At 53.2% G+C, this 113,301-nt stretch carries 114 protein-coding genes, 3 tRNA genes and 1 pseudogene (2 of these 118 cut by a window edge); 58 read left to right on the top strand and 60 right to left on the bottom strand.

All coding sequences use genetic code 11. The annotated features are described in order from the left end of the window. Positions 1–1,034, top strand: the 3' portion of a protein-coding gene (locus AC6CHM_RS01170) for an O-antigen ligase family protein (RefSeq protein ID WP_307284221.1). 208 nt of this gene lie to the left of the window's left edge; 1,034 of the gene's 1,242 nt are visible here — the last part of the coding sequence; its start codon lies off the left edge, out of view; its stop codon occupies positions 1,032–1,034. A 213-nt stretch (positions 1,035–1,247) separates the two neighbouring features. Further along, on the top strand, positions 1,248–1,430 hold the full coding sequence (locus AC6CHM_RS01165) for a hypothetical protein (RefSeq protein ID WP_307284217.1): 183 nt from the start codon (positions 1,248–1,250) through the stop codon (positions 1,428–1,430). 11 nt (positions 1,431–1,441) lie between these two features. On the opposite strand, the gene AC6CHM_RS01160 is transcribed toward AC6CHM_RS01165, so the two are convergent. The 3 genes from AC6CHM_RS01160 to AC6CHM_RS01150 form a co-directional block, all read right to left on the bottom strand. Next, a complete protein-coding gene (locus AC6CHM_RS01160) occupies positions 1,442–2,164 on the bottom strand; it encodes a pentapeptide repeat-containing protein (RefSeq protein ID WP_307284213.1) in 723 nt (240 codons plus the stop codon). Positions 2,165–2,320: 156 nt separating this feature from the next. Beyond that, a tRNA-Pro gene (locus AC6CHM_RS01155) sits at positions 2,321–2,397 on the bottom strand. Between the two features lie 180 nt (positions 2,398–2,577). Beyond that, positions 2,578–2,937 (bottom strand): DUF982 domain-containing protein, encoded by a 360-nt coding sequence (locus AC6CHM_RS01150; protein ID WP_354344838.1) that lies wholly within the window; start codon positions 2,935–2,937, stop codon positions 2,578–2,580. Positions 2,938–3,225: 288 nt separating this feature from the next. Here AC6CHM_RS01150 and AC6CHM_RS01145 point away from each other — a divergent pair, with 288 nt between their 5' ends. The 3 genes from AC6CHM_RS01145 to AC6CHM_RS01135 all read left to right on the top strand — a co-directional run bounded on the left by AC6CHM_RS01145 (position 3,226) and on the right by AC6CHM_RS01135 (position 4,681). Then, entirely contained in the window at positions 3,226–3,930 is a 705-nt protein-coding gene (locus AC6CHM_RS01145) for a DUF899 family protein (protein WP_307284208.1), read from the top strand. A 152-nt stretch (positions 3,931–4,082) separates the two neighbouring features. Continuing rightward, positions 4,083–4,334, top strand: coding sequence for a hypothetical protein (locus AC6CHM_RS01140; RefSeq protein ID WP_336441887.1), 252 nt, complete (start codon positions 4,083–4,085; stop codon positions 4,332–4,334). 17 nt (positions 4,335–4,351) lie between these two features. Further along, positions 4,352–4,681 carry a hypothetical protein gene (locus AC6CHM_RS01135; protein ID WP_498171657.1) on the top strand — a complete coding sequence of 110 codons (330 nt, stop codon included), beginning with the start codon at positions 4,352–4,354 and terminating at the stop codon, positions 4,679–4,681. 26 nt (positions 4,682–4,707) lie between these two features. On the opposite strand, the gene AC6CHM_RS01130 is transcribed toward AC6CHM_RS01135, so the two are convergent. The 6 genes from AC6CHM_RS01130 to AC6CHM_RS01105 form a co-directional block, all read right to left on the bottom strand. Beyond that, positions 4,708–5,265: a MerR family transcriptional regulator gene (locus AC6CHM_RS01130; protein WP_115052180.1), complete on the bottom strand. Its 558-nt coding sequence runs from the start codon at positions 5,263–5,265 to the stop codon at positions 4,708–4,710. A 261-nt stretch (positions 5,266–5,526) separates the two neighbouring features. After that, complete coding sequence (locus tag AC6CHM_RS01125) at positions 5,527–5,847, bottom strand: integration host factor subunit alpha (RefSeq protein WP_008128366.1); 321 nt, start codon at positions 5,845–5,847, stop codon at positions 5,527–5,529. Positions 5,848–5,970: 123 nt separating this feature from the next. Then, positions 5,971–6,942, bottom strand: a complete 972-nt coding sequence (locus tag AC6CHM_RS01120; protein WP_115051716.1) for a beta-ketoacyl-ACP synthase III — start codon at positions 6,940–6,942, stop codon at positions 5,971–5,973. Further along, the gene (plsX, locus tag AC6CHM_RS01115) at positions 6,939–8,027 is read right to left on the bottom strand and encodes a phosphate acyltransferase PlsX (protein ID WP_115051717.1); all 1,089 of its coding nucleotides are present in this window, start codon (positions 8,025–8,027) and stop codon (positions 6,939–6,941) included. Before plsX ends, AC6CHM_RS01120 begins: the two co-directional genes overlap by 4 nt. Before the next feature lie 189 nt (positions 8,028–8,216). After that, positions 8,217–8,783, bottom strand: coding sequence for a YceD family protein (locus AC6CHM_RS01110; protein ID WP_337353836.1), 567 nt, complete (start codon positions 8,781–8,783; stop codon positions 8,217–8,219). Positions 8,784–8,793: 10 nt separating this feature from the next. Continuing rightward, positions 8,794–9,357: a ubiquinol-cytochrome C chaperone family protein gene (locus AC6CHM_RS01105; protein WP_498171655.1), complete on the bottom strand. Its 564-nt coding sequence runs from the start codon at positions 9,355–9,357 to the stop codon at positions 8,794–8,796. 124 nt (positions 9,358–9,481) lie between these two features. Here AC6CHM_RS01105 and AC6CHM_RS01100 point away from each other — a divergent pair, with 124 nt between their 5' ends. Continuing rightward, on the top strand, positions 9,482–9,988 hold the full coding sequence (locus AC6CHM_RS01100) for an outer membrane protein assembly factor BamE (protein WP_370878817.1): 507 nt from the start codon (positions 9,482–9,484) through the stop codon (positions 9,986–9,988). An 82-nt stretch (positions 9,989–10,070) separates the two neighbouring features. On the opposite strand, the gene AC6CHM_RS01095 is transcribed toward AC6CHM_RS01100, so the two are convergent. Continuing rightward, a complete protein-coding gene (locus AC6CHM_RS01095; RefSeq protein WP_115051721.1) occupies positions 10,071–12,227 on the bottom strand; it encodes a sodium-translocating pyrophosphatase in 2,157 nt (718 codons plus the stop codon). A gap of 234 nt (positions 12,228–12,461) precedes the next feature. On the opposite strand from AC6CHM_RS01095, the gene AC6CHM_RS01090 reads away from it, so the two are divergent. Beyond that, positions 12,462–12,794 (top strand): hypothetical protein, encoded by a 333-nt coding sequence (locus tag AC6CHM_RS01090; RefSeq protein ID WP_354344847.1) that lies wholly within the window; start codon positions 12,462–12,464, stop codon positions 12,792–12,794. On the opposite strand, the gene nusB is transcribed toward AC6CHM_RS01090, so the two are convergent. From nusB to AC6CHM_RS01040, 10 genes are all read right to left on the bottom strand, one after another. Next, positions 12,795–13,301, bottom strand: coding sequence for a transcription antitermination factor NusB (gene nusB / locus AC6CHM_RS01085; RefSeq protein ID WP_307284173.1), 507 nt, complete (start codon positions 13,299–13,301; stop codon positions 12,795–12,797). 3 nt (positions 13,302–13,304) lie between these two features. After that, the gene (gene ribH / locus AC6CHM_RS01080; RefSeq protein WP_115051724.1) at positions 13,305–13,766 is read right to left on the bottom strand and encodes a 6,7-dimethyl-8-ribityllumazine synthase; all 462 of its coding nucleotides are present in this window, start codon (positions 13,764–13,766) and stop codon (positions 13,305–13,307) included. A gap of 145 nt (positions 13,767–13,911) precedes the next feature. Then, positions 13,912–14,526, bottom strand: a complete 615-nt coding sequence (locus AC6CHM_RS01075; RefSeq protein WP_115051725.1) for a riboflavin synthase — start codon at positions 14,524–14,526, stop codon at positions 13,912–13,914. A gap of 10 nt (positions 14,527–14,536) precedes the next feature. Further along, positions 14,537–15,631, bottom strand: coding sequence for a bifunctional diaminohydroxyphosphoribosylaminopyrimidine deaminase/5-amino-6-(5-phosphoribosylamino)uracil reductase RibD (gene ribD, locus AC6CHM_RS01070; protein ID WP_498171650.1), 1,095 nt, complete (start codon positions 15,629–15,631; stop codon positions 14,537–14,539). A 5-nt stretch (positions 15,632–15,636) separates the two neighbouring features. Next, on the bottom strand, positions 15,637–16,119 hold the full coding sequence (gene nrdR / locus AC6CHM_RS01065; protein ID WP_115051727.1) for a transcriptional regulator NrdR: 483 nt from the start codon (positions 16,117–16,119) through the stop codon (positions 15,637–15,639). 121 nt (positions 16,120–16,240) lie between these two features. Next, positions 16,241–17,560 carry a serine hydroxymethyltransferase gene (glyA, locus tag AC6CHM_RS01060; RefSeq protein ID WP_307284166.1) on the bottom strand — a complete coding sequence of 440 codons (1,320 nt, stop codon included), beginning with the start codon at positions 17,558–17,560 and terminating at the stop codon, positions 16,241–16,243. A 144-nt stretch (positions 17,561–17,704) separates the two neighbouring features. After that, positions 17,705–18,997 (bottom strand): L,D-transpeptidase family protein, encoded by a 1,293-nt coding sequence (locus AC6CHM_RS01055; protein ID WP_370878863.1) that lies wholly within the window; start codon positions 18,995–18,997, stop codon positions 17,705–17,707. 371 nt (positions 18,998–19,368) lie between these two features. After that, positions 19,369–19,884 (bottom strand): transcriptional regulator LdtR, encoded by a 516-nt coding sequence (gene ldtR / locus AC6CHM_RS01050; protein WP_115051729.1) that lies wholly within the window; start codon positions 19,882–19,884, stop codon positions 19,369–19,371. Between the two features lie 161 nt (positions 19,885–20,045). Next, positions 20,046–20,474, bottom strand: coding sequence for a DUF6163 family protein (locus AC6CHM_RS01045; protein ID WP_115051730.1), 429 nt, complete (start codon positions 20,472–20,474; stop codon positions 20,046–20,048). Continuing rightward, positions 20,471–21,526 (bottom strand): enoyl-CoA hydratase/isomerase family protein, encoded by a 1,056-nt coding sequence (locus AC6CHM_RS01040; RefSeq protein ID WP_115051731.1) that lies wholly within the window; start codon positions 21,524–21,526, stop codon positions 20,471–20,473. The genes AC6CHM_RS01045 and AC6CHM_RS01040 overlap by 4 nt, the downstream gene beginning before the upstream one ends. A gap of 183 nt (positions 21,527–21,709) precedes the next feature. Here AC6CHM_RS01040 and hemB point away from each other — a divergent pair, with 183 nt between their 5' ends. The 5 genes from hemB (at position 21,710) to AC6CHM_RS01015 (ending at position 25,580) form a co-directional block, all read left to right on the top strand. Continuing rightward, positions 21,710–22,747: a porphobilinogen synthase gene (gene hemB, locus AC6CHM_RS01035; protein WP_498171648.1), complete on the top strand. Its 1,038-nt coding sequence runs from the start codon at positions 21,710–21,712 to the stop codon at positions 22,745–22,747. 69 nt (positions 22,748–22,816) lie between these two features. After that, positions 22,817–23,287 carry an RDD family protein gene (locus tag AC6CHM_RS01030; RefSeq protein ID WP_115051733.1) on the top strand — a complete coding sequence of 157 codons (471 nt, stop codon included), beginning with the start codon at positions 22,817–22,819 and terminating at the stop codon, positions 23,285–23,287. Positions 23,288–23,332: 45 nt separating this feature from the next. Further along, on the top strand, positions 23,333–23,749 hold the full coding sequence (locus AC6CHM_RS01025) for a hypothetical protein (protein ID WP_498171646.1): 417 nt from the start codon (positions 23,333–23,335) through the stop codon (positions 23,747–23,749). 102 nt (positions 23,750–23,851) lie between these two features. Next, positions 23,852–24,601 (top strand): arginyltransferase, encoded by a 750-nt coding sequence (locus AC6CHM_RS01020; RefSeq protein WP_498171645.1) that lies wholly within the window; start codon positions 23,852–23,854, stop codon positions 24,599–24,601. A 79-nt stretch (positions 24,602–24,680) separates the two neighbouring features. Then, entirely contained in the window at positions 24,681–25,580 is a 900-nt protein-coding gene (locus AC6CHM_RS01015; protein WP_337353833.1) for a DMT family transporter, read from the top strand. An 8-nt stretch (positions 25,581–25,588) separates the two neighbouring features. Here the strand turns inward: AC6CHM_RS01015 and parC are convergent, their stop codons facing one another. Then, on the bottom strand, positions 25,589–27,904 hold the full coding sequence (gene parC / locus AC6CHM_RS01010; protein WP_307284148.1) for a DNA topoisomerase IV subunit A: 2,316 nt from the start codon (positions 27,902–27,904) through the stop codon (positions 25,589–25,591). A 226-nt stretch (positions 27,905–28,130) separates the two neighbouring features. On the opposite strand from parC, the gene AC6CHM_RS01005 reads away from it, so the two are divergent. Then, positions 28,131–29,327 (top strand): aq_1923 C-terminal domain, encoded by a 1,197-nt coding sequence (locus tag AC6CHM_RS01005; protein WP_498171643.1) that lies wholly within the window; start codon positions 28,131–28,133, stop codon positions 29,325–29,327. Between the two features lie 76 nt (positions 29,328–29,403). On the opposite strand, the gene aspS is transcribed toward AC6CHM_RS01005, so the two are convergent. Next, positions 29,404–31,194: an aspartate--tRNA ligase gene (aspS, locus tag AC6CHM_RS01000; protein WP_115051739.1), complete on the bottom strand. Its 1,791-nt coding sequence runs from the start codon at positions 31,192–31,194 to the stop codon at positions 29,404–29,406. 141 nt (positions 31,195–31,335) lie between these two features. Between aspS and rnd the strand changes: the two genes are divergently transcribed. Together rnd and AC6CHM_RS00990 are read left to right on the top strand one after the other, a co-directional pair. Next, a complete protein-coding gene (rnd, locus tag AC6CHM_RS00995; protein ID WP_115051740.1) occupies positions 31,336–32,496 on the top strand; it encodes a ribonuclease D in 1,161 nt (386 codons plus the stop codon). A gap of 217 nt (positions 32,497–32,713) precedes the next feature. After that, positions 32,714–33,628, top strand: a complete 915-nt coding sequence (locus tag AC6CHM_RS00990; protein WP_498171642.1) for a DMT family transporter — start codon at positions 32,714–32,716, stop codon at positions 33,626–33,628. On the opposite strand, the gene AC6CHM_RS00985 is transcribed toward AC6CHM_RS00990, so the two are convergent. After that, positions 33,629–34,690: a serine hydrolase domain-containing protein gene (locus AC6CHM_RS00985; protein WP_498171641.1), complete on the bottom strand. Its 1,062-nt coding sequence runs from the start codon at positions 34,688–34,690 to the stop codon at positions 33,629–33,631. It abuts the gene before it with no gap. A gap of 229 nt (positions 34,691–34,919) precedes the next feature. On the opposite strand from AC6CHM_RS00985, the gene AC6CHM_RS00980 reads away from it, so the two are divergent. Further along, a complete protein-coding gene (locus tag AC6CHM_RS00980; RefSeq protein WP_440806468.1) occupies positions 34,920–36,134 on the top strand; it encodes an MFS transporter in 1,215 nt (404 codons plus the stop codon). A gap of 6 nt (positions 36,135–36,140) precedes the next feature. On the opposite strand, the gene ppx is transcribed toward AC6CHM_RS00980, so the two are convergent. After that, entirely contained in the window at positions 36,141–37,652 is a 1,512-nt protein-coding gene (gene ppx / locus AC6CHM_RS00975; protein WP_115051744.1) for an exopolyphosphatase, read from the bottom strand. Between the two features lie 58 nt (positions 37,653–37,710). After that, entirely contained in the window at positions 37,711–39,903 is a 2,193-nt protein-coding gene (locus AC6CHM_RS00970) for an RNA degradosome polyphosphate kinase (RefSeq protein ID WP_115051745.1), read from the bottom strand. 181 nt (positions 39,904–40,084) lie between these two features. Between AC6CHM_RS00970 and AC6CHM_RS00965 the strand changes: the two genes are divergently transcribed. Then, positions 40,085–40,330, top strand: a complete 246-nt coding sequence (locus AC6CHM_RS00965) for a zinc-finger domain-containing protein (RefSeq protein WP_115051746.1) — start codon at positions 40,085–40,087, stop codon at positions 40,328–40,330. Further along, on the top strand, positions 40,327–41,589 hold the full coding sequence (locus tag AC6CHM_RS00960; protein ID WP_162802408.1) for an FAD-dependent monooxygenase: 1,263 nt from the start codon (positions 40,327–40,329) through the stop codon (positions 41,587–41,589). The genes AC6CHM_RS00965 and AC6CHM_RS00960 overlap by 4 nt, the downstream gene beginning before the upstream one ends. Positions 41,590–41,722: 133 nt before the next feature. On the opposite strand, the gene AC6CHM_RS00955 is transcribed toward AC6CHM_RS00960, so the two are convergent. The 5 genes from AC6CHM_RS00955 to AC6CHM_RS00935 form a co-directional block, all read right to left on the bottom strand. Then, entirely contained in the window at positions 41,723–42,526 is an 804-nt protein-coding gene (locus AC6CHM_RS00955) for an amino acid ABC transporter ATP-binding protein (RefSeq protein ID WP_115051748.1), read from the bottom strand. Positions 42,527–42,538: 12 nt separating this feature from the next. Continuing rightward, positions 42,539–43,696 carry an amino acid ABC transporter permease gene (locus AC6CHM_RS00950; RefSeq protein WP_115051749.1) on the bottom strand — a complete coding sequence of 386 codons (1,158 nt, stop codon included), beginning with the start codon at positions 43,694–43,696 and terminating at the stop codon, positions 42,539–42,541. A gap of 2 nt (positions 43,697–43,698) precedes the next feature. After that, positions 43,699–44,892, bottom strand: coding sequence for an amino acid ABC transporter permease (locus AC6CHM_RS00945; protein WP_307284121.1), 1,194 nt, complete (start codon positions 44,890–44,892; stop codon positions 43,699–43,701). A gap of 106 nt (positions 44,893–44,998) precedes the next feature. Then, entirely contained in the window at positions 44,999–46,027 is a 1,029-nt protein-coding gene (locus AC6CHM_RS00940) for an amino acid ABC transporter substrate-binding protein (RefSeq protein WP_115051751.1), read from the bottom strand. Positions 46,028–46,420: 393 nt separating this feature from the next. Continuing rightward, positions 46,421–47,185, bottom strand: a complete 765-nt coding sequence (locus AC6CHM_RS00935; RefSeq protein WP_307284116.1) for a phosphatase PAP2 family protein — start codon at positions 47,183–47,185, stop codon at positions 46,421–46,423. 95 nt (positions 47,186–47,280) lie between these two features. Here AC6CHM_RS00935 and AC6CHM_RS00930 point away from each other — a divergent pair, with 95 nt between their 5' ends. Both AC6CHM_RS00930 and copM read left to right on the top strand, forming a co-directional pair. After that, positions 47,281–48,450, top strand: a complete 1,170-nt coding sequence (locus AC6CHM_RS00930; RefSeq protein ID WP_115051754.1) for a cystathionine beta-lyase — start codon at positions 47,281–47,283, stop codon at positions 48,448–48,450. 77 nt (positions 48,451–48,527) lie between these two features. Next, entirely contained in the window at positions 48,528–48,914 is a 387-nt protein-coding gene (copM, locus tag AC6CHM_RS00925; protein ID WP_354344873.1) for a CopM family metallochaperone, read from the top strand. Between the two features lie 83 nt (positions 48,915–48,997). Here the strand turns inward: copM and AC6CHM_RS00920 are convergent, their stop codons facing one another. After that, positions 48,998–49,336, bottom strand: coding sequence for a BRA0787 family protein (locus tag AC6CHM_RS00920; RefSeq protein ID WP_498171637.1), 339 nt, complete (start codon positions 49,334–49,336; stop codon positions 48,998–49,000). A gap of 499 nt (positions 49,337–49,835) precedes the next feature. Here AC6CHM_RS00920 and AC6CHM_RS00915 point away from each other — a divergent pair, with 499 nt between their 5' ends. Together AC6CHM_RS00915 and AC6CHM_RS00910 are read left to right on the top strand one after the other, a co-directional pair. Next, positions 49,836–50,168: a hypothetical protein gene (locus AC6CHM_RS00915; RefSeq protein ID WP_162802409.1), complete on the top strand. Its 333-nt coding sequence runs from the start codon at positions 49,836–49,838 to the stop codon at positions 50,166–50,168. Positions 50,169–50,672: 504 nt separating this feature from the next. Beyond that, complete coding sequence (locus AC6CHM_RS00910; RefSeq protein ID WP_162802410.1) at positions 50,673–50,825, top strand: hypothetical protein; 153 nt, start codon at positions 50,673–50,675, stop codon at positions 50,823–50,825. Between the two features lie 8 nt (positions 50,826–50,833). Here the strand turns inward: AC6CHM_RS00910 and AC6CHM_RS00905 are convergent, their stop codons facing one another. Together AC6CHM_RS00905 and AC6CHM_RS00900 are read right to left on the bottom strand one after the other, a co-directional pair. Next, positions 50,834–51,820 carry an MlaD family protein gene (locus AC6CHM_RS00905; protein WP_115051758.1) on the bottom strand — a complete coding sequence of 329 codons (987 nt, stop codon included), beginning with the start codon at positions 51,818–51,820 and terminating at the stop codon, positions 50,834–50,836. Positions 51,821–51,839: 19 nt separating this feature from the next. Then, positions 51,840–52,139 carry a hypothetical protein gene (locus AC6CHM_RS00900; protein ID WP_498171636.1) on the bottom strand — a complete coding sequence of 100 codons (300 nt, stop codon included), beginning with the start codon at positions 52,137–52,139 and terminating at the stop codon, positions 51,840–51,842. Between AC6CHM_RS00900 and AC6CHM_RS00895 the strand changes: the two genes are divergently transcribed. Continuing rightward, positions 52,096–52,728, top strand: a complete 633-nt coding sequence (locus AC6CHM_RS00895) for a LysE family translocator (RefSeq protein ID WP_498172626.1) — start codon at positions 52,096–52,098, stop codon at positions 52,726–52,728. The genes AC6CHM_RS00900 and AC6CHM_RS00895 overlap by 44 nt on opposite strands. A gap of 313 nt (positions 52,729–53,041) precedes the next feature. Continuing rightward, positions 53,042–53,284, top strand: coding sequence for a hypothetical protein (locus AC6CHM_RS00890; protein WP_115051760.1), 243 nt, complete (start codon positions 53,042–53,044; stop codon positions 53,282–53,284). 29 nt (positions 53,285–53,313) lie between these two features. Here AC6CHM_RS00890 and AC6CHM_RS00885 read toward each other — a convergent pair. From AC6CHM_RS00885 to AC6CHM_RS00865, 5 genes are all read right to left on the bottom strand, one after another. After that, positions 53,314–53,390: transfer RNA gene (locus AC6CHM_RS00885), tRNA-Arg, on the bottom strand. A 13-nt stretch (positions 53,391–53,403) separates the two neighbouring features. Beyond that, a complete protein-coding gene (locus tag AC6CHM_RS00880) occupies positions 53,404–53,709 on the bottom strand; it encodes an NADH dehydrogenase ubiquinone Fe-S protein 4 (RefSeq protein ID WP_115051761.1) in 306 nt (101 codons plus the stop codon). A 75-nt stretch (positions 53,710–53,784) separates the two neighbouring features. Then, positions 53,785–53,861, bottom strand: a tRNA-Pro gene (locus AC6CHM_RS00875). Between the two features lie 124 nt (positions 53,862–53,985). Next, entirely contained in the window at positions 53,986–54,678 is a 693-nt protein-coding gene (gene hdaA, locus AC6CHM_RS00870; protein WP_115051762.1) for a DnaA regulatory inactivator HdaA, read from the bottom strand. A 34-nt stretch (positions 54,679–54,712) separates the two neighbouring features. Next, entirely contained in the window at positions 54,713–55,918 is a 1,206-nt protein-coding gene (locus AC6CHM_RS00865) for an AI-2E family transporter (protein WP_435530176.1), read from the bottom strand. A gap of 152 nt (positions 55,919–56,070) precedes the next feature. Between AC6CHM_RS00865 and purM the strand changes: the two genes are divergently transcribed. Continuing rightward, positions 56,071–57,147 carry a phosphoribosylformylglycinamidine cyclo-ligase gene (gene purM, locus AC6CHM_RS00860; protein ID WP_115051763.1) on the top strand — a complete coding sequence of 359 codons (1,077 nt, stop codon included), beginning with the start codon at positions 56,071–56,073 and terminating at the stop codon, positions 57,145–57,147. An 11-nt stretch (positions 57,148–57,158) separates the two neighbouring features. Beyond that, entirely contained in the window at positions 57,159–57,770 is a 612-nt protein-coding gene (purN, locus tag AC6CHM_RS00855) for a phosphoribosylglycinamide formyltransferase (protein WP_498171634.1), read from the top strand. Positions 57,771–57,795: 25 nt separating this feature from the next. Here purN and AC6CHM_RS00850 read toward each other — a convergent pair whose 3' ends face one another. Then, complete coding sequence (locus AC6CHM_RS00850) at positions 57,796–59,904, bottom strand: molybdopterin oxidoreductase family protein (RefSeq protein ID WP_498171633.1); 2,109 nt, start codon at positions 59,902–59,904, stop codon at positions 57,796–57,798. A 93-nt stretch (positions 59,905–59,997) separates the two neighbouring features. After that, complete coding sequence (locus tag AC6CHM_RS00845; protein WP_498171632.1) at positions 59,998–60,840, bottom strand: EamA family transporter; 843 nt, start codon at positions 60,838–60,840, stop codon at positions 59,998–60,000. A 144-nt stretch (positions 60,841–60,984) separates the two neighbouring features. On the opposite strand from AC6CHM_RS00845, the gene AC6CHM_RS00840 reads away from it, so the two are divergent. From AC6CHM_RS00840 to AC6CHM_RS00825, 4 genes are all read left to right on the top strand, one after another. Further along, a complete protein-coding gene (locus tag AC6CHM_RS00840) occupies positions 60,985–61,845 on the top strand; it encodes a 23S rRNA (adenine(2030)-N(6))-methyltransferase RlmJ (protein WP_498171631.1) in 861 nt (286 codons plus the stop codon). 57 nt (positions 61,846–61,902) lie between these two features. Further along, positions 61,903–62,349 carry a hypothetical protein gene (locus tag AC6CHM_RS00835; RefSeq protein ID WP_307286481.1) on the top strand — a complete coding sequence of 149 codons (447 nt, stop codon included), beginning with the start codon at positions 61,903–61,905 and terminating at the stop codon, positions 62,347–62,349. A 13-nt stretch (positions 62,350–62,362) separates the two neighbouring features. Further along, positions 62,363–63,109: a ribonuclease T2 family protein gene (locus AC6CHM_RS00830; protein WP_498171630.1), complete on the top strand. Its 747-nt coding sequence runs from the start codon at positions 62,363–62,365 to the stop codon at positions 63,107–63,109. A 157-nt stretch (positions 63,110–63,266) separates the two neighbouring features. Next, positions 63,267–63,863, top strand: a complete 597-nt coding sequence (locus AC6CHM_RS00825) for a glutathione S-transferase (protein WP_307284076.1) — start codon at positions 63,267–63,269, stop codon at positions 63,861–63,863. 73 nt (positions 63,864–63,936) lie between these two features. On the opposite strand, the gene AC6CHM_RS00820 is transcribed toward AC6CHM_RS00825, so the two are convergent. Further along, positions 63,937–64,581: an outer membrane beta-barrel protein gene (locus AC6CHM_RS00820; RefSeq protein WP_115051769.1), complete on the bottom strand. Its 645-nt coding sequence runs from the start codon at positions 64,579–64,581 to the stop codon at positions 63,937–63,939. 473 nt (positions 64,582–65,054) lie between these two features. Here AC6CHM_RS00820 and AC6CHM_RS00815 point away from each other — a divergent pair, with 473 nt between their 5' ends. From AC6CHM_RS00815 to AC6CHM_RS00795, 5 genes are all read left to right on the top strand, one after another. Beyond that, positions 65,055–65,837: an SDR family oxidoreductase gene (locus AC6CHM_RS00815; RefSeq protein ID WP_498171627.1), complete on the top strand. Its 783-nt coding sequence runs from the start codon at positions 65,055–65,057 to the stop codon at positions 65,835–65,837. After that, complete coding sequence (gene uvrC, locus AC6CHM_RS00810; RefSeq protein WP_498171625.1) at positions 65,834–67,912, top strand: excinuclease ABC subunit UvrC; 2,079 nt, start codon at positions 65,834–65,836, stop codon at positions 67,910–67,912. The genes AC6CHM_RS00815 and uvrC overlap by 4 nt, the downstream gene beginning before the upstream one ends. A 126-nt stretch (positions 67,913–68,038) precedes the next feature. Continuing rightward, positions 68,039–68,623 (top strand): CDP-diacylglycerol--glycerol-3-phosphate 3-phosphatidyltransferase, encoded by a 585-nt coding sequence (gene pgsA, locus AC6CHM_RS00805; protein WP_115051772.1) that lies wholly within the window; start codon positions 68,039–68,041, stop codon positions 68,621–68,623. Positions 68,624–68,626: 3 nt separating this feature from the next. Then, positions 68,627–68,881 (top strand): molybdopterin converting factor subunit 1, encoded by a 255-nt coding sequence (moaD, locus tag AC6CHM_RS00800; protein WP_115051773.1) that lies wholly within the window; start codon positions 68,627–68,629, stop codon positions 68,879–68,881. 1 nt (position 68,882) lies between these two features. After that, positions 68,883–69,353, top strand: a complete 471-nt coding sequence (locus tag AC6CHM_RS00795; protein ID WP_354344895.1) for a molybdenum cofactor biosynthesis protein MoaE — start codon at positions 68,883–68,885, stop codon at positions 69,351–69,353. 131 nt (positions 69,354–69,484) lie between these two features. Here the strand turns inward: AC6CHM_RS00795 and ndk are convergent, their stop codons facing one another. After that, positions 69,485–69,907: a nucleoside-diphosphate kinase gene (ndk, locus tag AC6CHM_RS00790; protein ID WP_115051775.1), complete on the bottom strand. Its 423-nt coding sequence runs from the start codon at positions 69,905–69,907 to the stop codon at positions 69,485–69,487. Between the two features lie 116 nt (positions 69,908–70,023). Beyond that, positions 70,024–70,716 (bottom strand): annotated as a pseudogene (locus AC6CHM_RS00785) (glutathione S-transferase family protein). A gap of 65 nt (positions 70,717–70,781) precedes the next feature. Between AC6CHM_RS00785 and AC6CHM_RS00780 the strand changes: the two are divergent. Then, on the top strand, positions 70,782–71,294 hold the full coding sequence (locus AC6CHM_RS00780; RefSeq protein WP_337353815.1) for a DinB family protein: 513 nt from the start codon (positions 70,782–70,784) through the stop codon (positions 71,292–71,294). Between the two features lie 253 nt (positions 71,295–71,547). Beyond that, entirely contained in the window at positions 71,548–73,443 is a 1,896-nt protein-coding gene (locus AC6CHM_RS00775; RefSeq protein WP_115051778.1) for an ABC-F family ATP-binding cassette domain-containing protein, read from the top strand. 100 nt (positions 73,444–73,543) lie between these two features. On the opposite strand, the gene AC6CHM_RS00770 is transcribed toward AC6CHM_RS00775, so the two are convergent. Then, the gene (locus tag AC6CHM_RS00770; protein WP_498171621.1) at positions 73,544–74,974 is read right to left on the bottom strand and encodes an MFS transporter; all 1,431 of its coding nucleotides are present in this window, start codon (positions 74,972–74,974) and stop codon (positions 73,544–73,546) included. A 117-nt stretch (positions 74,975–75,091) separates the two neighbouring features. On the opposite strand from AC6CHM_RS00770, the gene AC6CHM_RS00765 reads away from it, so the two are divergent. Beyond that, positions 75,092–75,727: a helix-turn-helix transcriptional regulator gene (locus AC6CHM_RS00765; protein ID WP_498171620.1), complete on the top strand. Its 636-nt coding sequence runs from the start codon at positions 75,092–75,094 to the stop codon at positions 75,725–75,727. Here the strand turns inward: AC6CHM_RS00765 and AC6CHM_RS00760 are convergent. The 5 genes from AC6CHM_RS00760 to AC6CHM_RS00740 all read right to left on the bottom strand — a co-directional run bounded on the left by AC6CHM_RS00760 (position 75,706) and on the right by AC6CHM_RS00740 (position 79,626). Then, complete coding sequence (locus AC6CHM_RS00760; RefSeq protein WP_354344901.1) at positions 75,706–76,257, bottom strand: GNAT family N-acetyltransferase; 552 nt, start codon at positions 76,255–76,257, stop codon at positions 75,706–75,708. The genes AC6CHM_RS00765 and AC6CHM_RS00760 overlap by 22 nt on opposite strands. Continuing rightward, entirely contained in the window at positions 76,254–76,847 is a 594-nt protein-coding gene (locus AC6CHM_RS00755) for a hypothetical protein (RefSeq protein ID WP_498171618.1), read from the bottom strand. Before AC6CHM_RS00755 ends, AC6CHM_RS00760 begins: the two co-directional genes overlap by 4 nt. Before the next feature lie 196 nt (positions 76,848–77,043). After that, on the bottom strand, positions 77,044–77,493 hold the full coding sequence (locus AC6CHM_RS00750; protein WP_115051783.1) for a DNA polymerase III subunit chi: 450 nt from the start codon (positions 77,491–77,493) through the stop codon (positions 77,044–77,046). A gap of 13 nt (positions 77,494–77,506) precedes the next feature. Then, positions 77,507–78,133, bottom strand: coding sequence for a glutathione S-transferase family protein (locus AC6CHM_RS00745; protein WP_336441927.1), 627 nt, complete (start codon positions 78,131–78,133; stop codon positions 77,507–77,509). Positions 78,134–78,135: 2 nt separating this feature from the next. Then, on the bottom strand, positions 78,136–79,626 hold the full coding sequence (locus AC6CHM_RS00740; protein ID WP_498171616.1) for a leucyl aminopeptidase: 1,491 nt from the start codon (positions 79,624–79,626) through the stop codon (positions 78,136–78,138). Between the two features lie 270 nt (positions 79,627–79,896). Here AC6CHM_RS00740 and lptF point away from each other — a divergent pair, with 270 nt between their 5' ends. From lptF to rsmA, 6 genes are all read left to right on the top strand, one after another. Beyond that, positions 79,897–81,102, top strand: a complete 1,206-nt coding sequence (gene lptF, locus AC6CHM_RS00735; protein WP_498171614.1) for an LPS export ABC transporter permease LptF — start codon at positions 79,897–79,899, stop codon at positions 81,100–81,102. Then, positions 81,099–82,187, top strand: a complete 1,089-nt coding sequence (gene lptG, locus AC6CHM_RS00730; protein ID WP_115051787.1) for an LPS export ABC transporter permease LptG — start codon at positions 81,099–81,101, stop codon at positions 82,185–82,187. Before lptF ends, lptG begins: the two co-directional genes overlap by 4 nt. Position 82,188: 1 nt before the next feature. After that, positions 82,189–84,555 (top strand): LPS-assembly protein LptD, encoded by a 2,367-nt coding sequence (locus tag AC6CHM_RS00725; protein ID WP_498171612.1) that lies wholly within the window; start codon positions 82,189–82,191, stop codon positions 84,553–84,555. A 135-nt stretch (positions 84,556–84,690) separates the two neighbouring features. Next, positions 84,691–85,620, top strand: a complete 930-nt coding sequence (locus AC6CHM_RS00720; protein WP_307284024.1) for a SurA N-terminal domain-containing protein — start codon at positions 84,691–84,693, stop codon at positions 85,618–85,620. A 75-nt stretch (positions 85,621–85,695) separates the two neighbouring features. Further along, positions 85,696–86,712 (top strand): 4-hydroxythreonine-4-phosphate dehydrogenase PdxA, encoded by a 1,017-nt coding sequence (pdxA, locus tag AC6CHM_RS00715; protein ID WP_498171609.1) that lies wholly within the window; start codon positions 85,696–85,698, stop codon positions 86,710–86,712. Continuing rightward, positions 86,709–87,530 carry a 16S rRNA (adenine(1518)-N(6)/adenine(1519)-N(6))-dimethyltransferase RsmA gene (rsmA, locus tag AC6CHM_RS00710; RefSeq protein ID WP_115051791.1) on the top strand — a complete coding sequence of 274 codons (822 nt, stop codon included), beginning with the start codon at positions 86,709–86,711 and terminating at the stop codon, positions 87,528–87,530. The genes pdxA and rsmA overlap by 4 nt, the downstream gene beginning before the upstream one ends. Here the strand turns inward: rsmA and gmk are convergent. From gmk to fabD, 7 genes are all read right to left on the bottom strand, one after another. Next, a complete protein-coding gene (gene gmk / locus AC6CHM_RS00705; protein WP_307286473.1) occupies positions 87,527–88,144 on the bottom strand; it encodes a guanylate kinase in 618 nt (205 codons plus the stop codon). The genes rsmA and gmk overlap by 4 nt on opposite strands. A 32-nt stretch (positions 88,145–88,176) precedes the next feature. Beyond that, entirely contained in the window at positions 88,177–89,067 is an 891-nt protein-coding gene (locus AC6CHM_RS00700) for a YicC/YloC family endoribonuclease (protein ID WP_498171607.1), read from the bottom strand. Between the two features lie 32 nt (positions 89,068–89,099). Continuing rightward, positions 89,100–90,335, bottom strand: coding sequence for an endolytic transglycosylase MltG (gene mltG / locus AC6CHM_RS00695; protein ID WP_442958593.1), 1,236 nt, complete (start codon positions 90,333–90,335; stop codon positions 89,100–89,102). A gap of 143 nt (positions 90,336–90,478) precedes the next feature. Continuing rightward, a complete protein-coding gene (fabF, locus tag AC6CHM_RS00690; RefSeq protein WP_307284011.1) occupies positions 90,479–91,741 on the bottom strand; it encodes a beta-ketoacyl-ACP synthase II in 1,263 nt (420 codons plus the stop codon). A 108-nt stretch (positions 91,742–91,849) separates the two neighbouring features. Beyond that, positions 91,850–92,086 (bottom strand): acyl carrier protein, encoded by a 237-nt coding sequence (locus AC6CHM_RS00685; RefSeq protein ID WP_008128530.1) that lies wholly within the window; start codon positions 92,084–92,086, stop codon positions 91,850–91,852. 278 nt (positions 92,087–92,364) lie between these two features. Beyond that, entirely contained in the window at positions 92,365–93,102 is a 738-nt protein-coding gene (gene fabG, locus AC6CHM_RS00680) for a 3-oxoacyl-[acyl-carrier-protein] reductase (RefSeq protein ID WP_115051795.1), read from the bottom strand. 26 nt (positions 93,103–93,128) lie between these two features. Then, on the bottom strand, positions 93,129–94,073 hold the full coding sequence (fabD, locus tag AC6CHM_RS00675) for an ACP S-malonyltransferase (RefSeq protein WP_498171604.1): 945 nt from the start codon (positions 94,071–94,073) through the stop codon (positions 93,129–93,131). A gap of 285 nt (positions 94,074–94,358) precedes the next feature. On the opposite strand from fabD, the gene AC6CHM_RS00670 reads away from it, so the two are divergent. The 12 genes from AC6CHM_RS00670 to AC6CHM_RS00615 all read left to right on the top strand — a co-directional run bounded on the left by AC6CHM_RS00670 (position 94,359) and on the right by AC6CHM_RS00615 (position 106,849). Next, positions 94,359–95,330, top strand: a complete 972-nt coding sequence (locus tag AC6CHM_RS00670) for a glycosyl transferase family 90 (protein ID WP_498171603.1) — start codon at positions 94,359–94,361, stop codon at positions 95,328–95,330. Positions 95,331–95,609: 279 nt separating this feature from the next. Further along, complete coding sequence (gene rpsF, locus AC6CHM_RS00665; RefSeq protein ID WP_106664746.1) at positions 95,610–96,035, top strand: 30S ribosomal protein S6; 426 nt, start codon at positions 95,610–95,612, stop codon at positions 96,033–96,035. Further along, positions 96,035–96,283, top strand: a complete 249-nt coding sequence (gene rpsR / locus AC6CHM_RS00660; protein WP_008128538.1) for a 30S ribosomal protein S18 — start codon at positions 96,035–96,037, stop codon at positions 96,281–96,283. Before rpsF ends, rpsR begins: the two co-directional genes overlap by 1 nt. A 153-nt stretch (positions 96,284–96,436) precedes the next feature. After that, the gene (locus tag AC6CHM_RS00655; protein WP_498171598.1) at positions 96,437–97,408 is read left to right on the top strand and encodes a DUF2232 domain-containing protein; all 972 of its coding nucleotides are present in this window, start codon (positions 96,437–96,439) and stop codon (positions 97,406–97,408) included. Between the two features lie 28 nt (positions 97,409–97,436). Further along, a complete protein-coding gene (rplI, locus tag AC6CHM_RS00650; protein ID WP_115051798.1) occupies positions 97,437–98,006 on the top strand; it encodes a 50S ribosomal protein L9 in 570 nt (189 codons plus the stop codon). Between the two features lie 191 nt (positions 98,007–98,197). Beyond that, positions 98,198–99,478 (top strand): cyclopropane fatty acid synthase, encoded by a 1,281-nt coding sequence (locus AC6CHM_RS00645; protein WP_337353804.1) that lies wholly within the window; start codon positions 98,198–98,200, stop codon positions 99,476–99,478. Positions 99,479–99,760: 282 nt separating this feature from the next. Continuing rightward, complete coding sequence (locus AC6CHM_RS00640) at positions 99,761–101,254, top strand: replicative DNA helicase (RefSeq protein ID WP_115051800.1); 1,494 nt, start codon at positions 99,761–99,763, stop codon at positions 101,252–101,254. Between the two features lie 14 nt (positions 101,255–101,268). Continuing rightward, on the top strand, positions 101,269–102,426 hold the full coding sequence (gene alr, locus AC6CHM_RS00635) for an alanine racemase (protein WP_498171592.1): 1,158 nt from the start codon (positions 101,269–101,271) through the stop codon (positions 102,424–102,426). Continuing rightward, a complete protein-coding gene (gene radA / locus AC6CHM_RS00630) occupies positions 102,426–103,826 on the top strand; it encodes a DNA repair protein RadA (RefSeq protein WP_307283959.1) in 1,401 nt (466 codons plus the stop codon). Before alr ends, radA begins: the two co-directional genes overlap by 1 nt. A gap of 35 nt (positions 103,827–103,861) precedes the next feature. Then, complete coding sequence (locus AC6CHM_RS00625) at positions 103,862–104,461, top strand: CvpA family protein (RefSeq protein ID WP_115051803.1); 600 nt, start codon at positions 103,862–103,864, stop codon at positions 104,459–104,461. A gap of 132 nt (positions 104,462–104,593) precedes the next feature. Then, positions 104,594–106,087, top strand: a complete 1,494-nt coding sequence (purF, locus tag AC6CHM_RS00620; RefSeq protein WP_115051804.1) for an amidophosphoribosyltransferase — start codon at positions 104,594–104,596, stop codon at positions 106,085–106,087. Positions 106,088–106,096: 9 nt separating this feature from the next. Continuing rightward, on the top strand, positions 106,097–106,849 hold the full coding sequence (locus AC6CHM_RS00615) for an SDR family NAD(P)-dependent oxidoreductase (protein ID WP_354344926.1): 753 nt from the start codon (positions 106,097–106,099) through the stop codon (positions 106,847–106,849). Here the strand turns inward: AC6CHM_RS00615 and AC6CHM_RS00610 are convergent. Further along, on the bottom strand, positions 106,846–107,898 hold the full coding sequence (locus AC6CHM_RS00610) for a helix-turn-helix domain-containing protein (protein WP_498171586.1): 1,053 nt from the start codon (positions 107,896–107,898) through the stop codon (positions 106,846–106,848). The two genes, AC6CHM_RS00615 and AC6CHM_RS00610, sit on opposite strands and share 4 nt — an antisense overlap. 150 nt (positions 107,899–108,048) lie before the next feature. Here AC6CHM_RS00610 and AC6CHM_RS00605 point away from each other — a divergent pair, with 150 nt between their 5' ends. Together AC6CHM_RS00605 and AC6CHM_RS00600 are read left to right on the top strand one after the other, a co-directional pair. Further along, positions 108,049–108,756: a hypothetical protein gene (locus AC6CHM_RS00605; protein ID WP_336441001.1), complete on the top strand. Its 708-nt coding sequence runs from the start codon at positions 108,049–108,051 to the stop codon at positions 108,754–108,756. A 43-nt stretch (positions 108,757–108,799) separates the two neighbouring features. Then, a complete protein-coding gene (locus AC6CHM_RS00600; RefSeq protein WP_498171582.1) occupies positions 108,800–109,846 on the top strand; it encodes an alpha/beta hydrolase family protein in 1,047 nt (348 codons plus the stop codon). An 18-nt stretch (positions 109,847–109,864) separates the two neighbouring features. Here AC6CHM_RS00600 and pssA read toward each other — a convergent pair whose 3' ends face one another. From pssA to AC6CHM_RS00585, 3 genes are all read right to left on the bottom strand, one after another. Beyond that, positions 109,865–110,713 carry a CDP-diacylglycerol--serine O-phosphatidyltransferase gene (gene pssA / locus AC6CHM_RS00595; protein ID WP_115051808.1) on the bottom strand — a complete coding sequence of 283 codons (849 nt, stop codon included), beginning with the start codon at positions 110,711–110,713 and terminating at the stop codon, positions 109,865–109,867. 3 nt (positions 110,714–110,716) lie between these two features. Beyond that, positions 110,717–111,415 (bottom strand): phosphatidylserine decarboxylase, encoded by a 699-nt coding sequence (locus AC6CHM_RS00590; protein ID WP_336440999.1) that lies wholly within the window; start codon positions 111,413–111,415, stop codon positions 110,717–110,719. Positions 111,416–111,540: 125 nt separating this feature from the next. Further along, positions 111,541–113,301: the 3' portion of an ABCB family ABC transporter ATP-binding protein/permease gene (locus tag AC6CHM_RS00585; RefSeq protein WP_370878861.1), read on the bottom strand. 57 nt of this gene lie beyond the right edge of the window; only the last 1,761 of its 1,818 coding nucleotides appear in the window; the start codon falls outside the window, past its right edge; its stop codon occupies positions 111,541–111,543.

The raw sequence follows: 113,301 nt of genomic DNA, 5'->3' as shown, positions 1-113,301 counted from the left end.
GCGGCGCGCTTCTTGCCATATTGGTGATCTTCAATATTGGCGGCGTTATCTCGATGGGACAGATGTCCGATCTGAAAACCGCACCCATGTATCTCGCCGTATCGCTGTTCTTGTCGCTGACGTCCGTCTTCTTCGCTGCCATAGTTAAAAACGACTACCGCGTGCTCAACATCATCTTTGGCGGTTATGTGCTGGCAGCGATATGTACCTCACTGCTCGGCATTCTCGGCTATTTCAATGCCTTTCCCGGCTCAGAGCTCTTTACGCGCTACGGACGGGCGATGGGTGCTTTTCAGGATCCGAATGTTTTCGGGCCATTTCTCATGCTGCCCTTTGCCTGGTTATTGCACGGCATATTGGCGGGAAGTTTGCGCGCCCTGCCCTTGCGCCTCGTACCAATTCTGATTTTGACACTGGCAATCTTTCTCTCATTTTCACGGGCGGCGTGGGGCATGGCGCTGCTCATCATTGCCGGGATGGCGCTGCTGCTGTTCATTCACAACCCCAGCCCGTTGTTTCGCCTGCGGATCATCATCATGGCGATCGTGGCCGTTGCGCTGGCATTGATTGCAATTGTCATCGCATTGCAGATCCCCAGCGTGGCCGAGCTTTTCAATGCGCGTGCACAACTGGTTCAGGATTATGATGATGCGCAGTTCGGTCGCTTCGCCCGCCACTGGTATGGTTTATTAATGTCTATCGACCACCCTCTCGGCATTGGGCCGTTGGAGTTTGGCCCCATCTATGGCGAAGACACACATAATATCTGGCTTAAAGCACTGCTGGATTATGGTTGGATCGGTTTTGCCAGTTATTTGCTGCTCACCATGCTCACTCTCGGACTTGGGTTACGCATCCTTTTCCGTGACCGGCCCTGGCAGCCATATCTCCTATGCGCTTATCTTGCCTACCTCACACATGTGGTGGTGGGAAACGTTATCGATACAGACCATTGGCGCCATTTTTATCTGCTGGTCGGGGTTATATGGGGATGCGTTGCGCTTGAGGTGGCAAATAAACGCCAAGAAAAATGACAGTAATACTGCCATGTCCTGCAACTGAAAATAGCACAATGCGCGCGTTTTTAACGAATTGCTGTCGTTTTCTGCAATTGAATGAATCGACTTCAGCTGGTTTTTTAGTTCAATAAGGCATTTCTACCAGCAAAATCCAGAAACAGGATGAAGGCCATAGTCGATTTTTTAAAAAAGAATAACCCAAACTATTCCACTTCTGATGGTGAACTTATGCAGCAGGCGCTCGATATTGCCGCTGCAAAATTGGGAATTTGCGAAGAGAACAAACATGAGCGCAGTTCACTCATTCGGTTTGTTCGCGCTGCCTTTATCATCGGCAACCGCGATGTGGATGCCATCGCAAGTTTCACTGTGAACGCAATTCTTATCAGGCGCAAAAACTCACATCGCTGACGCCTGCTTGCCTAATCGGGTTGCTCGGGCGGACAAGGCCAATTGGCTGGTGCGGTCAGCCCTTGTGGTAGCTTCGTCGCGCTATCGCCACATGCCAGATCAAGCTGTGCCTGCTGCAGACCCTTGGATGATGAAAGATCAAGTCCTTCTATTCGCGTGCGAAACATGAACGCCTTGTCAAAGTTCAGCGTTCCTTCGGTCGTCGCACCCGTCAGATCAGCGCGCGAGAGATTGGCCAGACTGAAATTGACGCCTGAAAGATTGGCCTTCTGGAAAATGGCACGCCCAAGCTCGGCTTTGGCCAAATTGGCCGATGACAAATCCGCCTGCGTGAAATTTGCGCGCTGCAACTCCGAACTGGCGAATGTGGCACTGGCGGCAGACAGTTTGGTGAAATTTGAGCGATAGGCTTCAATACGATTGAAGTTGGCTTTCGTGGCGGACGCCTCGGCGAGCGAAGCTCTTATCAGCGTGGCCTTTTCAAAATTGGCGCTGTTCACATTGGCGGTGCTCAAATCCGTGCCGGTGAAATCGGTTCCCGAAAGATTTGCACCTTCAAGGTTACTTCCAGGGATAATGATGCTGCGCTTGTTGCATTCGCTCCAGTCAAGCCCCGGCTCCGCCATGCTTCCGCATTGTGCAGCTGATGCGCTGCCCGCCACTGCCAAGCCAGCAATAACTGCAAGCAATGCCAATAAACGGCGCGCAATTTGAGGATTGGTGACAATACGCATTCATTCGCTCCCATGACCCATTTGACCAGTCATATTATTTAAGTAGCGCTGAGTGTCACACAATAACAGTGCAAATGGCAAAAAAGGCAGGGCAAGCAATGCCGAACCTTATTCCGCTTTGAAACTATACTAGGCTTTTGTGATTCCTACAGAAAATGGTCGGAGTGGCCGGATTCGAACCGACGACCCCTTGACCCCCAGTCAAGTGCGCTACCGGGCTGCGCTACACTCCGACATTTTCTATAAGTGCGTGGTGCAACCAAGCTTTGCTCAGATGCAAGATACGCAATCACGGCGAAATCCCTAGATTACTGAGCTTTTTATAGCAATACCTAAAGCCAAAGAAATAAGACAAACTCCACACAATGCATGCCATCCAAGGAGCTTGGCGCCGGATGCCAGGCAATTTCGCGTCAGTTCCGGCGCTGGTCGAGGATGGCAGGAGGTTCTTGACCGACATAGATATTGGCTTCAATTGCGGCTTCAACGAATATCGTCCGCGCGGCACTCACCGAGACAATGCCGGATTGCGCTTCATAGCACGCCACGCGCGCTTCCAGATGCAAAGAAGATCTCTTTTTCGGCCAACCATTGAGCAAAAACGCAGCTGCCTCACTTATTGACGAAATAGTTTCGTTCCGACCGGTCTGATTATTTTCCAGGATGACAGGAAGAAATTCAAGGTTAACCATTGGGACCCCATTTAATCCCCTTCTTTTCAGTAAAGGGCTTCCATCCTTGGCAGATGGCCAAGACTGAACTGATTTTCTCATTGGTGAGTCGATATATCCGCCAATACGCGGGCCAGCGTGACGCGAGAGTGACGCGTAATTGTAATCAAATTACCGGCCCATTTTCGTCCAATGCCACAACCCGAAACGCTTATTTTGCAAGGATTTTTTCGCAGTAACCGGGTGGCTGCCTGACATTGTTCCTATCGAAACTTGCCAATAAGTTGATATCAACCTATTGTGGGCTGATGAATCGCATGAGGGCCCAACCGGGTTTGAACTCACCTTTCCAGCAGACAGCAGTTTTTGACGCATGTGAGGAGATGCCTAATGAACAGCAATGAAACGCTCGTACCCGCACAGGAATTGGCCCTGAAAAATGGTGCACGCTATCCCAATGAAAGCGAAGAATATCGAAAAGCCCGCAATGCCCTGCTTGCGGAGGAGATCGAACTTCGCAGGCATATTGAACGCGTAGCCCAACAACGCCGGGCCTTGCCACTGGGAGGAACAGTGACGGGGCCCTACAAATTTGAGGGAGAAAACGGACCTGCGGACTTTGCCGACCTGTTTGGCGACAAACAAACATTGATCATTTACAGCTATATGTTCGGTCCACAACGCCAAAGACCCTGCCCCATGTGCACATCACTTCTGTCATCCTGGGATGGCGAGGCAAAGGATGTCGGCCAACGCGCCGCACTTGCTGTCGTCGCGCGATCACCCATCGACCGGCTGATCGCTTTCAAGAAAGAGCGCGGCTGGCAGGGCCTCAATCTTTATACTGATCTGACAGGAGACTACAGCCGGGACTATGTCAGCGCGGATGACGAGGACGATACAGCCATCAACGTTTTTACCCGGCGGGACGGCACCATCCGGCATTTTTGGAGTGCCGAAATGGGCGGAGCAACAGCTGATCCGGGGCAAGATCCGCGAGGTGCACCCGATCCCATGCCGCTTTGGACCATTCTGGATATGACACCCGAAGGAAGGGGTAGCGACTGGTATCCCAAACTTGACTACAGAACCTAACGCTCACAGGCCTTATCAACCGGTACAAACGGACCAGTAGCGCCATGGCGAAACATGACCGCTAAAGCTATGCATTGATCCAGGTGATTAAAATCGGAACATTCGCCGAACCACACCGTTATAGCTCGTGTGTTAAACAGGAGCATTCAACTATGGCGATATTTTCCAAGAACGCAGACGATGTGCAGGGTGACGTAGAGGCGCAGATTGCTGCATTACGCAAGGAAATCTCCAAGATTTCTTCAAGTCTGTCGGATTTGGGCTCCGAGCGGTTTGACGAGGTTCGCCGCGTTGCGGCTAAACAAGCACGTTACGCGGCCGATACCGCAAAGCAAAACCCGGTTGCCACCCTCGCCATCGTAGCAGGGGCAGCATTGTTGATCGGTCTCTTCTCACGCCGTTAATTTGAAGGATCAGCATCATGGACGATATAGCCGATGCAATTCAAAGTGAGGCCGACAAGGCTCGCCTGAAAAGCGAGATCGCCCAGTTGAAACGCGATCTTGCTGCAATAACGAAAACGCTGGCGGATAAGGGAGCCAGGGTTTTCGATGACCTTACCGAAGATGATGACGATGAAGACTATTCCTCGACCGCGCACACAATCCGGCGGCGAGGTATTCAAGCTGCCGGAGCAATCGGTCATCAGGCCAAACGGATCGGTGACATTCCGACCCAAAATTCAATTTCGACATTGGTAATGATCGCCGGTCTCGGCGTTATCATCGGAATGCTGGCAAGCCGGCCCTAGTGCCGGGTTCATATGACAGGCAAACTTTAACGAACCTGATCGAGCAGGCGCTTGCATTCAAGAAGATCAAACAATGTTTCCTGCAACAGAGCGCGATTATCTTTCGACAAGCGCTTGCCATCGGCAGCTACAGGCCCTTCATCATCGCCCTTGATCAATCCGAACAGGCGGCGCCCATGTGGCGCCGCTTTTGGCGCGCCCATAACAGCGGCTTCTTCATCAGCATCAGCCCTGCTCTGTTCTGCCGCCAAGGCTTCTTCCTGGCGTGCATGAGCCTGTTTCTGCTGACTGATCGTCTCTGCCGCAGCAATATCACCACTGCCAAGAGCTATGATGAATTGCGTGCCGTTCTCGCGCAGAAGACGCTGAACGCCCTTGATCGTATAACCCTGATCATAAAGAAGATGACGGATGCCCTTGAGCAGATCGACGTCGAGCGGACGGTAATAACGTCGTCCACCGCCCCGCTTCATTGGCTTGATATGCGTGAATCTGGTTTCCCAAAAGCGCAGGACGTGCTGTGGCAAATCCAGATCTTCGGCAACTTCGCTGATGGTTCTAAATGCGTCGGGACTCTTGTCCATGATTCCACCTTTGAGCCAAAGCGTTACTGCACCCTTTGCGCCAGATAGTCCAAGCCTTGCTTTCGCAAGGTCCCAATCCATCCTTATTTTCGCATCGGCTTACTCGAAAACCGGATTCCACTTTTGGCCGATGCTACAGCGCATGGTGCGTTAAGGAGAATTCTGATTCGACGTGTATTTCAGCGGTTTATCAGCAATTTTTCAAGCTCAGTCCGAGATCGGCCCACAGCAATCTCGTCCAAGCATGCATGATAGTACCGATCAGGCCGACTTTTTCTTCCGGGTTTGATGCGAACGCAAAATGCGCTGCTTCAACACATTGGACGCCTTGAATGTCATGACGCGACGCGGCAGGATCGGAACCTCCTCACCTGTTTTCGGGTTGCGCCCGATCCGTTCATTCTTGTCCCGGACCTGAAATGTCGCAAAAGACGACAGTTTTACGGTCTCGCCGCGGACGATTGCATCACAAACCTCGTCAAGAATGGTTTCGACAAGTGACGCTGACTCGGTGCGTGAAAGCCCTACCTTGCGATAGACTGCTTCAGCCAGATCAGCGCGCGTAATGGTTTTACCCCCCATACGATCTCAAAGCTCTCGTTTTATTGCAAAACTATCGGTGACAGCGGAAGTTATAGGATGAAAACTGATCGGGCAAGCAGGATGGGGAACTTCGTTACCTAATCTGCCAACCCAACCGGATTACTACCAACGTAGCAGAACTGCACCCCACGTAAAGCCCCCACCCATGGCTTCAAGCAGCACAACATCACCCTCTTTGATTCGACCGTCCGAAACAGCCGTCTCAAGCGCTAAGGGTACTGAAGCAGCAGAAGTATTTCCGTGTTGGTCAACGGTTATGACGACCTTTTCGGAAGGCAAATCCAGCTTCTTTGCGGTGGCATCGATAATGCGCTTATTGGCCTGGTGTGGAACAAACCAATCGATATCCGCTGCTGTAATTCCTGCATCGGAAAGCGATGCTTCAATAACATCCGTGACCATGCCCACGGCATGTTTGAAAACCTCGCGGCCCTCCATGCGAAGGTGACCAACAGTCTGCGTCGAGGACGGTCCGCCATCGACATACAACTTTTGCTTGTGGGAACCGTCCGACCGGAGATTGGCTGTCAGTATGCCACGGTCAGAGGTCAAACCGCGTCCTTCATTGGCCTCAAGAATCAGAGCACCAGCGCCATCCCCAAAGAGCACGCAGGTGGTGCGGTCATTCCAATCCAGGATGCGCGAAAATGTTTCAGCGCCTATCACCAGAACACGCTTGGCCATGCCACCGCGAATATAGAGATCGGCTGTTGTAACAGCATAGACAAAGCCGGAGCATACAGCCTGCATATCGAAGGCAAACCCATGGGTCATGCCAAGACGGGCCTGAATGTCGACAGCGGAGGCTGGAAACGTATTGTCCGGCGTGGATGTTGCCAGAATGATGAGATCAATATCGTCGGGTGTCATTCCCGCATTGTCGAGCGCAGCACGAGCCGCTGCTTCGCCCAGCGTTACAGTTGTCTCGCCCTCGCCTGCAATATATCGCTGACGGATGCCTGTACGCTGTACGATCCATTCATCAGTGGTTTCGACAACGCCTTCAAGATCGGCATTTTTTACCAGACGAGCCGGCTTGGCCGACCCTATCCCTTTGACAACGGAGCGGATCATTTAATTTCCTGTTGGTCTATTTCAACGTCCGCCTCGGCATCACCCTCACCTTTGAAGGCAACACCGACCGGGCTCTTGTGAAAGTGGCTCAGATCGGCAGCAATCTTATCCAGCAACCCATTCTTGGCCATGTCGTAACCTACGTCTATGGCAGCAGCAAAGCCGAGAGCATCCGTGCCGCCATGGCTCTTGATAACAATTCCGTTCAACCCGAGAAACACGCCGCCATTGGTCTTGCGCGGGTCGAGCTTCTCCCGCAGGCGGTCAAACGCGCCCTTGGCGAAAATATAACCGATCTTTGCCATCAGCGTGCGGCTCATGGCTTCGCGAAGATATTGGGCAAACTGTTTTGCCGTGCCTTCCGCTGCTTTCAACGCGATATTACCGGTGAAACCTTCAGTCACAACGACATCAACGGTGCCCTTGCCAATATCATCGCCTTCAACGAAGCCGTAATATTCCAGGCTTGGCAAGGGTATCTCACGCAGGATGCGCGCTGCATCCTTCACATCGTCCTGGCCTTTGATCTCCTCAACGCCAACATTCAAAAGACCAATCGTCGGGCGCTTGATCTCGAACAGCGCGCGCGCCATGGCAGATCCCATGACGGCATAATCAACAAGCTGCTGGGCATCAGCACCAATGGTTGCACCAATGTCCAGAACAATGCTTTCGCCGCGAAGTGTTGGCCAAATGCCTGCAATCGCCGGCCTTTCAACACTTGCCATCGTACGCAGGCAAAATTTTGACATGGCCATCAGAGCACCGGTGTTGCCTGCTGAAACGCAAACATCCGACTCGCCCGTCTTGACCGCTTCAATCGAACGCCACATGGATGACTTCCAGCGGCCATTGCGTAAGGCCTGACTTGGTTTTTCATCCATCCGTACCGAGACATCGCAATGATGAAACGTGGACGCTTTGGACAAGGCTTGATGCTTTGCCAAGAGCGGCTGAACTTCTTCTTCGCGCCCGAAAATCACAAAGTGGATATCGGGGTGGCGCTCCAGCGCCGTCGCCATGCCGGGAACTACGATCTCAGGACCGAAATCGCCGCCCATGGCGTCAATAGAAATTCTAATCACTCTTGATTGTCCTGTCCTGTTCAGTTCTTAATGTTTTTTGAAAAGACTCGGCGAAAATAGCCATTTTGCTCGCAGACACAACCGGATTCTAATCGCAACCGGCTTGCTGGCGACAATAATCGTCAAGTTTCCCCTCACACCTTCATTGAATTTGCACGCGGGCGAACAAAATCGTCACGGATATGCCAATCAAGTTTTTTGTTTCCAGTCTTTCAAGCCAGCAAATGGATTGATGGGCTTTTCCTCGGTTCCTTCCGTGCCAAACGTTACCTCCACTGGCGGGGCGGCTTCCGCCTCGGGCTTACGCGGGTAAGGGTCGATTGCCAACTCGAAAAACTCCTCGGCGATAGCTCCAGCATCCAGACTATCGCCAGAAAATGTCTCCGGTATGTCCGGACCATCGGCGCTGATTATCAACTCACCATTCTCATCGAGCGGCAGGCGGGCCAGGCGCGAGTCCTGCGGAACGAAAAGGCTATCAATCTCCGCATCGATTTTCGCGTCGATAGGCTCAAGGGTAACCACGCAGGATTGAACAATATCGGCCTTAACCCTGCCGCGAATACGGATACCGTCCTTCTTCCAAGGAACGATCTGCAAATCTGCCTTGAAGGATTTTACATCCTCGAGTTCGTGAAAATCGCGCAACGCATCGCGCTCTTTGCTGTCCGCTTCGATTTTAATTGTCAGGCCCTTTTGCGGCAATCGCTTGACCTGAACCGGAAAACTCAAAGCCCCATCCATTTTTCTAGCCATTGAGGTCTCCTTAATCTCTCTGTCCGGGCAGCGTGGTCGCGGCATCGGGAAATATAACTTTTCCACTCGCCAAAACGTCGTCTGGCTGCGTTTCCAGCAGTAATACCACCTGTTCCACGTAAATTGCCAGCGCCACGCCGCCGCCAATCCAATCAGCACTATCTGGACGTATATTGCGCGCCAGGGCAGTTGCCAGCTCGGTCTGATCGTTGTTTTCGAGCGCCTTATCATAAGACTCGACACGGCCATAAAACATTCGCGCAAGTTTCTTCATGCGTTTTGGCACACCGGAATCGCCAATTCCGAGTTCTCTCAACGAATGATCAACATCGCGGAAGAACTCATCGGTGACTTCCTGCCCGATTGATTTCAACGCGTCATTCCTGCCCTTGATGCGCCGGATAAACAGGAAAATGTGCAAAGACAGCATTTCATAGCGGCCTAAGGGTGAATCGGGCACGCCAATGTCCGAATAAAAATAGGGCTGCCGCGCCGCCGCCACGATTGTTTCGTAGATGGCAATCGTTATCGCCTCATTTGCCTTGGCCTTGCGGCTGAATAAACTGAGAATCATTAATTGGGCTTTCGCTTGAACCGGGGACACAACACGAGTCGCGTGTTGCATCGGACTTCAAGGTGGTTTACCGAAGTTCTGCGGGCAGCGAAAGACTTGCGCCCACTTTGAAATGGAGATGTCGTTGCTGCAGCGGATTTTCAAGACCCATAGTTCACGCGGATATTTTCTCGCGGGAACTTTCGTTTTGGCTACAGGACTTGCCGGTTGCAATACCGCAAGCCTCAATCCTTCGGAAACATTGAGCCAAGGCTATGTCCTCGACGAGAAGACGCTTGAGTTCGTTCCTGTCGGATCAAGCCGCGAACAAGTCATTCTCTCGCTCGGCAGCCCGTCGACAACCGCGACCTTCGACAATGAAGTATTCTACTATATTTCACAGAAGCGGCACCGCAGCGTGGCTTTCATGCAGCCCAAGGTTACGGACCGGCGCATCCTTGCTGTCTACTTTGACAAGGATAGCAAGGTTTCCAGCATCGCCAATTACGGCCTGCAGGATGGCAAGGTTTTTGACTTCATCAGCAGAACCACACCGACAGGCGGTAAAGACCTGACCTTCCTCGGCCAGCTACTGCAAGGTGTAGGCAAGGCTCCGCCATCTCTTGGCGGTGGCGGACCAACCGGTCAATAGAATTTCAAGCAAACAAAAACCCGCGAAACAGCATGTTTCGCGGGTTTTTTATTATCAAGATTTGAAGCGGTTCAAATCAAAGCTAGCCGTGTGCGAGCACCGCAAGCAAAAGCAAAGCCACGATATTGGTGATCTTGATTGCCGGGTTGACGGCTGGACCGGCAGTATCCTTGTAAGGATCACCGACGGTATCACCCGTGACAGATGCCTTGTGGGCATCGGAGCCCTTGAGGTGCCGGACACCGTCCTTATCGACAAAACCGTCCTCGAAGGACTTTTTCGCATTATCCCAAGCGCCACCACCGGAAGTCATCGAGATGGCCACGAAGATGCCATTGATGATCACACCCAGAAGAGAAGCGCCGAGCGCAGCAAAAGCTGAAGCCTTCGAACCGGAAATGAGCAGCACGCCGAAATAAACGACGAGCGGCGCAAGAACCGGCAGGAGTGACGGGATCACCATTTCCTTGATGGCAGCACGCGTGAGGATATCCACCGCGCGGGCGTAATCCGGCCGCTCAGTGCCTGCCATGATGCCGGGCTTTTCGCGGAACTGGCGACGAACCTCTTCGACAACAGAACCCGCTGCACGCCCAACAGCGGTCATCGCAATACCACCGAAGAGGTAGGGGATAAGACCACCGAAGATCAGGCCGGCCACCACATAGGGATTGGACAGCTCGAACGATACTGCGCCGATTCCCTTGAAGTAAGAGAAAGCAGTTGATCCAGCCTTATCGGCCTCAGCAATGAAGAACTTCAAATCATTGGAGTAGGCAGCGAAGAGGACAAGCGCACCCAGACCTGCCGAGCCAATGGCATAGCCCTTGGTGACAGCCTTCGTTGTATTGCCGACCGCATCCAGCGCGTCAGTGGATTTGCGAACCTCCGGATCAAGACCGGCCATTTCGGCGATACCACCGGCATTGTCGGTAACAGGACCAAATGCATCCAGCGCAACGATCATGCCAGCGATGCCGAGCATGGCAGTGACCGCAATACCCGTCCCAAACAAACCGGCCAGCTGGTAGGTCCAGATGATACCGCCAACAATAACCAATGCCGGCAGAGCAGTCGATTCAAGCGATACGGCAAGACCCTGGATCACATTCGTTCCGTGACCCGTGACCGAAGCCTGAGCGATTGAATTGACGGGGCGTTTGTTGGTCCCGGTGTAATATTCGGTAATCACGACGATCAGCGCCGTGACAACCAGACCAAGAATTCCGCAATAAAACAGATTGAGCCCTGTAATGCTCTGGCCGTCTACCGTACCAACCTCACCCCAACCGATAGTTGCCCACGTCGCCAATGCAAGACCGACAATGGACAGAAGACCTGTCACGATCAGCCCCTTATACAAGGCGCCCATGATGGAATTATTGGCTCCAAGCTTGACGAAGAAAGTACCCGCAATTGAAGTGAGGATACAGGCCCCACAGATCGCCAGCGGGTAGAGCATGACACTGCTCAATACTGGCGTTGCTGCAAAGAAGATCGCACCGAGAACCATTGTCGCAACAATCGTTACCGCATAGGTTTCAAACAGGTCAGCGGCCATACCAGCGCAATCGCCGACATTATCGCCAACATTATCGGCGATGGTTGCCGGGTTGCGTGGATCGTCTTCCGGAATACCGGCTTCAACCTTGCCAACAAGATCGCCGCCGACATCCGCACCCTTGGTGAAAATACCGCCGCCGAGACGCGCAAAGATAGAGATGAGCGAAGCCCCGAAGCCCAGCGATACCAGTGCATCGATGACTGTGCGGTCTGCCGGGGAATAGCCGAGAAGGCCTGTCAGCACCCAGTAATAGACTGCAACGCCAAGCAGAGCGAGGCCCGCAACCAGCATGCCGGTGATAGCACCGGATTTGAACGCGATCTCAAGCCCTGCTGCCAGGCTGCGCGAAGCCGCCTGTGCCGTTCGCACATTCGCGCGAACCGAGACGTGCATGCCTATGAAACCTGCCAGACCCGAGAGCACCGCTCCAATGAGGAAGCCGATAGCGGCTGTACCTGTAAGCAGGAACCAGACCGCTATGAATACGACCACGCCGACAATGGCGATCGTGGTATATTGACGTGTGAGATATGCCTGTGCGCCTTCTCGAATTGCACCGGCGATTTCTTGCATGCGCGCATTGCCCTGGTCCGCAGCAAGCACCGATTTGGTAGCTAGAACCGCATAGACGATGGACAGCAGACCGCAGGCAATGACCAAAAACAGTATTGTCATGCCACTCCCTCAGATTTGACCGGAAAACCCCTCCCCGGGTCAGGTTCAGTACGGCACACGCAGCTGCCAGGCCGGCAGAAACGCGACCGCATGTGTAAGGAGTAACGAAGCAAATGCGAAAACGTCAAGGTCTTTCGTATCCGGATCAAAACGATAGACCAAAGTAGGGATTGCTGGCAGGGAAATGGCGCGGCAATCTATGTTGGGAAATGGCTAGGAAGGGTATCCATTAGCGTGATCTACAATGAACGGATCAAACTATTTGCTACATTCCTGAATAGTGTGGGTGTCGCGATATTGGCTGTAGGAGGATTGGCACCCCTGATAACCAGCCTCAACGGGCAAACCGGCCCGACATTATTTATTTCTTTTATGAGCGCCGTTTGTTTTCTGACTGCTATTGCCTTACATAGCAAGCCGCTTCCTGAAGAGGATGAAACAGTGACAACCTTACAAATGATCTCATTTATGATTATGCCTGCGGCTGGCCTGTTGCTCGCAGGTGCTGTCTTTTTATATGACTGGAGATATCCGGCAAAGCATCAGCATCGCCGCGATATGAAGTAGTCAGCGTTTCGGGCTTTTGACGCCCTTGCTCTCGCCTCGAAGCTCAAAAGCAAGACGATCCAGAACGGCATTCACCAACTTCGGCTCATCTTCCGAATAGAATGCCTTGGCGATGTCGACATATTCCGAAACGATAACGGCAGTTGGCACATCGGCCTTGCCGCGAAGTTCCCAAATTCCGGCACGCAAAATAGCGCGCAATGTGGAATCAAGTCGCGATAGCGGCCAGTCTTCGGTCAATGCCTGCCTGATCATGGGATCAAGTATCGTTTGATCGGCCACAACGCCGGATACAATACCTCTGAACCATTGCGGGTCAGCATCCAGATATTGCTTTCCGTCTACTTCCTTGCCAAGCCGATGCGCTTCATATTCAGCAACAACTTCCAGCACGCCGGTTCCGGCTACATCCATCTGATAAAGCGCCTGTACAGCTGCAAGCCGCGCAACGCCACGCTTGTTTGCGGTCTTTACCGCCGGGGTCTGTCCATCGTTAGAGTTGACCATGGTTCAGGCTCCGAGCTTATCCTTGAGGGCAATCATTGTCAGCGCTGCGCGGGCGGCAAAGCCACCCTTATCCTTGTCTTCGCGGCGCGCGCGAACCCAAGCCTGTTCCTCGTTTTCAACAGTCAGGATTCCATTGCCAATGGCGATGCTTTCAGCCACAGCCAGATCCATCAGAGCCCGGCATGATTCATTGGCGACGATATCAAAATGGTAAGTCTCGCCGCGGATAACGGTGCCAAGCGCTACGAAGCCATCATATTTCTTGCCGCCATCTTCGGCACCATCAAGGGCAAAAGAAATGACGGCGGGCACTTCAAGCGCGCCTGGAACAGTCACAACATCATAGGTCGCATTGGCTTCATCCAGCGCAAGCTTGGCGCCGTTCAGCAATGCATCGGACAGTTCTTCATAGAAACGTGCTTCCACAATCAGTAGATGTGGCGCACGCGCCTTGTTTTTGGACATGCTCGCTCCAGGAATTTTGATCGGCTAAGGCCGATTGTGTCGTCCCAGATCGCTATACGCCCTTACGGGCGCAAAGTGGCGATCTGGCTTTTGTTTGTCGCATCGGATGATCCGAAAACCGGATTCCACTTTTCGGTTCGATGCTTTAGGCTGATTTAGGATATTCTGCAAGTCGGGCAGCATATCGAGCCATCTGATCAATCTCGATATTAATTCTGTCTCCGACCTTGCGGTCGCCCCAGGTGGTAACTTCCAGTGAGTGACGGATGAGGAGAACGTCAAACTCATTGCCATTCACCGCGTTGACCGTCAGCGACGTGCCATCGAGCGCCACGGAGCCTTTTGGCGCAATGAAGCGTGCAAGGTGTTCCGGGACACGCAAGGTAAAGCGAACAGCATCGCCCTCCTCTTCACGCTTGATCAGGTCAGCCATGGCATCTACATGGCCTGAAACGAGATGACCACCCATTTCATCGCCAAGCTTTAGCGAGCGCTCCAGATTGATACGCGTGCCAGTCTTCCAATCGGCAATGCTGGTCAGGCGTAGCGCTTCTTCCCACGCTTCAACCTCAAACCAGCGGGCATTGGAGCCTTTTTCCGGCAATGTTGTTACGGTCAGGCAAACACCCGAACAGGAAATGGATGCGCCGATCTCGATCGTCTCGGGATCGTAATTGGTTTCAATACGCAGTAATACACCTTCATTAAGTGGCTTGATCTGTCCGACCTTGCCAATATCGGTAACAATTCCCGTGAACATTCGCGGCTCCTTAAAGCGGTCTTACATACTCGCTGTAGCGGTCGTCGCCGAAGCGGGATTCGTACAACAGCTTGAATTCATGAGCCATATGGGAGCGCAGGTCGGGGGCTGCAACCCCACCCTCGCCAAGCTCCACGGGACCTTCAAACAGCACGATGCGGTCAACCAGTTTTTCTTCGAGGAACGAGGCAGCCACCACTGCCCCGCCCTCGACGATCAATGTCGAAATGCCTTGCGCGGCAAGATCATCCATCAATTCCGGGAGAGCTGTTGTTCCGCAATCGGTTTCAGTTGCTAGAATTTTGCATCCTGCTGCAATGAGCGCTTGCCGTTTGGCAGGGTCCGCATCTGCTCTGGCGGCAATCCACACCGGTACAGTTGCAGCTGTTTTAACCAACTCGCTGTCCATGGGAATCCGCAGATGGCTGTCGAGGACAATCCTGATCGGCGAGCGATGTTCCAGCCCAGCCAAGCGGCAGGTCAATTGCGGGTTATCCGCGAGCACAGTTCCGATGCCAACCAGGATGGCGTCAGTCTCGGCACGCATGACATGCGCCTGTGCTCTGGAAATGGGACCACTTATCGCTATTTGACCCTCACCTTTCCTCCCGATGAATCCATCGGTAGAAAGCCCAAGTTTTAGAGTCGCTTCCGGGCGTTTCCTGGAAGATCGAATCAAGTATCCGGCCAGTTCATCAACTGCTTCTTCGGCAAGCACACCCGTTACTACCTCAATGCCCGCATCCCGCAAAATAGCGTAGCCTTTGCCGGCCACCCGATCGTCAGGATCATTCGCGGCCGATACAACGCGGGTTATGCCCGCAGTGACCAGCGCATTGGCACAGGGCGGCGTTTTGCCGTGATGAGCGCAAGGTTCAAGCGTAACGTAAGCTGTTGCGCCGCGTGAATGTTCGCCTGCTTCAAGCAAGGCCTGCGTTTCCGCATGGGGACGTCCGCCAATTGCCGTGACACCGCGCCCGACAATGACATTGTCCTTGACGATAAGCGTGGCGACAGAAGGATTGGTGCCGGTCAGTCCATGATGGCGGCGCGAAAAACGAATAGCCGCAGCCATATAGCGGCGATCAAGTGCAGTTGCTGCCATGGGGATCAATCGTCCTCAATCGGGCCAGTTGCGATATCGCTCGCGGTAATTTCATCGATGACGTCATGGAAGTCCTTGGCTTCGCTGAAATTGCGATAAACCGAGGCAAAGCGGATATAGGCAATGTCATCAATGCCTTTGAGCGCGTCCATGACAAGACGGCCAATCTCGTCGGAGCTTACTTCCGGTTCACCCGAGCTTTCCAACTGGCGTACAATGCCCGAGACAGCCCGCTCAACCCGTTCCTGATCCACCTCACGCTTGCGCAAGGCGACTTCGACGGAACGCATAAGCTTATCCCGGTCGAATGGAACGCGGCGGCCGCTTTTCTTGATGACGGAAAGATCGCGCAACTGCACGCGTTCGAAGGTCGTGAACCTTCCACCACACACCGTGCAAATACGTCGCCTGCGAATGACAGCCCCATCCTCCGCAGGACGGGAATCTTTCACTTGAGTATCTTCAGACTGGCAATATGGACAACGCATCGAGGAACTTTCCGAAGATGATTCTGAAATCACCGCGAAGATAGTGTTTTTCGAAGCGAGATTAAAGCGCCTCGGCGAAACGCACTGTCAATGAAGTGCGTATCGCCAAGGCAAAACAGGCTTATTGGCCCAGATAGGAGTACATAGGGAAGCGGTCAGTCAGGGTAATAACCTTCTGCTGAACTGCCTTTTCCACAGCTGCATTGCCCTCATCGGAATTGGCGACTTTCAAGCCATCAAGCACTTCCGAGATGAGATTACCGATTTCGGTGAACTCTGCTGCACCAAATCCGCGCGTAGTGCCTGCTGGCGTTCCAAGACGGACACCAGACGTGACGAATGGCTTTTCCGGATCGAAAGGAATGCCGTTCTTGTTGCAGGTGATGTTTGCGCGGCCAAGTGCCTGTTCCGCCCGCTTGCCGGTTGCATTCTTTGGACGCAGATCTACGAGCATAAGATGGTTGTCTGTACCGCCGGAAACGATGTCGAGGCCGTTCTTTTTCAATGTAGCGGCCAATGTCTTGGCATTGTCAGCAACGTTTTGTGCATAGACCTTGAATTCAGGCTTGAGCGCCTCGCCGAAGGCAACTGCCTTTGCAGCGATGACGTGCATCAAGGGCCCCCCCTGCAAACCGGGGAATACGGCTGAATTCATCTTCTTCGCAATATCCTCGTCATTGGTGAGGATCATGCCGCCGCGAGGGCCGCGCAGTGATTTATGCGTGGTGGTGGTAACAACATGGGCATGCGGTATCGGCGAAGGGTGAACACCGGCAGCGACCAGACCGGCAATATGAGCCATATCAACCATCAGATAGGCACCGACGCTATCGGCAATCTTGCGGAACCGCTCCCAATCCCAAATGCGGGAATAGGCAGTACCACCAGCAAGGATCAGCTTCGGCTTAGTTTCCTGTGCCTGCTTTTCAATGGCATCCATATCCAGCAAATGATCGTCCTGACGAACGCCATAGGAAACGACCTTGAACCATTTTCCGGACATGTTGACCGGAGAACCGTGGGTTAAGTGACCGCCGGAATTCAGATCCAGGCCCATAAATGTGTCGCCGGGCTGCAACAGGGCCAGAAACACGGCCTGGTTCATCTGGCTGCCGGAATTAGGCTGCACATTGGCAAAATTGCATCCAAACAGTTTCTTGGCGCGTTCGATAGCAAGTTCTTCAGCAATATCAACGAACTGGCAGCCGCCATAATAGCGCTTGCCCGGGTAGCCTTCGGCATATTTGTTGGTCATGATCGAACCCTGCGCTTCAAGAACAGCGCGCGACACGATATTTTCCGATGCAATCAATTCGATTTCATGGCGCTGACGGCCCAGCTCTTTGCGGATCGAGCTGAAAATTTCCGGATCGATATCTTCGAGCGATGCGTTGAAAAATGTATCTGCATTCGACATGGTGCCTGAACCCTCATTTGCCATTTGGATATTCGTGGGTAGTTGCCGCGCATTATCATACTTAAATGGCAGAGGCCAATGGCCGATGGACGAAAACCAATGGTTTGAAACCGCCATCATAAAAAAGACCGCTACTAGCGGTCTTTTTCAATTCTCAGTCAGACAGAATTAGGTGTTGGTGCCGATCGACAGGGCTTTCTGACCATCCATCTCGTAAATATCGTCACGCAGGTGAACAACGCCGTCACCCGTGGACCATGCCGACACGTAGACGAAATGCACGGGAACAGGGTTAGTCACGGCAATCGGTGTGTTGACGCGGGAGGCAATTGTCGCCTCCATTGTCTGGCGATCCCAGCCCGGGGTGTCACGCAGCAGCCAGACATTGAGATCGCGTACGTTCTGAATGCGGACACAACCTGACGAGTCGAAACGCATCAGCTTGTTAAACAGGCCCTGCGAGGGCGTGTCATGCATATAGACCGCATAGGGATTTGCGAAGTTGATCTTGGTCGAGGACATGGCGTTAATCTTGCCTGGATCCTGACGGAACATCAGCTTGACAGCATCGTCGGTTGACCAGTCAACGCTCTCCGGCGAAACTTCCTCGCGGGTGCGTTCGTCAAACAGGCGAATTTTGTTCTTCTCCAGATAGGTTGGGTCCTTACGCATCAGCGGAATGATATCTTTCTGGATAATCGACTTCGGCGCTGTCCAATATGGATTAAGGATGACCTCGTGAATCCTGGAGTCGAGGATGGGAGTCTGGCGATCAATCTTGCCGACAATGGCCGTGTGACGCTGGGCAACCCTGCCCGCTTCAACTGCTTCAATCTGCGCGGCAGGAATATTGACCATGACATAACGGGCGCCTTGATCCTCAGAAGCAAGCTTACGGACGCGCTCCAGATTTGTCTGCAACTGGCCGAGACGAACGTCAGCCGTAACGTTCATTGCTGCCAATGAATATTGGCCCATGACGCCGTCGGCGGGCAGACCATGGCGCGACTGGAAGCGCTTGACCGCCGCATCGACATACGTATCAAAAGAATTGGAAACGCCGGCGCTCTGCGAAAGATCACCCGCGATGATCAGGCGCTTGCGCATGACCGAAACGGCGGGATCGACCACGCCGAGCTGCATTTTCACATTGCCGGGGACGGTCGGCCAACCACCATTGCCGACAATCTGGCTATAGGTGTTGATGGCATTCTCGATGAAGGACACTGTTTCAGGACTGGCGATAGGCTGGAAGCTTGCGACCTTGCCACGGCTTGTCGAGCGCGCATCAAACTGATCATCCCAGTTGCCGCGTTTTGGAGCGGAGAGAATGTCACCAATATCGGATTGTTGCGCAAAGGCAGACGAAGCAACGGCCGCCATGCCTGCTGTTGCGACACCGGTCAAAAATGCGCGGCGGTCCAGCGCTGACGATCCAAATTTTTTCATGTTCTTGTCCAACCTGTTGGAAGCTTCGCAGTCAAGCTGCTCACAGCAATGCGCGCGAGCAGATATGGTTTCCAAAAATATCAGGAACATCGTTAACAAACATCAACTTTCCGCGAAGTATAGCGCGATTGTGATAATTACGCGATATGCGCCCATTGAGGCGATAATGATGCTGCACTGACTTGAGTATAGATCGTGCAGTTGCATTCCATTATGGCGGATTAATGACTTGGGCTAGAGCAGTCACCGAGATGCAGAACCTGTCTTAACTCGGCCCAAAGTCGAATTGCCCCCGCGTGAACTTCAAGTATTGTGAACCAATAGACAAAGCCCGCCTTTGCTGCGCGCAAAGCCGGGCTTTTGTTATTGCAGCTACCCCAAAATTACATGCGGTAGGCGATGCTGTCGTTCCAGAAGCGATCAAGACGCTGAAGTGCCTTGTTCATGGACTGGAATTCTTCAGCCTTTATGCCTCCAACATGCTCGATCGATGCAACGTGGCGCTCATAGAGGCCGGCAACCAGTTCGGCCACTTCAGAACCCTTCTCCGTGAGGCTGACGCGAACCGAACGACGGTCTGTGCGTGAGCGTTCGTGGGAGATAAAGCCGAGTTCGACCAGTTTCTTGAGATTGTAGGAAACGTTCGATCCCAGATAATAGCCGCGACTGCGAAGTTCTCCGGCTGTCAGTTCCGCATTGCCGATGTTGAAAAGCAGCAATGCCTGAATGGCGTTGATGTCACTGCGGCCATTACGATCGAATTCATCCTTGACTACATCAAGCAACCGGCGATGTAACCGCTCGACCAACTGAAGTGCTTCAAGATATAATGTACGCAATGCTGTGTCATTTACTGTAGAATGCGAGCTTGCGCCAGACTTTCTCTGTATGCTGTTCATAATACCTGCCTCACTGTTGTTTCGGTGTATTTTTCTCACCGTTGAGCAGACACTATCGAATACGCATAAAATTCGACTTAAAACATAGACTTAACAGTATCTTACCATCACAGAATCAATTTCTACCTTAATGAAGACTTACCGCCAGCATATTTTGAGAATTAGCGGATTGGCATGGCCTGCTGACGTTTCTGCAAAAACAGCACTATCCGGAAGACGATGTAAAGCAGTGCAACGCAGCCATGAATAATAGCAATTTGGGGCCTGTAAAAGAAGAACTCCGAGAATACTGTAAACATCAGCGTTTCGCCGAGTGCGGCGACAAACCAGATAACCGGCCCCCAAGACACCATCATCCAAAGACCGGTTGAAGCAACGGGATAAAGCATTGCCAGCGAAACGGAGGCGACTTTCCATTGCCATGGCATGAGGTCGAAGCGCCAGAGCAGCCCTTCATAATAGCCACTGATCTGCGCCCAGTAGCCTACCCCGGCGACAAGTGAGTAGATCGCTACAAGCCGCAGCAACCAGACAAAGCCTGTTTGGGCCATAGTCGGGTCGAAAGGCAAATGGGTGGGCTTGTCATTCATGTCAGTTGTAATTCCCGCTCGCCCAATGATGCAAAATAGGCATCGACCATTTCAGGCGTTATATCTTCGATTTTTGCGGGACTCCACACGGGCGAATTATCCTTGTCCACAAGAAGTGCCCTTACACCTTCATAAAAGTCGTGATTTTCAAGCATACGGCAAAGAATGCGGTATTCCATCTGCATGCACTGGTCCATATCAAGTTCGCGGCCCTCTTCTATCTGACGGAAACTGACATGCAGACTTGTGGGCGAGCGAGTCTTGATCAGATCAAGAAGTTTTTGTGCTTCTTCGCTGCCGTTCACCCCTGCGGCAGCAAGACGGATGAGACAACCGCTTAATGTTGGCGAGTCAAAGAGAACGCTTATCATGTCGCGCATTGCTTCGGGTGTTTCAAAGTCAGGATTGATCGTCTTGCCCTTTAACGCCTTTTCGGGATCACCCGACCGGATCAGGCTGCGTTTGAGTTTTTCCTTGTCTTCCGCCTTGATCGCATGGGTGGCAATACCGCTTTGCAGGCAGTCGCCCTGCTTGATTCTATTGCCGGTCAAAGCGAGATAAGTGCCGAAATGCTCCGGCAGATGCGGCAGGAAAGCACTGCCGCCGACATCCGGGAAAAAGCCGATGCCAACTTCGGGCATGGCAAAAGTGACGTTTTCCGTGACGACCCTATGCGAGCCATGCACCGAAATGCCAACACCGCCGCCCATGACAATGCCATCAATCAGCGAGATATACGGCTTGGGATAGTGTCTAATATAGGCGTTGAGTCGATACTCGTCGGCAAAGAAATCATAGAGCGGGGCACCGGAACGGCCAGCATGATAAACGGCGAGAATATCGCCGCCAGCGCAAAAGGCCCGTCCCTCGCCTTCAACTATAATGCAATGGACCGCCTCGTCGGTAGACCAGGCAATCAGCGCACGATGCAATGCACTGACCATAATCCGCGTCAGCGCGTTAAGCGCTTTTGGCCGCGTCAGGCGAACCAGACCAGCTTTGCCGCGCCGCTCAAATGCGATTTCACCCATCCCGCCAAAATCGATTTCCATGCATTTCTCCGTTATTTGCAAGCGAAGGTAGGAAACTCCGGCGGGGCGCGTCAATGGATGACGTGGTTCAGGACAAAGGTAGAGCTGGCAGCTTGGGCATTTGGTCCAAGAACGAGCCGCAATTTTGGGGTTATGCTATTGTGGCGATCCTGTTAAAACTATTCCAAACAGCAGGCAGAAAACATGAACAAGCATCCCGCATTTCAAAGGCACGCGCCAAGAACCGTTGATGAAATTACCCAGAGCCGCCGTTTGCGCCGCATGCGCAAGGCCGACTGGTCGCGTCGTCTGGTCCAGGAAAACCAGCTGACAGTCAATGATCTAATCTGGCCGATATTCCTTTGCGAAGGTGAGAACCGACGAGAAGACATTGCCGCCATGCCGGGCGTACAGCGTTTTTCAGTGGATATGGCTGTGCGTGAAGCAGAACGGGCCGCCAAGCTTGGCATTCCTGCCATAGCTACATTTGCCAATATTGCCGCTGATCTGCGCGACGATACGGGTTCAGGGATTCTTGACCCTGACAATTTGATCAACCGGGCTACGCGCGCGATCAAAGATGCCGTGCCTGAAATTGGCATGATTACCGATGTTGCGCTCGACCCGTTCACCAGCCATGGCCATGATGGTATTTTGCGCGACGGTATCATCATCAATGACGAGACTGTTGCTCAAATTACGCAAGGTGCAGTGCTGCAAGCTGCTGCAGGCGCCGATATTATTGCGCCATCGGATATGATGGATGGCCGCATTGGTGCCATTCGTGATGCCTTGGATCAAAATGGCTTTCAAGATGTCGCGATCATGGCCTATGCCACCAAATTCGCTTCGGCGTTTTATGGCCCCTACCGCGAAGCAATCGGCACGTCCGGTCGGCTGAAGGGCGACAAGAAAACCTATTATATCGACCCAGCCAACACCGATGAAGCGGTGCTCGAGGCAGAGCAGGATCTTGCCGAGGGCGCAGATTCGCTCATGGTAAAGCCCGGCCTGCCCTATCTTGATATTATCCGCCGGTTGAAGGACACATTTTCTGTGCCGACCTTCGCTTATCAGGTTTCGGGCGAGTACACGATGATCAAAGCCGCCGGCGCCAATGGCTGGATCGACGAAGAACGGGTGATGATGGAAACGCTGCTGGCTTTCAAACGCGCTGGCTGCGACGGCATTCTCACCTACTTCGCACCCATTGTTGCAGAACGATTGAAGGCTGGCGCTTGAATTTATCTGCCTGAATTCCCAATTTCAGGGTAATGGCCATTTGGCTATCACTTGAAAACAGGAACCAAAATGAACGCGAAAACCCTTGATGGCGAAATAATTACTGATCGTTTCGACGATTGGCGCTTGTATCAGGGCGTGCGCACCAGCCGCATATTTGCCTTCCTGATCGACTATGCGATCGTGTTTCTGCTTTGCATTCCGGTAGCTATCCTCGTTTTCATTCTGGGGATCGCGACGCTGGGCCTTGGTTGGATGCTTTACGGCATAATGTTTCCAGCTGTTGCCCTGATTTATATTTACGGCACCCTTGGCGGACCGCGTCAGGCTACCAAAGGTATGCAGATGATGGGGCTGAAGCTTGAACGCCTGGATGGCGGGAAAGTGGACGGACTGCTCGCAATCGTTCATACTGTGCTCTTCTGGGGCCTCAATGTCGTGTTGACCCCATTTATTCTGCTCGCAACCTTCTTCCTTGACCGCAAACGTACATTGCATGACCTTCTGCTCGGAACGGTTGTCGTCAGGGCATATAATTAAACATTGAAGGCTCCCGTCCGGGAGCCTTTCTTCTTCGGCATTGAAATGATGAACAGACACAAATCCGTTGCTGTAGCAGCTGCCCTGCTCGTTTTGTCAGGCGGCGTGAGCTATGCAGCTTCGCCTGCGGGAAAATTCTGCGGCGAAGTTATTTCCTATGGCGATTACCAGGATATCCAAACCAATCTGAGCGTGGACCGTGACGGGCGAATTACCGGGACGTATAAAATAGATGGGTTGGCCGGACGCACCGATGGCAATATCATCGAAAAAGATCAAACCAGCCCGACAGACCGCACGCTGATTTGGACGGACAAGGATGGCACGGGCCTCGTCTCTTTACATTTCAGCAGCGATTATCAAAGTTTCAAAGCGGCGTGGGGTGGTTCAACCAATGGCCGTTTCGATCCGCCCATCCATTCATGGAGTGGGTCACGCTGCCCCGAAAGACCCGTGCACTGATACGACACACGCGACATTCACTCTGCAATGCAATATAATTGAATTGACGTTTTAGGCGGTCATACGATTCTATAGTTGTTACAGAGTGTGCCAGGAACTTGGATGACCCATCAACCGCAGCAATCACCGCAGTTTTTTCTAACAGCCCCCTCGCCATGTCCTTATCTTGAGGGACAGCTTGAACGCAAGGTATTTACCCACCTTGTGGGCGGGCGAGCGAGCGAGCTGAATGATCTGCTGACTCAAGGTGGCTTTCGGCGCTCGCAAAACATCGCTTACCGGCCAGCCTGCGAGAATTGCCGGGCATGTGTTTCCGTGCGCATTCTCGCCGGTGAGTTCACGCAGGATAAATCCATGCGACGTGTATGGAATCGCAATCGTGACCTGATCGGCAATATTCATCACGCCGAACCATCGACCGAACAATATTCACTGTTCAGGCATTATCTCAATGCGCGCCACAATAAGGGCGGCATGTCGGAAATGACCGTCCTCGATTATGCCATGATGGTGGAAGACACCCACGTGCCCACCCAGATCATCGAATATCGCCGGCGCGGCCCCGATAGCTTCATTACGCAAAAGGGCGAAGGTGAACTGATTGCCGTGGCATTGACCGATATCATGGGTGACGGGCTTTCCATGGTTTATTCATTCTTCAATCCGGACCATACAAGCCGCTCTCTTGGCACCTTTATGATCCTCGACCATATTCAGCGCGCAGCTGCCGCAGGCCTGCCGCATGTGTATCTTGGATATTGGGTCGAGGGCTCGCGCAAGATGCAATATAAAATCCGCTACCAGCCGCAGGAACATCTGGGCATGAAAGGCTGGGAGCGCCGCGCACCCTGATCGGTACGCTGGACGGCAGCCTGTTCTACCGCTAGACAACGCGGCATAATTCAAATGAATCCCCCCGGAAATCTGCCGCATGTCCCAGCTTCACCTCGACCATCGCAAAGGTTTGCTCATCACCGGCATCGGAGGTCTGGTGCTTTCGGCAGACATTCCTTTGTTGCGCCTTGGCCAAGGGGAAACATGGTCAACGCTGCTGCTGCGCAGCTCGACAACCTTCATCTGCGCGCTCATCATTTGGGCCGTTTGGAATCTCGTCACCGGAAAGCGCCGAAAAGTCCTTCCGGGCAAGATCGGGTATCTGGTTGCAGCGCTGTATGGCTTGGCTTCAATCGCCTTCATGACTGCTGTTTATAATACGAAAACAGCCAATCTTGTTTTCATTTTGGCGTTCAACACCGTATTCGCTGCGCTTTTGTCCTGGGTATTTCTGAAAGAACGGCCCAAGGCGATCACTTTCATTGCCATGTTCCTGATGCTGATCGGCGTCGGAATCATCGTGTATGAAGGCTTATCGGCAGGTCATGTCTTCGGCGATTTGATGGGACTGTTATCGACGTTCATTCTCGCATCGGCCATCACGGTCACGCGCGCGTCCGGCAAGGATATGAGCTTTGCTGCAATGATGGGCACCGCAGTGCCTATAGCCGTTGCTGCATTCATGGTATCGCAAAATGGATTCAACGTCGCCGTTCCTGGCTGGATCATCTTCAACGGCGCGGTGGTCACCACAATCGCCTTCATCTGCCTCGCAACCGGCCCGCGCTTTCTTTCAGGACCGGAAGTCGCGATGTTTTATCTGCTTGAAACAGTGCTGACGCCCATCTGGGTCTGGCTGGTATTTTCCGAACGCCCAACCGACGCCACCCTTTTGGGTGGCATCATCATCATTTCTGCTTTAATCGGCCATTCGCTCTGGCAAATGGTCCACTCGCGCAGGCGAGCCCGGACGACGGCAATCCGCCATCCGATCTAGGGCCCGACTTACGAGAACTTGCCCGAGCGTGGGAAACCCTTTGGAACCATGCGGCCGGCCGTGGCGCGCGGGCCGACCCATTCCAAAAGCTCCAGTTTTCCACGCGTGAAGCTGCGGCCGGAAGCGTCCTGCCACGTCAATCCCTGCTCCATTGTGAAGATGCGGATATCGGAAACGCCACCATCCTTGTAGCGTTGCAGACGCACGCCCTTGCCGCGACCGAGCTCTGGTACATCGGCCAGCGGGAAGACAAGCAGCTTGCGGTTTTCACCAACAATGGCAACGCTATCGCCGATGACCGGCACGCAATGGCGCGCTTCGTCCGGAGACTTGACGTTCATCACCTGCTTGCCCTTGCGCGTATTGGCAATGACATCTGCTTCAGGAACGATAAAGCCATTGCCGACATGCGATGACAGGAACAGCTTACGCTCGGGATTGTGCACGAAAGCGGTGACAATATCCTGGTCGTTCTCCATATCGACGATGATGCGGATCGGCTCGCCATGACCACGCCCACCGGGAAGGCTGTTTGCACCGATGGTGTAGAACTTGCCGCCGGTAGTCAGAACGAGGATGCGGTCTGTTGTTTCAGCGTGGAATGCCAGCTTCAGCTTGTCGCCTTCCTTGAAGGTCAAAGTAGCAAAGTCTGCCAGATGCCCCTTCATGGCGCGCAGCCAGCCCTTTTCCGACACGACGACCGTCACCGGCTCGCGCTCGATCATGGCGTGATGAATGTCGGTCAGGTCATGTGTCGGCGCATTGGCGAAGGTTGTGCGACGCTTGCCAACCAAGGTCTCCGGTCCATACTTCTTTTGCATTTCAGCGATCTGCCACGAAATCGTCTGCCATTGTTTTGGCTCTGATCCCAGCAATTCCTCGATCTGCTTCTTTTCGGCGCTCAATCCGTCAAATTCTTTGCGGATTTCAAACTCTTCAAGCTTGCGCAAGGAGCGCAGGCGCATATTCAAGATAGCTTCCGCCTGATTATCGGTGAGTTCGAAGCGGCGGATCATCTCCTGCTTCGGTTCGTCCTCCTCGCGGATGATGCGGATAACTTCATCAATATTCAGATAGGCGATGAGCATGCCGCCCAGAATTTCGAGACGCCGCTCGATTTCACCAAGGCGATGGCGCGAGCGGCGAATAAGCACTTCCTTGCGATGTTCGAGCCACTGCTTAAGCACCTCACGCAGGGAAAGAACGTTCGGCACCTTGCCTTGCGACAGAACATTCATATTGAGCGGAAAGCGCGTTTCAAGTTCGCTCAGCTTGAACAGCGACTCCATGAGAATGTCCGGATTGACGCTTCGGCTCTTGGGCTCAAGCACAAGGCGGACATCTTCAGTCGACTCATCGCGTACGTCATCCAGCAATGGCAGCTTCTTGGCGATCAGGAGTTCCGCGATCTTTTCAATGAGCCGTGACTTTTGAACCTGATAAGGGATTTGGCCAATGACGATGTTCCACGTGCCTCGGCCCTGATCTTCCGTTTCCCAGCGGGCACGCAGACGAAAACCGCCACGGCCGGTTTTATAGGCTTCAACAATTGCTTCCCAACTTTCGACAAGAATGCCGCCCGTCGGGAAATCGGGACCACGCACCTTGCAGGTAAGCAGGGCTTTAGGGTCGTCCTTCGCCAACGCTTCGATGGCCGCCCATTCCTCCGGGGAAGTCATGAGCTCTTCCACCGTCGCGTCAGGATGCTTGATCAGATGCAGTGCCGCAGCGCAGAGTTCCGATACGTTGTGCGGTGGAATCGAGGTGGCCATGCCGACCGCAATGCCCGACGAACCATTGGCAAGCAGGTTTGGAAAGGCTCCGGGAAGAACGATTGGTTCTTCGTCTTCCTCATTATAGGTCGGGCGGAAATCGACGGCATCTTCGGTAATGCCCTCTAGCAGCAGCATGGCAACGTCGGTCATGCGCGCTTCGGTATAACGCATCGCTGCCGGGTTATCGCCGTCAATATTGCCGAAATTCCCCTGCCCGTCGACCACGGGATAGCGTACGGCAAAATCCTGGCTCAAGCGAACGAGCGCGTCATAGATCGACTGGTCGCCATGGGGATGAAATTTACCCATGACCTCGCCGACGATTCGGGCGCATTTGGCATAGGATTGATCAGGCGACAGGCGCAGCAAACGCATGGCATGCATGATGCGGCGATGAACGGGTTTTAGCCCGTCCCGCACATCCGGCAAGGCACGATGCATGATCGTTGACAGAGCATAGGCAAGATAGCGCTCTTCCAGCGCTGCCTTCAGATCAACCGGTTCGACATTATCATCGCCATTGTCTGGCGGAATCAGGCTTTTTCCCATGTGAATGGACTATCAAGACAAGGATTCGCGGGCAAGCAATGATTCGCCCAGATCACAGGCTGATAGCCCCATAATCACCGTTCTGCTGAACAAAGCTTGCCTTCGAACGGCAAATCTGACTTTCTAGCGCCCGAATCGTAAATATTGCCGCTTGGTTGATGGCTGTCACAGTTTTGCCGCGCCTCATGCAATAGGTATGATCATTGATCTCAACAAGGAACAAATTATGCGTCCAAACCCTGTGAAGTCCGGCTTGCGTCTGCTGGCTGCAACCTCTGCTCTCGTTGTCGTATTTGCCGGTTCAGCCTATGCCATCGACGGAAACGCTGTCGCTGCGCGCCTGAAGGCTGTTTATACCGAACAGGGCGGTGTCCTTGAATACAGCAATGTTGAAACAAACGGCACGACAGTCGTGTTGAAGAATGCCAAGGTTTCAACAACAGGCATTAAAGAAACATTCAATGCCGGTGACGTCACGCTTTCCGATGTGAGCGACGTTTCCGGTGGTGGCTTCAAGGTCGGATCGTTGACGGTCCCCGATGTCAGCTTTTCTCCTGAAGGCGAAGACAAGGGAACAATTAAGCTGGAAGGCATAGCGTTTGAAGGGATCACCCTTCCGGCGGAAGGCGCAACTGAGCCATTGGCAAAGTTTTTGCAGTATGAAAAAGCGGAAATAAAGCACGTCGCCTTTAATGCTAAAGGCAAGGATGTTTTCGTTGCCGACGCGCTTACCGCAACGATTTCCCCGCTGACTGAAACGTCACCTGTAGCTTTCACGACAAATGTTGAAAGCTTCAAAGCCGATCTGTCAGAAGTCGAAGATCCAAAGACCAAGGAAGCATTGACCGCTCTTGGTTATGAGACACTGACCGGGAAAATCGATATGAACGGCACGTGGAATGTTGCAGATGGCCGGTTGAACATCGAAAAGATGGATTTCATCACCGATGATGCTGGTACACTCGGCGTTAAGCTCGACATTTCCGGTTACACGCTGGACTTCATCAAGGGTCTGCAGGAAGCCACCAAGAATATGGAAGGCAAGCCTGACGACGCACAAGGCATGGCGATGCTCGGCCTTATGCAGCAGTTGAGCTTTACCGGCGCTTCGATCCGCTTTGAGGACGACTCAGTCACCTACAAGGCGCTCGACTATGTTGCCAAGCAGCAGAATGCCAAGCGCGAAGACCTGATCAATCAGGCAAAGGCAATCGTGCCAATGGCTGCGGCACAATTGGGCGATGCAGAATTCGCCCAGACACTCGGCACGGCAGTCGGCGAATATCTCGACGATCCAAAGACCCTCGAGATCAAGGCAGCTCCGCCAAAGTCAGTTCCATTCGCAATCATTGCAGCGGGCGGCATGGCCGATCCAAAGTCTCTGCTCAAGACACTCGGTGTTACGGTTATTGCGAACCAGTAATCCTGGCGATAAAATGAAAAAATCCCGGCAGCGATGCCGGGATTTTTGTTTGTCCAGAGTCGGTTAGAGAAGGTCTCTAAACTTCCTTCTTCACCGGGTTAAGACGGATATTCAGGTCGCGCAATTGCGCCTGCGAAACATCCGATGGAGCGTTCATCAGCAAATCATAGGCCTGCTGGTTCATCGGGAACATGGTGATTTCACGCAAGTTCTTCGCACCGACCAGCAGCATGACGATGCGGTCAACACCAGCTGCCATGCCGCCATGGGGCGGTGCGCCATACTGGAATGCACGATAAAGACCACCGAAGCGTTCTTCCACGGTTTCGCGTGAATGACCGACAGCTTCAAATGCTTTGACCATTGTATCCGGCAGATGGTTACGAATACCGCCCGAGGCAATTTCGAAACCGTTGCAAACCATATCATACTGGAATGCCTTGATCGTCAGAGGATCCTGATTTTCGAGCGCATCCATGCCGCCCTGCGGCATTGAGAATGGGTTATGGGCAAAGTCGATCTTCTTTTCATCTTCAAGCCATTCGAAGAAGGGGAAATCGACAATCCAGCAAAGCGCAAACTGGTCGCGGTCAACAAGGTTCAGCTCTTCACCAGCGCGCGTACGCGCAGCGCCTGCAAAGGACACGAACTTCTTAGGATCGCCGGCAACGAAGAAGGCTGCATCGCCATCATCAAGACCAAGCTGCACACGCAAGGCTTCCGTGCGTTCCGGTCCAATATTCTTGGCGAGAGGGCCTGCACCTTCAAGGCTTTCGCCTTCCTTGCGCCAGAAAATATAGCCAAGGCCCGGTTGGCCTTCGCTCTGCGCCCAAGAGTTCATGCGGTCACAGAATGCACGTGAGCCGCCGGTCTTGGCCGGGATAGCCCATACCTCGACTTTTGGGTCATTGGCGATCATGTTTGCAAAGACTTTGAAGCCTGAACCGGCGAAATGCTCGGTCACTGCCTGCATTTCGATAGGGTTACGCAAGTCCGGCTTATCGGAACCATATTTGCGCATGGCATCATCATAAGCGATGCGCGGAAATTCCTTGGTAACGCGCTTGCCTTCAGCAAATTCTTCGAAAACGCCGCGCAGAACCGGTTCCATGGTAGTCAGAACGTCGTTCTGTTCAACGAAGCTCATTTCAACGTCGAGCTGATAAAACTCGCCCGGCAAACGATCCGCACGTGGATCTTCATCGCGGAAGCAGGGTGCGATCTGGAAGTATCGGTCGAAACCGGACATCATGATCAACTGCTTATATTGCTGCGGCGCTTGCGGCAGAGCATAAAACTTGCCGGGATGAATACGGCTTGGCACGAGAAAGTCTCGCGCGCCTTCCGGCGAAGAAGCTGTCAGAATTGGCGTCGAGAATTCCGTGAAGTTGATCTCACTCATACGGCGGCGCATCGCAGCGATGATCTTCGTGCGCTGCATGATGTTCTTGTGCAGTGTATCGCGGCGCAGATCGAGGAAGCGGTACTTCAGGCGGATATCTTCCGGATAATCCAATTCGCCAAACACCGGCAAAGGTAGTTCCTTCGCAGCCGAGAGAACTTCGATCTCACGCGCGAAAACTTCGATCTCGCCGGTCGGCATGTTGGCGTTTACCGTATCTTCGGTACGTGCCTTCACCTCACCGTCAACGCGGATAACCCATTCGCCCCGTACGGTTTCGGCAAGCTTGAAAGCTGGCGAATCGGGATTGGCGACGATTTGCGTCAGGCCATAATGGTCGCGGATATCAATAAAGAGAATTCCGCCATGGTCGCGGACGCGGTGGACCCAACCTGAAAGACGAACTGTCGAACCAACGTCCGATTTACGCAAGGCGGCGCAGGTATGGCTGCGGTAACGGTGCATGATATGTGCCTCTGATTAAATATGGCGAAAAGACCGAGGATAAGCCCTCGACACGCCAAAGAATTTGGGCGGACAAGCGCATTTTGGAGCTGATTTGTCAAGAACCGAGACAAACCCATTCTCATTCGCTATAGAAAAATCATGACCATGATTACAACCACAGATCAGCTTGAACAGGCTGTTGCCGCCCTTTCCCAATCAGACTTCGTGACCGTCGACACGGAATTCATCCGCGAGACCACGTTCTGGCCGGAGCTTTGCGTTATCCAATTGGCATCGCCTGATCATACGGCGATTGTTGACGCGCTGGCCCCTGGCCTTGATCTTGCAGCGTTTTTTAAGCTGATGGCTGACGAGAAAATCGTGAAAGTGTTTCATGCGGCCCGCCAGGACATTGAAATCATCTTCCATCTTGGCAATCTGATCCCACACCCGGTGTTCGATACACAGGTTGCGGCGATGGTTTGCGGCTTTGGCGATGCCATTGCTTATGACCAATTGGTGCAAAAGGTGGTTGGGGCACAAATCGACAAATCTTCACGATTTACCGATTGGCGCAGGCGTCCTCTTTCCGAAAAGCAACTCGATTATGCTTTGGCGGACGTGACACATCTGCGCGATATTTACCTCCATTTGAAGGAAAGCCTTGAAGCCGAGGGCCGCACCGAATGGGTTCTGGACGAGATGAAAATTCTCACCGCGCGCGAAACCTATGACATGCATCCGGACGATGCCTGGAAGCGGCTGAAGATGCGCTTGCGCAAGCCGGTGGAACTTGCCGTCCTACGCAGTGTGGCAGCATGGCGCGAACGCGAAGCGCGCGAACGCAATGTGCCGCGCGGGCGTGTCATCAAGGATGACGCGATTTACGAGATCGCACAACAGCAGCCGCGCGATGCGGAAGCAATGTCACGCTTGCGAACGATTCCAAAGGGTTGGGAACGCTCCAGCATGGCAACAGGCTTGCTCAACGCTGTCAATCTGGCACTCGACCTGCCGAAGGATGAGATGCCCCGCTTGCCGAAACAAAGCGCTTCCCCGGAAGGCGCTGGAGCAGCTTCGGAGCTTTTGAAGGTGCTTCTTCGGCTTGTTACTGAAGAGCATGGCGTTGCCGCAAAGGTGGTGGCTACCTCCGATGAAATCGACAGGATCGCTTCGGAAGGTGATGTTGATGACATTCCGGCATTGCAGGGATGGCGTCGCGAAGTCTTTGGAGAAAAGGCGCTTCAACTGATCAATGGCGAGCTTTGCCTGAAATTCGAAAACAAGAAAATTCGGGCGCTGGTTCTTCCCAGTGAATGAGGGTTGCAACTGACTGCACTCATTTTGCAGCCCATAGTTACAAAAATTCAGTCAAAACAGCCGGTTTTTCTGTGAAGACCCGGCTGTTTTCCTGCAAATTACTCAATTCGGCCAATCAACCCTATTGAGTTTCGATAATTCGGCCATCATCGAAGCATCGGGCTAAGGATTCAGGACATTGATCATTGCTATGATCCATGCCGCGAAGGTTTAAACCATGACTGCTTCCTCCACCACAACGCCCGCTCTCGCCAAAGAGGTTGCGCTCCTTGCTGTACTCGCAACTTTATGGGGTGCCTCCTACACCTTCATCAGAATTGGTGTTGAAACCATCCCGCCGATCACCTTTATTGCTGCACGCACGTTGATAGCCGGAGGGCTGTTGGTGGCGATCATAAAAATGCGTGGACTTTCGCTGCCTAAGGACCCGGCGATCTGGAAGCGCTTTTTCATTCAAGCCTGTATCAACAGTGTTATCCCCTTTACGCTGATTGCCTGGGCCGAGCAGACCGTAAATGCCGGACTGGCGACTATTCTCAATTCGACCACGCCAATTTTCGCCTTTCTGCTGACGGTGCTGATTACGCGGCATGAAGCGGTGACGATGCGCAAGCTTTTGGGAACAATTGCCGGTGTCATCGGAATCAGCCTGATTATCGGAATGGAAGCCTTTCAGGGGGTCGGCAAGGAACTGGTAGCGCAACTGGCAATTGTGGCCGCAACAATCTCCTACGCCGCCGCTGCCATATTCGGACGGGGCTTCAAGGGGCTTGACCCGATGATGCCAGCCGCTGGTTCAATGGTTTGCGGCGCGGCGATACTTATCCCCGTCAGCTTGATTGTGGATCAGCCATGGACCATTGCGCCGTCGGCTGACTCGCTGCTGGCACTGCTCGGTCTCTCGGTGTTTTCGACCGCCCTCGCCTTTGTCATCTACTTTCGGCTTATTCACACGCTTGGCTCGGTGAGTACAACATCGCAGGCCTATCTGCGCGTTCCGATTGGTGTAGGAATCGGCGTTATTTTTCTTGGTGAGACTTTGGCCTCGACCGCATTGACCGGACTTGTATTCGTTGTCATCGGCGTTGCCGCCATGACATTTCCATCGCGCAAGAAGACTGTGCCCGTCTGATCAACCTATGGCAGCTTCCGCTGCCGGAACAATTCGGGTTGCCAAAAGATCGTGCAATTGGCGCACATAGCCCGAGCGACCGGAAGGCGCTGCGGTGTTTGAGGTCATCACCGCCACCACGGATGCATGGGGCACGACATAGATCATCTGGCCGCCATAGCCCCAGGCATAATAGAACGGCTTGCTATCCGGCGTATAAGAGATGAACCAGCCCAGACCATAGCTATCGCCAGTAAATGGCGAGCTGGTTCGAGGCTTCCACGATTCTTCGATCCAGGCAGCTGGCACGATTTGCTTGCCGCCGCTCTTTCCGCCATCGAGAAACATTTTGCCAAAGGCAAGCATGGCCCGCGGCGACAATTCCATGTCATTGCCGCCGAAATAAATGCCCTGCGGATCACGTGGCCAAGGTGGAATAGTGATGTCCAGCGGTTCGCCCAGCCAATCGCGCGCAATCTGCAATGTCGTTCGACCCGTCTTGCGGGTGAGCATTGCGGATATGAGATGCGAATTGCCGGTTGAGTAGAGCATGCGCCCGCCCGGCTCATCGACGAAATCTCGAGCGAGCGCATAACGAACCCAATCGGAGCTCTCGACCCAGCGGCCATAATTGGGGCCGGATGTACGATCAAGCCCCGCCTGCATGGAAAGCAGATTGCCGAGCGTTATTCGCGCCAGCCGAGGATCACGATCCTGCGGCAGCTTATTCGACAGGATTGGCGCAACAAGCTCGTCCAGCCCGGAAAAAACTTTGCGCTCAATGGCTATGCCAGCCAAGGTCGCAATGATTGTCTTGGAAACGGATTTTACATTGACGGGACGATCTATGGCGGGACCATGGAAACGGTGCTCAATCTGGGTCTGCCCGCCGGCATATACGATCATCGTCTGGAGTGTCGGAAAAGACGAAGCCTGTTCAATGATCTGGCTCGTCGCAACACTATCCAAAGCCACAGCTTTGCCTGGAACCTGCGCAAAAGAGATCGAAGGGGCCAAAGCGCCCGCTCCACCAGCAAGGGTGGCCAAGATGAAGCTGCGGCGATTAACCGGATGGGTTTTCATGCGGCGACTTTGACGAGCATGAAGCGGTACGGCAACTCAACTCCGCTCACATGCGTGTGATCATACCGGCTTGTCGCAGAAACTGGATTGTCAGATATAAGGCGTACCCGCCAAGGCCATGACCAGAGCAAATTCCCAAAGCAAAAATTACCGATCGCAACAAATTTGAGGGAGTTCTGCAAGAAAACTGATAGAGGTCGAGGTCTCTTCCTCTCGGTGCAAACAATCCATGACTTCTTCGATCAGTTTCCGCGAGCGCATCGCTCTTTATGCTTTTCTGACCTCGCTGACATCCATTAGCATTGACGCGCTGTTGCCAGGGTTGCGCCAAATCGGAGAAGACGTTGTTGGCGGGCCGCCGCTATCCACACAGCACATCATATCGCTCTTCATTTTCGGCATGGCCGTCGGCGAGCTGCTACTAGGGCCCCTATCCGATGCCATGGGACGCAAGAAAGCGCTTGTGCTTGGCCTTGGCATTTATGCAGTTGGAACCATTATTGCGATGCTGGCCGGATCGCTGGAAGTAGTGATTCTTGGTCGGATTCTTCAGGGCGTCGGCGTATCCGGCCCCAAGATAGCTACACGCGCCATGATCCGTGACCAGTTTGAGGGCGACGCAATGGCTCGCGTAATGTCCTTGATGTTCACCCTCTTCATTATGGTGCCGATGCTGGCTCCAGCTATGGCGCAGGGAGTGATTTTTATGGCTGGATGGCGTGCCATTTTCGGCATTTACCTCGCTATGGCGATGATCCTGGGTCTTTGGCTGGTGATTCGGCAACCGGAAACACTGCCGGTCGACAAACGCATATCCTTCCGGCCGAAACTCTTGATACGGAATGGCAGGCGCATTTTGGCAAAACGCCGTGTGGCGCTGCTGATCGTCGCGACCGGGATGGTGTTCGGATCACAGCTGCTTTACCTCAGCACGGCAGCCGATTTGTTTTTCGACGCTTATGAGATCAAGGAAACATTTCCCTTTTATTTTGCGGTGCTGGCCGCAGGAATTGGACTTGCATCATTTCTCAATGCCAAGCTCGTACAGCGGTTTGGAACGGATGCCATGACGCGTGCAGCCTTTATGGGATTGGCAATAATCGGTCTTCTGATGTTGATTGCATCCGTGCTCTGGCGTGGGCACTTGCCTCTGGTGGTCCTGATGGTCTTCACCTTTTCAGCCTTCTTTACCATCGGCATATTGTTCGGAAACCTCAATGCCATGGCTATGCGCTCTCTGGGACAGGTTGCTGGCTTGGGCGCATCTTTGATCGCATCCGGATCGAGCCTTATTGCCACCCTGTTCGCCATCGCTATAGGGAGCTTCTATGATGGTATGACAATGTATCTGGCGGCAGGATTCTTTATCGCTGGTATCAGTTCGCTCGCTTTGGCGCATTTCGCTATGAAAAGCGACGCTTCGCCGGTAGAGGCGGCGCGTTGAACAAGATTACTTGCCGACTTCCATTTTAAGCGGCTTGCCGATGAGCTTTGCCAATTGCTGCAGGCGTCCTTCGGTGACATCGCCGATGAGATCAGCTTTCGATTTATCCACCACAAGGCTGATGCCATCAGAGGTGTTTTTCCACGAAAGATACGGCACGACGCCGGACATGGAAGCCGAAAATGGATAGGTAATCCGCATGATGGCGGCCAGAAGACGCGAGAACTCCAAAAGTCGCGGGCTGGCAATCGCCGCAAGCTCCGGGTCCGGTACGCTATTGGCAACCCCTTCATGACGGAAGAAATTGGCAAGCGCTATATAGGCGCGGCCAGGATGATCAATGCCGACAAAAGCGGCATTGGAGATCATGTTCAGCGCCTGACTGCCGCGATAATCGGGATGCGCCCGCCAGCTTATATCTGCAATCAGGCAGGCCGCGCGCCGGTAGCGCTTCTCATCATCAGTCTCTTTATAACCCAGCGCCGCGAAAGCATCGCCGCTCCAGTCGGCAAGTTCACGCGCATAGGCAGGCGAACGTGCACGCAGTGTCGCCAGTTCCTCGGCGGCAGAAATGAGCGGGTCATTCAACTGCTCGCTCTCGGGCAAGAGCGAATAGAGAAAGCCCTCACGCACGCCAAGTGCCGAAAAGACTACTTTCGACGGCTTCATGATCTTGATTGTTTCAAGCAATGCAATGGCGCCGTAGGACAAGAGCGCCCGGCGGTTTTTTGAGACATCCTCAATGCCGCGCATATTGTCCACATCACCGACAGCAACGCGCTTGAGGAAGCGCTGGGCTTCTTCGAACGGAATTTCATAATGATGCATGACGTGGAGCGGATAATGTTCCGCACTCATATGCAGCTTGGCAAGGTTGCGCCACGTTCCTCCAACCGCATAAAAGGCCCTGCCCTTGCCATTGGCAAGAAGCTTGGCTGTGCCGAGGGTTTTTTGAGCGATGCTCAGCGCTTCGGTCAAATCGCCTTCAGACATATCCTGCAGGCGCAGACCACCAAGCGGCAAGGTTATGCCATCACCGATCTTACGGCCTTTGACGTCGACAAGTTCCAGACTGCCGCCGCCAAGATCGCCCGCAATGCCGTCAGGATCATGAAAACCGGAAATGATGCCAAGCGCCGAATAATAGGCTTCTTCCCGGCCCGACAGAACCTTGATGGGTTCTTCAAGGATGGCTTCCGCTTCGCGGATAAATTGCGAACCATTTTCCGCCTCACGTGCGGCGGCAGTGGCAAGCACATCCAGCGACACGGCACCGGCCTGCTCGGCAAGCGCGCGAAACCGGCGGAGCGCGCGCAAGGCGCTCTGCACGGCTTTGGCATTCAGCTTTTTGGTTTTGACCAGTCCCTTGCCAAGACCACACAATATCTTTTCATTGAAAAGAACCGTGGGCGAGCGCGTAACACCTTCATAAACCACAAGACGCACGGAATTCGAGCCGATGTCGATGACAGCGGCCGGTCGGCGTCCCTGCACACGTCCCTGTGCTGCCGATATCATAAAGTCTGGGTTCCCAAACCGGTGTATCGGCAGTCACCAGAGAAAGTCGCAATTAAATTCATTTTTCTTTCGCCGCTTTCCGCTTGCGATGGGCAATCAATCGAGGCGCAGAAGATTTCAGCGACTTGCCACGGCCTGAAAGGCTAGGATTGGTCATGAAATATTCCTGCGCATTAAAAGCATCCTCCCCATCGGCGGGAGCGATCCGTCGCGAGGTTCCATCTGCAAGTAGCTCATAACTCTGCTGGTTGTCGAGAAGGTTTGCCAGCATAATCTGTGAAAGAACCTGTTGATGCACAGTTGGATTGGTGATGGGCACCAAAGTTTCAACACGGCGGTCAAGATTACGGGTCATCATATCGGCTGAACCGAAATAGACCAGAGCGTTTTCCGATGGGAGCGGCTTGCCATTGCCAAAACAGAAAATACGGCTGTGTTCAAGGAAGCGGCCCACGATGGACTTTGCGCGAATATTCTCCGAAAGCCCTGGCACCTGCGGACGCAGGCAGCAAATGCCACGCACGACGAGATCAATTTCCACGCCGGCACTGCTGGCTTCATAAAGCGCATCGATAATCTTCGCATCGACCAGCGAATTCATTTTCATCCAGATTGCGGCAGGACGGCCAGCTTTCGCATGGGCGATTTCCTCGGCAATATGCTGAAGAATGCGAGGACGCAGCGTGATCGGGGAAACGGCAAGCTGCATTTCGCCGGAAGGCGGCGTATAGCCTGTGATGTAGTTGAAGATTTGCGCCACGTCGCGGCCAATCGAAGGCTCGCATGTGAAGAACGACAGATCCGTATAAATCTTTGCGGTGATGGGGTGATAATTGCCGGTGCCCAGATGCACATAGCTGCGCAACTTGTTTTCTTCGCGGCGCACGACCAGCGACATTTTCGCATGGGTTTTCAACTCGATAAAGCCGAAAACGACCTGTACGCCAGCGCGCTCCAGATCGCGGGCCCAGCGAATATTGGCCTCTTCATCGAAACGCGCCTTAAGTTCGATCAAGGCAGTAACGGACTTACCGGCATCTGCGGCATCAATCAGCGCACGCACGATCGGGCTATCATTTGAAGTACGGTAAAGTGTCTGCTTGATTGCAACGACATCCGGATCGGCAGCGGCCTGACGCAGAAATTGCACCACGACATCGAAGGATTCGTAAGGGTGATGGACGATGATGTCTTTCTCGCGAATCGCTGCGAAGCAGTCGCCACCATGTTCCCGCACACGTTCAGGAAAACGCGGATTGTAAGGAACAAACTTCAGGTCCGGGCGCGCAATGCTGACAATTTCCGAAATCATATTGAGCGCAAGCAGACCGCCAAGCACGCTGATACGATTATCCGGCACACCCAGCTCCGTAGCCACAAAGCTGCGCAGGGATTCAGGCATTTCATCATCAAATTCGATGCGGATCACCTGACCGCGGCGACGGCGCTTCAGGGCGCTTTCGAACAGGCGAACCAGATCTTCCGCCTCTTCTTCAACTTCAATATCGCTGTCACGGATGATGCGGAACGTGCCGGCACCCTTGACCTCATAGCCAGGGAAAAGCCGCCCGGTGAAAAGGCTGATCGCATCTTCAAGAGATAAGAAGCGGTAGCGACCGCTATCATCCGGTATCTGGATAAAGCGCTTGAGCGCCTGCGGCAGGCGCAGGAGCGCCGTCATTGGGCGGTTATCCGTGCTGCGATTCAGCAGCATGGCAATGGTGAAGCCGAGATTCGGGATAAATGGAAAAGGATGCGCCGGATCAATGGCCAAGGGTGTTAGCACAGGATAGATGGTTTCGAGAAAATGATCCTCCAGCCATTCCTGCTCAGCTTTGGTCAAACGATCAGGCCGAACAATCTCGATGTTCTCCCTGATCAATTCCTCGCGCAAGGCACTCAGACGCAGCTGCTGGGCGGCTTGAAGTTTGCCGACTTCCTCGAGAACGAATTCCAGCTGTTCCTGCGGCGTGCGTCCATCATCACTGCGACTGGAGACGTTTTCGCGCACCTGCCCGGCCAGACCGGCAATGCGCACCATGAAGAACTCATCCAGATTGGCAGCCGAAATAGACAGAAAGCGCAGGCGCTCAAGCAAGGGCTGATGGGTATTTTGCGCTTCTTCAAGCACGCGGCGATTAAATTGCAGCCAGGAGAATTCGCGGTTGACGAAGCGATCAACGCTGGTGTGCAGATCCGGCAGAGAGACATTCTCAACAGGCTGCGGAATGGTGGGCGATTGGTCGTTCATCAATATTCTCCAGCTAAAAAAATTTCCCGCAAAATGCGGACTTAAGAGCGCACCATAGACAAGTCTTTTGACAGTTTGATAGCAATCGTCTTGAAATCGTAATCAGGATGATACAAACCGAAGCGAAAGAGAAGTCAAATGCCAAACATGCGTATTTGACGAGACGATTCAGGAGCGAAAAATGGCTGGCCACAGCATCCCTCATTTCCAGAACAGCGCAGGACATGCGACCATTGCCATCGGCGTGAAGGAATTCATGTGCGTGGGTGCCAACCCGCCTTTCGACCATCCGCATGTGTTTCTCGATCTGGGCGATGACAATGAAAAAGTTTGCCCCTATTGCTCCACGCTTTACCGCTATGACGCTTCGCTGCATGCCGATGAGACCGTCCCAGCGGGTTGCACCTATGTGGACAGGGCCGCTTGAACGCATCGCTCATCGATTTAAAGACCGAACGAAACAGGCGCGATCCCAATCCTGACCAGATTATTATCGCCGGCGCTGGCATTGCCGGATTGACGCTGGCGCTTGCCTTGAGTGCCAAAGGTTTTTCAGTTCAGATATTTGAGAAAAGCGCGACGCTGGCCGAAGCCGGTGCCGGAGTGCAGCTTTCCCCCAATGCCACGCGGATATTGCAGCAGCTCGGTGTTCTCGACCAATTAACGCCATCCTCGGTTGAACCGCAGGCAATTTGTCTTGCAGATGGTTCGAGCGGCGAAATGTTGCTTTCGCTTGATGTTGGTCATGTGGCCCGCACGAGATGGGGCTCACCCTATATTGTCTGCCACCGGGCCGATCTGCAAAATGCCTTGCTGGAACAGGCCCGAAGCCAGCCCAATATAGCTATCCAGCTGCAATCAGCGGTGACACAGTACAAGCCTGACGCAGATGGCATTATCGTTCGCGTTCAATATCACGATCGTATCGAGGAACATCGCGGGGCTTTGCTCGTAGGTGCCGACGGCGTCTGGTCGAATATGCGCACTGCCATGTCCGACATGGAGCGCGCGCGCTATACATCGACGATTGCCTGGCGTTCGACAATCGCCGCTGACCAGTTGCCAAAGAGCTTCACGTCCCTGCTGCCTCAGGGCATCAATGTTGTTGCCTGGGTTGGTTCAAACGCTCATCTGGTCGCCTACCCGATACGTTCCGGTGAAATGTTCAATTTCATTGCTGTTGCCCCGGATCGCCAAGGCGGACGGCGATGGGACGCTGGGGCTGTGCCGGAAACGCCAAGCCAAAATTTTATCCGGGAATTCAATCTTTGGCATCCCGGTATTCGCGACATCATGCTGGCGGGGAGACCTTGGACTTCATGGCCATTGTTTGAGCAGCGTAAATGCCGATACCGGATAAAGGATCGCCTGGTGCTGATCGGGGATGCTGCCCACGCGATGACGCCATATGCAGCGCAGGGAGCGGCCATGGCTATCGAGGATGCATGGGCGCTGGCATCTGCCTTGGGGGAAAATATCGCAGCATGGCCATCGGCTTTAGACGCGTTTGACAAGACCCGCAGCAAACGTATCAAAGCAGTGGTGCGGCGCGGCGCGATGAACCAACTCGCCTATCATGCCAAGGGGCCAATCGCCATGGCGCGCAATATGGTTATGCGCAAACGCCCTGCCGAAAAGTTTATCGAAGGGCTGGATTGGCTCTATGGATATGATGGCCAGATTTGAATGCAAAAACCCTCGCCGAAGCGAGGGTCATGAGCGCCCAAAAGGGCTTGCAGGCCAAATATAAGAAAAATGGATTGCAGTATCAAACAGGCGGCCATAAGGCCGCCGTTTGGTAACATTGCAGAAAACTATCTCAATGAAGAATCTGGCTGAGGAATAGCTTCGTGCGTTCGTGCTGCGGATTATCAAAGAACTCGGCAGGAGCGTTCTGTTCAACGATCTGGCCCTGATCCATAAAGATAACGCGATTTGCAACCTGGCGCGCAAAGCCCATTTCGTGGGTTACGCAAACCATGGTCATACCTTCTTCAGCAAGCTGCACCATTGTGTCGAGCACTTCCTTGATCATTTCCGGATCAAGGGCCGACGTCGGCTCATCAAACAGCATGATGCGTGGATTCATGCAGAGCGAACGGGCAATGGCCACGCGTTGCTGCTGACCACCGGAAAGCTGACCCGGATATTTATTGGCCTGTTCGGGGATTTTGACGCGCTCAAGAAAGTGCATCGCAATTTCGTCCGCCTTCTTCTTCGGCATCTTGCGTACCCAGATTGGGGCCAGCGTGCAGTTTTCCAGGATAGTTAAATGCGGGAAGAGATTGAAATGCTGGAACACCATGCCGACTTCGCGCCGAACTTCGTCGATCTTTTTCAGATCGTTGGTAAGTTCGATACCGTCAACGAGAATCTTGCCGCTCTGGTGCTCTTCCAAACGGTTGATGCAGCGGATCATGGTCGACTTACCTGAACCGGACGGACCGGCAATGACGATACGCTCGCCGCGCATCACCTTGAGGTTGATGTCCTTCAGGACATGAAAATCCCCGTACCATTTGTTCATATTGATGATCTCAACGGCAACGTCTGTCGTGGAGACTTGCAGGAGCGAATGGTCGACGTGGATTTCTTCCGGGTCGATAATGTTTTCAGTTGTCATATACGTATGCTCCTAACGTTTGTGGCCAGTGTCGAGACGATTTTCCATGAAGATGGAATAGCGCGACATGCCGAAGCAGAAAATCCAGAAGACGAAACCGGCAAAAACCAGACCGGACATGGGGGTTTGCGGCGATGACCAATTTGTATCGTTGAAGTGCTGACGCACCGTCCCGAGCAAATCGAACATGCTGATGATCGAAACAAGCGATGTATCCTTGAACAGACCGATAAAGGTGTTGACGATACCTGGGATTACCAGTTTCAACGCCTGTGGCAGAATGATGAGGCCAGTTTTCTGCCAGTAACCGAGTCCAAGCGAATCCGCACCTTCATATTGCCCTTTCGGGATGGCTTGCAGACCACCACGCACCACTTCTGCCATATAGGCCGAAGCGAATAGCGCAACACCGATCAGCGCCCGCAGGAACTTATCGAACGAAACGCCCGGCGGCAGGAACAATGGCAGCATATAGCTGGCCATGAACAGAACCGTCACCAACGGAATACCACGCACCATTTCGATAAAAATGACGCACAGCATCTTGATGACCGGCATTTTCGAGCGCCGTCCAAGTGCCAGTGCTATGCCAAGCGGCAGCGAGACGGAAATACCAACGAAGGAAATAACCAGCGTAACCAGCAGACCACCCCAAACGGAGGTTTCGACATAGGGAAGGCCGAACCAGCCACCGACCAGCAGGAAGAATGCGACGATCGGGAATACGAAAAAGAAGACGATCGCATTCAGTACCTTGTAGGGCGCTTTTGGAATCAGAAGTGGAATCAGGAGGGCAACGAACATGATGCCCACAAGATTGACCCGCCAACGTTGGTCAATGGGGTAAGGACCATACATGAACTGGCCGAATTTGGCGTTCACGAAGGCCCAGCATGCGCCGGACCAGCCATCTGGCTGCAAACCGCCCTGTGCCACGGTCGCACATACCGACCTGTTCGGCCCGACCCACGCAGCTTGAATAAATAGCCAGTTGATCAGTGGCGGTAAAAACCATGCCAGAACGAGAAGTGCCAAGACGGTCAGAACAGCATCGACCGGCGTTGCAAGCAAATTAACCCGCACCCATCGCACAATGCCGCGTTCACCCAAGGGCGGAGTTTGACCCTGCAGCATTTCCTGACGAACGAAACTAATATTGGTGTCTGTCATGATCAGCGCTCCACCAGTGCCATTTTGGCGTTGTACCAATTCATGAACAGCGACGTCAGAATACTGAGGCTCAAGTAAACGATCATGAAAATAACGACCACTTCAAGCGAGCGGCCCGTCTGGTTCAGGATCGTTCCCCCGACGGCAAAGAGATCCGGATAACCGGCTGCAATCGCGAGTGAGGAGTTCTTGGTCAGATTCAGATATTGGCTGGCCAGCGGCGGCGTGATGATGCGCATTGCCTGTGGCACAACAACAAGCCGTGTTGTCGTGCCTGCACGTAAGCCGAGAGCATGGGCAGCTTCACTCTGTCCCTTGCCAACACCACGAATGCCGGCCCGGACGATTTCGGCGATAAAGGCCGCCGTATAGAACGACAGAGCCAGATAGAGCGAGATAAACTCAGGTCCGACCTGCGAGCCACCTTTCAGATTGAAGGCGCCAAGGATTGGATAGTCCAACGTCATGGGAAAGCCTTTGACGGCCAGCGCCAACAACGGCAGACCGACAATGAGGGCAATCGCTGTCAGACCAACCGGAAACGGCTGACCTGTTGCCATCTGACGCTTATGGGCCCAGCGTCGAACCAGCAAAGTCGCCACGACAGCTATCAGGAAAGCGACACCCGCCAGCCAGGCACCCTCACCCATAATCAATGACGGAACATAAAATCCGCGATTGTTCAGATATGTCCCAAAAGGCAGAGCTATACTTTGGCGTGCCTGGGGTAACACAGCAAGCACACCGGAATACCAGAAGAAAATAACCAGAAGCGGCGGAACATTGCGGAAAAGCTCCACATAAACCGTACAAATCTTGCGGATAAGCCAGTTATGCGAAAGCCGGCCAATACCGATAATGAAGCCGATAATGGTTGCAGTGATAATACCCGCAATCGCCACAGTCAGCGTATTCAGAATACCGACCAGAAGCGCCTTGGCAAAAGTGGAATCACTGGAATAGGAGACATACGGACTGCTGCTGATATCAAAACCAGCGCGGCCATCGAGAAAGCCGAAACCCGTAGCGAGCCGCGCGCGCTGAAGATTGGCGATGGTGTTGTTAACGATCCAGTACCCCAGCACAACGATGATAAGCAGTGCTAAAGCCTGAAAAAGATAACCACGGAATTTTGGGTCGTTTAAAAGCGAAACTTTGCCGCTATCTGTGCCAGGCGAAATATCCTGCGATGCCATTGGCCCCTCATTTCTGCTAAGTTCTTGTTCTTATTATTTTTATTATTATAGTAAATTGAGAGGAGGCCAGCGCCCCCTCTCCGATTTCATCATTAGCTATATGCGATTAGCGAATTGGCATCGCGTATTGCAAGCCACCCTTGGTCCACTGAGCATTGATGCCGCGGGCAATCTTGAGCGGGCTGCCGGAACCGAGATTCTTTTCGAAAATCTCGCCGTAATTGCCAACTGCCTTGACGATGTTGATAACCCAATCATTGGTCAAACCGAGGTCTGTACCGAGCTTGGTATTGGCTTCCTGACCAAGGATACGCTTGACTTCAGGGTTTTCGCCATTCTTCAACTCTTCGACATTGGCCTGGGTGATGCCGAATTCTTCAGCAGTCAACAGGGCGTAATGAGTCCAGCGAATGATATCGGCCCATTGTGGATCGCCCTGACGGACAACCGGTCCAAGTGGCTCCTTGGAAATGATTTCCGGCAGAACAACATGGTCATCAGGAGCAGTCAGCGCCAGACGATAGGCATAAAGACCAGACTGGTCGGTCGTGTAAGCATCGCAACGACCGGAATCATAGGCTGCGTTAACCTCTTCAACCTTTTCGAACACAACAGGATTGTATTCCATCTTATTGGTACGGAAGTAATCAGCAAGGTTAAGCTCGGTCGTTGTGCCGGCCTGAACGCATACCGATGCACCCGATAGCTGAAGCGCGGAGTTGATTCCCGAAAGCTTCTTCGCATTGATCATGAAGCCCTGGCCGTCATAATAATTGACGCCCGGGAAATCAAAACCCTGTGTATCGCGGCTGAGTGTCCATGTGGTGTTGCGAATCAACACGTCGATTTCGCCGGACTGCAGAGCAGGAAGACGATCCTTTGCAGACAAGGGCGTATATTTAACCTTGCTTGCATCGCCAAACACAGCAGCAGCAACAGCCTTACAATAGTCAACGTCAAAACCAGACCATTCGCCCTTGTCATTCGGCGCTGCAAAGCCAGGAAGACCTGTGTTAACGCCGCACTGCAAGAAGCCCTTCTTCTTTACATCTTCAAGCACTGTTGCTGAAGCGACGTTGGCAAGAAGGACCAACGCCGAAGCCGCCAGTACGCCCTTCAAAACAAGATTTTTCATAATTAATTTGCCCTTTGGTTGTTGTAGTCGTTCCCAGAGAGGTAAGTTTACATCGGTTTATTTACCCCAGCCCCGAAAAGGGCCCCAATGCCTCTCCCATTCACCTATCTATCGAAGGGCATTCTGAGGGTTTGGTCAAGGGAGAATATTTGCTCAATTTTGAAGCAAGAACGTCAAAATTGCTGCACGCGAAGCGAAAAACCGCTGATTTTCTACTCAGTTTTTCTTTTTTCGATGAAAACGGGCGCAAAATTTTCAAATTCGCGGCCAAAGCCGGAAATTCGGACTCAGTAGATCAGCACTGGATATTGCAAGCTCTCATTGGACCGCAAAGCACTCATGCCACGATGTATTTCCATGATGTTGTATGGAATCACTACTGCCGCAAAGTATTCACGAGCCTATAACCGGGAAAAATCGACCCCGTTCACAACGAAAAATAACGTGGCGGCGAGCAAGAAATCTGGCCAGCGTTATCGCGACGAGGAAGCCAATACTATAGCCCGCCACGGTATCGGTCGGATAATGCGCCCGTGCAACGATTCGGGTAAAAGCGATGAACATAGTGGCAAGGATGATCGGAACCCGCCAGCGGGGAAACCATAAAGCCAGTATCGCCCCGACAGCCCCCATGGTGGTTGAATGGCCGGAAGGAAAGCTGGCAAGATCATCACCACCTGCAAATGGAGAAAAATGACCCGTGCCAAGCGTATCAATGAAGGGTGGGCGGGCTCTACCAATAAAGAATTTGGCGATAGCGGTACATGTTCCGGCCAGAGAGATTGCCCAAAAGGCATAGGTTGCCTGCGTGTAAACGAGATGCAGCCGCTTTCGCCGAGGGACTGGCAAATGCTGCCAATCAATCGCGATCAGGCAGACAATGATAATGAAGGCCGGAATTACATACCATTTTGACAGTCCGATATCTGTAATCAAGCGCAGATTGCGTAGATCACTGTCCGGCGATGTGAACATGCGCGACAAATATTCGTCATAAGGATGCAGTGACAGTACAAGAAAGACGATCAACGCGACCGCCATGGACATTGATCTCGTCCAAGCCGCCGCTCCATCCGGATGTGGACGCGCGGTGACGACATGCAAATAGCGGGCAAGAGAACGATTCAATCGTTGCGCGATGGACGATGTATCAGCCAATCAAAAATCCTTCTCCTGTTGCAACCGTCATGCAGTGCGATTATCGACGTAACCCTACAAGCCTAAAATTAAGCCGATAATTTGGAGGACCTGTCATGGATAAGCAATCTCGTTCAAAACTTGGGATAAATACGAGACTTGCACATGGCGGCTATGATCCCACCGACTATCATGGTTTCGTCAACCCGCCGGTCGTGCATGCTTCAACCGTGCTGTTTCCGGACGCGCAGACCATGGCAACGGGGAATCAACCCTACACATATGCCACCCACGGAACACCGACCACAGACGCGCTTTGCCGCGCTATCGACGAGCTTGAGGGATCGGCTGGCACGCTGCTCGTTCCATCCGGCCTATTGGCGGTAACGCTGCCACTTTTGGCCTTCCTTTCGCCGGGTGATCATCTTCTGATGGTCGATAGTTGCTACGGCAATACGCATTATTTTTGCAACACAACGTTGAAAAGACTGGGTGTTGAGGTCGAATATTACGATCCGCTCATCGGTGCCGGCATTGAAAAGCTGATTAAGCCAAACACCAAAGTGGTCTTCACCGAATCGCCTGGCTCAAACACGTTCGAGATGCAGGATATTCCGGCAATTGCCGAAAAGGCACACGCAGCCGGGGCCGTGGTTATGATGGACAATACCTGGGCAACACCGATTCATTTCAAGGCCTTGGACTACGGCGTTGATATTTCGATTCACGCCGTGACCAAATATCCCTCCGGCCATGCGGATATTTTAATGGGCACAGTCTCCGCCAATGAAAAACACTTCAAGACATTGGAGCAGACCTATACGGCGCTGGGTCTATGCGTCAGTGGTGATGATGCCTATCAGGTTCTGCGCGGCTTGCGGACCATGGGTCTGCGTATGGAACGGCACGCAGAAAATGCGCTGGCAATTGCCGAATGGCTGGAAAAGCAGGATGGCGTTCTGGAAGTTCTGCATCCGGCCCTGCCAAGTCATGCGGGACACGAAATTTACAAGCGCGACTTTACGGGCGGCGGCGGCGTTTTTTCGATTGTCATTGAGGGCGGCAAGGCACAGGCGCACGCTTTTCTGGATGCGCTTGAGATATTCGGCCTGGGCTATTCATGGGGCGGTTTTGCAAGTCTGGCTGTTCATGTCCGGCTCAACGACAGGCAGATCACCGGCAAGAACTATGCAGGGACCGTTATCCGGTTGCAGATCGGATTGGAAGACAAGGAAGATTTGATTGCCGATATTGCCAAAGGATTAGCGGCCGCGCGCGCCGCATAACCCGAAGTTGATTTCAATGTGATGAGCAACGGCTGTTATCAAACAGCGCCACTATCATTTAGATGAAAGACTGAATCATGACTTTGAAACTCATCCGAAATGCTGCCCTCATCTGCCTCGTCGCTTTTGCGTCGCCTGCTTTGGCGCAGGAGCATAGCGGGCACGAGGCCATGAAACAGGATTCCATGAAGGCGCAGAAGGGTGATCAGTCCCCCTCCTCAAAAGCGTTCGTGGAAGCCAATACGAAAATGCACAAGGATATGGCCATCGAGTTCACAGGCAATGCCGATAAGGATTTCGTTCGCGGAATGATTGCCCACCACCAAGGTGCGATCGACATGGCAAAGGTTGAACTCGAATATGGCAAGGACGCCGAAATCCGCAAGCTGGCCGAAACGATCATCGCCGCTCAGGAAGGCGAAATCAAAGATATGAAGGCCTGGCTGGAGAAAAATGGCGGCTAATAGCTGATCCTTTCAGCGACATAAGAAAACACCCGCTGGTCTGGATTGACCGGCGGGTGTTTTTACGCAAACTGTCGGTTAGCCTATTGGCGTATTTCATTGCTTGCAGCGCGCTTCTGCAGGCAGAGTTCCCAAAGGCTGTAGGCGGCATCGGCATAAGTCGATGTACCGGCTTTGAATTCGGCTGAACGCAAAGGCAAAAGATCCTCCACGACAGCCAGTGTGCGCGCTGGGAGTATGTCCGTACAGGTTCCCAAACGCCGGAACACAGTGCTGATAGCAACCTGTCTCTCATTGACGTTTATTACGGGTTCGTCCCTGCCGAGTTCCCAGTCTTCCAAGGCGTCAATCGCGTCCTGAAAGGCGTTATGCAAGATGATAGGCGCATGGCCTTCATGAAGTGGGTGCAGCAAACCAGGCATTCCTGTCTCCTCACTTTTGTGTTGCACTGCCGGGGGCTCCCGGAAACAGAATCATACGTGCGACATGCCATGGACCGCAAGCCAAAACTGTTAATCCATACTTATTCAATCGAGTTTTTTAATTAAATCAAACGATAGCACTGGGCTTACTGTTCATTATTAATCTGCACTCTTATTTAATTTTGCCAAAAGCCTAATATTATTGAGTTTTCCTTCTCGACCCGCCAAATAATTCAATCGTTTAGACTGAGTGTGACGATGTTTAAAGAAATGCGGGGGCTTTATACTCTTGAGTTGACGGGTAAGCGATCTGACCCAGCGAAGGATCAACCAGTGGCTTTCCGCTGCGGGATCGATTTATGCACCAAGCGAGATGGTGTTTCCGGCACCTACGCAACCATAACTGGTAATTTGATGCAGATTACCCGCGTTTCGCCTTGCCAAAACAAACTCATTGCCCCATTCATGTCCCGCTGCCCACCATCGAGGATATTGGCATATGAGAACGAGGCTCTTTCCAGTAATCATGTTCACCGCCCTGCTTGCAGGTTGCGGGAATATCCAGGGACAGCTCGATAACGAGAAAATTTCGTCGCTGCGCTATGACACGGTTCAATGCCCGGCCCTGATTGCACAGCGCAGCCAGGCCATGGCGGAAGTCAGCCGCCTTACCAATGGCCAAGGCTATCAGGACCCGGACGTGATTGTCGGTCTTGGTCCCGTCCTGCCGGATTATCGTACCGAAAATCAGAAAAAGGCCGGAGCGCTGCAAGGCCAGATTGAGTCGATGAGCCGTTCGATTGATCGCAGAAAGTGCGGAGCGCCAGCCTAAAGCTTCCCACCCGTGTCTGCCTATACCGCTATCACAGCATGTTGAATGTATCGGCAGGCGCTGATCGATCCCTTATGTCAAAATTTATTGTGCCAATAATTAATTGGGCGTATTCTGCATGTTCGGGTGGAGAGTACCGGCTTAAACCGGCTAATATTTACTCTTCTTCAGGGAGTGACAAACATGGGAGAAGTGACCCTTCATACGCCCCATAATGCAAGCTGCGCGACCCCACAAATATTGCAGAAGGTTCGCTCGGAAATGCCTACCAAGCCGGCTAGCAGCAATAAGCTGTCGGATATATTGAAACGCGCCAAAGGTGGTTTCACTCACCGGCGTTTCAAGCAGCATTCTAAATAATTATAGGTGCTTGTGGCGCATACGCTTCAAGGAGCATTGTGATATATTATAGAAGCGTGCGCTGTGCGGCTTGGTTTGCGCGGCGCATCTTTCTATTTCGACGTATTTGTTAGCTGTAATACCTACGGATAGGCAGCTGAAGCCATGATGGACGAGGGTGACAAAGAAAAAGACGATTATGCGCCCTACCTGACGCCGGTTTGGGGCTATCTCATTCTTTTTCTTATAATCATCCCCATCGTATTATATCTGGGCCACCAATATGGCGGATACTGGAATTCTTTTAATCAGCCCTAACCTTTCGGTCAGCGCTTTGGTGTATATTCCGGAACGGTATCGTCCTCGCCAAAAAGCAACTTTTGCGGATCGTCCTGGAAGTTTGTAACGCCCCTCTCAATACGTTCAACGGCACGACGGCTTTCAGAAATCACTTTCTGGGCGTTGCGGAGCTTTTCACCGGTCAGAGTATCAAGATTGCCTGCAATCGCTTGCAGGCGCGCATCCAGTTCCTTTGCCTGTTTCTGATAATCCTCAAGTTTGCCGCGTATTTCGCTGACCATGCTGTCCTTGTCATTGGAAAGCTGTTTATCAACCTTTAGCAAAGTCTCATCGACCTTCGTCGAAGCCTTGTTGACGCGCGAAATTACATCGCGTGCATCATGCATTGTTGTTTCCAGCTTTTGCGCCTTGCGGCCATATTCATCAATGGTTTCAGTGCTGCTGGCCAAATCTTCGGAAAAAGCCTTGGCGCTGCGAACGCTTTCAAGCAATGGGCCCCGCGCCTGTTCTATGTAGCGCTCGGTAACGTCAGTTGCCTTGTCCACACGCTCGATCCAGTCCTGCGCGGTCTGGACAAGCGTTTTCAACGAACTTGGATCGACATCGACGCGTGCAACCGTGTCCTCCTTGGCAGCTTCTTCAAGCAGCTTTGGCTCATAGGACTTGCCTCCGGTGAGCTCGATACGTGCAGCGCCAGCAAGTATTTCGAAAGCCAAGGTTGCCACTGTTGAGCGGGTGATCGGCGTCGTGGAAGCAATTTCAGTCTGAACGATAACCGCATCAGGATTTTCCTGATCAATAAAAAGCCTGCTTACCCCACCAACTTTCAGGCCATTGAAGAAAACCGGGCTTTTGACGGTAAGACCAGTCACAGAGCCTGGAACTCTGATTTCAAGCGTGCTCGTATCGCGCCGCTCGCCATAACGGCCGATCCAGTAAAAGAACCCCGCCGCCAGAAGCGCCACCACGACCGTAAAGACCGCCACGATAAAGTAATTGGCTTTGGTTTCCATGGATTATCTGGCAACTCCGTCATTCATCGGTCAGCATTACCGCTTTAAGCCGCGGCAAATCAATGGCGAAGGACCACAGAGCGCTTTCTTGCTCAAATAGAATCGTTCTGCCGGAGAGCTTGCGCACCCTGTTGAAGACTTCAATTCTCCCGATACCGATAAGTTCCGACATGGCAACGCTGGTGGTTTTGCGAACAGGAAGCGTTGTGGCTGGCTCAATTTTATGTTGATGGCGGGCAAGAATGAGGTCACCATGTTCTGACGGGGGATAGATGATGACAAGTTTGACGATTTTGGCTTTCGCATTGGTGGCGTTCATAGGCATAGCCACGCCGGGGCCGACAGTATTACTGGCACTGACCAATGGTTCGCGCTACGGCCTTCGAACGGCAAGCGTGGGCATGGTGGGAGCAGTTCTTTCAGACTTCGTGCTCATCGGGGCAGTGGCCCTTGGCTTGGGCGCGCTTTTGGCTGCATCCGAATTCTGGTTTTCCGTGGTCAAATGGATAGGCGTTGGATACCTGACCTTCCTCGGGATCATGCTTTTGCGGTCCAGAGGAACGTTCGAGGTTACGAATTCGCATAGGGAGGCTGGCGGAGGCCCCTCTTCCCGCTCGGTGCTCCTCAAGAGCTTCTTTGTCGCTATTACCAATCCCAAGGGTTACCTGTTCTTTTCGGCGTTCCTGCCTCAATTCGTTGTGCTTGATCAGCCCCAATTTCCACAATATCTGGCGCTGGCACTGACCTTTGCAATGATCGACGCCATTGTCATGTTTGGCTATGCACTGCTTGGGTCACGCGCGGTCAAGCTGTTGAAGCGATCAGGCGCATTGTGGCTGGACCGGATTTGTGGCGGCGCATTGTTGGCCCTTGCCGGGTCTCTCGCCTTCTACCGACGCGCAAGCTGACGCGAAACGCCGTTTTCATGGTACTTCATAAAGGCGATTCCTGGGGAATGCGCTCTATAGCGCAGCAATGCAAGCGGCAGGACATTGTGAAAATGGGGTCAAATAAACCTCGACATGGAATGCATACAATTTTAAGTATTATGACAACAGCTTTCACCTCGCCTTGATATTCATCAAGGTACCCAGGAGGAAATTGTCATATCGAGGTGGGCGGGGGATCTGCGTTCGCAGGCAGACCGGTGCAATGACATCAATATCCGTGTCATGCGCAGAATCGATTATATTGGATAATGGATTTTCTCGGAGCCGTTATATGGGAATTATGCATAGCGAGTTTGTTGAAAGACTGAGAAAAGCCGTCCGGGAACACGAGGAGCGGATTATCCGTTTGGAAAGCGGCCAAGAAAAAGTATTTCGATCGTCTCGCGACGGGCAAAAAGAAGATATATCTTTACAGACAGCAGATCATTATCGGCGGCTATCGCATCATTTACGAGAAATAATATCGCGGCACGATCAGAAAAACGGCCTTATTGCCGAGCCCAAAGAAACCTGAACATCCATAAATATTGAATTTTGAAGAAGTGGCGATCCCGACTGGATTCGAACCAGTGACCGTCGGCTTAGAAGGCCGGTGCTCTATCCAGCTGAGCTACGGGACCAATCTGTTGTAAATCAATGCGTCCAAGGCTGCATGCGGTCGAATCGGAAGTTCTCCGAATAGGATACAACGCGACGGCGTGTTTCCTTCGGTTCCTGCACCGAATAGGCAATGCCATTCTTTTGGGCGTAAGCTATTGCCTCTTCCTTGGTTTCAAAGGAAAGGCGTATCTGGCTCTTCATATCGCCCGATGAGGTATAACCCATAAGCGGCTCAACCTTACGTGGCTGTTCCGGCTCGAACTCAAGCATCCAGGCCTCGGTTTTGGCCTTGCCGGACTGCATTGCGGTTTTTGCGGGGCGATAAATGCGCGCGGCCATTGAAGAAATCCTTTTGTCTGCAATTCCGATATATTACAGGCTTTGCTTCAGTTCCAGCAGCAATCGTCGTTGAAGTGGTCGGAGCGGAGAGATTCGAACTCCCGACCCTCTGGTCCCAAACCAGATGCGCTACCAGGCTGCGCTACGCTCCGTGTTCTTCAACGGTTGCCTGACTAGAGTTTCCGGAGACGAGAAGCAAGCTATAAATTCAACAAATCCAATAAAAAACTGAACCGTGCCGGAAGGTCGCAGGTTTGACAGCGGTTTTGGCAGCGCTCAGAGGTCGAAAGCCGCCTGCCCTTCGTCCAATGCTGTAACGACCCCCGCCGCCAGAGCGCGGGTTATCTTGGATTTTTTCTCAAGGGCGGCACGGTCGAGTCGCTCCACCACCCGATTCGCGGTCGAGAGCGACCGTTCAATGTGGCTGACCAGGAAACCAATAACATTCGGGTCCACGGCAATCTGGCGATCTGCGAAAAGCTTATAGAGCACGCCGGAGAGCAGCAAATCATCCGGTTCGCCAATCTCGACGGTGGTAGCGGCCTTCAAACGTGATGCAAGATCCGGCAGGGTTACTGGCCAGTTTGCCGGCCAGATGCGCGAGGTCATCAAAAGACTGCTGCCGCTTTGTCGGACATTATTGATCAAATGGAACAAAGCGGACTCATCGATTGGTCCTGTTCCTATATCATCGATCAAAAAAGGCCCGGTTTGACCAGCGGCGGCAGCGATATTGCGCGCATCGATGACCATTGCGTTCGATTCCGCCTTCCAGACAGCTGCAAGATGGGTTTTACCGGAGCCTGTCGGGCCCGCCAGTATGACGACCGGTGAAATCCAGTTTGGCCATCGATCCACAATGTCGACAGCGGCCATGTTGGTGCCGGAAACAATGAGATCGTCGCGGGAGTAGCCTGGCTCGTGACCAAGGTCCAGCGGCAGTTGGCGGGGCTTTGTCGTGTCATTCATGGCGCGAACAAATACAACCTAGCTCGGCGCACTGTCACCTGATTTGTTTTGTCTCGTCGGTTTTGCGGAAATCGCCTGTGTAGAGCGGGGATTGCTGATAACGATTGATGACAAACCGCACCAGCACACCAATAGCGGCGGCAGTTGGCACGGCAATCAGCATGCCTGTGAACCCCATGAGCGAGCCGAAGGCAAAAAGCGCAAACATCAGCCAGACAGGATGCAAACCAACAGACTGACCAACCAGCTTTGGCTGCAGGATATTGCCTTCGATGAACTGGCCGATACCAAATGCGATCGCGACACCGACGATACCGCCCCATTCCGGCCAGAACTGCACCAATGCCACACAGAGGGCCAATACCAGACCAACCAGCGATCCAACATAGGGTATGAAGCTGATGAGGCCTGCGAAAAGCCCGATGAGCAGCCCGAAATTAAGACCAACAACAGTAAGGCCGACTGCGTAAATCATCCCGAGCAACAGACAGACGGTGCCCTGCCCGCGCACAAAACCGGCAATAGCCTTGTTCATGTCAGTAGCGATGCCGCGCACTGTATAGAGGTGATCGCGGGGCACCAGCTGGTCGATCTTCGAAACCATGCGATCCCAGTCAAGCAGCATGTAAAAGGCCACCACAGGCGTCACCACGAAGAGTGCAACAACATCAATGAGCGTCTTGCCCGAACTCCAGATCGATTGCAGCAAGGTAGTGAGGAAGCCAGCACCCTGCTGAAGCAGCGAATCGAGGCTGTTGCGAATAACGGAAGCATCAACGCCTATGAAATCCTTGAGCCACTGCGAATCCCGGCTGGCGATCAGCTCCTGGAGCCGCGAGACATAACTTGGCAGCCGCGCGATGAAATCGCTCATCTGCGATGCCAGGACGGGCACGAGAATGATCAGCAATACCGTGAACGTGACAATGAAGAGGACAAGGATAACAACGGTTGCAAGCAGACGCGACAGACCGAGGCGCTGTAACCTGTCAGCGACGGGATCAAGAAAGTAAGCCAACACCATGCCAGCAACGAACGGCAACAGGATTGAGGAAAATACAAACAGGAACAGCGCAAACACGATCATCGCAGCAGTCCAGAAAATGGCCTGACGACGGAAACTGCTGGTAAGTGAATTTAGCTGCACCTCGACATGGATATCCTTGTCGGGAATCTCCACGGGAACGGGAGGTTTTTTTGTCGTTACAGCCTTGCCCGGAGTCTTGCTCATAACCGCCATTCTCGTTGTTCAGTCTGGAGATAGGCAGTCAGTAGAGGTGCGGTCAAGGCTCTAACTGTCAATAAGTGGCGTTTTATAGCCCCTTGCGGCACTCAGACCTTGCAGCTTGGTCAGAGTCGTGTCATTTCGCGGGCAATAATCTGGAGTTGACCATGAGCACCGAAGAACAGCCCGGCAAGAATGGCCTTACCTATGCGCAGGCCGGTGTCGACATCGATGCAGGCAATTTGCTTGTCGAAAAAATCAAGCCGCTGGTGCGTTCAACACGCCGCCCGGGCGCAGATGGCGAAATCGGCGGTTTTGGCGGTCTTTTCGATCTAAAGGCCGCGGGTTTCCAGGACCCTGTACTGGTTGCAGCCAATGATGGCGTGGGCACGAAGCTCAAGATCGCCATTGATGCGGGTGTTCATGACACTGTGGGGATAGATCTCGTCGCAATGTGCGTCAACGATCTGGTCGTACAGGGAGCCGAACCGCTTTTCTTCCTCGACTATTTTGCCACGGGCAAGCTCGATCCCGATCAGGGCGCAGCCATTGTTGGCGGTATTGCTGAAGGCTGCCTGCAAGCTGGATGCGCGTTGATTGGCGGTGAAACGGCGGAAATGCCGGGCATGTACCGCGATGGCGACTATGATCTTGCAGGCTTTGCTGTTGGCGCGGCCGAGCGCAACCAGCTTTTGCCGACCGGCGATATAGAAGAAGGCGATATTATACTCGGCCTCGCCTCTTCCGGCGTTCACTCCAACGGCTTTTCCCTGGTGCGGCGCATTGTTGAGCTTTCCGGTCTTGGTTGGGATGCAGATGCACCATTCGAAACCGGCAAGACGCTGGGACAGGCACTGCTGACGCCAACACGCATCTACGTGAAAGCGCTGCTTGCAGCGATCCGCGAGACCAATGCGATCAAGGCGCTGGCGCATATTACCGGTGGCGGTTTTCCAGATAATATCCCACGCGTGCTGCCGAAGAATCTGACGGCGAGCATCGATCTTTCTGCGATTAACGTGCCTGCGGTATTTTCATGGCTGGCAAAGACCGGCGGCGTGGAACGCGATGAGATGCTGCGCACATTCAATTGCGGCATCGGCATGATAGTCGTGGTTTCGCCGGAACATGCCGATACTGTATTGGCCGCATTGAACGCACAAGGCGAAAAGACAGTACGGCTAGGCACAATGATTGCACGCGCCGAAAGCGGCGTTGTTTATCAGGGCGCATTGGCGTTGTGATCCAGGGCGCTGTGACCAAGAAACGCGTTGCAGTGCTGATTTCCGGGCGTGGCTCTAATATGAGCGCGCTTGTGGAGGCAGCCAAACATGCCGACTATCCGGCGGAAATCGTTGCGGTCATCGCCAACAAGGCGGATGCTGGCGGCCTGGAAGTAGCGCACTTGGAAGGCATCCCTGCAATTGCCATTCCTCACCGTGACTATGCGTCCAAGAGCGAGCATGAAGCAGCTGTCTGCGCAGCACTTGTCGAAGCCAAAGCGGATATTGTCTGTCTGGCAGGCTATATGCGGATTATCTCACCCGAATTTGTCACGCAATGGGAAGGGAAGATGCTCAACATTCACCCTTCTTTGCTGCCACTCTTCAAGGGCCTGCATACGCATGAGCAGGCGCTTGAAGCAGGCGTGCGCGTGCATGGTTGTACGGTGCATTTCGTCACTGCCGGTATGGATGACGGCCCAATCATTGCCCAGACCGCAGTGCCTGTGAAAACCGGCGATACACCGGATATGCTTGCTAAGCGTGTGCTTTCCGTAGAGCACGAGACCTATACCCGCGCGTTGGCGCTGGTTGCACAAGGCAAGGCCGTGATGAAAGATGGGCGGACGGTTTTTAGCGATTAGAAGACCAAAGCTCTGTAGCAGGGCCTTATGTCGCCGCCTTCACCCAAACTTTGTTGTCGTGAAACGCCGCGCCGCCATAGGGTGCTGGTGCATCGGCGCCAGTGAGCACATTGATCCCTTCGCCGCGCTCAAAGGACGAATTGGCGAAGATTCCTTCTGAAATCACCACGCCGCGTTTTGTCAAAGGTTGAACACGCGCGTGAAGAATGACCTCACCGCGAACATTGCCAACTTCCACACGGTCGCCCTCATGAATGCCGAGCATTTCCGCATCTTCCGGATGGATCAATAATTCAGGCCTGCGTTCCTTTTGAAGGGATGTCGGCGTTTCGGCAAAAGTCGAGTTGAGAAAATTATGCGCGGGCGACGTCGCCAGACGGAACGGATGTTTCTCGTCGGCCAGCTCAATGGATTGGAAATAATCGGGCCATTGCGGCAGGGTTTGGTAAGGCCCCTGCGGTCCCATGGATTGGGGTGGCCTGTTTGGCGATAGCGTTCCCGTCCAGTCAGGCTTGAAGCGGAATTTCCCATCGGGCCAGCTGAAGCCATTCTGATAATGCGCCGTTTCAAAGTCCGGCTGCACATCGAGCCAGCGCAATTTCTTGAGCATATCAAAGCCCGGCAGATTGCTGGAATGCATCATATTATCGATCAACGTCTTTTCGTCGAGGCCAAAGCCGGGGAGATCGCCAACGCCAAGACGATTAGCCAATTCATTGATAACAAACAGATTTGGGCGCGCTTCACCGGGTCCGTCAATCAGCTTTGGGCCAAGCACAATGTGCTGCTGGCCGCCGCCGCGATAAATATCGTCATGCTCCATGAACATCGTTGCTGGCAACACGACATCTGCCAGCTTGGCGGTGTCGGTCATGAATTGCTCATGCACAGCCATGAAAAAATCATCGCGCATCATGCCCTGTCGGACAAGGCGCTGTTCGGGTGCAACATTGGCCGGATTGGTATTTTGGACAAGCATCGCCATAACAGGCGGACCGCCATAAAGCGCGCTCGGATCGCCGGTCAGCGCAGCGCCAATACGGCTTTGATCAATATGGCGGATGGAAGGGTCGGCAAAGGCGCGGCCTTCAATCTCCCGCTTGTCCATGCTGTAAATGCCACCATTCGAATAAAATGCGCCGCCGCCTTCATATTTCCACGCGCCAGTGACGGCTGGAATTGACAAGGCGGCATGCATATTGACCGAGCCATTGCGTTGCCGGGTGAAGCCAAAGCCTAGCCGGAAGAAGGTCTTCTTGGTCGTTCCAACAAGTCTGGCGAATTCTTCAATTTCAGCGACTGCAAGCCCTGTAATGGCGGCGGCCCATTCAGGTCCGCGACTTTGCAAATGCCGCTCCAGACCTTTTGGATCATCCGTATAAGCGTTTAGATAGTCCCAATCCGCCATGCCGTCGCGGAACAGAATGTGCATGACCGCGCATGCCAAGGCACCATCTGTGCCGGGTTTCAGCACAAGACCAAGATCAGCCTGTCGAACCGTTGCAGTTTCATAAATGTCGATTGCAACAATCTTTGCGCCCCGCTCCTTACGGGCACGGACGGCATGGGTCATGACATTGACCTGCGTTGCCGCAGCGTTCGTACCCCATATAACCACGCAATCGGATTTCGCCATCTCGCGCGGATCGACACCGGCTAGCTTCCCCGTTCCGGCATAAAATCCAGTCGTCGCGAGATTGGTGCAAATACTGTCGAATGTGTTGGTGTATTTCTTGGCGTGGCGAAGCCGGTGTACACTGTCGCGTTGGACCAGCCCCATTGTTCCAGCATAAATATAGGGCCAGATGCTTTCCGAGCCGTATTCGGTTTCAGCTTTGAGGAAGCGCTCCGCAATCAGATCAAGCGCTGCTTCCCAACTTGCCTCTTTCCAGATGCCCTCACCTTTTGCACCGCTGCGAACCAGCGGCTTCAACAGGCGATCCGGATGATGAATGCGCTCGGCATAACGTGCAACCTTGGCGCAGATCACGCCAGCCGTATAGCTGTTGTCCTTTGCACCGCGCACACGTCCAATCATGCCTGAATCGAGTATCTCGATATCAAGAGCGCAGGTTGACGGGCAATCATGAGGGCATGCGGAATGCCCTGTACGAAGAAGGAGTGGTTTGTTCATAGCCCTAGGCATAGCGCAAAAATTCAACGACAGAAATGCAGCTTTTTGTCTTGGTGACAAACTTGCAATCACGGTGCGCGGATTTGGTGTAAATCAGGCAATCCGCATTACGGCGGCACCCGCAGCGATGAACGCCACTGCGGCGAGACGCTTGGAGCCGATTCGCTCTTTCAGGATAAATGCGGAGATGGCGACTGCGAAGAGAATCGAGGTTTCCCGCAATGCCGCCACCGCAGCAACCGGGGCCATGGTCATTGCCCAAAGAGCGAGGCCATAAGAACCGAGTGTACCGACACCGCCGATTGTTGCCAGGCGGGTACGTTTGACAAAATGCGGCCAGAGCTCGCCGCGCCGCATGATAAGCGTCCAAACCAGAAGTGGAACAGCATTCAACACGAATACCCACATTGTATAGGCGGCGGGCGCACCGGAATGGCGTACGCCCAAGCCATCAATCAACGTATAGGACGCAATGACGACTGCGTTGACCAAGGCGAGAATAGTTGTGGCGCGATTTGCCCCTACGCGACGGCGCGACTCCAATGCGAGCGCAAGAACACCGGCGCAAATCAGGGCTATTCCTATCCATTTTTGCAAGGAAAGAACTTCCCCAACCAAAGGTCCGCTGGCAAGTGCAACGATCAACGGAGCTGTGCCACGCATGATAGGATAGGCTTGGCTCATATCACCGCTGCGATAGGCAGCGGCAACCATCGCAAGATAAATAACCTGTGCAACGCCTGACGCCGCCAAAAATGGCCAGCTTTCCGGTGCGGGGGCAGGCAAAAACGGCAGGCAGACAGCTGCTATCAATCCTGCCGAGGTGACAACCACGACTGTATTGAGAAATTTGTCGCCCTCGGATTTGACGACGGCGTTCCAGCTTGCATGCATGAGCGCTGCAAAAAGCACAACGAGGACTACAGTTCCGGACATTGATGCATCTACCTGCCGGCATGCTGCGGAATGGAGCATGCTGATCTGCTCTATGACAGAACCATGAAGGCCAGCAAGTCGTATAATTTCAACTTTAACATCAACCATCTTGCGAGAGCGCGAACATCATGAAACAAGCGGCGCATGAACTATCGTCACGCCTATCATGCTGGCAATTTCGCCGATGTGGTCAAACACATCATCCTGACGCGGATTGTCCTTTATCTGCAACGCAAGGAACAGGCGTTTCGTGTGATGGACACCCATGCGGGCATTGGCCGATATGATTTGAAGGGCACGGAAGCTGGCAAGACCGGCGAATGGGTAAACGGTGTCGGGCGGCTTATGGGAGCCAAGCTCGATCCACAGGTAGCCGAATTGCTGGCGCCCTATCTTGATATTATCCGCGCCGAGAATGTCGATGGCCAGATGCGCCATTATCCCGGCAGTCCGCTTATTGTACGGCATTTGCTGCGCAAACAGGACAGGCTTTCAGCACTGGAGCTGCACCCTCAGGATGCAAAACTGCTGGCAGAGGTTTTTGAAGGCGATTTTCAAACCCGTGTCACCGAGCTTGATGGCTGGCTGGCGCTTGGAGCCCATCTTCCGCCCAAGGAAAAGCGAGGATTGGTGCTGATCGACCCTCCCTTCGAGGTTGGCGGCGAATTCGACCGCCTGGTTGAGGGTCTGGCGCGGGCGCATAAGCGCTTTTCGGGCGGCACATTTGCATTGTGGTATCCGGTAAAAGATATTCAGCAGCTGCGACGCTTTACGGACATGCTGGCGGATACTGGTATTCCCAAGATATTGCGAACCGAGCTGATGATTCGAGCGCCGTCAGCAGAACCGCGACTCGATGGAACGGGGATGATCATCGTCAATCCGCCCTTTACACTGGAAGCCGAGTTGCAAACCATCCTTCCGGCGTTGTCAAAAATCCTCAGTGATCAAACGAATGCAGGGTTCAAGGTCGATTGGATAAGGGGTGAGCAAGTTGACGCTTGACCTGACGCTATCCCTGGTTGAAATTGCACACATAAATATGTCCCGGAGAATATATCCATGTCACGCTTCTCGTCATTGATTGCTGCAAGCTTCGCCGTTGGTGTTGCCCTGTCATCTGCCGCCCCTGCCATGGCCGCAGATTACGTCGAAGGCCCGGCTCAAAGCTATGACGAGACCTGCGGACAGGCCCGCGTGCTTAACCGCATCGTCAACAAATTTTCTTATCAGGTAAGGCATGTTCCAAACCTGCCGCAGGTTGGTATCGACAATTTTACCGATGTGCAGCAGACACGCCACGAACCCAGTGCTGATCCTGAAATGGATGCAGTTGAACGGCATTATTGCCGCGCTACGGCTCATCTTTCCGACGGAAGCCAGCAGCCTGTCTGGTATCTCGTGGAGCACGGTCAAGGGTTTGTCGGTGTTGGAGACAATGTCGAATTCTGTCTTGCCGGTTTTGATCGCTGGCATGTTTATAGCGGAAGCTGCCGCACACTGCGCTGATTGAATTCAGCTGATGCCAGCTGGAAAGATTGCCCGCTATCTTCTGTTTGCGGCGCTGATCGGCATCAGTATTCTGACCTATTTGCGAGAACAGGACGTTCCGGCACCTCGCCCTACAACGCAGGATCGGGAGAATGTGCCAGCCAGCCAGCTGCCCAAACAGCCTTCGGGCGAGAAATTGGCGACGGGAAGCGGATTTGATTTTTATGTTCTCGCGCTCTCCTGGTCTCCAAGCTATTGCGCGGCAGAAGGCGACCGCGCTAATGGGCAGCAATGCGCCTCCGGCAGACCTTATGGTTTTGTGGTTCACGGACTTTGGCCGCAATATGAACAGGGGTTTCCGCAGGATTGCGATACCTCGCAACCTCGCAATGTACCTTTTGCCCAAGCCAAGCAGCTCTCCGATATAATGCCTTCGACAGGCCTCGTCACTTATCAGTGGCGCAAGCACGGCTCTTGCAGCGGTCTGACGCAACGCGATTATTTTGCAACGATGCGTCAGGCAATGCAGCGGGTTTCCATTCCCTCCGCATATCGCCAACCAAGCCAGCGCAGCCCGATTAACCCGCTAGTGCTTGAACAGGCTTTCACAGCCGCCAATCCGGGTATGCAGAAAGATGGCATAGCAGTGACCTGCGATCGTGATTATTTGCGGGAGGTGCGCATCTGCCTGACAAAGGATCTGAATTTCCGTTCCTGCCCGCAGGTCGATAGGTCCTCGTGCCGTAGACGCGCTGTTGATATGCCGGGAGCGTTTTAGCTTGCACTAATGTTCTTGCATGGTTCGCCCTTCGACAAGGTATGTTTTGAAAAGAAAACACGCTTGCCGTTTTGCAACTCACTTTATCAATGCGCGCTTTTCATAATCCCACACGAAGTTTACCGTTTCACATCGAGTCGCAAAATCGGAGTTCATCGTGACTAAAGTTCTTTATTCACCCGCATCGCCCTATAGTACCAAGGTGCGTATGGCGGCGCATTATGCGGATATTCCGCTTGAAGCCGTTCTCGTTGACAGCAATGCGCAGCCGCCGGAATTGGTCAATGCCAATCCGCTTGGTAAAATTCCAACCCTGATCCTCGACGATGGCAAGGCGATTTTCGATAGCCGCGTCATTACGCAATATCTCAATCGCCTTTCTGGCAACAAGCTCTTTCCGCGCAACGCGGAAAAACGCCTTGAGGCAGAGCAGCTTGAGTCTATCGCCGATGGACTTTGTGATGTTTTGCTGGCGCATGTTTATGAGCGCCGTTTCCGCCCAGAAGAAAAAATCTACGAGCCGTGGCTGGATCGCCAATGGGTCAAGGCAGTGCGTGTGCTTGATGTTTTGAACGCGGCACCTCCCCGTCTTGGCAAGAAACTGCATGGCGGCCATATCGCGTTGGCGGCAGCCCTCGCCTATGCAAGCTTGCGGTTCGAAGGAAAATGGGAAAAGGGGCGCTCTAAACTGACACGCTGGCAAAAGCGATTCGAGGAATTGCATCCCGAACTGGCGGCATTGTTGCCGAAGTAATTTTGCGGAAGGCCTGAAACGAAAAAAGCCGGACAGTCTCCTGTCCGGCTTTTTTCGTTAAATCACCCTGGTATTAGAACTTGTAGCCAACACCCAGACGAATTTCATTCGTTGTGATCTTGTTCGATACATCGTCGATACCACCGAGATCGTAGTTCTTCTTGCCGAAATCGGTGTAACGATATTCAGCACGGCCAACGATATTTTCGGTGATTTTGGCTTCTGCACCAACACCGGCTGTCCAGCCGATATGTGTCTTGGAATCGCTGCCATCAGGACCGCTAAGCTTGCCTTCAGTCATGGCAACACCGCCTGTACCGTAAAGCAGGACCGGATCAAGAGCGACACCGGCGCGGGCACGTACTGAACCCTCTACGCCCTGCTTGGCTCTATAACCAAAACTGCGTTCCTTGGCACCGGAGTAACCAACGTCGCCTTCAACACCGTAAACAAACTGGCCATTCTGAAGGTTGTAACCGCCGTAAACGCCGCCCTTCATGCCATCGGCATCAAGCTTGCCTTCGGATGTCTTGTTCTTGTTCCAGCCATAGCCGCCATAAGCACCGACGTAAGCACCATCCCAGCCGCCAACTGGCTGTTCAAACGGTGCAGCCTCAGGAGCTGGCGCCTGTTCGACGATAGCATCAGCAGCGAGAACCGGGGCGGAGAGCGTAAGCACAGCCGCCGAAGCGAGGATCATTGTTTTAAGAGTGCGCATCGCAATCTCCTTTTTAAACTCTATTTACACGCAGCGGGCCTTTGGTCGGGGGGAAACCAAAATTACGTCCGCTTGACGAGAATGACATTCGCTCTTCAATGTGGCGGGACTCGTGCCGGACTGTGAAAAGAAACTGTCAGGAAAATGGCCGAAATGCGATGTGGTTTTTCAGCAACAATTAGAATTTCCCTGCAAATTCAATCATTTATAAATAAGCTTACAAAATAGAAATCGCACACTATTTGAATCAAATTTCATTCAAAGTCATACAATATTGCCGGTCAATATAGTATACTTAACACTTGCTTAAGATTTACATTGGACTTGGCGATAATGATGATTTTCTGTCTCTATCAGAGTTTTCCGTGTTTGATTTCCAATCCGCGTTAAAGTTCGACTAGAACTGTTCATTGCTGACGTTAGCCCCTCGCGCTTTATCGGGCTCATGCCTATATTTAGCGTTGAATCACCCCATGAAGGAGAAAACTGTGACGCTTGATCGATCGATTGCCCTTGTAACTGGTGGTGCCAAGCGCATCGGCAAGGCAATTGTTGAAGATTTGGCCGGTCACGGGTTTGCTGTTGCAATTCACAGCAACCATTCGGGCGCTGAGGGTGAGGCCCTACTTGCCGCAATCGAGAGCAAAGGCGGCAAGGGTTGCGTTGTTGAAGCTGACCTAACTGATAGCGACGCAACAAGGCGGCTTGTTTCCCAGGTGCAGCACGAGCTTGGGCCGGTACAGCTTCTGGTCAACAACGCTTCGGTTTTTCAGGAAGACGCAATTGGCAATCTCGCCGATGATGTTGTTTGGAACAACCACTTTGCGGTGCATGTGAAGGCGCCGGTGCTGCTTGCGGACGCCGTTGCCTCGTTGCTGCCCGATGGACAGGATGGGCTGATTGTTAATATTATTGACCAGCGCGTCTGGAAACTGACCCCAAAATTCCTGTCATATACTTTGTCGAAGAGCGCCCTGTGGACTGCTACCCAAACGCTGGCGCAGGCATTGGCCCCCCGTCTTCGCGTCAATGCGATTGGACCTGGACCGACCATGCCGAGCGACCGACAGGACCAGCATGATTTCAATCAACAAGTCAGCAGCCTCCTTTTGGAGCGAGGCCCGGACCTTTCAGAATTTGGCCGTACAATTCGTTATCTTTGGGAGACACGGTCCATTACGGGGCAAATGATCGCCCTTGATGGCGGACAGCACCTGGCCTGGAAAACCGCCGATGCGACGGGAATCGCAGAATGATCGAACCAGCAAAACAAGCGACTAACCTCGAACGGGACGACCCCGATTTCGACATGGCGGAAAACACTGACGAAACGGCCAGAGTGGCCAATGAACCGGTGCGGAACGTTGCAGCGCTGATTAGCGCTATCGAATGGGATTCAGCAATTGTCAGCGACGGCAATAGTGGCGCCGATGTCATTGCCGAACTTGTCAAACGCCTGCCCAACAAACCTGGCGTCTATCGCATGTTCAATGAATCAGGCGACGTGCTTTATGTTGGCAAAGCACACAGTCTGAAAAAACGCGTTTCAAACTATGCACGTGGACAGGGCCACAATAATCGCATTGCGCGCATGATCCGCGAAACCATGAAAATGGAGTTCGTGGTTACCCGTACCGAGACGGAAGCCCTGCTGCTGGAAGCGAATCTTATCAAGCGCTTGCGTCCGCGCTTTAACGTGCTGATGCGCGATGACAAGTCGTTTCCCTATATTTTGCTGACAGCGCCAAAACCGGGAGAGCGGCGCATTGCCCCCGGCATTTTCAAGCATCGCGGTGCGCGGTCGAGCAAGGGAGACTATTTCGGCCCATTCGCTTCTGCCGGTGCAGTGGGCAGAACAATCACCGCGCTACAGCGTGCCTTTCTGCTGCGCACTTGCACGGATTCATTTTATGAGAACCGCACGCGCCCCTGCCTGCTCTACCAGATCAAGCGTTGCTCTGGCCCTTGTACCGGCGAAATTGACGAGCGCGATTATGATGAGCTCGTTGCCGAGACGAAGGCGTTTCTTTCGGGCAAGAGTCAGGCGGTGAAGACGCATCTTTCAAATGCGATGCGGGATGCCTCTGCCGATCTCGATTTCGAACGGGCAGCAATCTATCGGGACAGGCTTTCGGCCCTATCCCATGTGCAATCCCATTCAGGCATCAATCCGCAAGGTGTCGAGGAAGCAGATGTCTTTGCGATCTACCAGGATGGCGGCGTCACCTGCATTCAAGTGTTCTTTTTCCGCACCGGGCAAAACTGGGGTAATCGCGCTTATTACCCCAAGGCGGATTCATCCTTGTCTGGTGCGGAAGTTCTGGGGGCATTTCTGTCGCAGTTCTATGATGACAAGCCCTGCCCTTCAATGATCCTGCTTTCCGAAGTAGTGGAGGATCAGGAATTACTGGGAGTTGCGCTGACAGCCAAATCCGAACGCAAGGTCACGATCCTTGTTCCACAACGCGGCGAAAAGAAAGATCTGGTCGAGCATGCCTTGAGCAATGCGCGAGAAGCTCTAGGGCGGCAATTGGCAGAAACATCGTCGCAATCGCGCTTGCTCAAAGGTGTAGCGGAGACATTCGGACTGGAAAAGACGCCGCGCCGCATCGAGGTCTATGATAATTCCCACATTATGGGCACCAATGCGATAGGCGCCATGATTGTTGCCGGACCCGAGGGTTTCGTCAAAAACCAGTATCGGAAATTCAATATCCGCTCGACAGATATTACGCCCGGCGATGATTTCGGCATGATGCGTGAAGTGATTGAGCGCCGCTTCAGCCGATTGGTCAAAGAACATGGCTCGCCCGAAAACAAGGATATGCCGGCACAAGACGTCGAAATCGATGAATTCGATGATGATTCAGATGCCTTCCCGGCTTGGCCCGATATTATTCTCATCGACGGCGGGCAAGGTCAGATGACCGCGGTGCGCGGTATCCTCAACGAAATGGGTCTTACCGACAAGGTCACTGCCATTGGTGTGGCGAAGGGCGTGGACCGCGATGCGGGCCGCGAGCGCTTCTTCATGGAAGGCAAACCAGCCTTTACCCTACCCCCGCGCGATCCGGTACTATATTTCCTCCAGCGGCTGCGTGACGAAGCCCATCGATTCGCGATTGGCACGCACAGAGCGAAGCGCAAAAAAGAGATGATAAAGAACCCGCTCGACGAAATTGCAGGCATCGGACCATCACGCAAACGCGCGCTGCTGCATCAATTTGGTACTGCCAAGGCCGTTTCCCGGGCTGCTGTCGAAGATTTGATGAAGGTCGACGGTATATCTGAAGCGATGGCTATTACAATTCGCGATCATTTCCGTACATAGGAAGGAAACTGGTCGGAGCGAACTTTGCTCTGCTATCAGACATAATTGCGCCTGACTTGGCCATGATGAGCTTGACGTAAGGTGCTTAAGTCCCTTTGATCGGTAATGATTTGAATGGTTGGAAATATGCCCAAGAACAACGCCTACTCACTACCGAATATCCTGACCTATGCCCGTATTATTGCTGTGCCGCTGGTTGTCCTGTGCTTTTTCATTGAAGGAAGCCTGCAATCAAGCGATACAGCCCGTTGGGCCGCGCTTGCCATATTCATCATTGCCAGCGTTACCGATTTTTTTGACGGCTATCTGGCGCGCATCTGGAAGCAAACATCAACAATAGGCCGCATGCTTGATCCTATCGCTGATAAGTTGCTCGTCTCCGCTTGCCTGCTTCTTTTGGCAGCAGATCAAACTATCGCCGGTTGGACACTCTGGGCCGCGATTATTATTCTTTGCCGCGAAATTCTGGTCTCTGGCCTGCGTGAATATCTGGCAGAGCTTAAAGTCAGCGTGCCTGTGAGCCGTCTGGCAAAATGGAAAACCACAATTCAGATGGTCGCGGTGGCTTTTCTCCTTGCGGGCCCGGCTGGCGACAAGATCGTGCCAATCATCACAATTCTTGGTATCGTGCTCTTGTGGAGTGCCGCACTGATAACTCTCTATACCGGCTGGGATTATTTCCGCGCTGGCCTGAAACATGTGGTGGATTGATCAATGACCAAACTCGTCTATTTCGCATGGGTGCGTGAGCGGATCGGAAAAGGCGAGGAAGTGATTGAGCTTGACCCGGCAATTGTCACAGTCAGCGATTTACTGGCTCATTTGAAAACCCGCGGCGAAGAATATGCCGCGGCTCTCGAATATGAGAATGTGATCCGCGTTGCCATCAATCAGGAACATGTGGAACACGACGCTTTTGTAAAAGGAGCAACCGAAATCGCCCTGTTCCCGCCGATGACCGGGGGATGATATGGACGCGGTGCAGCCACGGATCATAGTTCAGCGTGACGATTTCGATATCGCCGCTGAGATGAGCCAGATTTCCGGACAGAACCGGAATATAGGCGCTGTGGTAACATTCAGCGGTCTTTGCCGCGACGAAGCTGGAACGCTGGCGGCGCTTGAGATTGAACATTATCCCGGCATGGCGGAAGCAGAAATGACCCGCGTTGCAGCCGAAGTGCTGGACCGCTGGACACTTACCGGCCTCACAATCATTCATCGTTTCGGGTTGATCAAACCCGGAGAGAACATTGTTCTTGTCATGGCAGCATCAATCCATCGCGAGGCGGCATTCAATGCCGCTTCATTCCTGATGGATTATCTGAAGAACACGGCCCCGTTTTGGAAAAAAGAACATTTGATTACGGGCGAAGAACGCGGCTGGGTCGAAGCCAAGACCAAGGATCAGGACGCATTCAAACGTTGGCATAGCCTGTGAACCGGCTCGCAACAGGTTCGCTGATTGTGGGGTTTATCGCAGTGTTGGTGCTGGTTATCCTGTCAATCGTGGCATAAGGCCAATAAAAAAGCCGGGCGAACCCGGCTTTTTTATTCATCAGCTTTTAAGAATCAGCCGACGATTTCTGTACCGGAAAACCAGTAAGCAATCTCTTCTGCAGCTGTCTCAGGTGCATCGGAACCATGAACCGAGTTTTCACCGATCGACAGGGCGAAAGTCTTGCGGATTGTGCCTTCGTCAGCATTGGCTGGATTGGTGGCGCCCATGACTTCGCGGTTGCGCAGGATGGCGTTTTCGCCTTCAAGAACCTGAACGATGGTTGGAGCGGAAGACATGAATTCTACCAGTTCGCCAAAGAAAGGGCGATCCTTGTGCACTGCGTAGAAGCCTTCAGCTTCGCGGCGGCTCATCCAGACGCGCTTGGAAGCGATAACACGAAGACCGGCTTCCTCAAGCTTGGCGGTGATGGCGCCAGTGAGGTTGCGGCGTGTCGCGTCGGGCTTGATCATCGAGAAAGTGCGTTCAATTGCCATGGAAATGAAACCTTGTCATTTTGGGGAGATTGGATGGCGGGTCTATAGCGGCAGGCAGTGCGTTTGCCAAGAGACCTTTTACCCGATGCGCTTGAATGCCCTCCTGAACTGCCCTCTTATGCCGCAGCCAATACCTTACGGGCTATGCCGCCATGCAGATCGAGACACCGCTCGAACCAGTCTGCAACCGGATCTCCCTCATCAAACAGCTTGTAAGGCGTCAACACCCTTGCCCATTGGAATGCGCCGAAAACAATGTAGTCGCCAAAGAGCGGCGTTTCACCGCCAATGAATGGCTGCGAGAGCAGCATTTTGCGGATCGGAGCCAGGCTTTTGGTAAATGCGTCGCGCTTACTATCGCGATCAGCGGCGACATCTTCAAGCTTGCGGCCAAAAATCTATTCGCGGCTTTCGCGAAAATAAGCCTGGTTTGGTGTGTCCAGCACATCGTGTACCGGCATCAGCACGACCAGATTGAGGAAGGGATGCAGGATCATTTGCGAATACCCCTCGACAAAACGAGCCATGGCGCGGCCGCCCTCGCCTTTGAAAAGTGAAGGACGGTCCGGATAATGATCCTCCAAATAGAGCGCGATGTCGAATGAATCAGCAACGAGCTTCTCGCCATCCCTTACCACCGGGACCTTGGCGGAATAGCCGTTTTCAAGTTTCGGAATATCAATAAAAGAGACCGCATTCCTGTCAAATGGCAGGCCTTTATGAGCGAGTGACATCACTGTCTTCCAGCAATGAGGACTAAATGGGCGGCTCTTGTCAGTACCGACAAGCTCGTGCAGAACAATTCCCATGGCAAATTACCTCGCTCGATATAGTATGTCAGCAATACTGACTCTTGTAATGGAGAAGTCAACGGATGGAACAGCATTTTCAAATGCTGGCGGCATATAACCGCTGGGTAAACGAGCGGCTCTATATCGCAGTGGCCGAGCTGGAGGACGAGGAATACCGCCGTGACATGGGCGCTTTTTTTGGCTCGTTGCACAGGACGCTAAACCACCTACTGGTGACTGACCGCATCTGGATGTTTCGCTTTAGCGGCGAAGGGGATGCTCCCAAGGCTCTCGATGCGATACTCTTTGACAGGTTCAATGAGCTGAAAGCGGCGCGGGAGCAGGAAGATGCCCGCATTTTAAACTGGGTACGGAGCTTGGACAGCAAGGCAATCGCCTCTCGTTTCACCTATACAACCGTGAGTGACATGCGCACCATCAGCCAACGGCTGGCACCAGCTCTGGCGCATCTGTTTAATCACCAAACTCACCATCGCGGTCAGGCTCACGGTATTTTGACGAGTCTTGGAAAGACCTTGCCTTCGTTTGATCTCGCTCAATTTCAAAGGACTGAAGAAGGTAGGCCTTATTCTTGAACTCTTCCTTCAAACTATTGAAAATCTTTGCAAGAACGCAATAGCGCCCTTCGACAAACTCAGGATGAGGAAGGTGGTGGGTTGCAGGCATCAAGAATTGCAGCTTCAGTGATATTATTGCGGAGCATCAACCTTCGTCATGGTGAGCCACCCTGAGCTTGTCGAAGGGCGAACCACGCACAGCAGCCGTGCAATCTGACTTTTAAACACGAATACCTTGCGGAAATGAGATTTCCCGTGCAAAAGCGCGGCCATGCTTATTCTCGACGATATATCCGTGCGGATGGCCGGCCGTTTGCTGATCGATCACGCCAGTCTCAACCTGCCATCCGGCACAAAAGCCGGACTTGTGGGCCGTAATGGTGCGGGTAAATCCACGCTGTTCAAGGTCATCACTGGCGAACTCCATGCAGAGACCGGCGATTTCTTCCTGCCGAAGAATATCCGCATCGGTCAGGTGGCGCAGGAAGCGCCGGGCACCGAAGACTCGCTGATAGAAATCGTGCTTGCCGCCGACAAGGAACGTACGGAACTGCTAGCCGAGGCGGAGACTGCAACCGATCCGCATCGTATTGCCGATATTCACATCCGACTGGCCGACATTGACGCGCATTCGGCTGAAGCCCGCGCCGGAGCAATTCTTTCTGGCCTTGGTTTTGATGCGGAAGCGCAAAAACGACCGGCATCGTCTTTTTCCGGCGGTTGGCGCATGCGCGTTGCCCTGGCGGCGGTGCTGTTTGCTGAGCCGGATCTTCTGCTGCTCGACGAGCCAACCAACTATCTCGATCTGGAAGGCACCTTATGGCTGGAAGATTATGTGCGCCGTTATCCGCATACCGTCATCCTCATCAGCCATGACCGCGACCTTTTGAACTCCGCCGTCAACTCCATCATCCATCTGGATCAGACCAAGCTGACACTTTGGCAGGGCAATTACGATCAGTTCGAACGTCTGCGTTCGGAAGCGCTGGAATTGCAGCAGAAGGCGCGTACCAAGCAGGAAGCCCACCGCAAGCACATGGAAGCCTTTGTGGAGCGTTTTCGCGCCAAGGCATCCAAGGCCAAGCAGGCGCAATCACGCTTGAAAGCCTTGCAGAAGCTCAAACCGATTTCCGCGCACATTGAGGATCATGTGATGCCATTCCATTTTCCGGAACCGGAAAAGGTCGTGGCCTCTCCTATTATCGCGATTGAAAGCGGTGAAGTCGGCTATACGCCGGGCAAACCCATTCTCAAGCATTTGAACCTGCGCATCGATGCGGATGACCGCATTGCGCTGCTCGGGTCGAATGGCAATGGTAAGTCCACGCTTGCCAAGCTGATCAGTGGCCGCCTACCTTTGCAAAAAGGCAAGATCACGGTTGCTTCGAACCTGAAGATTTCCTTCTTTGCCCAACATCAACTGGACGATCTCGTACCGGAAGACAATGCCATCGAGCATGTTCGCAAGCTGATGCCGGATGCACCAGAAGCGAAGGTGCGCGCGCGCGTCTCGCGCATGGGTCTTGCTACGGTCAAGATGAATACGGCGGCGAAAGACCTCTCTGGTGGTGAAAAAGCCCGACTTTTGATGGGACTTGCGACGTTTGAAGGGCCAAATCTGCTGATCCTCGACGAACCGACCAACCACCTTGATATAGACAGCCGCGAAGCCTTGATGCACGCGCTAAACGAGTTCGACGGCGCTGTCATCCTGATTGCCCATGATCGCCACCTGATCGAAGCGACAATGGACCGGCTGTGGTTGGTGCGCGATGGCGCAGTTGCGCCTTACGATGGCGATCTTGATGCTTACCGCTCACTGGTTCTGGCTGATGCCAAGGCCGAGCGCTCGGGCAACAAGATCGTGGTCGAAGAAGGCCAGAAGCTCAGCAAAGCAGAACAGCGGAAGCTGGCTGCCCAAAAGCGCGAGGCATTAAAGCCGTTGCAGAAAAAGATTCAGGAAGCCGAAGCACAGGTTCAGCGCTTCCAGAAGAAGATCGACTCGCTGCAAGTCCAACTCGCGGACCCGATCATCTATTCCCGCGAACCTGCAAAGGCGACGCAGATCGGCAAAGAGATTGGCTATGCCAAATCTTCACTGGCGCGTGCCGAGGAAGAATGGCTGGCGCTCTCCAGCGAATATGAAGAGGCCATGGCTGATTTATAATTAAGAACATCGCAAGAGAGGGAACGTGCAGGTCGAAACCGTCCCCTCTCCTGGATATTTCAGAGTTTCAGGGCCAAGACCCTAGCCCTCCGAAAGTCTGTCAAAGCTTGGGCAAATCGATTGCAAGCATTGTCTTTTTGCGCAGCGGCAAAGCATAGCCGGCAAGCAGTGCGCCGAGGCCGATAATCGTCGATACGGCGAAGATGATTATCGATGCATGCCGTAAGGCATCTGGCGTCGTTGCGAGCGGATAGCCGACAGCATTTGCAGCCAGCCCCGCTATGGCGGCCCCAATCGCATAGCCGGCAGATTGCAGGGTTGGCAGCAAGGCAGAAGCGCGATCACGCTCGCCGCTCTTGGCAGCTTCCATCACCGTTTGGCTGAGGAAGCCCCAGCTTATGCCAAAGCCCGTGCCGATCAATATTTGCCCGAGCATGACCACCAGAGGTTCGTCCAGCGAGAAACCAAAGACGATGATCGCAAGACCGCTGACGAGCAGCGTTGGTCCAAGGCGGATCATCCAGGCACGGCGGCGCGGATCCTGAATATTTGCGACAAGAATGGCAAAAAGGCTCCATGCAATTGCAAAAGTTGCGCTGAAAGCACCAGCTTTGGTTGGACCATAACCCCAAAGGTTTTGCAGGGTCATAACCAGATAGACCGAGGTGGAAGCTTGCGCGACCGGCATAAGCAGCACAACCCAAAGGCCAATGCCAACCGTGGAATTGAGCGAAAAGGCATCTGACGGAAAGAGTGGTGTGTCGCTGCGACGATCAATTAGGATGACCGAGGCAAGGACTATGGCTGCACCGGCCACGAAAAGCACTTCCATGGGCACGCTCTGCATGATGCTGGCTAACGCAACGAGCATGATACCGGCACCGATGGCGGATAGCCGAAAAAATGGTACGCTTAATCGCTGTATCTCGCCGGAAAAGCGCGGAACGATGCGGAATGTCAATGCGATGAAGATCAGCCCCAAGGGAACATTGATGAGGAAGGCTGCGCGCCACGAAAGATGCTCGGTCAGCATGCCGGACACCAACGGACCACCGAATGCCGCAATAGCCCAAACGACCGCTTCAGCACCAAACACTTTGGCGACAAGCCGGGACGGAAAGAGTTCCGGGATCAGCGCGTAACAGGTGGCAGCAATAATGCCCTCGCCCACGCCCTGAAGGGCCCGGCCTATCAGGACTTCGGTCATGGATGAGGCAAAGGCCGCAATCAATGTACCAGCCAAAAATACCAGGGCCGAACCGACAAGCGCGGTACGAGAGCCGAAGCGGGCTTTCAGCAAGGCACCGCTGGCGCCGCCGACAATAGAAAACACCAGATAAAGGGTAAATGCCCAGGATATCAGCTCAATACCGCCAATTTCGCCCACGGCAGTGGGAAGCGATGTCGACACCAGAAAGCCGTTAAAGGCGAAAAGGGCAACGCCCAGACAAAGTGTCGTTGTGGCTGCCGAATAGTCGGCGGTTAGCAGTTCCGACCAGCGGGCATCGCTGGGTTGAGCATGGTCACTCATGGCATTTCCTCAATTTAATTAGTTTTATGTTTTTATATTCCGCTTTATAAAACAAGCAATAGCTTTTTTAATTTTTATGCCTATATTGGCACCATGCAGGATCGAACGACAAATCGCATGCTATATTCCTTGAAAGTGACCGGGGCTCAAACAGCTGCGGCATTAGCGGAACGTCTGGATATTACCGCGGTGGCTGTTCGCCAGATGCTGGGGCGACTGCATGAAGTCGGCCTTGTCGATTATGAAGACAGCCGTGAGAGCGTGGGAAGACCCAAGAGGTTTTGGCATTTGACTGAGGCAGGAAACGCCCAGTTTCCGGATAACCATGCCGGGTTAACCAGAGATCTCATCGCTTCAATCTCTGCGGTATTCGGGGAGTCCGGACTGGATCAACTGATTTCTCATCGCGAACAGGCGACGCTTAATCAATATCAGCTTGCACTTGAACCAATTGAAACCCTTGAAGCCAAGGTGGAACAGCTTGCAGCCATTCGCTCAGCGGAAGGATATATGGCCACCAGCACCCGCAACGCAGAAGGCAAACTCGTCCTTGTCGAGAATCATTGCCCTATTTGTGTTGCTGCAAAGGCCTGTCAAAAACTCTGCCGCTCCGAGCTTGAAGTGTTTCAAGCAGCACTTGGGCCTGATGTTGAAGTTACACGTTTCGAGCACATCCTCAAAGGTGCGCGGCGTTGTGCTTATACAATTGCAGCAAGGTCAAAACAAAGCGATCAGCTTGCGATGAAGCTGTAGACCATCGGACTGATGAAACGATCCCCTACCCGCCAATAATCGCGAAGGGGTCCGCCTTCGAGTGCAAAGTCCAGTCTCGTCGCCAATCGGATTGAAGGTGCATTATCTGGATGGATAATCGCCGCAATGCGCCGCGTTTTCAGCTCATCAATGCAGTGGGTCATGATTTTTCGGACAGCCTCCGTCATCAGGCCTTGGCCGTGATATTCGGCCCGAAGAATATAGCCAATCTCAAGCTTGCGGCTGTAGGCTTCGCGATGGTGATAATTGACCATTCCGATACATTCATCTGTCTTGATATCGGCCACGGCCCAAGCAATGGCTGTTTCCGGCTGGGCTCCCTTCGCAAGAGCCCTTACCCAACCCCGTGTTTCCTGGATATTCCTACAAGGCGCGAAATCCCAATATTGCACCAACTCCTGATTGCCGAGGCAAGCATGGAGACCCTTATCGTCCTTCGGCTCAAACTGACGCAAGCGCAATCTTTGCGTGACCATAACAGGAAATTTTGTGGCCTGACTGGCCATCATCTGCCCCATTTCGACTGCGGCGGAACCGAAACTGGCGTTGCCTTGCCGCGGCGACGCAAAAATAAAAGCCCGGCTATGCTGATTACGATCAAGGCAATACCAGCGGGCATGATACGCCAATCGACAATTGAAGCGTTTTTTCGCAAAACCAGATCGACATGAGCCACTTCCAACCCGTCAAAATCGCCTGGCCCTATCGTGAAGAGATAATCTCCGTCTTGGGCAGGGTTGATATCGCCAATTTCATCGCGATAGATCTGCTGCCCTTGTGGCGAACCTTTATTGGTGGCTTTTGAGCCGGTATAGTTCAATGTTTCAACAAGAACGTCTTTGCCATTATGGGTCACAACCGCGGTTAAGGCCGTGCGGCTTACCGTCGGGATAAAATTGCGAAGTGTTTGCATATCGACAAAGGCGCGCACGGGCGCATCTTCAGCTTTCAAGGCAACCGTGACAGGCTTGTAGGGGCCGGGCCGGTCATAAACACGCCAGGTTCCGATCTCCTCTCCAGAGAAATTCACGGCTGCCCAAGGCCCGCCAATGCCGAAAACAACACCTAGAACAAGCAGAAACAGGAAAACGAAACGCATCGGCGCCTCCCCTCAAAAGCAATTCCAATTTACGCAATTCCGGACGGATAACCGGTGCCCACTTTTCCTGAAATTGCCTGTCTTTGTTTTACGCAATTTCGGACGGAAAACCGGTGTCCACTTTTCCTGAAATTGCCTGTCTTTGTTTTACGCAATTCCGGACGGAAAACCGGTGTCCACTTTTCCTGAAATTGCTTTAAGCCTTCTTTTCCCAGCGCCCCTCGGCATTCTGCTGCCAATAGGTCAACGCATGGCCCTGATCTTTCAATAATTTCCATTGTGCCCGAGCCTGCTCAAGCTGCTGTTGGTCATGGCCATCAAACATCAAAATAAGGCGCTCATAGTTTTCGGCATCACTTGGGACGGCTCCGTCAACGAGAAACCGGACCGTTGCCGCATTGGGATTGGCATCCGTTGTCGTCAGGATAACCGGCTGTTCTTCAGGATTGGCCTCCTGATCCGTGCCATGGGCAAGAAATGACGAATCCGACCAGGTCCATAAATGATTATCCAGACTGTCGCGCCGTTCCTGCGAGCCAGTCTGGATGACAACTCTCCACTTCCGGTCAAGCGAGCGCTCAACGAGCCCGGGCAACGCATTTTCCAGGGTCGATTCAGTCAAGTGGTAGAAGAGAATTTCAGTCATTTCATTCCGTATGTCAGAATTTCATGCAGTCCGGTCGTGTCTCGACCATACTGGCGGATACACGCATCGAATCCCACCATTCCCGCAAGCGTGGCCTCTCGTCAATCAGCGCGGCCCCTGGTTCCACTGTATCGGCAGCGGCAAGAGTGCTCATCATATAGAATGTGGCAAGTGTTGGCGTTGTGAAGCCGCAGGCAGGTGACTTGTCAAGAATTCCCTCGATAACACCCAGCACCTGTCGGGATTGGGTAATTGCCTCGTCCGTCGGTGCAAGTCCATCACGCCAATAGATCGGAACGTAAAGCCCCCAGACCAATGGCCGGTAGGCATATGCATCAACAATTCGCATGAGCTGCCGCATGCGTGCTGCATCCTTTACAGATGACGGTATCAATGCAGGCTCGTCAAAAACTGCGTCGATATAATGCACAATGGCATCGGTCTCATAAAGACCGAAACCATCTATTTCTATCGCCGGGATTTTTCCGAATGGATGCAGCTGGTCATAGTGAGCCGGGAGCTTTCCTCCCTCGAAAGGGTCAGCCTCCACCATTGAAAATTTGGCTCCCTTAGTGAGGAGGACAAGTCTGACAATGCGTACATATACGCTCTCAAGCGTTCCATAGAGGTTGATCTCCACGGTCAACCCTCAAAATTATCCTGAACAAATCTGTCCAGAAGCCGCACGCCGAATCCTGAAGCCCAGGACTGGCTGTATTCATTGGTGGGAGCGCCTATCGCCGTGGCAGCGATGTCCAGATGCGCCCAAGGCGTATCGCCGACAAAGCGCTGCAGGAATTGTGCAGCTATGATTGCGCCGCCATAGCGCCCGCCAATATTTTTCATGTCGGCATTCTTGGTATCGAGAAGCTTGTCATATTCCGGTCCAAGAGGCATGCGCCAGAGTTTTTCTCCCGTAGCCTGTCCGGCCTCCAAAAGTTGCCCCGCAAGCTCGTCATTATTGGAGAATAGACCCGCATGATGAAGACCGAGCGCTATCATGATCGCGCCGGTTAGCGTGGCCAGATTTATCATGAGCTTTGGCTTGAAACGATCATTGCAGTAGTAAAGCGCATCCGCCAGAACAAGACGTCCCTCGGCATCGGTATTGAGCACTTCTATGGTTTGCCCCGACATAGAGGTCACGATATCGCCCGGACGTTGTGCATCGCCGTTGATCATGTTTTCCACGATGCCGATCACGCCGACGACATTTACTTTTGCCTTGCGCGTGGCCAAAGCATGCATCAGACCGGTGACAGCAGCAGCGCCGCCCATATCGCCCTTCATCTCCTCCATGCCACCCGCGGTTTTGATGGAGAGACCACCGCTATCAAAGGTGACCCCCTTGCCGACAAATGCGATCGGCTGGTCCTTGCCCTTGCTTCCGTTCCAATGCATCACGGCCAGACGCGCCGGGCGGGTAGAACCCTGTGCAACACCGAGAAGCGAGCCCATGCCCAGCTTTTTCATATCTTTTTCGGACAATATTTCGACCTTCACGTCGAGCTTCTTCAGCTCCTCAATGCGTTCAGCAAATTCGATGGGTCCAAGCATATTGGCAGGTTCATTCACCAGATCACGCGCCAGCACAACGCCTTCTGCGACCGCTTCGGCTTGAGCAAAAGCTTTTTTTGCCGCTTGAGGATCTGCCACGTGAATGGTTATGCGGGCTGAGCGATAATCCTTTTCGCCGTCCCTGTTCTTTTTCGTTTTGTATTTGTTGAAACTATAGGAGCGCAGCAATATGCCGAGTGCAAAATCAGCGGCGCTTGTGGCCGAAATTTGCGTATCCGGAAGCGCCAGAACAATCGATATGTCTTTCACACCGGCCACTTTCGCAAGAGCGGCACCGCCCATTTTCAGCCAATCATCGGCCTTAAGTTTGTCTGGATCACCCGTTCCTATCAGCACCAGCCGATCAAGTTGAGTATCCGCAGGAGCGATTGTGGAAATACCCGAAGCCAGTTTACCTTTAAAATCCGAAACATTGATGATACGCGACAGCGCATCGGCACCGATAACAGATTCGGCCTCTGCAGAGATCTTACCTTCAGCATTGGCCAGCAAAATGGCAGTCTTGCCTTCGATTGGCGCGTGCTTCGCAAAACTGATGGATGGGCGTTTGGACATGATATCTCCAGATTGAACAAAACGTGATTTTCTTATTTATCAAACGTGATGAAATAAGGGACTCAACGAAGTATGTGGACTAACACCTTGTTAACCAGCTTTCTTCGCCTATTTTTAGCCAAGCCTGACTAGATTGAACTAAAGTCGATATATAGAACACGTAACGGGTTCGTCCCAAAATTCCATGGGCTTCATGGGATAAACTGAACAGCCGGTCTTTCCGGTCCGGTGGTTAAACAAGGTGGCGGAACTCTTCTTGCGAAACATGACATGCGCCTGATTGAGATATATATCTTGCGACGGATCGTCGTCATGTTTTTTGCTGTGCTGCTTTCGGCAGTCGGCGTGACGTGGATTGTCCAGGTGCTGGGGCGCATCAACTTCCTGACGACCAGTGGGCAAAGCTTTTTCTACGTTCTCAAATTCAGTTCCAACCTGCTTCCATCCGCCTTCCCGCTTGTTATGCCATTTGCGCTGGTGATTGCTGTTACGCAGACGCTTTCGACAATGAACCAGGATTCAGAGCTTGTCGTTATCAATGCCGCGGGCGCGCCGCGCTCGGCGGTGATCCGCCCCGTTCTGCTTTTTGCCGCCTTCGTCTCAATATCGTCATTCGTGATTGCAAATTTCATCGCGCCCTACTCCACACTTAATATGCGCCAGATGATTGCCGACGCGAATGCTGACGTCGTTAATCTTGTGGTGCAGCAAGGCGCTTTTCAGGAACTGGCGGACAATCTTTACATTCAGATCGAAGCACGCGATTCCAACGGCTCCATCAAGGGACTATTTGTTTCCGATTCCCGCGATCCAACGACAGACCTGATTTATTACGCCAAGGAAGGACTGGTCGTTGAAACGGGAAACCAGAGTCTGCTGGTCATGAAAGACGGTGAAATCGATCGCCGCGATGTCCAGACCGGGAATGTTTCCATCATCAAGTTCAATACGTATGCACTTGATCTTGCAGCATTTTTGGCGGCAGATGAGAAAGAGCCGACCATTTTTGCGAAAGACCGCCCTCTGGATGAACTGTTGAATCCTGATCCGAACGACAAGCAATATAAGAGCAACCCACTGCGCTACACGTCTGAACTATACAAGCGATTCACTGAGTGGAGTTATGCCTTTGTGTTTGCGTTGATTGCGCTGGCGGCGGCTGCCGATTCACGCTCCCATCGCGAGGCCCGGATTTCGGCCTCGTTTACCGCCATTACGCTCAGCCTCATCGTATTCTGGATGGCCTATTCGACGGGGCAAAACACCAATAAAAATGCAGACCTGCTGCCGCTGCTGGTCGCGATACCACTGTTTGCGGGTCTGGCTGCAACCTATGCTTTGGTCACAAACCGGCAAATCGGTTTGCCTGATAGTTGGACGAAGTGGCTGAAATCAAACCTGGCGGCGCGGCAGGAAGCTTTTGCCGGCGTAGGCACGAAGCTGTTCAGTCGCAAACGCGGAGGCAACCGCAAATGATAGGTTGGACTCTGGGTCGCTATTTCTTTTTGCGCTACGTGACAATCACGGCATATTTTTTGCTGGGCAGTTTCGCGCTGGCACTCATTCTCGATTTTACGGAGCTGTCGGGCAAATTATCGGCATTACCCGACTATTCGCCACTTGCCGCATTCGGCATATCGGCGATGCGCATCCCTTTCATCATGCAGCAGGTCTTTCCATTCATCGCCCTGTTTTCGGCAATGGCAACGTTGATTTCCCTGAATCGCAAGTACGAACTTGTTGTCGCTCGTTCAGTTGGGGTTTCAGCGTGGCAGTTCCTGTTGCCAGCCTGCGCAGGTGCCCTGCTTTTTGGTCTTATTGCCATATTACTGGTCAATCCCCTCGCCGCTCACGGCTATGAGCGAAGCGAGCAAATCACCTCCGCCTGGCGTTCCGGCAAAGCCAATGATGTTGGCACGAACCGCGTTCCGTGGCTCCGCCAAAAGACTGAAGATGGCGAAACCATTATCGGAGCCAAATCTATCGTCAATCGTGGTTTACGATTGGTTGACGCGACTTTCATTCGGCTGGACAAGAATCAGGACATTCGGGAACGGCTTGATGCGCGAACCGCTGACTTGAAAGATGGCTATTGGGAACTGAACAATGTGACCAAATTTGTGCTTGGCGAAACCCCGGTTCCGTTGGATTCAATACGTATTCCGACGCATCTTCGCCCTGAATTCGTTGAAGAAAGCCTCGCCAAGCCTGAAACAATTCCTTTTTTTGAGCTGCGTAACAAAATTGCCGCAGCCCGTTCTTTTGGTTATTCAGCCAACAGTTTTGACATGCATTTCCAGTCTTTGCTGGCTTTACCGGCTTTGTTGATGGCGATGACTTTGATCGCCGCGACAGTTTCGTTGAAATTTGTTCGCTTTGGACAATCCGGAACGATGATTCTGGGTGGCGTCCTGGCGGGCTTCGTGCTTTATGTCGTCACTGTTGTGGTCAAGGCATTTGGCAATGCGGGATTCGTCCCGCCTTTCATAGCCGCATGGACACCCGTGTTGATTGCAACATTTTTTGGGGTCTCCTTTCTGTTGCACAAGGAGGATGGTTAGAGTGGGATTGAATGTAACGCGCTCGGTGTTACCGTCGTGGCTCGCACGTTTGTTGTGCGGGACGGCAGTGCTATGCCTAGCAGGCGGGATTTCGCTCCCAGCCTATGCCCAGACAAGTGATGCACTTGTGGGCACTGTCCAGACTAATCCAAATGCACAGCTTCTTCTGGAATCAGACGAGCTTGTCTACGACATCAATGCCAAGACGATTTCCGCCGTTGGTGGTGTGCAGATTGACTATGATGGAAACCGGCTTGTCGCGCGTCAGGTCACGTATGACCAGAATACCGGCCGCCTGAAAGCCATGGGCAAAGTTGAGATTGTCGAAAAAGACGGCAATCGGATTTATGCCGAGAATCTCGATGTCACCGACGATTTCCGCGAAGGCTTTGTCAATGCCCTGCGCGTTGAGTCCGCTGACAATACGCGGTTCGCAGCCGAAAGCGCCGAGCGTATTGGCGGCGAAATTACAACCTTTAACAACGGTATATATACTGCCTGCGAGCCTTGCCGTACAAAGCCGGACAAAGCTCCGCTCTGGCAGGTCCGTGCGCAAAAGATCATTTGGAACGGCAAGAAGAAGACAATTCGTTTCGAGCGTGGCCGTTTTGAAATGTTCGGCATGCCATTGGCCTTCCTGCCAGCCTTCGAAATTGCAGATCCGACAGTCAAGCGCAAAAGTGGCTTTCTCATTCCAAGCTACAAGCATGAAACCAATCTCGGATCAGGCGTTTCCGTGCCATATTTCTGGGCCCTTGCACCCAATTATGATCTGACGCTTACCGGTACTTATTACAGCAAGCAGGGCTTCCTCGGTGAGGCTGAATGGCGCCATCGCCTGAATAATGGCGAATATTCAATCAAGGTCGCCGGTATCAGTCAGCGCGATCCGGAGGCGTTTAAATACAATGATTATCGTGACAATCTAGACGACTTTAATGTCGATCGCGATAACCACGGCCGCGGCATGATCGCGACGAAGGGGGCTTTGCGTATCAATCCGCGATGGACTGTCGGCTGGAATGTTATGGCCCAATCGGACAAGGCGTTTGCCTATCGATATGGCATTGATCAATATGACAATTACGATATCACCAATGAGGTTTATCTGACGGGCATCAATGATCGAAACTTCTTTGATCTTCGCTTCTATAATTTCCTTGTTCAGGAATCGATTGGTAATGATAATTCCAGCGCCCAAGAAACGAAGCAACCTTGGGTAATGCCAAGTTTGGATTACGCCTTCACGCCCACACAGTCGGTTGCAGGCGGCGAACTGAATTTCGATGTTAATTTGCAAGCGCTTCATCGCGACAGGCAAAGTGGTACCGGATTCAGCGACCTTACACGTGAAGGCTATATTTCTGGCATCAAAGGCAATGATGGGCGTCTGACCGCTGAGGCGGAATGGAAACGCACATTCATCGCGCCTAACGGTCTGGTTATTACACCCCTTCTCGCTCTGCGCGGTGATGGCATGTATGTGGATTCCGACACAGCCGGTATTGTGCGGTCTGAAGCCTTCCGCGGCATGGCGACAGCAGGTCTTGAAGCCAGATGGCCTATCCTGTTCTCAACGACCAGTTCGACGCATGTGCTGGAGCCGACTGCTCAGCTATTCGTTCGTAATAATGAGCCCTATGCGGGCGAGATGCCGAACGAAGACGCACAGAGCTTTGTTTTCGACGCATCCAGCCTGTTCGAGCGTGACAAATTCTCCGGTTATGACCGGGTTGAAGGTGGCACGCGCGTCAATCTCGGCGTTCGCTACTCCGGTACGTTCAGCAATGGCCTGTCGCTCAATGGTATTGCTGGCCAGTCATTCCATATCGCCGGAAAAAATTCGTTCAATACGAATGACTTCGTGAATGTTGGCGCAGAGTCTGGCCTTGAAGATGACCGTTCAGACTATGTTGCGATGATCGGTGCCAATTATGGCCGGTTCAACGTGACAACTGGCGGGCGCTTCGACAAGGACACATTTGAGGTTCGCCGCGCCGAAGTTGCCAGCACAGCGGATGGCAAGTATGGCTCAGCCTTTGTCAAATATGCATTCATTGACAAGCAGGAGACTTACGGGTTTCCGACAGACCGCCACGAGGTGACGGTAGGCGGCTCTGCCAAGCTAACACCGAACTGGCGTGTTCTCGGCTCAGGGACCTATGATCTCGTATCCGAGACGTTGGTGAAGCGCACCGCAGCGCTGGCCTATGATGATGAATGCTTCACATACAGCATGTATTATCAGCAAGAGCAGCCTGTGACCGTTAATGGCGCAGAGGGCGACAAGACGACGAAATTCGGGTTCAATATCTCGTTCAGAACGCTCTGGGGCGTTGGTGAGCCAGTTGATATTGGCGGCATCTAACCATCACGTTTGACGACCGCTCTTGCGGTCAGTCACGCTTTTGCCTTAGTAAAGCGACAGTAATTACGCTACTACACCAAAGCACTAAGGCTACAGCCCGCTTATTACATGCGGACAATGATTGGATAATTAGGAATGATGGCGAGGAACCATATTATTGCAGCGGCTTTGTTTGCCGTAATCGGCTCGAGTCTCACGGCGGGAACAATTCTACCTGCAGCCGCAAGCGAAATCAAAGTTGTTGTCAATGGTGCTCCTATCACCGATTACGATATTTCACGGCGCGCCGCCTTCCTGAAGTTGCAGCGTAAAAAGGGCGATGCCAAAGAGGAATTGACCGAAGAAGCATTGAAGCGCCAGGAATTGCGGCGGCTCAACCTTCTTGTTGGCGATGGCGAAGTCAACGATGCTTTCGCCCGCTTCGCAACCAATAACAAGATGACATTGGCTCAGCTTAATAGCGTCCTGGACAAGGCTGGCGTTACCGCCCAGCACTTTAAGGAATATATCCGCATTCAGATGAGCTGGGGCCGCGCATTGGCGACCCGCAATCGTTCGCAGGGCGGCGCTAAGTTTACCGAGCAGGATGCAGTTCAACGCATGCTCAAAGATGGCGGCAAGAAACCTGTTTCTACTGAATATCAGCTTCAACAGGTGATTTTCGTTGTACCGGCAAACAAGCGCGACAGACTTGCAAAGCGTCGCAGCGAAGCCAATGCAATGCGCGCCAAGTTCAACGGCTGCGATGGCACGCGCGATATTGCCAAAGGTACACTTGACGTGACCGTGCGTGACCTTGGCAAGTTTATCGAGCAGGAACTTCCCCCTGAATGGGCAGCTCAGGTAAAATCGACATCAGTTGGCCACGCCACCGCTACGCTTGATACCGATAAGGGCGTTGAATATCTGGGTGTCTGTGCAACACGCCAGGTCTCCGATGACCGCGTAGCCCGTATGGTATTCGCGCAAGAACAAAATAGCGGCAAAGGCGATGCGACAGCAGAGGCCGTTGATAAGAAATACCTTGATGAACTGCGCGCCAAAGCCAAAATCACCAACGAATAGCAGTGTTCGCCTTCGGCACGATGCCGCGTCGAATAAACAAGACTTGCTCTACCTCATAGAAGACGGGGCGTGCCCATGACTGCCATCGCTGTAAGCTGCGGCGACCCTTCGGGCATCGGTCCTGAAATTGCCATTGCCTGTTGGTTGAAGCGCAAGCAATTGGGTCTGCCGCCGTTTTTTCTGCTCGCCGACCCGGCGCTGATTGAAGCGCGCGCAAAGCTTACAGGGCAGAATTGCACGATTGCTATTTCAACGCCGGTGAAGGCCGAAGGCCTATTCGCTGATGCGCTCCCCGTCGTGCCGCTTGAAAACGCACAAATTGACCAGCCGGGAACACCGCTGGTCGAGAATGCCCCGGGAACGATGGAGGCTATCGAGCGCGCAGTTGCATTAAGCCTGTCAGGCGAAGCGCGCGCTGTCGTTACCTGCCCCATTGCAAAGAAACCGCTTTACGATGCTGGATTTCGTTTTCCGGGCCACACAGAATTTCTTGCACATCTTGCCGCTCAACATCTCGGACATGACGTCACGCCCGTCATGATGCTTGCCGGGCCACTGCTTAGGGCGGTTCCCGTGACCATACATATAGGCATTGCTCAGGTTCCGGTTGTTCTGGATATCCCAACCATCGTTGCAATATGCCGTATCACCGCCGCAGCGCTTAAAAACCAGTTTGGTATCGCCGACCCTCGGCTTGCAATAGCCGGGCTTAACCCGCATGCGGGCGAAGGCGGCAGCATGGGTACCGAAGATGAAACCATCGTCTGGCCCGCTATCCAGATTCTTCGTGCCGAAGGTATTGACGCACGCGGGCCCCTGCCAGCCGATACGATGTTCCATCCGGCAGCCAGAGCAACATATGATGTTGCGATATGCATGTATCACGATCAGGCACTGATACCGGCAAAGACGCTTGGATTTGACGACAGCGTCAATGTTACGCTTGGTTTGCCCTTCATACGCACCTCGCCCGACCACGGCACTGCATTTAATATTGCGGGGACCGGACAGGCCAAGCCCGACAGCCTGATCGCGGCAATCCGCCTTGCCGATGAACTCGCATCGAACAAAGAAGAAAAGAATATCGCATGAGCATCGACGACCTTCCCCCCTTACGCGAAGTCATCGAACGTCATGAACTGATGGCGAGAAAATCACTCGGCCAAAACTTTCTGTTCGATCTGAACCTGACCGCAAAGATCGCCCGTCAAGCCGGGGATCTTGAAGGGCAGACTGTTATTGAAGTTGGCCCCGGCCCCGGTGGTTTGACGCGCGCGCTTTTGGCACAAGGCGCCAATGTCATCGCCATCGAACGCGATGAGCGCTGTCTGGCTGCTCTTCAGGAAATTGCCGACCATTACCCGGGCCGTCTTCGCGTCATCCCGGGCGATGCAATGGAAACCGACTTTGCGGCTCTGGCAGGCGACAGCAAGATAAAGATCGTCGCAAACCTGCCCTATAATGTTGGAACACCCCTGCTGGTCGGCTGGCTATTGGCAGAGCCCTGGCCACCATTCTACTCTTCGCTGACCCTGATGTTTCAGCGCGAAGTGGCCGAACGCATCGTCGCACGACCGGGATCGGACTCCTATGGGCGACTTGGTGTGCTTGCAGGGTGGCGTACAGAGGCGAGAATAACCTTTGACGTGCCGCCGCAGGCCTTCACCCCGCCGCCAAAGGTTACCTCATCAGTGGTGCATCTGGTGCCACGGGAGGCACCATTGTCCTGTGATGCTACGGTTTTAGGCAAGGTTACGCAGGCTGCCTTCGGTCAGCGCCGCAAAATGCTACGGCAAAGCGTCAAATCGCTGGGTGGCGAGGCTCTGCTGGCAAAGGCGGGAATTGATCCCACCCGGCGCGCCGAAACATTGTCTATCGATGAGTTTGTGGCGCTTGCAAATTCGCTCTAGTCCAGCTTTTCTTCCAGTAGTCCGTTGACGAAATCAAACAGGCCGGGCGAGCGATCACGGCGCAGACGCTCCGCGGTGACGATAGACTGGACCTGATTATAGGCACGGTCGAGGTCCTTATTGACGATAACGTAGTCATAAGAACGCCAACGCTCGATCTCATTGCGCGCATTTCGCAAGCGCATCTCGATCACTTCTTCCGTATCTTCGGCGCGGCGATGCAGACGTTGCTTCAGATCGGCCATGGAAGGCGGTAAAATGAAAATGCTCACAACATCCCCCTTCATCTTTTCCTGAAGTTGAAGAGCACCCTGCCAGTCAATATCGAACAGCATGTCCTGACCATCGGCGAGCGCATTTTCGGCAGCCTCGCGAGGCGTGCCGTAAAAATTGCCGTGAACCTCTGCCCATTCGATCAACTCGTCGCTGTCACGCAATCGTTCGAACTCACGCACCGAAATAAAGTGGTAATGGACACCCTCGATCTCACTTGGGCGGCGTGTTCGTGTTGTAACGCTGACTGACAGCGCCAATTCGAGCTTTTCTTTATCGTTCAGCAGCAGGCGGGCGATCGTCGATTTACCGGCACCGGAGGGCGATGAAAGCACCAGCATGAGGCCGCGTCTTTTGATAGCGTTGAGCATATCTACTCCAAATTCTGTATCTGCTCGCGCAATTGATCTACAACGGCCTTAAGGTCAAGACCTATGGTTGTAATTGATGCGGCGTTTGCCTTTGAGCAAAGTGTATTTGCTTCCCGGTTAAATTCCTGTGTCAGAAAATCCAGCTTTCGCCCAGCGCCGTTTCCATCCGCCAAAAGAAGCCGCGCTGATGTCACGTGCATTTCAAGACGATCAAGCTCTTCCTGAATGTCCGCCTTTGTTGCCAGGAACGCCGCTTCCATATGCAACCTTGCCTCATCGAGCGCTGGTGCGGCATCAAGCAGAAGGGCGACCTGTGCGGAAAGCCTGCCCTTTATCGCTTCAAGCGACCGGCTTGGATCGCGCTTTGCCCGTTCAACCAGCGCTTCAACGGCAGACACTTGCCGCGACAATATCTCGCCGAGCGCGCTTCCCTCTGCCCGGCGATCCTGCTCAAGCCTTACAAGCGTCTCTTCGAGAACCGTTAGCGCTAAATCATCCAGCTTTGACTGATCTTCCGGTGTGACAATATCCTGCGGCACTTCAAGTACGCCGCGCAGCGCCATCAACCCTTCCGGCGTTGAGGGCGCGAGATTGAATTCTTCACGCAACCGCCCGGCGATTGATGCCAATTCCTCAAGCAATGGCCGGTTAACCACAGTCCTGGCAGAAGCGCCTTCCGTTTTGTCGACAGTCAATGCGGCCTGAAAATTGCCTCGCTTGAAATGCTGTCCGAAAAGCGCCCGGGCTTTTTGATCAATCGCTTCGAAGCCTTGCGGCAGCCGAAAGCGTACATCGAGCCCTTTACCATTGACCGATTTGATTTCCCACGAAATCTGCACTCCGGGAAAGGTCCGGAGGTGACGGGCAAAACCCGTCATACTCTGCAATGACATATGCTTCCCCCTTGGCCCGGCATTCTTTCCGGTTAATTTGCGACGCCGCCCTCAACCGGCACGGCATTCTCGTCCCCCGTCGCGGCTTTTGCGGCTTCATCAAGCCTGTTCTTTTCGACTTCGCGCCACCGCTTTACGTTCTCATTATGCTCTTCCAGCGTCGCGGCAAAGACATGGCCTCCAGTGCCATCGGCAACGAAATATAGATCTTTCGTCTGCGAAGGATGCGCGACAGCCTCAAGAGCGTCACGACCCGGATTGGCAATAGGACCAGGCGGGAGACCATTAATTGTATATGTATTATATGGCGTGGGCTTTTCGATATCCGACTTCAGGATTGCGCGGTCCGCAGGGCGGCCTTTTCCTCCAAAGAGACCATAGAGGATCGTCGGATCAGACTGCAGGCGCATGCGCTTGTTCAGCCGGTTGATGAATACGGAGGCAACACGCGGGCGCTCATCAGCCTTGCCGGTCTCTTTCTCGACAATAGAAGCGAGCGTGACAAACTCTTCAATGGTTTTTAGCGGCACGCTTGGATCGCGGCGCTCCCAAATATCTTCAACCAGCTTCTTTTGGTCCGCCTGCATTTTCTTCACGAGTTCTTCGCGGGTCGTGCCACGGGAAAACCGCATCGTATTAGCAAAAAGCGAGCCTTCCTTTGGCATAATAGCTGGTAGATTGCCGGTCAGAACGTCATCCTCGCTGATACGCTGGAATATCTGCTCGACAGTCAGACCTTCCGGTATGGTGAGAGAGTGCAGAACAGATTTTCCGCTGCGCAGCAGGTCCATGATCTCGCGCATGGATGCGTGCGCCTTGATCTCGTATTCGCCGGCCTTCATGCTGCCCTGATGGCCATAGGCCTGTACGCCATATTTGAATATGCGTGCGTCAGAGATAATCCCACGGCGCTCAAGTCCGTCGGCTATTTCAATAATACCGGAGCCACTCTTGACCACGTAATTGGTGGTCACATCATTTGGGCCGGGTTCGTTAAATTCGACCTTGCCAAAATAAACAACAGCAGCCGCGGCGAGCACAACCAGCACAACCAATGACAGCATGAAGTTTGCAAAAACGACGATCTGGCTTCGGGCGCGGCGTGAACGGCGCTTCGGCGCTGGTGGAGGCGTGCCTGGTTCTGGACGCAAAGCTTCAGATGCCGACTGCGGGACAATAGGCTTACGCTCCGGCGTACCGGAACTATTTGTCTCTCCAGACTGCTGATCTGAACTCACGCAAGCACCTCGGGACGAATTAGCGGTTATTTTGCCGTTCACCCAGTGGATGAAGGAACGGCAACTTTGCAGATGGCGCATAGTACAGCTCAAATCAAAGCTGATTCAGCCACTATGCGGTAAAATCGACTGTAATATGGCGAAAGCGCCGAGCGCCCTCGCCATAAGTCCGATCACTGTTGATAACGCCGCAGAACAAGCGAAGCATTGGTTCCGCCAAATCCGAAAGAATTGGACAAGGCGATATCGATCTTCCGTTCGCGCGCCTTATGCGGAACCAAATCGATTTTGGTTTCAACAGATGGATTGTCAAGATTAAGCGTCGGTGGCGCGATGTTGTCGCGAATCGCCAATACGCAGAAGATTGCTTCCGTGGAACCTGCAGCACCGAGAAGATGCCCAATCGACGATTTCGTTGACGACATCGAAATTTTTGACGCAGAATCGCCGACAACCCGCTCCACCGCACCAAGCTCAATGGTATCAGCCATGGTCGAAGTGCCATGCGAATTGATGTAATCGATATCCGACGGGGTAATGCCCGCACGCTTGAGCGCCATTTCCATTGAGCGCTGTGCACCCTCACCGCTCTCGGAAGGCGCGGTGATATGGTAGGCGTCGCCCGACAGGCCATAGCCTATGACTTCGGCATAAATCTTGGCGCCGCGAGCCAATGCGTGATCCAGCTCTTCAAGAACAACGATACCGGCGCCCTCACCCATGACAAAGCCATCGCGGTCTCTGTCATACGGGCGGGAAGCAGCTGTAGGATCGTCATTTCTTTCCGTGGAAAGCGCCTTGCAGGCCGCAAAACCGGCAAGCGAAATACGGCTGACTGGAGATTCCGTTCCACCAGCGACCATCAGATCTGCATCGCCAAAAGCAATCAAACGGGCCGCATCGCCAATGGCATGCGCACCGGTAGAGCAAGCGGTGACGACCGAATGGTTTGGGCCACGCAGCTTGTGCTTGATGGAAACTTGACCGGAAGCGAGATTGATCAACCGTCCGGGAATAAAGAAGGGCGAAATGCGGCGCGGGCCTTTATCACGCAGGGTGTAACCTGCTTCGACAATCCCTTCGAGACCACCGATACCTGAACCGATGAGCACACCAGTGCGAATCTGGTCTTCATCGCTTTCAGGTGCCCATTTGGCATCAGCAAGCGCCTGATCGGCAGCTGCCATTGCGTAAATAATAAATGGATCAACCTTGCGCTGTTCCTTCGGCTCCATCCAATCGTCAGGATTGAAAGTGCCATCGGACCCGTCGCCCACCGGAATACGGCATGCGATCTTGCAGGGCAGATCTTCAACATCAAATTCTGTAACGCGCCGGGCACCGCTCTGGCCGGCCAAAAGCCTTGACCAAGTGAGCTCAACACCCGATGCGAGAGGAGAAACCAGCCCAAGGCCGGTTATGACAACGCGCCTCATGGCCGATCCTTAATTATCATATGCGACATGGTTGTATCCCTCGAACGCATGAATGAGAAAGGCGTTACGCCACTTCATTCACTCATGCGCCGCCAGGCATAACAAAAATTAGGCTTGTGCTTTGTCGATGAATTTGACGGCATCGCCGACAGTCAAAATCGTTTCAGCAGCATCATCCGGAATTTCAACGCCGAATTCTTCTTCAAAAGCCATCACGAGCTCGACAGTATCAAGGCTGTCTGCGCCCAGATCGTCGATGAAGCTCGCACCATCGGTGACTTTCTCGGCATCAACGCCCAGATGTTCAATAACGATTTTCTTGACGCGTTCTGCAGTATCACTCATGTGGAAACCTCAACCTGTTTGTTTTTCCCTATGCCTTGGTTAGCGGCACGGATGACTCTAATCAAGCAATAAGATGATGGTTCAGTGCTGTTTAACAGCTAAAACACCAACCCCTGCGGCTTATTCCTTGCGGAATTTCTTGGGCATCTAATCGATTTGGCAAATCCATTTGATGTCACAACTGGTGCGCGACTTATCACGCTTTATTCACGGCCTCAATCTCATAAATGTGATTGTTTCCTGTACTTCACTCGATCGCAGGATGCGTGAGTGATTAATCAGATCATCGCCATGCCACCGTTTACATGGATCGTCTGGCCAGTGACGTAGGCAGCCTCGCTGCTGGCAAGATAAACCACTGACGACGCGATTTCCTCGCCTGTGCCCATACGGCGCATAGGAATGGCGGACATGATGCCTTCCTTCTGCTTGTCATTGAGCTTGTCGGTCATGGCTGATTCGATGAAACCGGGCGCTACACAATTCACGGTAACGTTGCGGCTGGCGATCTCCTGCGCAAGCGACTTGGAGAAGCCGATAAGGCCGGCCTTCGAAGCCACGTAATTTGTCTGGCCGGGATTTCCGGTAACGCCAACGATTGACGTTATGTTGATGATGCGGCCATAGCGCCGGCGCATCATGGGATGGGTTAATTCGCGGGTGAGACGGAACACGGCGGTCAAATTGACCTCCAGAACATTGTCCCAGTCGGCGTCGCTCATGCGTACAAACAAACCGTCTTTGGTGATACCGGCATTGTTGACCAATATCTCCACGCCTTCAAGATCCGCTTCAGCCTTCTCACCCAGTGCCTTGACTTCATCGCGATTGGAAAGGTTTGCCGGGAAAATCTTGACGCGATCGCCAAGTTCGCCTGCCAAGGCTTCCAGCTTCTCGATGCGCGTACCGTGCAAACCGACAATTGCACCCTGGGCATGCAGCGCGCGGGCAATCGCTTCACCGATACCACCTGTTGCGCCCGTAATGAGAGCCTTGCGGCCAGTAAGGTCAAACATTGCGCGTTCCTCTATTCCAGTGTTTATCAAGCATTCAGGGCGGCTACAGCCGCTTCAATATCTTCCGGCGTCCCAACTGCTACACCGGAAATGTCTTTATTGATACGGCGCGCAAGCCCTGTAAGCACTTTGCCTGCGCCAATCTCATAGAGCGTCGATACCCCATTGGCACCAAACCACTCAACAGTTTCGCGCCAGCGAACCCGTCCGGTCACCTGCTCAACTAGCAAGGCTGCGATTTCATCGGCGGAACTAACCGGCGCCGCTTTGACATTGGCAATAAGCGGCACGATGGGATCATTCTTGGCAACGGCTGCAAGAGCTTCCTGCATCGCATCAGCAGCAGGCGCCATGAGAGCTGAATGAAAAGGAGCGGAAACAGGCAGCATGATCGCACGCTTTGCACCCTTGGCAGAAGCCAGCGCAGCGGCCGCCTCGACCGGAGCCTTTGCACCCGAGATAACCAGTTGTCCGCCGCCATTATCATTGGCGATCTGAACCGATCCTTGCGTCGAGGCCTCGGCGCACACGGATTCGACGTCCGCATATTCAAGACCGATAATGGCAGCCATAGCGCCCTGACCCGCTGGAACTGCTTTTTGCATGGCGTTGCCGCGAATACGCAAAAGCCGCGCGGTATCGGCCAAGGAGAACGTACCAGCCGCGCAAAGCGCAGAGTATTCACCCAGCGAGTGGCCAGCTACAAAGGAAACCTTGTCCTTAAGCGAGATGCCTTGGGATTCCAGCACGCGGATCACCGCAATGGATACGGCCATCAAAGCCGGCTGCGCATTGGCAGTAAGCGTCAATGTCTCTTCAGGCCCTTCCCATATGATGGAGGACAGCTTTTCACCCAAAGCCTCGTCCACCTCATCAAAGACGGCCTTGGCTTGTGCAAAATTGTCGGCAAGCGCCTTGCCCATGCCGACGGACTGACTCCCCTGTCCGGGAAAGGTGAATGCTATGGACATAGAAATGCCTCCAAATGAAACCAGGCTCAATGTGCCGCGCGGTGTGCCTATCAGCAAGCGCGAAGTCAAGCTCTCTCATGGGCCTTTGAAAAAACTGACTTGTATATCACACCATTGCAATGCACGATGTTGCCAATATCGCAGGGTTCAATCCCACCTTACATATTACAACGCAATACATTTTCAGCTAACCATTTCAACCTCAGACGCCCCAATGCTACTCCGGAATTCAGCAAGCTTTTTCGGCTGTAGACGGTTGGTTCGGTTGCCAATTTTTTGAAGCCAATGTCCATCACCAGATCAATAAAGAAGATCGAATATTACTCCAGAAACATTATCAGAGACCTGCTGCCTCAGCATTTATTCCGCAGGCAGCTGAATGTTCTATGTGAAGATTTCCAGATATGCGAACGGGATCATCTCAGATCCCGCCTGAATTACTACAACAAGATTGGAGAACGATCACCGCGCATCGAAGCAAGCTCCAAAATCTCCAATTTACCGAGAAACCAGAGCATGTACTATTACGACCTGAAGGAACATGCCCGGTACTTCCCTGCTGAGTTGGAAATAGCACATGTTTTCGGCGATGTGACTTCCGTTCCTCCCGTACCGTCCATTGTGAAAAGCCGCCCGATCCACGGAGACAATAAAGAATCGGTTTTACTGAAGCTCAACAAGCTTCGCCATTTTCAAAAATTGGATGTTCCCGTAACCTTCGCCGAAAAACAGCCATTAGCAGTATGGCGAGGTGGCAACAATAACGAAAAACGCTCTTCCTTGGTTAAACGTTATTTCGACCATCCACTGTGTGATGTTGGAATGGCGAATCATGATGCCTCCTCCCCCTGGGGCAAGCCATTCATGTCGGCGGTGGAGCAGATAAGGCGATTCTGCTACATAATTTCGGTGGAAGGGCATGATGTGGCGACAAACCTGCAATGGATAATGGCGTCCCAATCACTATGCATGATGCCAGACCCTGTCTACGAAACCTGGTTTATGGAAGGGTGCCTGATACCAGGACATCATTATGTGCAATTGCGCCCTGATTTTGCGGATCTGGAAGATAAGATTTGCTATTATAACAAGCATGCCGACGAAGCAGTTGCCATTATCCGAAATGCCAATGCCCATGTCAGCCAATTCGATGACCAGACACAAGAAAAATTGTTATCACTCCTTGTGCTCTACAAATATTTCGCAATGAGTGGGTCATTGGAGCCAACTCCAAAGATCGCGACCCTATGGGACTAATTTTCCCAAGCCGGGCTTGAACCCAAACCATTAAAATTGGCGAACGGGTTGCTTCTTTCACGTTTTGCCCGTATAGAGCGCCCGTTCATTGCTCGGCGTCAGCTGGGGGCTGAACGGAGGGCCGGATTTCAATCCGTCGGAGCGAAAAGCTTCAGCCTCCCGTGTCTCCTCTCTCGATCGTCTCCATACGCGTCCTTTCTTCGCCGTTCACCGGCCTGAGAGATTCGCAGAGGTTCATCCGTTGATCCGGGCAATACTAACGAAGAAAGGCAAAGACAAATGGCTCTTTATGAACATGTGTTCCTTGCTCGACAGGACATTTCGCAGCAGCAGGTCGATGCGCTTGTAGAACAATACAAGGGCATCATCGAGACCAATGGCGGCACAGTCGGGCGTATCGAAAGCTGGGGGCTCCGTGCTCTCACATATCGTATTAACAAGAACCGCAAGGCGTATTACTCGCTGCTCAACATCACTGCTCCTGCAGCGGCTGTTGCAGAGCTCGAGCGTCAGCAGCGCATCAACGAAGACGTCCTGCGTTTCATGACGATCCGCGTTGACGAACACGAGGAAGGCCAGTCGGCCATGCTCGCTCGCCGTGACGATCGCCGTGATCGCGATGACAACAAGTTCGGTGGCCGTGATGACGACCGTCCGCGTCGCCCACGTCGTCCACGTGACGAAGCCGGTGAAGGAGCAGAATAATGGTTGACATCAATCAGATCCCGACCCGCCGTCCGTTCCATCGCCGCCGCAAGACCTGCCCGTTCTCGGGTGCGAATGCGCCGAAGATCGACTACAAGGACGTAAAGCTTCTGTCGCGCTACATTTCCGAGCGTGGCAAGATCGTTCCTTCGCGTATCACAGCTGTGAGCCAGAAGAAGCAGCGCGAACTCGCTCAGGCGATCAAGCGCGCACGTTTCCTTGGCCTTCTGCCATACGTCGTGAAGTAATATTGATTAAGGCGGCGATCTGATCGCCGCCTTGCTCTACGGTTTAATACACCAGTCGCGATGGGCGCGGAGTTGGTGAAAAATAAAACCCAAGTTGAGGCATCGGTTTAAAAACCACCTCTAACTGCTTATGCAAGCAGGACAGCGAGCGAAATGTTACCTACAGCAAAAGATTTTGGCGTTGGAGTATTAGCGGGGCTTGCAGCCGCGCTGCTCTCGATTGGCGTTATCGCGCAGTCCACCCTTGCCATGACATTGCTGCTGTTCTCCCCCCTCCCCATTTTTGTCGCTGCTCTCGGCTGGGGCACTGCCACCGGCTTTATCGCAGCGCTATCCATGGCGGTGATCGTATCGGTGCTGGCTGCCCCTACGGCAGCACTCGTCCTCGTTCTGATTATTGCGCTTCCGGCGGCCGCTGCAGCCTATTTTACAGGACTTGCGCGCCCTGCCTCCGAAGTTGGCGGTCCCAGCGACGCATATGTCTGGTATCCGCTGGCAGATACACTCCTGCGGCTTACGCTGATTGTAGCGGCGGCATTCATCGCAATCGGCATGTTGATTGGCTATGGCGACGAGTTTGCCCAGGCTTTGATCAAATCCTTGGGGCAGCAACTTGTAGCGACCAACCCCCAACTCGCACCCAATGCGGAAGTTGCGCAGGGACTGGCTGAATTTGTTGTGCGCGCGCTTCCCGCAATTCAGCCTGCAGTATGGGTCATCCTCATCGTCGGCAATCTCTATATTGCTCTGCGGTTGACAGCAGCATCGGGCAAGCTTCGCCGCCCGAAAGATGATTGGCCACGGGCATTACGCATGCCGCGCCCTGGCATTTTTGTGTTTGCGATTGCATGCGCCGCGTGTTTTCTGCCAGGCGGTATCGGATATGCGGCAACAGCAATTGCCGGGGCACTTGGTGCCGGATTCCTGATGGCGGGCTTTGCAATCATGCATGCCAGGACGCGCGGTGCAACTTGGCGGCCGGTCGCTTTGTGGCTGGCTTACCTTGCCGTCATCATTTTCACATTCACACTTTTCTTCTTTCTTGTAGCCGGATTGTTCGACACATCGCGCAGCGCACCGGTTTCGAAGGCAGGAAATAATACCCCACCCAGCAATGATAATTGAAGACACTAAACTATAAGGAAAAACTCAAATGGACGTCATTCTACTAGAACGCATTGGCCGCCTCGGCCAGATGGGCGATACAGTCAAGGTCAAGGACGGCTTTGCCCGTAACTTCCTTCTGCCACAGGGCAAGGCTCTTCGTGCAAACGAAGCCAACAAGAAGAAGTTCGAAGGCCAGCGCGCACAGCTTGAAGCGCGCAACCTCGAGCGCAAGACAGAAGCTCAGGCAATTGCTGACAAGCTTGATGGCAAGTCATTTATTGCCGTTCGCTCCGCTGGTGAGACCGGCCAGCTATACGGTTCAGTTTCGACCCGTGACATTGCCGACCTGATCACAGCTGAAGGCTTCTCAATCAATCGCAACCAGGTTGAATTGAACACACCGATCAAGACAATCGGCCTGCACAAGATTGTTCTGTCGCTGCACCCTGAAGTTGAAGCAACAGTAACCATCAATATTGCTCGTACAGCTGATGAAGCTGAGCGTCAGGTTAAGGGCGAAGACCTTACTTCTGCCGAAGCAATTTACGGCATTGAAGAAGCTCCGCTTTCGGACGAATTCTTTGATGAAGACGAAGACGGCGAAGAAAACGCCTGATTTAAAGAAGATACAAAGCACTCGAAAGAGTTGTTTTCATTTGGTAAAAGTACCCGGTAGCAATGCCGGGTACTTTTTTGCTTTTCAGATTGAAAAAATCAATTAAATTTACTGAGTCCACCCACGCCCGACCAAGACTCCCTTTGAGTCGCCTTATGGCCGAGCTCTATCGTCTAAGATGGAGATTGTTCATGAATGCACTTCTACGCGCCGCCCTTACGCGCATGATTCACACTGGTACTTTGAAAATAACCGATTCCGGCGGAAAAACCCGCATGTTTGGCGACGGGACCGGCGAGGAATATCACTTTCGCATCAATACTGCCGCGGCAGAACGCAGAATCGCGTTCGACCCATCCTTGCACTTTGCAGAAGCCTATATGAACAGCGAGATTGATGTTCTGCAGGGCGACATCTACGATATTTTGAAACTTATCTTCGAAAATACCGGAGCTACGGCAGCCAAGGAACCCTGGATGCTTGCGCTTGAGGGCATACGGCGCGCTACCCGGCGTTTACACCAGATGAACAATCTGACCCGTGCATCAAGCAATGTGCAACGTCACTACGATCTGTCGGAGGATTTGTATCGGCTCTTTCTCGATACCGACATGCAATATTCCTGCGCTTACTTCGAAAGGCCAGATGCGACCCTCGAAGAGGCTCAGCTTGCAAAAAAACGTCACATAGCTGCAAAACTGCTTATCGAAAAAGGTCATAAGACCCTCGATATCGGCTGCGGCTGGGGTGGCATGGGACTATATCTGGCAAGGCACCTTGAGGCCAATGTCACAGGCGTCACCCTCTCGCAAGAACAGTACGGCATTGCTAATAAGCGTGCTTTTGAGGAAGGACTGTCATCACAGGCTCAATTCAACCTGCAGGACTATCGTACAATCGATGACAGTTTCGACCGGATTGTTTCGGTCGGCATGTTCGAGCATGTAGGCATTGGTCATTTCTCCGAATATTTTCAGCACACAGCGCGTCTGCTCAAGAAGGATGGCGTCTTCCTGTTGCATTCGATCGGGCGTTCAGACGGGCCGTCCTACACCAATGCCTTCATTCAGAAATATATCTTCCCGGGAGGTTATATCCCTGCCCTTTCGGAAGTCATTCCACATATCGAAAAAGCCGGCTTGGTCATTACTGATATCGAAATTCTGCGTCTGCACTATGCTGATACATTGCGCATCTGGCGCGAACGTTTCATGGCAAATCGCGATAAGGCAAAAGCGATCTATGATGAAAGGTTTTGCCGGATGTGGGAGTTTTATCTGGCGGCATCAGAATCAGCATTCCGCTGGCAGAACCTGATGGTGTTCCAGATTCAATTGGCTCATCGACAGGAAGCCGTGCCGTTCACACGCAACTATATCGAACAGGAAGAGAAGCGACTAAAGCGCCTTGAGTGTGAACGCAGCTCGGCTAATAGCCAAGTGAACGCAAAGGAATCGATTGCCGGGCGGTGATTGGACCTTAGTGCGATGGTACTTTAACGCATACTTCTCCGGGCTTGACCCGAGAATTCAATCTTCATTGGCGAGCAGTGGTCCTCGGGTCAAGCCCGAGGATGACTGAGAAGCGGTTGTGCTGCATCGCCTTTTCCACCCGACTCGGCTTATAGTCCGCCGTGAGAGTCAAGCAGGAGGTTTTCTTATCCGCAGTTGTGTGAATTGTGGTGATAAGGACAAATCTGCCACGCCATAATTATCTGTGCTGGGCCATAGTGGTGGCGAACAGGAAAATACAAAATGGCTGAAGCTACGGTACGCAAGATCAACGAAGCGCAGGGCACGCTCTATCGCGAGGCCCCCAACAATATTGAGGCCGAACAGGCTTTGCTTGGCGCAATTCTGGTCAATAATGATGCGTTCTATCGTGTTTCCGACTTCCTGAAGCCCACGCATTTCAATGAGCCTCTGCACCGGAAAATCTTCGAAGTCGCATCCGACATGATTCGGATGGGCAAGATGGCCAATCCCGTAACGCTTAAAACATTCATGCCCGCCGACGCGAAGATCGGCGACATGACCGTCATGCAATATCTGGCACGTCTTGCAGCGGAAGCTGTGACCGTCATCAATGCCGAAGACTATGGCCGCGCGATTTATGATCTGGCGACACGCCGGGCGCTGATCACCATTGGCGAAGATATGGTGAATATCGCCTATGACGCGCCGGTCGATGTAGCGCCGCAAGGCCAGATCGAGGATGCGGAACGACGCCTGTTCGAACTGGCTGAAACCGGGCGCTATGATGGTGGCTTCCAGACATTTACCGATGCGGTCAAGAATGCTGTGGATATGGCCAACGCTGCATTCATGCGCGACGGACATCTTTCCGGCGTATCAACGGGTATCCGTGCGCTCGATGCGCGTATGGGTGGATTGCAGCCTTCAGATTTGATCGTTCTTGCAGGACGTCCTGGCATGGGCAAAACCTCGCTTGCAACCAATATCGCATTCAACATCGCCGCAGCCTACGAGCCTGAACAATTGGCCGATGGCAGTTTTAAAGCCAAGAATGGCGGCGTTGTCGGCTTTTTCTCGCTGGAAATGTCGTCTGAACAGCTGGCAACGCGTATCATTTCCGAGCAATCGGAAATCAGCTCTTCAAAAATCCGCCGCGGTGAAATCAGTGAAGCTGATTTTGAAAAGCTCGTTGCCTGTTCGCAGCATATGCAGCGTGTGCCACTCTATATCGATCAGACGGGTGGTATATCCATTGCTCAATTGGCGGCTCGTGCACGCCGCTTGAAGCGCCAGCGTGGCCTCGACGTGATTGTGATCGACTATATTCAGCTGATGCAGGGATCGTCCAAGCGCGCATCGGAAAACCGCGTGCAGGAAATTACCGAGATTACCACTGGCCTGAAAGCTCTGGGCAAGGAGTTGAATACACCGATCATTGCTCTCTCGCAGCTCTCGCGTCAGGTGGAAAGCCGCGAAGACAAACATCCGCAGCTTTCTGACTTGCGCGAATCCGGTTCGATCGAGCAGGACGCCGACGTTGTATTGTTTGTGTATCGCGACGAATATTACATCAAGAACAAAGAACCTAAGCCCGGAACCGAAGAGCACTTCAAATGGCAGGCTGAGTTGAACGAAGCAATCGGCAAGGCAGAAGTCATCGTGGCCAAGCAGCGTCATGGCCCGACAGGAACAGTACGGCTCGCTTTCCAGGCGGAGTTTACCCGCTTTACCGATCTTGCCGAGGATTCGCATCTTCCTGAACGTTTCGAGTAAGGATGACTGCTAAAATGCAACATATTGCTACGACGGGCGCTGATCCACGGCTCGCTGGCGGACGTTTAACCATTGATCTTGATGCCTTGGTTGCAAACTGGCTTCTGCTTGCCGAGAGGTCCAAGCCTGCCCGTACGGCGGCTGTGGTCAAGGCTGACGCCTATGGCCTTGGTATTATCCATGTCGTTCCGGTTTTATGGAAAGCTGGATGCCGCACATTTTTTGTGGCTCTGGCCGAGGAAGGATTGCGTGTAAAGGCTGTCGCGCCTGATGCGCAAGTTTTTGTGCTTAACGGCTTCTTCGCTGAGGCTTTTCCGGTCTACGAACAATCCAACCTCACTCCAGTGCTTGGGTCGTTGCAGGAACTTGCAAGCTGGAAGGCACTCAATGCCGGTCGCACCGAAAAACTGCCCTATGCTCTGCATGTCGATACGGGGATGAACCGCCTCGGCCTCACCGTTAACGAAGCCATCCGTTTTGCCGGTGAATCCAAAGATGACAAGCCGATCCTGCTGATTACCCATCTGGCAACGGCAGATGAACAAAAACATGAGCTTAGCCAAAGGCAATTTGAATCATTTCAAAAGCTTCGCGAACATTTCTCTGGAATTGAATCAAGCATCGCCAATTCACCCGGCATCTTTCATAGTTTGAACGCTGGCTATGAGTTGAGCCGTCCCGGCGTCGCCATGTATGGCGGCGAGCCTGTTTCGGGCATTGCCAACCCAATGCGGCCGGTGGTCACGTCAGAAGCACGGATAGTTCAGATTCGCACAGGCCTTAAGGGCGAGACGGCGGGCTACGGCGCTACAGCGAGACTGACCCGTGATACGCGTATTGCGATCTGCTCAGTTGGCTATGCAGATGGCTATTTGCGCTCGGCGTCGGGCAGCGGCGTCCCCCTGCGGCAAACGCTCAATAATGGTGGTTGTGGTTTCATTGCAGGCAAGAAAGTTCCAATCATCGGGCGCGTGACAATGGATCTAACCTCGTTCGATATTTCCGAACTGGCTGAAGGCGAGGCCAAGGCCGGTGACTATATCGAACTGTTTGGCAGCAATATTTCGCTTGATGATGCTGCGCGCGCTGCAGGCACAATCGGATATGAGTTGCTTACCAGCCTTGGAAACCGCTATCACCGCCGCTACCTTTACAGCGGAAATGAGATTTAATGGCCAAGGCTAGAATTCAATTCATCTGCCAGAATTGCGGTGCCGTTCACACACGCTGGGCCGGCAAGTGCGATGCATGCGGCGAATGGAATACACTTGTCGAAGAAGGCACGTCCGGCGGCATAGGCAGCGGACCCGGTAAGCTTTCTAGCCGCAAGGGCCGTGCCGTTGCGCTGACCACCTTATCGGGTGAAATCGAAGACGCCCCACGCATCCAGTCGGGAATTGGCGAGCTTGATCGTGTGACGGGCGGCGGCTTCGTACGCGGGTCGGCCATTCTGATCGGCGGCGATCCGGGTATCGGCAAATCGACCTTGCTGACACAGGCCGCCGCTGCCTTATCGCGTCAGGGACACCGCGTTATATACGTATCAGGCGAAGAAGCAGTAGCACAGATACGTCTGCGTGCGCAGCGGCTGGACGCCGCCGATACAGATGTGCTGCTGGCGGCAGAAACCAATGTTGAAGATATACTTGCGACCATCTCCGAGGCGAAACGCCCGGATCTGATCATTATCGATTCGATCCAGACGCTTTGGACAGATGCCGCTGATTCTGCACCCGGCACGGTGACCCAGGTTCGCGCCGGAGCACAGGCGATGATTCGCTATGCCAAGCAAACAGGTGCAGCCGTTGTTCTCGTCGGACATGTGACCAAAGAGGGCCAAATTGCAGGACCGCGTGTCATCGAGCATATGGTCGATGCCGTGCTTTATTTTGAAGGTGAAGGTGGCCACCATTACCGTATTCTTCGCACCGTCAAAAACCGGTTTGGGCCGACTGATGAAATCGGCGTGTTTGAAATGTCGGATAAGGGCTTGCGTCAGGTCGCCAATCCCTCCGAGCTGTTTCTTGGCGAAAGGAACGATAAAGCGCCGGGCGCCGCTGTTTTTGCCGGTATGGAGGGAACGCGGCCTATCCTCGTTGAAATTCAGGCCTTGGTCGCTCCATCAACGCTCGGCACGCCGCGCCGCGCCGTTGTTGGTTGGGATGGAAACCGCCTTTCGATGATTCTCGCCGTGCTTGAAGCCCATTGCGGCGTTCGGTTTGGACAGCATGATGTGTATCTGAATGTGGCTGGTGGATACCGGATAACCGAGCCCGCCGCTGATATTGCTGTTGCATCTGCACTGGTTTCCTCAATTGCTGGTATTGCCCTTCCCGCCGATTGCGTCTATTTCGGCGAAGTCAGTCTATCTGGTGCTGTTCGCCCTGTGGCGCATGCAGTGCAAAGACTGAAAGAAGCAGACAAGCTTGGGTTCAAGCAGGCTGTTCTTCCCAAGGGAAGCAACGATGTCGCAAAGAACGGCAATGCTCGTCTGACCGAGACCGCATCACTACCGGACCTTGTGGCCCGCATAGCAGCATCCGGACCGGGCAAGAGACAACGCGAAGACTGATCAAATGGTTGGTTTTGATATGAGGACCAAATAAAATGCCGATAACGTTGCTTGACGGAATACTATTGGGCATAACCCTTGTCTCGGCGGTCCTGGCCATGGTTCGTGGCTTCTCGCGCGAAGTATTGTCTGTCGTATCATGGGCAGCCGCTGCCGTTGCCGCCTATGTTTTTTACAAGCCAGTGGTTCCCTTTTTAGCCCCTTACATCAGCAATGACACAATTGCGCAGATTGCGGCTGCCGGTCTGGTTTTCATCATCACGCTCATCGTTGTTTCCATTATTACGATGAAGATCGCCGATTTTATCATCGATAGCCGCATCGGCGCGCTGGATCGCACACTCGGCTTTCTATTCGGAGCAGCACGCGGTGTTCTGCTCGTCGTGGTTGCGATGTTGTTTTTCAACTGGCTCGTTACCGAAAATCAGCCGGCATGGGTGGCACAGGCCAAATCAAAGCCGATGATCGACGAGCTAGGTGCAAAACTGGTTGCGCTTTTGCCGGAAGACCCGGAATCAACCATTCTGAAGCGTTTGAAGCCCGGTACGCCTGCGGCAACGGATACTGCGCCAGACGGAACGACAACGGTTGAACCGAAGGAAGACATTCCTCCGGAAGGCACAACACCAGAGTAACCGGACAATAACATGAACTGCGTCAATACCGCTCTTGGGGTTTCCTTGGTAATACCCCATATAGTGTGGCATAATACAACTAGGCACAATTGACTCGATCCCAATGAACTTGGGGCGAAAGGGCTGGCGGCAATGACCGACATTTCTCGTGACGATAACCAATTGATGTCCCTTGACGATGACACACTGCATGAAGAGTGCGGTGTGTTTGGCATTTTGGGCCATCCTGATGCGGCCACACTGACAGCGTTGGGACTGCATGCATTGCAGCATCGCGGCCAGGAAGCTGCAGGTATAGTCTCATACGATGGCAACCAATTCTGCTCAGAGCGCCGTATGGGCCTTGTTGGGGACCATTATACCAACCCGGCTACATTGGCTCAGCTGCCCGGTGACCGCGCTATAGGCCATGTCCGCTACTCCACAACAGGTGACGCTGCTCTCCGCAATGTGCAGCCGCTTTTCGCCGAGCTGGAAATCGGTGGCATTGCCATTGCCCATAACGGCAATTTCACCAATGGCCTTACCATGCGCCGCAAGCTTATTGCCGATGGTGCTATCTGCCAGTCCAATTCCGATACGGAAGTTGTGCTACATCTCATTGCCCGCTCGCGCAGCACATCATCGAGCGATCGCTTCATTGACGCGATCCGCCAGATGGAAGGCGGCTATGCGATGCTCGCCCTCACCCGCACAAAGTTGATCGCTGCACGTGACCCGATCGGCATTCGTCCGCTTGTGATGGGCGACCTCAATGGCAAGCCGATTTTTGCTTCCGAGAGTTGCGCGCTGGACATTATTGGTGCCAAATTCGTTCGTGATATCGAAAATGGTGAAGTCGTGGTTTGCGAGATTCAAGCTGATGGTTCCATCAGCATTGAGACGTTCAAGCCGCAGAACCCGAAACCTGAGCGGCTTTGCCTGTTCGAATATGTATATTTTGCCCGTCCTGACTCAGTTGTTGGTGGCCGCAATGTTTATACCGCCCGCAAGAATATGGGTATCAACCTCGCCAAGGAAGCACCGCTTGAGGCTGATGTTGTCGTGCCCGTTCCCGATGGCGGTACACCGGCTGCGATAGGTTTTGCGCAGGCGAGCGGCATCCCCTTCGAGCTTGGTATCATCCGCAACCATTATGTCGGCAGAACCTTTATCGAGCCGACGCAATCCATTCGTGCGTTCGGCGTCAAATTGAAACACTCAGCCAATCGCGCAGTCATCGAAGGCAAGCGCGTTGTTCTGGTGGACGATTCCATTGTGCGCGGAACGACATCCGTCAAGATCGTGCAAATGATCCGCGATGCTGGCGCAAGCGAAGTGCATATCCGCGTTGCCAGCCCGATGATTTTCCACCCGGATTTCTACGGCATTGATACGCCCGATGCAGATAAGCTGCTGGCAAACCAATATGCTGATCTTGATGCGATGTGTGCGTATATCGGCGCGGATTCATTGGCGTTTCTGTCGATAGACGGGCTCTACAAGGCCGTAAGCGGAGCTCCGCGAGACCCGCGTTCGCCACTCTTTACCGATCACTATTTCACTGGCGACTACCCGACGCGCCTTCTCGACAAGGACGGCCCGGACAATGTCCGTCAGTTCTCACTTCTGGCAAATAACGGTTGAGTTCACTTCATGATTTCTGACGGCAGTTTTCGGCTGGATGGCAAGCTTGCGCTTGTCACCGGCGCTTCGCGCGGCATTGGCTATCACCTTGCAAAAGAACTCGCTGGACGCGGCGCGCATGTTATCGCTGTTGCGCGCACGGTGGGCGGCCTTGAAGAACTGGACGACGAAATTACAAAAGCTGGGGGCTCGGCAACGCTGGTTCCGCTTGATCTGACTGACCTGCCTGCGATTGATCGTCTGGGCGGCTCAATTCACGAGCGTTGGGGCAAGCTTGATATCATGGTCGCCAATGCTGGTGTGCTCGGTACCATTTCGCCTATCGGCCATGTCGAGGCAAAGGTCTTCGACAAGTTGATGACTGTCAATGTTTCCAGCGTCTGGCGCCTTATTCGGACCACAGACCCTTTGCTGAAGCTTTCCGACGCTGGCCGTGCATTGCTGCTTTCGTCGAGTGTTGCCCACTCTGCCCGCGCCTACTGGGCTCCCTATGCCGCTTCGAAAGCTGCCGTGGAAGTTTTCGCGCGCAGCTGGGCGGAAGAGACCAAACAGACAAAGTTGAGGGTGCATTCGGTCGATCCCGGTGCAACGCGTACTGCAATGCGTGCTCAGGCTGTGCCGGGGGAAGATCCGGAGACATTGCCAACACCGGCAGAAGTGGCTGCGAAGATCGCCCTGCTCTGTGACCCCGCTATTGATGAAACCGGAAAGCTGTACAAAGTGCAGTCAGGCAAACTGCTGAGCTATAACAACCCCAGTTAAACGGCGAGACGAATGACGTTTCTCTCGTCCACCTTATTGTTACGCGTGCGCCATGCTTTCGGACTCATGCCGGTGACACGCAGAAACTCGCGGTTAAAGTTTGATTTGGTCTGAAAACCAGCGTCGAACATGATGCGCGTGATTGGCTCATCGGTCTGCGTGAGAAGGTTGCAAGCGTCCCTCACCCGGTAATCATTCACATATTGTGAAACGCTCATCCCTTTGGCGCGGTTGACCGCATTGGATACCTGCCTGACTGAGAGCCCCATTTTTCGGCCCAGTCTGTTCAAATTGAGATCCACATCGCGATATGGCTGACGCGACTGCATAAACTCATCCAACGCCAGGGCCACTGCAGCATCGTCAGAGGTAGGTTGGCTGGACAATGCAGGCTCATCCCTGCTTTCATCCGCCAAAGGTTGGCTGGCACCAGCCACAGTAGCCGCAGTTCCAAGAACAAGAAGGCCGATAATATTGGCGATAGCGACAATACGGCCCGAATGAAGTCCGCCCGTTTCCGCGAAATCGAAAGTTACCAGCAGGTCGATCACGGCAGAGCCGATAGTGGAAATCGCGGTAAGCTGCAGGGCACGATAAGACGTGATAACGCCATCCAGCCGCGATGCGCCCAAGATATTGGGGCCAGCCCAAGCGAGCCGGGCAAGTGCAAACCCGTACCCGAGAAAAATGAGAATGATCGTCAGTGAGATGGGGTCGGGCCAAAAGGCGACAAAACCGGCGACCGCCAACGTCGGAAGGAGATGGAGCAATAGAAAAGGCCGCTCAGACGGTGGTCGTTCAGTTCGCAAACTATCAAAACTGAGCCATGCCAATGTGGGAGCTGCGGCCGCAAGTATTGCCTGAAGCGGCAATATCTCAAGGAAGTCATAACCCCAGCGCACGCCTATAACCACCGCTTGCACGGCAGCAACAATCAGCCATGCGAAGAAGAACGTATTTGACGCTCCCTCTTCCTGCCGCCGGATCATTTGGACGAGCAGGATAAAGAGCAGAAGCGCAACGACGAAAGGTAAAGGCACAAAAAGCATTTTCAACATTATCCAAATGAGTTTGAGGCTCAATATGTCCTCAATCGTGATCGCGGACGACCTGAATTGTGATCAAGGTCGAAAATATCTGAACAATGCCGCTCCCTGATGCTGGCGCTAATCCAAGCGCCGCATTTCAAGGAGATCAACATGCCAGGATTTTTTGCTTCGCTTATTCTGCTTTTTACCACTCTTACGCCTGTCGCCGCAAAGGCCGAGACCGCAGCTCAGCTGGATATGACGAGGATCAAGCAGGTGACGATAACCGGCGAGAGCAGCCGTTTGGATTTCACCACTCTAGACACGGTTCCCTATGCGGCGACTATCACAGGGACCAGGACAAGCTGGCTTGCCAGTTGGTATTCGAATTGGTTCTCGAACCGCTGCGAAACGAAAACGACCACTGAAATCAAAGATCAGACATTAACAATCGACGTTACAGAATCTCCTCTTCTCAGCCTTTCTGATTGTGAAGTTGGGATTATCGTCAATCTGCCCAAGGGCGCTGATATCAGCATTGAGCAACACGCTTTGCTTGCGCGTTTTTCCGGTGAGTATCGCAGCATTCGCATCAATGCAAATGCAGCCGATTTTTCGCTGGATGGTTATGCCTCCAGGCTCGACATCAACGGCGATGCAGTGCGCAGCGACGTTCGCTTTGAGCGAAGCAGCAATAACGAGACTATCCGTCTGGAGTCCCGCGCGCTTGATGCCGCGTTCAGTTTTTTGAAGGACACGCCGATCAGCTATGCGGTTGATGCCAAAGCATCTTTTATCGATAGCAAACTTATGAACACCCCCGGTGCAAAACCCTCCATCGATATCAAGAGCGATTATGTCCGCGCGACAATTCGCTGAGGCCCGAAATCATTTTCATACATCCAAAACAAGGAGTTTCACTATGAAGAAATTTGCGTTTCTCACCGGGCTCGCTCTCGTTACAACACTGCAAATCGCTCATGCTGACGACATGAATGTCGGGGTACGTGAATTCTTGTCCCCGTCAAAAGAACGAGGCATCAATCTTCATGTTACAATCTGGTACCCGACACAGATTGGCGGCGAGGAAGCGCTGCTTGGCGATACTCCGTTTTTTAGCGGCACCACCAGCATGCGGGATGCGCCAATACTGAAGGGCAAATTTCCACTCATTCTGCTTTCCCACGGCACAGGTATTGCAGGGAATGCAGGAGCCACAAGCTGGATTGCCGTTTCGTTGGCGAAACATGGTTACATTGTTGCCGCACCAAATCATCCCGGCAACCAGAGTGGAAATAGATCGGCGGGTGAGGCAATGAAGCTTTGGCTACGGCCCGCGGATTTTACGTCTACGTTGGATGCCCTCAAAATAAGTACAGCGTTTCAGAATAAAATTGACTGGGAGAAAGTCGGGGCGCTTGGTCTCTCCATGGGCGGATATACGGCCCTTGCAGTAGCCGGAGCCAAGGTGAACCAGCAACGGCTGGCATCTTATTGCGACAACGGCTCGAGCAACAACTCTTTGTGTGAATGGATCAAACAAAGCGGCGTCGACCTTCACACGATGAATCTGCAGCCCGCAGGCCAAAACTACCGAGACAATCGAATTCGATCAGCAGTCGCAGTTGATCCCGCAATGGTGGGGACGCTAACCACCGAAAGCATTGCCAGCATCACAATTCCGGTCGATTTGATAAACCTGGGACGTAGCGGAGAGGTTCCGCCAACGGTAGATGTGTCACAAACGGCGAAGCTCATCCCTCACGCACGTTACTCGACGATTGATGGCGCTAATCATTTCAGTATGTTTGCGGAATGCAAAGCCGGTGCATCCGAAGCTTTGAAAGCTAAAGGTATCACCGAAGCACTTTGTGACAATGTCGAAGGACGATCGCGCGGCGAAATTCACGCGCAGTTAATCAACATGGTTGCTGCCGCCTTCAAACGGACTTTTAAAACTGAGCAGTAGAGGTGAGTGGCTCCGACATCAGGATTGGATTTCGGAACCATCCTTTTCGGCATCTGTGCTGGTACTGGCAGCATCCGCCGCTTCAAAACGTTTCCATGCCCTGTAGCTGAACGGCAAGGTCAGGAAGAAGGCGATTGTCGTCAATGTTAGCGTTTCCCATGTGTAACTCATCAGGAATGCCACATAGACCACGATAAACAGGAAGGTCGGCATGACCCAATCTGAACGAAGCTTGGTGCCTGCTGCCTTTCCGCTATAGACCGGTAAGCGGCTGATCATCAGCACCGCCACACCCACCGTATAGGCTGCTGCTATAAAGGCGAATGTACGCGTGGGAACAAGACCGAGGAAGCCCAGATAAACCGGCAACATGACCAGCATGGCGCCTGCAGGAGCAGGAACGCCTGTAAAGAAGTTATTCTGCCATAGCGGTTTGCCGACGACGTCAAGCATGACGTTAAAGCGGGCGAGCCGCAAACAACAGGCAATGCAATAAAGCAGCGCCGCAATCCAGCCGAAGGATCGCGCCTGATCAAGCATATAGGCATAAAGGACCAAAGCCGGTGCAACGCCGAAATTGACGATATCAGCAAGCGAGTCCATCTGAGCGCCGAACTTGGATGAACCCTTCATCATGCGGGCGATGCGCCCGTCTATGCCGTCAAGGAACGCAGCCAGCAGAACCATTGAAACGGCCAGCTCGAATCTGTTTTCAAATGCCAGCCGGATACCGGTCAGCCCGGCGCAGATGGCCAGAACTGTGATGACGTTGGGCATGAGGTAACGCAGGGGAATACGCGTGCCTTTCGGTTCGGCATTCTGATGTTTCTCGTCAAACAACGGGTCTGTTTCTTGCTCCAACGGCATTGATTAGCTTATCCGGACCAGAGGTGCGCTTGGCGCGCCACCAAATTCAGCAACAACCGTTTCGCCGCCAACGGCCGTTTGGCCGACTGCAACACGCGGCACAAATCCCTGCGGCAGATAGACATCGACGCGAGAGCCAAAGCGGATCAGGCCAAAGCGCTCGCCAATTGAGATTGAGTTGCTTTCATCGACCCAGCACACAATGCGGCGGGCAACCAGACCGGCAACCTGCACAACAGCAACCTCGCCATTGGGGCTTTCGATAACCAGACCATTGCGCTCATTTTCCGCACTGGCTTTGTCGAGTTCGGCATTGAGGAACTTGCCGGGTTTATGGACGATAGTGGAAATTCGACCGCGAACCGGAGCGCGGTTGATATGGCAGGAAAAAACATTCATGAAGACGGAAATTCTGGTCATTTCCGTATCGCCCAATCCAAGCTCGCGCGGTGGCACTGCAGGCCCAACAGCCGAAACGAGTCCATCCGCCGGGCTTATAACCAGCTTGTCATCGGTGGGGGTTACGCGCTGGGGATCACGATAGAAATAAATGCACCAAGCGGTCAGTATCAGGCCGATCCAGAACAATGGGCCCCAAAGATAACCAAGAATGAGTGTGGCAACGGCGAAACCCGCAATGAAGGGATAGCCTTCCTTATGGATGGGCACAAAAGTATTACGGATCGTATCAACAAGGCTCATTCATCTATCCCTGATTATGCCAGCATCATATGTCGCGAAACGCCGTAGGCTATGTCGTTACATGACGGCTATTTTTCAACGAGTTTTCGCGTTCTTATCGGAGATTGGCCGCCGGGGCAAACCATTCACGCGGGCATTGCAGGCTTTCCACGGACAACCACTCCAAGATCGTCCTCGGCCTGTACGCGGCGCAACCGCTCTTCGGCCTCGGTTGCCTCGCGTTGGCGATTCCACATTGACGCATAAAGGCCTTTAATTTTCAGCAGCTTGGTATGTGTACCACGTTCAGCAATCACGCCATCCTTCAAAACAATGATTTCATCTGCGCCGATAATGGTCGATAGCCGGTGGGCGATAACAAGGGTCGTCCGGTCACGACTGACCAAATCAAGTGCCGACTGAATTTCATGCTCGGTGGCGCTATCCAGAGCGGACGTCGCCTCGTCAAGTATGAGGATGGGGGGCGCCTTGAGGATCGTTCGAGCAATGGCAACACGCTGCTTTTCGCCGCCGGAGAGCTTAAGCCCGCGTTCACCGACCATGGCCTGATAGCCCTCGGGCAACGTATTGATAAATGGCCCGATCTGCGCAAGCTCGGCGGCATTACGCATTTCCTCGTCGGTAGCGCTAACTCGGCCATAGCGGATGTTGTAGGCAATAGAGTCATTAAAAAGCACAGTATCCTGCGGCACCATACCAATGGCTGAGCGCAAGCTTTCCTGCGTCACATCGCGGATATCCTGCCCATCAATGCTGATCGAACCACTTTGTATATCGTAGAAGCGGAATAGCAGGCGCGACAGCGTTGATTTGCCCGCGCCCGATGGACCGACGATAGCCACCGTCTTGCCCGCTGGCACCTCAAAGCTGACACCCTTCAAGATCGGGCGCTTTGGATCATAGGCAAATTGCACATTGTCAAAGCGGACCGTGCCACGATCAATCTGCAAGGCCTTTGCATTAGGCTTGTCTTTCACTTCCTGCTCGACATCAAGCAGATCAAACATCTGTTCAATATCAGTCAATCCCTGACGAATTTCCCGATATATAAAACCAATAAAATTCAACGGGATGGAAAGCTGCATCAACATGGCATTGATGAAAACAAAATCGCCTATTGTCTGGGTGCCTGCCATGACCTCCCTGCCCGACATGATCATCATGACCGCCATGCCGATACCGAAAATCACCGCCTGACCGAAGTTCAACCAACCGAGCGAAGTCCAGATGCGCGTCGCGGAAACTTCGTATCGCGCCATTGCCCCATCAAAGCGGGTTGCTTCCATGGTTTCATTGCCAAAATATTTAACGGTCTCGAAGTTCAACAGCGAGTCGATCGCCTTGGAATTGGCATCGGTGTCGGATTCGTTCATGTCGCGGCGAATATTGATCCGCCAGTCACTGGCGCGCACTGTGAACCAAGTATAAAGCCAAACAGTAGCTACGACGACCGCCACGTAAGACAGGCCATAGGTGAACGCAAATATCACTGCGGTCATCAGGAATTCGATGATCGTCGGGGCTGTATTAAGGATTGTAAAACGGACAATGGTTTCAATGCCCTTTGTTCCACGCTCGATGATGCGCGACAGACCACCGGTGCGGCGCTCGACGTGGAAACGCAGGGATAGTTCGTGCATATGAACAAACGTCTTATAAGCGAGTTTGCGCACGGCATATTGACCGACACTGGCAAAGAGCGCATCGCGCAACTGGTTAAGCCCAGCTTGAACAATACGCGCCAGATTATAGGCAGCAACCAGCATCAGAGGGCCGATGAGCAAGACTGGCAAAAGTTCGGAAACTTCCAGTTTGCCGTTCAACGCATCGGTTGCCCACTTGAAAAAGTAAGGAACCAGGATCAATACAATTTTGGATATGATGAG

Source organism: Phyllobacterium sp. GQ127, assembly GCF_059758635.1.
Note: the sequence above shows the minus strand (reverse complement) of the source record. Positions and strands in the feature narration are given on the sequence as shown.

What these genes read in the sequence shown, in the direction of transcription:
- AC6CHM_RS01165 (WP_307284217.1), top strand. Translation starts at nt 1,248, where the DNA reads ATGCAGCAGGCGCTCGATATTGCCGCTGCAAAATTGGGAATTTGCGAA.
- AC6CHM_RS01160 (WP_307284213.1), bottom strand. Translation starts at nt 2,164, where the DNA reads ATGCGTATTGTCACCAATCCTCAAATTGCGCGCCGTTTATTGGCATTG.
- AC6CHM_RS01150 (WP_354344838.1), bottom strand. Translation starts at nt 2,937, where the DNA reads ATGAGAAAATCAGTTCAGTCTTGGCCATCTGCCAAGGATGGAAGCCCT.
- AC6CHM_RS01145 (WP_307284208.1), top strand. Translation starts at nt 3,226, where the DNA reads ATGAACAGCAATGAAACGCTCGTACCCGCACAGGAATTGGCCCTGAAA.
- AC6CHM_RS01140 (WP_336441887.1), top strand. Translation starts at nt 4,083, where the DNA reads ATGGCGATATTTTCCAAGAACGCAGACGATGTGCAGGGTGACGTAGAG.
- AC6CHM_RS01135 (WP_498171657.1), top strand. Translation starts at nt 4,352, where the DNA reads ATGGACGATATAGCCGATGCAATTCAAAGTGAGGCCGACAAGGCTCGC.
- AC6CHM_RS01130 (WP_115052180.1), bottom strand. Translation starts at nt 5,265, where the DNA reads ATGGACAAGAGTCCCGACGCATTTAGAACCATCAGCGAAGTTGCCGAA.
- AC6CHM_RS01125 (WP_008128366.1), bottom strand. Translation starts at nt 5,847, where the DNA reads ATGGGGGGTAAAACCATTACGCGCGCTGATCTGGCTGAAGCAGTCTAT.
- AC6CHM_RS01120 (WP_115051716.1), bottom strand. Translation starts at nt 6,942, where the DNA reads ATGATCCGCTCCGTTGTCAAAGGGATAGGGTCGGCCAAGCCGGCTCGT.
- AC6CHM_RS01110 (WP_337353836.1), bottom strand. Translation starts at nt 8,783, where the DNA reads ATGGCTAGAAAAATGGATGGGGCTTTGAGTTTTCCGGTTCAGGTCAAG.
- AC6CHM_RS01105 (WP_498171655.1), bottom strand. Translation starts at nt 9,357, where the DNA reads ATGATTCTCAGTTTATTCAGCCGCAAGGCCAAGGCAAATGAGGCGATA.
- AC6CHM_RS01095 (WP_115051721.1), bottom strand. Translation starts at nt 12,227, where the DNA reads ATGACAATACTGTTTTTGGTCATTGCCTGCGGTCTGCTGTCCATCGTC.
- nusB (WP_307284173.1), bottom strand. Translation starts at nt 13,301, where the DNA reads ATGGTCAACTCTAACGATGGACAGACCCCGGCGGTAAAGACCGCAAAC.
- ribH (WP_115051724.1), bottom strand. Translation starts at nt 13,766, where the DNA reads ATGTCCAAAAACAAGGCGCGTGCGCCACATCTACTGATTGTGGAAGCA.
- AC6CHM_RS01075 (WP_115051725.1), bottom strand. Translation starts at nt 14,526, where the DNA reads ATGTTCACGGGAATTGTTACCGATATTGGCAAGGTCGGACAGATCAAG.
- ribD (WP_498171650.1), bottom strand. Translation starts at nt 15,631, where the DNA reads ATGGCAGCAACTGCACTTGATCGCCGCTATATGGCTGCGGCTATTCGT.
- nrdR (WP_115051727.1), bottom strand. Translation starts at nt 16,119, where the DNA reads ATGCGTTGTCCATATTGCCAGTCTGAAGATACTCAAGTGAAAGATTCC.
- glyA (WP_307284166.1), bottom strand. Translation starts at nt 17,560, where the DNA reads ATGGCAAATGAGGGTTCAGGCACCATGTCGAATGCAGATACATTTTTC.
- ldtR (WP_115051729.1), bottom strand. Translation starts at nt 19,884, where the DNA reads ATGAACAGCATACAGAGAAAGTCTGGCGCAAGCTCGCATTCTACAGTA.
- AC6CHM_RS01045 (WP_115051730.1), bottom strand. Translation starts at nt 20,474, where the DNA reads ATGAATGACAAGCCCACCCATTTGCCTTTCGACCCGACTATGGCCCAA.
- AC6CHM_RS01040 (WP_115051731.1), bottom strand. Translation starts at nt 21,526, where the DNA reads ATGGAAATCGATTTTGGCGGGATGGGTGAAATCGCATTTGAGCGGCGC.
- hemB (WP_498171648.1), top strand. Translation starts at nt 21,710, where the DNA reads ATGAACAAGCATCCCGCATTTCAAAGGCACGCGCCAAGAACCGTTGAT.
- AC6CHM_RS01030 (WP_115051733.1), top strand. Translation starts at nt 22,817, where the DNA reads ATGAACGCGAAAACCCTTGATGGCGAAATAATTACTGATCGTTTCGAC.
- AC6CHM_RS01025 (WP_498171646.1), top strand. Translation starts at nt 23,333, where the DNA reads ATGATGAACAGACACAAATCCGTTGCTGTAGCAGCTGCCCTGCTCGTT.
- AC6CHM_RS01020 (WP_498171645.1), top strand. Translation starts at nt 23,852, where the DNA reads ATGACCCATCAACCGCAGCAATCACCGCAGTTTTTTCTAACAGCCCCC.
- AC6CHM_RS01015 (WP_337353833.1), top strand. Translation starts at nt 24,681, where the DNA reads ATGTCCCAGCTTCACCTCGACCATCGCAAAGGTTTGCTCATCACCGGC.
- parC (WP_307284148.1), bottom strand. Translation starts at nt 27,904, where the DNA reads ATGGGAAAAAGCCTGATTCCGCCAGACAATGGCGATGATAATGTCGAA.
- AC6CHM_RS01005 (WP_498171643.1), top strand. Translation starts at nt 28,131, where the DNA reads ATGCGTCCAAACCCTGTGAAGTCCGGCTTGCGTCTGCTGGCTGCAACC.
- aspS (WP_115051739.1), bottom strand. Translation starts at nt 31,194, where the DNA reads ATGCACCGTTACCGCAGCCATACCTGCGCCGCCTTGCGTAAATCGGAC.
- rnd (WP_115051740.1), top strand. Translation starts at nt 31,336, where the DNA reads ATGACCATGATTACAACCACAGATCAGCTTGAACAGGCTGTTGCCGCC.
- AC6CHM_RS00990 (WP_498171642.1), top strand. Translation starts at nt 32,714, where the DNA reads ATGACTGCTTCCTCCACCACAACGCCCGCTCTCGCCAAAGAGGTTGCG.
- AC6CHM_RS00985 (WP_498171641.1), bottom strand. Translation starts at nt 34,690, where the DNA reads ATGAAAACCCATCCGGTTAATCGCCGCAGCTTCATCTTGGCCACCCTT.
- AC6CHM_RS00980 (WP_440806468.1), top strand. Translation starts at nt 34,920, where the DNA reads ATGACTTCTTCGATCAGTTTCCGCGAGCGCATCGCTCTTTATGCTTTT.
- ppx (WP_115051744.1), bottom strand. Translation starts at nt 37,652, where the DNA reads ATGATATCGGCAGCACAGGGACGTGTGCAGGGACGCCGACCGGCCGCT.
- AC6CHM_RS00970 (WP_115051745.1), bottom strand. Translation starts at nt 39,903, where the DNA reads ATGAACGACCAATCGCCCACCATTCCGCAGCCTGTTGAGAATGTCTCT.
- AC6CHM_RS00965 (WP_115051746.1), top strand. Translation starts at nt 40,085, where the DNA reads ATGGCTGGCCACAGCATCCCTCATTTCCAGAACAGCGCAGGACATGCG.
- AC6CHM_RS00955 (WP_115051748.1), bottom strand. Translation starts at nt 42,526, where the DNA reads ATGACAACTGAAAACATTATCGACCCGGAAGAAATCCACGTCGACCAT.
- AC6CHM_RS00950 (WP_115051749.1), bottom strand. Translation starts at nt 43,696, where the DNA reads ATGACAGACACCAATATTAGTTTCGTTCGTCAGGAAATGCTGCAGGGT.
- AC6CHM_RS00945 (WP_307284121.1), bottom strand. Translation starts at nt 44,892, where the DNA reads ATGGCATCGCAGGATATTTCGCCTGGCACAGATAGCGGCAAAGTTTCG.
- AC6CHM_RS00940 (WP_115051751.1), bottom strand. Translation starts at nt 46,027, where the DNA reads ATGAAAAATCTTGTTTTGAAGGGCGTACTGGCGGCTTCGGCGTTGGTC.
- AC6CHM_RS00930 (WP_115051754.1), top strand. Translation starts at nt 47,281, where the DNA reads ATGGATAAGCAATCTCGTTCAAAACTTGGGATAAATACGAGACTTGCA.
- copM (WP_354344873.1), top strand. Translation starts at nt 48,528, where the DNA reads ATGACTTTGAAACTCATCCGAAATGCTGCCCTCATCTGCCTCGTCGCT.
- AC6CHM_RS00920 (WP_498171637.1), bottom strand. Translation starts at nt 49,336, where the DNA reads ATGCCTGGTTTGCTGCACCCACTTCATGAAGGCCATGCGCCTATCATC.
- AC6CHM_RS00915 (WP_162802409.1), top strand. Translation starts at nt 49,836, where the DNA reads ATGAGAACGAGGCTCTTTCCAGTAATCATGTTCACCGCCCTGCTTGCA.
- AC6CHM_RS00910 (WP_162802410.1), top strand. Translation starts at nt 50,673, where the DNA reads ATGATGGACGAGGGTGACAAAGAAAAAGACGATTATGCGCCCTACCTG.
- AC6CHM_RS00905 (WP_115051758.1), bottom strand. Translation starts at nt 51,820, where the DNA reads ATGGAAACCAAAGCCAATTACTTTATCGTGGCGGTCTTTACGGTCGTG.
- AC6CHM_RS00895 (WP_498172626.1), top strand. Translation starts at nt 52,096, where the DNA reads ATGACAAGTTTGACGATTTTGGCTTTCGCATTGGTGGCGTTCATAGGC.
- AC6CHM_RS00900 (WP_498171636.1), bottom strand. Translation starts at nt 52,139, where the DNA reads ATGAACGCCACCAATGCGAAAGCCAAAATCGTCAAACTTGTCATCATC.
- AC6CHM_RS00890 (WP_115051760.1), top strand. Translation starts at nt 53,042, where the DNA reads ATGGGAATTATGCATAGCGAGTTTGTTGAAAGACTGAGAAAAGCCGTC.
- AC6CHM_RS00880 (WP_115051761.1), bottom strand. Translation starts at nt 53,709, where the DNA reads ATGGCCGCGCGCATTTATCGCCCCGCAAAAACCGCAATGCAGTCCGGC.
- hdaA (WP_115051762.1), bottom strand. Translation starts at nt 54,678, where the DNA reads ATGAATGACACGACAAAGCCCCGCCAACTGCCGCTGGACCTTGGTCAC.
- AC6CHM_RS00865 (WP_435530176.1), bottom strand. Translation starts at nt 55,918, where the DNA reads ATGGCGGTTATGAGCAAGACTCCGGGCAAGGCTGTAACGACAAAAAAA.
- purM (WP_115051763.1), top strand. Translation starts at nt 56,071, where the DNA reads ATGAGCACCGAAGAACAGCCCGGCAAGAATGGCCTTACCTATGCGCAG.
- AC6CHM_RS00850 (WP_498171633.1), bottom strand. Translation starts at nt 59,904, where the DNA reads ATGAACAAACCACTCCTTCTTCGTACAGGGCATTCCGCATGCCCTCAT.
- AC6CHM_RS00845 (WP_498171632.1), bottom strand. Translation starts at nt 60,840, where the DNA reads ATGTCCGGAACTGTAGTCCTCGTTGTGCTTTTTGCAGCGCTCATGCAT.
- AC6CHM_RS00840 (WP_498171631.1), top strand. Translation starts at nt 60,985, where the DNA reads ATGAACTATCGTCACGCCTATCATGCTGGCAATTTCGCCGATGTGGTC.
- AC6CHM_RS00835 (WP_307286481.1), top strand. Translation starts at nt 61,903, where the DNA reads ATGTCACGCTTCTCGTCATTGATTGCTGCAAGCTTCGCCGTTGGTGTT.
- AC6CHM_RS00830 (WP_498171630.1), top strand. Translation starts at nt 62,363, where the DNA reads ATGCCAGCTGGAAAGATTGCCCGCTATCTTCTGTTTGCGGCGCTGATC.
- AC6CHM_RS00820 (WP_115051769.1), bottom strand. Translation starts at nt 64,581, where the DNA reads ATGCGCACTCTTAAAACAATGATCCTCGCTTCGGCGGCTGTGCTTACG.
- AC6CHM_RS00815 (WP_498171627.1), top strand. Translation starts at nt 65,055, where the DNA reads ATGAAGGAGAAAACTGTGACGCTTGATCGATCGATTGCCCTTGTAACT.
- uvrC (WP_498171625.1), top strand. Translation starts at nt 65,834, where the DNA reads ATGATCGAACCAGCAAAACAAGCGACTAACCTCGAACGGGACGACCCC.
- pgsA (WP_115051772.1), top strand. Translation starts at nt 68,039, where the DNA reads ATGCCCAAGAACAACGCCTACTCACTACCGAATATCCTGACCTATGCC.
- moaD (WP_115051773.1), top strand. Translation starts at nt 68,627, where the DNA reads ATGACCAAACTCGTCTATTTCGCATGGGTGCGTGAGCGGATCGGAAAA.
- AC6CHM_RS00795 (WP_354344895.1), top strand. Translation starts at nt 68,883, where the DNA reads ATGGACGCGGTGCAGCCACGGATCATAGTTCAGCGTGACGATTTCGAT.
- ndk (WP_115051775.1), bottom strand. Translation starts at nt 69,907, where the DNA reads ATGGCAATTGAACGCACTTTCTCGATGATCAAGCCCGACGCGACACGC.
- AC6CHM_RS00780 (WP_337353815.1), top strand. Translation starts at nt 70,782, where the DNA reads ATGGAACAGCATTTTCAAATGCTGGCGGCATATAACCGCTGGGTAAAC.
- AC6CHM_RS00775 (WP_115051778.1), top strand. Translation starts at nt 71,548, where the DNA reads ATGCTTATTCTCGACGATATATCCGTGCGGATGGCCGGCCGTTTGCTG.
- AC6CHM_RS00770 (WP_498171621.1), bottom strand. Translation starts at nt 74,974, where the DNA reads ATGAGTGACCATGCTCAACCCAGCGATGCCCGCTGGTCGGAACTGCTA.
- AC6CHM_RS00765 (WP_498171620.1), top strand. Translation starts at nt 75,092, where the DNA reads ATGCTATATTCCTTGAAAGTGACCGGGGCTCAAACAGCTGCGGCATTA.
- AC6CHM_RS00760 (WP_354344901.1), bottom strand. Translation starts at nt 76,257, where the DNA reads ATGATGGCCAGTCAGGCCACAAAATTTCCTGTTATGGTCACGCAAAGA.
- AC6CHM_RS00755 (WP_498171618.1), bottom strand. Translation starts at nt 76,847, where the DNA reads ATGCGTTTCGTTTTCCTGTTTCTGCTTGTTCTAGGTGTTGTTTTCGGC.
- AC6CHM_RS00750 (WP_115051783.1), bottom strand. Translation starts at nt 77,493, where the DNA reads ATGACTGAAATTCTCTTCTACCACTTGACTGAATCGACCCTGGAAAAT.
- AC6CHM_RS00740 (WP_498171616.1), bottom strand. Translation starts at nt 79,626, where the DNA reads ATGTCCAAACGCCCATCCATCAGTTTTGCGAAGCACGCGCCAATCGAA.
- lptF (WP_498171614.1), top strand. Translation starts at nt 79,897, where the DNA reads ATGCGCCTGATTGAGATATATATCTTGCGACGGATCGTCGTCATGTTT.
- lptG (WP_115051787.1), top strand. Translation starts at nt 81,099, where the DNA reads ATGATAGGTTGGACTCTGGGTCGCTATTTCTTTTTGCGCTACGTGACA.
- AC6CHM_RS00720 (WP_307284024.1), top strand. Translation starts at nt 84,691, where the DNA reads ATGATGGCGAGGAACCATATTATTGCAGCGGCTTTGTTTGCCGTAATC.
- pdxA (WP_498171609.1), top strand. Translation starts at nt 85,696, where the DNA reads ATGACTGCCATCGCTGTAAGCTGCGGCGACCCTTCGGGCATCGGTCCT.
- rsmA (WP_115051791.1), top strand. Translation starts at nt 86,709, where the DNA reads ATGAGCATCGACGACCTTCCCCCCTTACGCGAAGTCATCGAACGTCAT.
- gmk (WP_307286473.1), bottom strand. Translation starts at nt 88,144, where the DNA reads ATGCTGGTGCTTTCATCGCCCTCCGGTGCCGGTAAATCGACGATCGCC.
- AC6CHM_RS00700 (WP_498171607.1), bottom strand. Translation starts at nt 89,067, where the DNA reads ATGTCATTGCAGAGTATGACGGGTTTTGCCCGTCACCTCCGGACCTTT.
- fabF (WP_307284011.1), bottom strand. Translation starts at nt 91,741, where the DNA reads ATGAGGCGCGTTGTCATAACCGGCCTTGGGCTGGTTTCTCCTCTCGCA.
- AC6CHM_RS00685 (WP_008128530.1), bottom strand. Translation starts at nt 92,086, where the DNA reads ATGAGTGATACTGCAGAACGCGTCAAGAAAATCGTTATTGAACATCTG.
- fabG (WP_115051795.1), bottom strand. Translation starts at nt 93,102, where the DNA reads ATGTTTGACCTTACTGGCCGCAAGGCTCTCATTACGGGCGCAACAGGT.
- fabD (WP_498171604.1), bottom strand. Translation starts at nt 94,073, where the DNA reads ATGTCCATAGCATTCACCTTTCCCGGACAGGGGAGTCAGTCCGTCGGC.
- AC6CHM_RS00670 (WP_498171603.1), top strand. Translation starts at nt 94,359, where the DNA reads ATGTCCATCACCAGATCAATAAAGAAGATCGAATATTACTCCAGAAAC.
- rpsF (WP_106664746.1), top strand. Translation starts at nt 95,610, where the DNA reads ATGGCTCTTTATGAACATGTGTTCCTTGCTCGACAGGACATTTCGCAG.
- rpsR (WP_008128538.1), top strand. Translation starts at nt 96,035, where the DNA reads ATGGTTGACATCAATCAGATCCCGACCCGCCGTCCGTTCCATCGCCGC.
- AC6CHM_RS00655 (WP_498171598.1), top strand. Translation starts at nt 96,437, where the DNA reads ATGTTACCTACAGCAAAAGATTTTGGCGTTGGAGTATTAGCGGGGCTT.
- rplI (WP_115051798.1), top strand. Translation starts at nt 97,437, where the DNA reads ATGGACGTCATTCTACTAGAACGCATTGGCCGCCTCGGCCAGATGGGC.
- AC6CHM_RS00645 (WP_337353804.1), top strand. Translation starts at nt 98,198, where the DNA reads ATGAATGCACTTCTACGCGCCGCCCTTACGCGCATGATTCACACTGGT.
- AC6CHM_RS00640 (WP_115051800.1), top strand. Translation starts at nt 99,761, where the DNA reads ATGGCTGAAGCTACGGTACGCAAGATCAACGAAGCGCAGGGCACGCTC.
- alr (WP_498171592.1), top strand. Translation starts at nt 101,269, where the DNA reads ATGCAACATATTGCTACGACGGGCGCTGATCCACGGCTCGCTGGCGGA.
- radA (WP_307283959.1), top strand. Translation starts at nt 102,426, where the DNA reads ATGGCCAAGGCTAGAATTCAATTCATCTGCCAGAATTGCGGTGCCGTT.
- AC6CHM_RS00625 (WP_115051803.1), top strand. Translation starts at nt 103,862, where the DNA reads ATGCCGATAACGTTGCTTGACGGAATACTATTGGGCATAACCCTTGTC.
- purF (WP_115051804.1), top strand. Translation starts at nt 104,594, where the DNA reads ATGACCGACATTTCTCGTGACGATAACCAATTGATGTCCCTTGACGAT.
- AC6CHM_RS00615 (WP_354344926.1), top strand. Translation starts at nt 106,097, where the DNA reads ATGATTTCTGACGGCAGTTTTCGGCTGGATGGCAAGCTTGCGCTTGTC.
- AC6CHM_RS00610 (WP_498171586.1), bottom strand. Translation starts at nt 107,898, where the DNA reads ATGCTTTTTGTGCCTTTACCTTTCGTCGTTGCGCTTCTGCTCTTTATC.
- AC6CHM_RS00605 (WP_336441001.1), top strand. Translation starts at nt 108,049, where the DNA reads ATGCCAGGATTTTTTGCTTCGCTTATTCTGCTTTTTACCACTCTTACG.
- AC6CHM_RS00600 (WP_498171582.1), top strand. Translation starts at nt 108,800, where the DNA reads ATGAAGAAATTTGCGTTTCTCACCGGGCTCGCTCTCGTTACAACACTG.
- pssA (WP_115051808.1), bottom strand. Translation starts at nt 110,713, where the DNA reads ATGCCGTTGGAGCAAGAAACAGACCCGTTGTTTGACGAGAAACATCAG.
- AC6CHM_RS00590 (WP_336440999.1), bottom strand. Translation starts at nt 111,415, where the DNA reads ATGAGCCTTGTTGATACGATCCGTAATACTTTTGTGCCCATCCATAAG.